86 protein-coding genes, 7 pseudogenes and 1 riboswitch are annotated in these 101,905 nt (G+C 37.9%); of the genes and pseudogenes, 47 read left to right on the top strand and 46 right to left on the bottom strand.

Annotated elements, in window-relative coordinates:
* From infC to rplT, 3 genes are all read left to right on the top strand, one after another.
* A partial coding sequence (gene infC / locus SKA34_RS12235; RefSeq protein ID WP_006645850.1) for a translation initiation factor IF-3 occupies positions 1-485 on the top strand: 485 nt, incomplete at its 5' end.
* Positions 486-586: 101 nt separating this feature from the next.
* Positions 587-781 (top strand): 50S ribosomal protein L35, encoded by a 195-nt coding sequence (gene rpmI, locus SKA34_RS12230; RefSeq protein WP_005367387.1) that lies wholly within the window; start codon positions 587-589, stop codon positions 779-781.
* Between the two features lie 44 nt (positions 782-825).
* On the top strand, positions 826-1,179 hold the full coding sequence (rplT, locus tag SKA34_RS12225; protein ID WP_005367388.1) for a 50S ribosomal protein L20: 354 nt from the start codon (positions 826-828) through the stop codon (positions 1,177-1,179).
* Positions 1,180-1,257: 78 nt separating this feature from the next.
* Here rplT and SKA34_RS12220 read toward each other — a convergent pair whose 3' ends face one another.
* Positions 1,258-3,390, bottom strand: a complete 2,133-nt coding sequence (locus SKA34_RS12220) for a TonB-dependent siderophore receptor (RefSeq protein WP_006645849.1) — start codon at positions 3,388-3,390, stop codon at positions 1,258-1,260.
* Positions 3,391-3,818: 428 nt separating this feature from the next.
* On the opposite strand from SKA34_RS12220, the gene SKA34_RS12215 reads away from it, so the two are divergent.
* From SKA34_RS12215 to SKA34_RS12205, 3 genes are read left to right on the top strand one after another with little or no spacing between them, the layout of a single operon-like run.
* Complete coding sequence (locus SKA34_RS12215) at positions 3,819-4,445, top strand: PepSY-associated TM helix domain-containing protein (protein ID WP_006645847.1); 627 nt, start codon at positions 3,819-3,821, stop codon at positions 4,443-4,445.
* Positions 4,446-4,461: 16 nt separating this feature from the next.
* The gene (locus tag SKA34_RS12210) at positions 4,462-4,989 is read left to right on the top strand and encodes a DUF2271 domain-containing protein (RefSeq protein ID WP_039860328.1); all 528 of its coding nucleotides are present in this window, start codon (positions 4,462-4,464) and stop codon (positions 4,987-4,989) included.
* A gap of 4 nt (positions 4,990-4,993) precedes the next feature.
* On the top strand, positions 4,994-5,830 hold the full coding sequence (locus SKA34_RS12205; RefSeq protein ID WP_198138489.1) for a DUF4198 domain-containing protein: 837 nt from the start codon (positions 4,994-4,996) through the stop codon (positions 5,828-5,830).
* 276 nt (positions 5,831-6,106) lie between these two features.
* Here SKA34_RS12205 and SKA34_RS12200 read toward each other — a convergent pair whose 3' ends face one another.
* The 3 genes from SKA34_RS12200 to SKA34_RS12190 all read right to left on the bottom strand — a co-directional run bounded on the left by SKA34_RS12200 (position 6,107) and on the right by SKA34_RS12190 (position 7,111).
* Positions 6,107-6,448: a hypothetical protein gene (locus SKA34_RS12200; protein ID WP_006645844.1), complete on the bottom strand. Its 342-nt coding sequence runs from the start codon at positions 6,446-6,448 to the stop codon at positions 6,107-6,109.
* A gap of 14 nt (positions 6,449-6,462) precedes the next feature.
* Positions 6,463-6,720: a YiaA/YiaB family inner membrane protein gene (locus tag SKA34_RS12195; protein ID WP_006645843.1), complete on the bottom strand. Its 258-nt coding sequence runs from the start codon at positions 6,718-6,720 to the stop codon at positions 6,463-6,465.
* Between the two features lie 145 nt (positions 6,721-6,865).
* Positions 6,866-7,111 (bottom strand): hypothetical protein, encoded by a 246-nt coding sequence (locus tag SKA34_RS12190; RefSeq protein WP_006645842.1) that lies wholly within the window; start codon positions 7,109-7,111, stop codon positions 6,866-6,868.
* A 742-nt stretch (positions 7,112-7,853) separates the two neighbouring features.
* Here SKA34_RS12190 and pheS point away from each other — a divergent pair.
* The 7 genes and pseudogenes from pheS to SKA34_RS22935 form a co-directional block, all read left to right on the top strand.
* The gene (gene pheS, locus SKA34_RS12185; protein ID WP_006645841.1) at positions 7,854-8,837 is read left to right on the top strand and encodes a phenylalanine--tRNA ligase subunit alpha; all 984 of its coding nucleotides are present in this window, start codon (positions 7,854-7,856) and stop codon (positions 8,835-8,837) included.
* Positions 8,838-8,857: 20 nt separating this feature from the next.
* A complete protein-coding gene (gene pheT / locus SKA34_RS12180; protein ID WP_006645840.1) occupies positions 8,858-11,245 on the top strand; it encodes a phenylalanine--tRNA ligase subunit beta in 2,388 nt (795 codons plus the stop codon).
* Between the two features lie 488 nt (positions 11,246-11,733).
* Positions 11,734-12,030 (top strand): integration host factor subunit alpha, encoded by a 297-nt coding sequence (gene ihfA / locus SKA34_RS12175; protein WP_005367406.1) that lies wholly within the window; start codon positions 11,734-11,736, stop codon positions 12,028-12,030.
* 203 nt (positions 12,031-12,233) lie between these two features.
* On the top strand, positions 12,234-13,277 hold the full coding sequence (locus SKA34_RS12170) for a succinylglutamate desuccinylase (RefSeq protein WP_006645839.1): 1,044 nt from the start codon (positions 12,234-12,236) through the stop codon (positions 13,275-13,277).
* A gap of 102 nt (positions 13,278-13,379) precedes the next feature.
* Complete coding sequence (btuC, locus tag SKA34_RS12165; protein WP_039860434.1) at positions 13,380-14,372, top strand: vitamin B12 ABC transporter permease BtuC; 993 nt, start codon at positions 13,380-13,382, stop codon at positions 14,370-14,372.
* A 4-nt stretch (positions 14,373-14,376) separates the two neighbouring features.
* Complete coding sequence (gene btuD, locus SKA34_RS12160) at positions 14,377-15,141, top strand: vitamin B12 ABC transporter ATP-binding protein BtuD (protein WP_006645837.1); 765 nt, start codon at positions 14,377-14,379, stop codon at positions 15,139-15,141.
* 20 nt (positions 15,142-15,161) lie between these two features.
* A pseudogene (locus tag SKA34_RS22935) lies at positions 15,162-15,463 on the top strand (methyltransferase domain-containing protein); the annotation flags it as partial.
* On the opposite strand, the gene SKA34_RS12155 reads toward SKA34_RS22935, so the two are convergent.
* The 3 genes from SKA34_RS12155 to SKA34_RS12145 form a co-directional block, all read right to left on the bottom strand.
* Positions 15,444-16,481: an FUSC family protein gene (locus SKA34_RS12155; RefSeq protein WP_006645835.1), complete on the bottom strand. Its 1,038-nt coding sequence runs from the start codon at positions 16,479-16,481 to the stop codon at positions 15,444-15,446. The pseudogene SKA34_RS22935 and the gene SKA34_RS12155 sit on opposite strands and share 20 nt — an antisense overlap.
* A 178-nt stretch (positions 16,482-16,659) precedes the next feature.
* Positions 16,660-18,345: a methyl-accepting chemotaxis protein gene (locus SKA34_RS12150; protein WP_086004119.1), complete on the bottom strand. Its 1,686-nt coding sequence runs from the start codon at positions 18,343-18,345 to the stop codon at positions 16,660-16,662.
* A 241-nt stretch (positions 18,346-18,586) separates the two neighbouring features.
* Entirely contained in the window at positions 18,587-19,213 is a 627-nt protein-coding gene (locus tag SKA34_RS12145; protein WP_006645833.1) for a thiol:disulfide interchange protein DsbA/DsbL, read from the bottom strand.
* A 209-nt stretch (positions 19,214-19,422) separates the two neighbouring features.
* Between SKA34_RS12145 and yegD the strand changes: the two are divergent.
* Positions 19,423-20,774: pseudogene (gene yegD, locus SKA34_RS12140) on the top strand (molecular chaperone).
* Between the two features lie 53 nt (positions 20,775-20,827).
* Here the strand turns inward: yegD and SKA34_RS12135 are convergent.
* The 3 genes from SKA34_RS12135 to SKA34_RS12125 form a co-directional block, all read right to left on the bottom strand.
* Complete coding sequence (locus SKA34_RS12135; protein WP_006645830.1) at positions 20,828-21,136, bottom strand: high-potential iron-sulfur protein; 309 nt, start codon at positions 21,134-21,136, stop codon at positions 20,828-20,830.
* A 272-nt stretch (positions 21,137-21,408) separates the two neighbouring features.
* Positions 21,409-22,785 carry a sodium:alanine symporter family protein gene (locus SKA34_RS12130; protein ID WP_006645829.1) on the bottom strand — a complete coding sequence of 459 codons (1,377 nt, stop codon included), beginning with the start codon at positions 22,783-22,785 and terminating at the stop codon, positions 21,409-21,411.
* A gap of 77 nt (positions 22,786-22,862) precedes the next feature.
* A riboswitch (glycine riboswitch) is annotated at positions 22,863-22,955 on the bottom strand.
* 364 nt (positions 22,956-23,319) lie between these two features.
* Positions 23,320-24,645: a glycoside hydrolase family 18 protein gene (locus SKA34_RS12125; protein WP_006645828.1), complete on the bottom strand. Its 1,326-nt coding sequence runs from the start codon at positions 24,643-24,645 to the stop codon at positions 23,320-23,322.
* 497 nt (positions 24,646-25,142) lie between these two features.
* Here SKA34_RS12125 and SKA34_RS12120 point away from each other — a divergent pair, with 497 nt between their 5' ends.
* The gene (locus SKA34_RS12120) at positions 25,143-25,844 is read left to right on the top strand and encodes an AraC family transcriptional regulator (protein WP_006645827.1); all 702 of its coding nucleotides are present in this window, start codon (positions 25,143-25,145) and stop codon (positions 25,842-25,844) included.
* 87 nt (positions 25,845-25,931) lie between these two features.
* The gene (locus SKA34_RS12115; protein ID WP_006645826.1) at positions 25,932-26,924 is read left to right on the top strand and encodes a J domain-containing protein; all 993 of its coding nucleotides are present in this window, start codon (positions 25,932-25,934) and stop codon (positions 26,922-26,924) included.
* 45 nt (positions 26,925-26,969) lie between these two features.
* Here the strand turns inward: SKA34_RS12115 and SKA34_RS12110 are convergent, their stop codons facing one another.
* Together SKA34_RS12110 and SKA34_RS12105 are read right to left on the bottom strand one after the other, a co-directional pair.
* Positions 26,970-30,062, bottom strand: a complete 3,093-nt coding sequence (locus SKA34_RS12110) for an efflux RND transporter permease subunit (RefSeq protein ID WP_006645825.1) — start codon at positions 30,060-30,062, stop codon at positions 26,970-26,972.
* 1 nt (position 30,063) lies between these two features.
* Complete coding sequence (locus SKA34_RS12105; RefSeq protein ID WP_006645824.1) at positions 30,064-31,215, bottom strand: efflux RND transporter periplasmic adaptor subunit; 1,152 nt, start codon at positions 31,213-31,215, stop codon at positions 30,064-30,066.
* Positions 31,216-31,349: 134 nt separating this feature from the next.
* On the opposite strand from SKA34_RS12105, the gene SKA34_RS12100 reads away from it, so the two are divergent.
* The 4 genes from SKA34_RS12100 (at position 31,350) to SKA34_RS12085 (ending at position 33,901) form a co-directional block, all read left to right on the top strand.
* The gene (locus SKA34_RS12100) at positions 31,350-31,958 is read left to right on the top strand and encodes a TetR/AcrR family transcriptional regulator (protein ID WP_006645823.1); all 609 of its coding nucleotides are present in this window, start codon (positions 31,350-31,352) and stop codon (positions 31,956-31,958) included.
* A 24-nt stretch (positions 31,959-31,982) separates the two neighbouring features.
* On the top strand, positions 31,983-32,591 hold the full coding sequence (locus SKA34_RS12095; RefSeq protein ID WP_006645822.1) for an HAD family phosphatase: 609 nt from the start codon (positions 31,983-31,985) through the stop codon (positions 32,589-32,591).
* Between the two features lie 48 nt (positions 32,592-32,639).
* Positions 32,640-33,107, top strand: a complete 468-nt coding sequence (locus tag SKA34_RS12090; RefSeq protein WP_157044488.1) for a hypothetical protein — start codon at positions 32,640-32,642, stop codon at positions 33,105-33,107.
* A 68-nt stretch (positions 33,108-33,175) separates the two neighbouring features.
* Entirely contained in the window at positions 33,176-33,901 is a 726-nt protein-coding gene (locus tag SKA34_RS12085; protein WP_232284273.1) for a hypothetical protein, read from the top strand.
* Positions 33,902-33,931: 30 nt separating this feature from the next.
* Here the strand turns inward: SKA34_RS12085 and SKA34_RS12080 are convergent, their stop codons facing one another.
* Complete coding sequence (locus SKA34_RS12080) at positions 33,932-35,863, bottom strand: FUSC family protein (RefSeq protein WP_006645819.1); 1,932 nt, start codon at positions 35,861-35,863, stop codon at positions 33,932-33,934.
* Between the two features lie 212 nt (positions 35,864-36,075).
* Positions 36,076-36,441: a hypothetical protein gene (locus SKA34_RS12075; protein ID WP_006645818.1), complete on the bottom strand. Its 366-nt coding sequence runs from the start codon at positions 36,439-36,441 to the stop codon at positions 36,076-36,078.
* A 290-nt stretch (positions 36,442-36,731) separates the two neighbouring features.
* On the opposite strand from SKA34_RS12075, the gene SKA34_RS12070 reads away from it, so the two are divergent.
* Together SKA34_RS12070 and SKA34_RS12065 are read left to right on the top strand one after the other, a co-directional pair.
* Entirely contained in the window at positions 36,732-37,013 is a 282-nt protein-coding gene (locus SKA34_RS12070) for a hypothetical protein (RefSeq protein ID WP_006645817.1), read from the top strand.
* Positions 37,014-37,117: 104 nt separating this feature from the next.
* Complete coding sequence (locus tag SKA34_RS12065; protein ID WP_006645816.1) at positions 37,118-37,699, top strand: glutathione peroxidase; 582 nt, start codon at positions 37,118-37,120, stop codon at positions 37,697-37,699.
* A gap of 66 nt (positions 37,700-37,765) precedes the next feature.
* On the opposite strand, the gene SKA34_RS12060 is transcribed toward SKA34_RS12065, so the two are convergent.
* Entirely contained in the window at positions 37,766-39,268 is a 1,503-nt protein-coding gene (locus tag SKA34_RS12060) for a sodium:alanine symporter family protein (RefSeq protein WP_006645815.1), read from the bottom strand.
* Positions 39,269-39,840: 572 nt separating this feature from the next.
* Positions 39,841-40,854, bottom strand: a complete 1,014-nt coding sequence (locus tag SKA34_RS12055; protein WP_006645814.1) for a ribonuclease — start codon at positions 40,852-40,854, stop codon at positions 39,841-39,843.
* Between the two features lie 554 nt (positions 40,855-41,408).
* Between SKA34_RS12055 and SKA34_RS12050 the strand changes: the two genes are divergently transcribed.
* The 3 genes from SKA34_RS12050 (at position 41,409) to SKA34_RS12040 (ending at position 43,939) form a co-directional block, all read left to right on the top strand.
* Positions 41,409-41,714, top strand: coding sequence for a hypothetical protein (locus SKA34_RS12050; RefSeq protein WP_006645813.1), 306 nt, complete (start codon positions 41,409-41,411; stop codon positions 41,712-41,714).
* Between the two features lie 522 nt (positions 41,715-42,236).
* Positions 42,237-43,109, top strand: a complete 873-nt coding sequence (locus tag SKA34_RS12045; protein ID WP_006645812.1) for an ABC transporter ATP-binding protein — start codon at positions 42,237-42,239, stop codon at positions 43,107-43,109.
* The gene (locus SKA34_RS12040) at positions 43,106-43,939 is read left to right on the top strand and encodes a hypothetical protein (protein WP_006645811.1); all 834 of its coding nucleotides are present in this window, start codon (positions 43,106-43,108) and stop codon (positions 43,937-43,939) included. Before SKA34_RS12045 ends, SKA34_RS12040 begins: the two co-directional genes overlap by 4 nt.
* A 126-nt stretch (positions 43,940-44,065) precedes the next feature.
* Here SKA34_RS12040 and SKA34_RS12035 read toward each other — a convergent pair whose 3' ends face one another.
* The 4 genes from SKA34_RS12035 to SKA34_RS12020 all read right to left on the bottom strand — a co-directional run bounded on the left by SKA34_RS12035 (position 44,066) and on the right by SKA34_RS12020 (position 50,101).
* Complete coding sequence (locus tag SKA34_RS12035; protein WP_006645810.1) at positions 44,066-44,269, bottom strand: hypothetical protein; 204 nt, start codon at positions 44,267-44,269, stop codon at positions 44,066-44,068.
* A gap of 324 nt (positions 44,270-44,593) precedes the next feature.
* The gene (locus SKA34_RS12030) at positions 44,594-47,446 is read right to left on the bottom strand and encodes an Hsp70 family protein (RefSeq protein ID WP_006645809.1); all 2,853 of its coding nucleotides are present in this window, start codon (positions 47,444-47,446) and stop codon (positions 44,594-44,596) included.
* 151 nt (positions 47,447-47,597) lie between these two features.
* A complete protein-coding gene (locus SKA34_RS12025) occupies positions 47,598-49,433 on the bottom strand; it encodes an Hsp70 family protein (protein ID WP_006645808.1) in 1,836 nt (611 codons plus the stop codon).
* The gene (locus SKA34_RS12020) at positions 49,433-50,101 is read right to left on the bottom strand and encodes a DUF2760 domain-containing protein (RefSeq protein WP_039860423.1); all 669 of its coding nucleotides are present in this window, start codon (positions 50,099-50,101) and stop codon (positions 49,433-49,435) included. The genes SKA34_RS12025 and SKA34_RS12020 overlap by 1 nt, the downstream gene beginning before the upstream one ends.
* 455 nt (positions 50,102-50,556) lie before the next feature.
* On the opposite strand from SKA34_RS12020, the gene SKA34_RS12015 reads away from it, so the two are divergent.
* On the top strand, positions 50,557-50,913 hold the full coding sequence (locus SKA34_RS12015) for a YajD family HNH nuclease (RefSeq protein WP_006645806.1): 357 nt from the start codon (positions 50,557-50,559) through the stop codon (positions 50,911-50,913).
* A 72-nt stretch (positions 50,914-50,985) separates the two neighbouring features.
* Here SKA34_RS12015 and SKA34_RS12010 read toward each other — a convergent pair whose 3' ends face one another.
* The gene (locus SKA34_RS12010) at positions 50,986-52,071 is read right to left on the bottom strand and encodes a site-2 protease family protein (protein ID WP_006645805.1); all 1,086 of its coding nucleotides are present in this window, start codon (positions 52,069-52,071) and stop codon (positions 50,986-50,988) included.
* An 80-nt stretch (positions 52,072-52,151) separates the two neighbouring features.
* The gene (locus SKA34_RS12005; protein ID WP_006645804.1) at positions 52,152-52,445 is read right to left on the bottom strand and encodes a helix-turn-helix domain-containing protein; all 294 of its coding nucleotides are present in this window, start codon (positions 52,443-52,445) and stop codon (positions 52,152-52,154) included.
* A gap of 367 nt (positions 52,446-52,812) precedes the next feature.
* Between SKA34_RS12005 and SKA34_RS12000 the strand changes: the two genes are divergently transcribed.
* Both SKA34_RS12000 and lpxL read left to right on the top strand, forming a co-directional pair.
* Positions 52,813-53,739, top strand: coding sequence for an LpxL/LpxP family Kdo(2)-lipid IV(A) lauroyl/palmitoleoyl acyltransferase (locus SKA34_RS12000; RefSeq protein WP_083784397.1), 927 nt, complete (start codon positions 52,813-52,815; stop codon positions 53,737-53,739).
* Between the two features lie 227 nt (positions 53,740-53,966).
* Entirely contained in the window at positions 53,967-54,899 is a 933-nt protein-coding gene (lpxL, locus tag SKA34_RS11995) for an LpxL/LpxP family Kdo(2)-lipid IV(A) lauroyl/palmitoleoyl acyltransferase (protein ID WP_006645802.1), read from the top strand.
* A 103-nt stretch (positions 54,900-55,002) separates the two neighbouring features.
* Here the strand turns inward: lpxL and SKA34_RS11990 are convergent, their stop codons facing one another.
* The 5 genes from SKA34_RS11990 to SKA34_RS11970 form a co-directional block, all read right to left on the bottom strand.
* Complete coding sequence (locus SKA34_RS11990; protein ID WP_006645801.1) at positions 55,003-55,749, bottom strand: YdiY family protein; 747 nt, start codon at positions 55,747-55,749, stop codon at positions 55,003-55,005.
* Between the two features lie 114 nt (positions 55,750-55,863).
* Complete coding sequence (locus SKA34_RS11985) at positions 55,864-56,490, bottom strand: DNA-J related domain-containing protein (protein WP_006645800.1); 627 nt, start codon at positions 56,488-56,490, stop codon at positions 55,864-55,866.
* 138 nt (positions 56,491-56,628) lie between these two features.
* The gene (locus tag SKA34_RS11980) at positions 56,629-57,918 is read right to left on the bottom strand and encodes an HAAAP family serine/threonine permease (protein WP_006645799.1); all 1,290 of its coding nucleotides are present in this window, start codon (positions 57,916-57,918) and stop codon (positions 56,629-56,631) included.
* Positions 57,919-58,511: 593 nt separating this feature from the next.
* Complete coding sequence (locus tag SKA34_RS11975) at positions 58,512-58,994, bottom strand: YajQ family cyclic di-GMP-binding protein (RefSeq protein ID WP_006645798.1); 483 nt, start codon at positions 58,992-58,994, stop codon at positions 58,512-58,514.
* Between the two features lie 146 nt (positions 58,995-59,140).
* Positions 59,141-60,199 carry a 3-deoxy-7-phosphoheptulonate synthase gene (locus SKA34_RS11970; RefSeq protein ID WP_006645797.1) on the bottom strand — a complete coding sequence of 353 codons (1,059 nt, stop codon included), beginning with the start codon at positions 60,197-60,199 and terminating at the stop codon, positions 59,141-59,143.
* A gap of 339 nt (positions 60,200-60,538) precedes the next feature.
* Between SKA34_RS11970 and SKA34_RS11965 the strand changes: the two genes are divergently transcribed.
* Complete coding sequence (locus SKA34_RS11965; protein WP_006645796.1) at positions 60,539-61,426, top strand: putative PEP-binding protein; 888 nt, start codon at positions 60,539-60,541, stop codon at positions 61,424-61,426.
* Between the two features lie 97 nt (positions 61,427-61,523).
* Here the strand turns inward: SKA34_RS11965 and SKA34_RS11960 are convergent, their stop codons facing one another.
* The 3 genes from SKA34_RS11960 to cra form a co-directional block, all read right to left on the bottom strand.
* Complete coding sequence (locus tag SKA34_RS11960; protein WP_006645795.1) at positions 61,524-61,898, bottom strand: hypothetical protein; 375 nt, start codon at positions 61,896-61,898, stop codon at positions 61,524-61,526.
* A gap of 152 nt (positions 61,899-62,050) precedes the next feature.
* Entirely contained in the window at positions 62,051-63,085 is a 1,035-nt protein-coding gene (locus tag SKA34_RS11955) for an FUSC family protein (RefSeq protein WP_006645794.1), read from the bottom strand.
* Positions 63,086-63,225: 140 nt separating this feature from the next.
* Complete coding sequence (gene cra, locus SKA34_RS11950) at positions 63,226-64,209, bottom strand: catabolite repressor/activator (RefSeq protein ID WP_006645793.1); 984 nt, start codon at positions 64,207-64,209, stop codon at positions 63,226-63,228.
* Positions 64,210-64,515: 306 nt separating this feature from the next.
* On the opposite strand from cra, the gene fruB reads away from it, so the two are divergent.
* The 3 genes and pseudogenes from fruB to fruA all read left to right on the top strand — a co-directional run bounded on the left by fruB (position 64,516) and on the right by fruA (position 68,375).
* Positions 64,516-65,634: a fused PTS fructose transporter subunit IIA/HPr protein gene (gene fruB / locus SKA34_RS11945; protein ID WP_006645792.1), complete on the top strand. Its 1,119-nt coding sequence runs from the start codon at positions 64,516-64,518 to the stop codon at positions 65,632-65,634.
* Between the two features lie 10 nt (positions 65,635-65,644).
* On the top strand, positions 65,645-66,595 hold the full coding sequence (gene pfkB, locus SKA34_RS11940) for a 1-phosphofructokinase (protein WP_006645791.1): 951 nt from the start codon (positions 65,645-65,647) through the stop codon (positions 66,593-66,595).
* A 38-nt stretch (positions 66,596-66,633) separates the two neighbouring features.
* Positions 66,634-68,375: pseudogene (gene fruA, locus SKA34_RS11935) on the top strand (PTS fructose transporter subunit IIBC).
* A gap of 102 nt (positions 68,376-68,477) precedes the next feature.
* On the opposite strand, the gene SKA34_RS11930 reads toward fruA, so the two are convergent.
* Both SKA34_RS11930 and SKA34_RS23665 read right to left on the bottom strand, forming a co-directional pair.
* Entirely contained in the window at positions 68,478-69,845 is a 1,368-nt protein-coding gene (locus SKA34_RS11930; protein WP_006645788.1) for a DEAD/DEAH box helicase, read from the bottom strand.
* A 166-nt stretch (positions 69,846-70,011) separates the two neighbouring features.
* Positions 70,012-70,249 (bottom strand): annotated as a pseudogene (locus tag SKA34_RS23665) (hypothetical protein).
* Positions 70,250-70,577: 328 nt separating this feature from the next.
* Here SKA34_RS23665 and SKA34_RS11925 point away from each other — a divergent pair.
* The 4 genes from SKA34_RS11925 (at position 70,578) to def (ending at position 74,195) form a co-directional block, all read left to right on the top strand.
* On the top strand, positions 70,578-71,468 hold the full coding sequence (locus SKA34_RS11925; protein ID WP_232284272.1) for a sulfurtransferase: 891 nt from the start codon (positions 70,578-70,580) through the stop codon (positions 71,466-71,468).
* Positions 71,469-71,485: 17 nt separating this feature from the next.
* Positions 71,486-72,121 (top strand): hypothetical protein, encoded by a 636-nt coding sequence (locus SKA34_RS23660; RefSeq protein WP_006645786.1) that lies wholly within the window; start codon positions 71,486-71,488, stop codon positions 72,119-72,121.
* Positions 72,093-73,496: an ATP-binding protein gene (locus tag SKA34_RS22610; RefSeq protein WP_232284271.1), complete on the top strand. Its 1,404-nt coding sequence runs from the start codon at positions 72,093-72,095 to the stop codon at positions 73,494-73,496. Before SKA34_RS23660 ends, SKA34_RS22610 begins: the two co-directional genes overlap by 29 nt.
* Before the next feature lie 186 nt (positions 73,497-73,682).
* Positions 73,683-74,195 carry a peptide deformylase gene (gene def, locus SKA34_RS11910; protein ID WP_006645784.1) on the top strand — a complete coding sequence of 171 codons (513 nt, stop codon included), beginning with the start codon at positions 73,683-73,685 and terminating at the stop codon, positions 74,193-74,195.
* A 60-nt stretch (positions 74,196-74,255) separates the two neighbouring features.
* On the opposite strand, the gene SKA34_RS11905 is transcribed toward def, so the two are convergent.
* The 5 genes and pseudogenes from SKA34_RS11905 to SKA34_RS11885 form a co-directional block, all read right to left on the bottom strand.
* Positions 74,256-75,224, bottom strand: a complete 969-nt coding sequence (locus SKA34_RS11905; RefSeq protein ID WP_005367526.1) for an LD-carboxypeptidase — start codon at positions 75,222-75,224, stop codon at positions 74,256-74,258.
* Positions 75,225-75,343: 119 nt separating this feature from the next.
* Positions 75,344-76,459, bottom strand: coding sequence for an anhydro-N-acetylmuramic acid kinase (locus SKA34_RS11900; RefSeq protein WP_006645783.1), 1,116 nt, complete (start codon positions 76,457-76,459; stop codon positions 75,344-75,346).
* Positions 76,460-76,675: 216 nt separating this feature from the next.
* On the bottom strand, positions 76,676-78,436 hold the full coding sequence (locus SKA34_RS11895) for an ABC transporter ATP-binding protein/permease (RefSeq protein ID WP_006645782.1): 1,761 nt from the start codon (positions 78,434-78,436) through the stop codon (positions 76,676-76,678).
* A gap of 166 nt (positions 78,437-78,602) precedes the next feature.
* On the bottom strand, positions 78,603-78,890 hold the full coding sequence (locus tag SKA34_RS11890; RefSeq protein WP_006645781.1) for a hypothetical protein: 288 nt from the start codon (positions 78,888-78,890) through the stop codon (positions 78,603-78,605).
* 187 nt (positions 78,891-79,077) lie between these two features.
* Positions 79,078-79,989, bottom strand: a pseudogene (locus SKA34_RS11885) (LysR family transcriptional regulator).
* Between the two features lie 265 nt (positions 79,990-80,254).
* On the opposite strand from SKA34_RS11885, the gene SKA34_RS11880 reads away from it, so the two are divergent.
* Together SKA34_RS11880 and tdh are read left to right on the top strand one after the other, a co-directional pair.
* Positions 80,255-81,448 (top strand): glycine C-acetyltransferase, encoded by a 1,194-nt coding sequence (locus SKA34_RS11880; RefSeq protein ID WP_006645778.1) that lies wholly within the window; start codon positions 80,255-80,257, stop codon positions 81,446-81,448.
* Between the two features lie 135 nt (positions 81,449-81,583).
* Positions 81,584-82,615, top strand: coding sequence for an L-threonine 3-dehydrogenase (gene tdh / locus SKA34_RS11875; RefSeq protein WP_006645777.1), 1,032 nt, complete (start codon positions 81,584-81,586; stop codon positions 82,613-82,615).
* A 244-nt stretch (positions 82,616-82,859) separates the two neighbouring features.
* Here tdh and SKA34_RS11870 read toward each other — a convergent pair whose 3' ends face one another.
* The 3 genes from SKA34_RS11870 to rhtB form a co-directional block, all read right to left on the bottom strand.
* The gene (locus tag SKA34_RS11870; protein WP_006645776.1) at positions 82,860-84,173 is read right to left on the bottom strand and encodes a DUF1501 domain-containing protein; all 1,314 of its coding nucleotides are present in this window, start codon (positions 84,171-84,173) and stop codon (positions 82,860-82,862) included.
* Positions 84,170-85,711, bottom strand: a complete 1,542-nt coding sequence (locus SKA34_RS11865; protein ID WP_006645775.1) for a DUF1800 family protein — start codon at positions 85,709-85,711, stop codon at positions 84,170-84,172. Before SKA34_RS11865 ends, SKA34_RS11870 begins: the two co-directional genes overlap by 4 nt.
* Positions 85,712-85,983: 272 nt before the next feature.
* On the bottom strand, positions 85,984-86,604 hold the full coding sequence (rhtB, locus tag SKA34_RS11860) for a homoserine/homoserine lactone efflux protein (protein WP_006645774.1): 621 nt from the start codon (positions 86,602-86,604) through the stop codon (positions 85,984-85,986).
* Between the two features lie 194 nt (positions 86,605-86,798).
* Between rhtB and SKA34_RS11855 the strand changes: the two genes are divergently transcribed.
* Entirely contained in the window at positions 86,799-87,272 is a 474-nt protein-coding gene (locus SKA34_RS11855; RefSeq protein WP_006645773.1) for a VF530 family DNA-binding protein, read from the top strand.
* Positions 87,273-87,396: 124 nt separating this feature from the next.
* Here the strand turns inward: SKA34_RS11855 and SKA34_RS23820 are convergent, their stop codons facing one another.
* The gene (locus tag SKA34_RS23820; RefSeq protein WP_006645772.1) at positions 87,397-87,636 is read right to left on the bottom strand and encodes a phosphatidylserine decarboxylase; all 240 of its coding nucleotides are present in this window, start codon (positions 87,634-87,636) and stop codon (positions 87,397-87,399) included.
* The gene (locus SKA34_RS11850) at positions 87,636-88,748 is read right to left on the bottom strand and encodes a phosphatidylserine decarboxylase family protein (protein ID WP_006645771.1); all 1,113 of its coding nucleotides are present in this window, start codon (positions 88,746-88,748) and stop codon (positions 87,636-87,638) included. Before SKA34_RS11850 ends, SKA34_RS23820 begins: the two co-directional genes overlap by 1 nt.
* A 333-nt stretch (positions 88,749-89,081) precedes the next feature.
* Between SKA34_RS11850 and SKA34_RS11845 the strand changes: the two genes are divergently transcribed.
* The 4 genes and pseudogenes from SKA34_RS11845 (at position 89,082) to SKA34_RS23655 (ending at position 92,575) form a co-directional block, all read left to right on the top strand.
* The gene (locus SKA34_RS11845; protein WP_006645770.1) at positions 89,082-90,677 is read left to right on the top strand and encodes an ABC-F family ATPase; all 1,596 of its coding nucleotides are present in this window, start codon (positions 89,082-89,084) and stop codon (positions 90,675-90,677) included.
* A 125-nt stretch (positions 90,678-90,802) separates the two neighbouring features.
* A complete protein-coding gene (locus tag SKA34_RS11840) occupies positions 90,803-91,258 on the top strand; it encodes a YaiI/YqxD family protein (protein ID WP_006645769.1) in 456 nt (151 codons plus the stop codon).
* A 454-nt stretch (positions 91,259-91,712) separates the two neighbouring features.
* Complete coding sequence (locus SKA34_RS11835) at positions 91,713-92,078, top strand: cupin domain-containing protein (protein ID WP_006645768.1); 366 nt, start codon at positions 91,713-91,715, stop codon at positions 92,076-92,078.
* 119 nt (positions 92,079-92,197) lie between these two features.
* A pseudogene (locus SKA34_RS23655) lies at positions 92,198-92,575 on the top strand (DUF4440 domain-containing protein).
* A gap of 491 nt (positions 92,576-93,066) precedes the next feature.
* On the opposite strand, the gene panB reads toward SKA34_RS23655, so the two are convergent.
* A complete protein-coding gene (panB, locus tag SKA34_RS11825) occupies positions 93,067-93,858 on the bottom strand; it encodes a 3-methyl-2-oxobutanoate hydroxymethyltransferase (protein WP_006645766.1) in 792 nt (263 codons plus the stop codon).
* Positions 93,859-94,177: 319 nt separating this feature from the next.
* On the opposite strand from panB, the pseudogene SKA34_RS11820 reads away from it, so the two are divergent.
* Positions 94,178-94,531 (top strand): annotated as a pseudogene (locus SKA34_RS11820) (DUF4440 domain-containing protein).
* A 559-nt stretch (positions 94,532-95,090) separates the two neighbouring features.
* Positions 95,091-95,996, top strand: a complete 906-nt coding sequence (locus SKA34_RS11815; protein ID WP_006645764.1) for a hypothetical protein — start codon at positions 95,091-95,093, stop codon at positions 95,994-95,996.
* 144 nt (positions 95,997-96,140) lie between these two features.
* On the opposite strand, the gene SKA34_RS11810 is transcribed toward SKA34_RS11815, so the two are convergent.
* The 3 genes from SKA34_RS11810 to SKA34_RS11800 all read right to left on the bottom strand — a co-directional run bounded on the left by SKA34_RS11810 (position 96,141) and on the right by SKA34_RS11800 (position 99,930).
* Positions 96,141-97,562: a sensor histidine kinase KdpD gene (locus SKA34_RS11810; RefSeq protein ID WP_006645763.1), complete on the bottom strand. Its 1,422-nt coding sequence runs from the start codon at positions 97,560-97,562 to the stop codon at positions 96,141-96,143.
* A gap of 2 nt (positions 97,563-97,564) precedes the next feature.
* The gene (locus tag SKA34_RS11805; protein WP_006645762.1) at positions 97,565-98,236 is read right to left on the bottom strand and encodes a response regulator transcription factor; all 672 of its coding nucleotides are present in this window, start codon (positions 98,234-98,236) and stop codon (positions 97,565-97,567) included.
* A gap of 77 nt (positions 98,237-98,313) precedes the next feature.
* On the bottom strand, positions 98,314-99,930 hold the full coding sequence (locus SKA34_RS11800; RefSeq protein WP_006645761.1) for a phosphoethanolamine transferase: 1,617 nt from the start codon (positions 99,928-99,930) through the stop codon (positions 98,314-98,316).
* A 258-nt stretch (positions 99,931-100,188) separates the two neighbouring features.
* Here SKA34_RS11800 and SKA34_RS22605 point away from each other — a divergent pair, with 258 nt between their 5' ends.
* Positions 100,189-100,911 (top strand): hypothetical protein, encoded by a 723-nt coding sequence (locus SKA34_RS22605; protein ID WP_006645760.1) that lies wholly within the window; start codon positions 100,189-100,191, stop codon positions 100,909-100,911.
* Positions 100,912-101,006: 95 nt separating this feature from the next.
* A partial coding sequence (locus SKA34_RS22600) for an LTA synthase family protein (RefSeq protein ID WP_006645759.1) occupies positions 101,007-101,905 on the top strand: 899 nt, incomplete at its 3' end.

Genomic DNA, 101,905 nt, shown 5'->3' with positions numbered 1-101,905 from the left:
GTGGCGTACGTGAAGTTCGCCTGACTGGCCTTGATGGCGAATCAGTTGGTGTTGTTTCACTTGATGAAGCAATGGAAGTTGCTCTAGAAGCTGGTGTGGATCTAGTTGAAATTAGCCCTAATGCCGAGCCACCAGTTTGTCGCGTGATGGACTATGGTAAGTACCTGTTCGAAAAGAGCAAGGCTGCTAAAGAGCAAAAGAAAAACCAAAAACAAATCCAGATCAAGGAAGTTAAATTCCGACCTGGTACAGACGAAGGCGACTATCAGGTAAAACTACGCAACCTGACTCGCTTTTTAGAAGAGGGCAACAAAGGCAAAGTAACGCTACGTTTCCGTGGTCGTGAAATGGCTCACCAAGGTCTTGGTATTGAACTTCTTAACCGTATTAAGGGTGAACTTGAAGACATCGCTGTCTGTGAGAGCTTCCCTAATCGTGTAGAAGGTCGCCAAATGACCATGATGCTTGCCCCAAAGAAGAAGTAATAACGGCATTCAAGTAGCTAAGAAGCGCTGCTTTAAGTAGCGCTTTTTGTTCGCCTTATTACTGTGATTATTAACTATCAACAATGCGGAGTTATCATCTCATGCCAAAGATGAAAACAAATCGTGGCGCAGCTAAGCGCTTCAAAAAAACAGCTGGTGGCTTTAAGTTTAAGCACGCTACTAAGCGTCACATCCTGACTAAACGTACTACTAAGAACAAACGTCAGCTTCGTCCAAATGCAATCCTTCCTAAGTGTGAAGTGGCTGCAGTTGCTCGTATGCTTCCGTTCGCTTAATCGTTTTTAGTTTTATATTTTATTATTTTAGTTAGGAGTCTCCTATGCCTCGCGTAAAACGTGGTGTACAAGCACGTGCACGTCACAAGAAAGTTCTTAAACAAGCTAAAGGTTATTACGGTGCACGTTCACGTGTTTACCGCGTAGCTTTCCAAGCTGTTACTAAAGCTGGTCAATACGCTTACCGTGACCGTCGTCAGAAGAAACGTACTTTCCGTCAACTTTGGATTGCACGTATCAACGCTGCTGCACGTCAAAATGGTATGTCTTACAGCCGTCTAATCAACGGTCTGAAGAAAGCATCTATCGAAATCGATCGTAAGATCCTTGCAGATATCGCTGTATTCGACAAAGCTACTTTCACTGTTCTTGTGGAAAAGGCAAAAGCTGCACTGTAATTTATCAGTCTAGTTTTTAAGTTAAAAGGAGAGCTTCGGCTCTTCTTTTTTCATATGATTAAAAATACATTTGATATATTAAATATCATACTTTAACGAAAGCATATAATTACGACCTTCACCGGGCGTCATCCCATTATAATCTCCCGTATCTACATACTTTTTATCAAGAATATTATTAACATTAAACATAACGGATAAATCTTGTTTTGAATTAATCGGCACGTGGTAGGCAAGACCAGAATCAATTTTTGTATAAGCATCCTTTTTCGCTTTATTATCATTGTCTCCGAAACGTGAACCAACATAATAGATAGAGTTATGTAATTCTATTGAATCTGTTAAATCATAGCTTGTTAATAATGATGCAGAGAAGCGTGGTAACTCTTTAGGTGTTTTTCCGTCCAAAGTCGGATTGCTTTCATATTTACCAATAATATATTGCGCAGAAGTTATTACTTTAAGCTTGTTTGATATTTGTCCAGTGATACTGAAATCGGCACCTGTATGAATTTGACTAGCATTTAAAAGTGTTATTTGCTCATACTCAGAATTATCTGGAAGTTTTTCTGTTACACCTCTGTCATCTTCACGAAGATGGAAAATAGATGTAGTAAGTAGTGTACGATCGTTAAATAATTTAGACTTAAATCCTACTTCATACAATTTGCTTGTTATTGGGTCTGGTATTTTCCCATAGTTTACATCGAGTGGATCTGTGATTGGGTCTTGTGGTTCAAAACCCTCAGCATAACTAAGATAAATGGTTGAATTATCGTAAGGGTGATACATTAGAGAAATGTTTGGGACAATGCTGTTTATAACAATATTTTTGCCTGTACCTTCTTTTTTATCATTGGTCGTTTTATCTCTGTGGTATTGGTCATATCGAAGACCTGCCATTAATTGCCACTCAGGATTAAAAGTCATAATGTCTTGCACATAAATACCGTAACTTTGTCTTGGATACGTATTACCTGACTTAAAAGAGCCTAAGTCTGAAATATTGAAGTCTGGAATAGGAAATGAATGATTAATGCTTGCATCATAAATAATAGCATCATCATTGTCAGAGCTTAATGTCGTTAGCGTATGATCGCGCAAATTAACACCTGTTATTAGTTGGTGTTCAATACCTTTAGTTGTAAATTCTCCTGTTAGATTGATAGCTGCGGTATGAATATCATAATGACGTTGGCTATATGTTGGTTTTATTTTGTAATTACCTGTTTCAATGCTGTCGTCATCGAGGCTAATTTGGGAATTATAACCTGCAATATGAATATCAGTATGATGATAGCTCGCAGAGACTTGCCAAGCATCATTGAGGTAATGTGTTAATTTCATACCGTAAACGTCTTCTGTTTTTGTGTTTTTTGCCCACGGCGCATCTAGAATTAAATCTTTGTCATTAAATTGATTTCCTTTTTTATCGAATATTAATCCATGATCACTATATCCATTTTGATTTTTAGTATCAAAATTTAATGAGAGCATTGTATTCTCACTAAGATCATAATCTAACATCAAGGCAAGAAGATCGCGGTCAGTTGATGGGTGATTACCATCTTTATATTTTCGCCAGTTATCTTTAGTTTGTTTTGACCCTATAAAACGATATCTTAATTTATCAGTGGCAGATCCTGTGGTGTCAAAGACAGAGCGGTAAGTGTTATTACTGCCGATATTTTGTGAGAAAGAGGTTGTTGATTTACCTTGAGGTTTTTTGGTGATCATATTAATGATGCCACCTGGTGAACCTTTACCAAAGAATAATCCAGTAGGGCCTTTTAATACTTCAATTTGTTCGTAAAGTTCTGAAGGCTCTTGTAACATTGAATCTTTTTGTTCACCATCACGGAAATATCCATATCCAGAGTCAAGTCTAAATCCTCGAATAGCGAAGCTTTCCATTCCATCTGAGTTATGTCTTTCCTGTACTGAAGTATCAATTTTTAACGCATTATGAAGGGATGTTGCTTGTAAGTCCTCTAGTGATTTTGAGTCTATCGCTGTTACATTTCTTGGTGTATCTACGGGAGCGAGTTCAATGCCTGTTGCTGTACTTGTTGATGTTGGTTGATAGTCTTCAGGGTTATGTCCTTCGACTGTTATGACACCTAATGTAGTAACATCTTCTGCGTATACAGAATAAGATAAGAGTATTGATAAAATTGCGATGCTAAGCTTTTTTTTTCTAAAAGTATTCATTATTTCTTATATTTCATTCAACAGTATTTAATTAAGTTAAACAACGATAATCATAATATCGCTCTAAATTACTTGCTGGATATTCATTATTTTCGGTTGAAAAAAATGAATATTTTCAGTCGTTTATAAACTTAGAATTGATAACCAATAAGTAAAAAATGATAAGGATAGAAGTGTTATAAAGAGTAATTTCTCGCTCTATACTGTATCAATTTAGAGAGATAATACATTCACAACGCAAATGATATCAATAATCATTATCATTTATTTTTATAAAATTAATCGTGGTAATCACTTAAGATATTGATTTTAAATATAAAGATTTTTATGTTATTTGTTATTGACAGAAACATGACAAAACTAACATTGAGTAATAATCATTATCATTTAGGATTGTTTGGTACTTTACGATAAATTGTGTATTAATTATGTTAATTAAGAAGGAAATACAAAATATAGCCAGAAAGATCCATATATATGTGTCTATGTTTGTGCTTTTAATTTTACTTTTTTTTACTTTTACAGGAGTTACATTAAATCATGGCGACTTATTTGTTAAATCAAATGTGGAAGCTAAATCTGAAATAATAAAAATACCTCATTCATTTTTTAGTTCTAAAAAAAATATTGAAAATCTAGATGAAGATAAGTTATTAGAATATATCTCTGATCATTCAGATGTTCATGGGGTTGCTTCAGATTTACAAGTTTATACTCAATATAAAAATGAAAAAATTTTGGAAGGTGATATATCTATAAATTATAAATCTCCTGGGTATGATGCAGTTGTTTATATTGACTTAAAAACAGAAACAGCTGAAATAGAAATGACTGATTATGGTTTTATCGCAAAATTAAATGATCTTCATAAGGGGCGTAATACTGGAATTTTTTGGAAATTATTTATTGATATGATAATAGTTTTAATAACAATACTGGTACTAGCCGGAGTCTGTCTATTAATTCCTAAAAATAAAGTGATGAATAATGCTTTAAAGATGACTTTTCTTGGAGGTTGTGTTGCTGTTGTTATTTATTATTATTTCATTTCTTAATGATAGTGAGATTTAAATGTTTAGTAAATGCTGTATTAAAATAGTAGTTTTATTCTTTTTAATTATATCCTCTTTTTCTATTAGTTACGCAGATAAAATACCAATAAATTCAATGTTAGAAGTTGAACTAAAATTACCAGAAATAAAAACTGGTATGTATGCAAGGCCGTATGTTGCGATATGGGTTGAGGACGAAAATCATCAGCCAATAAAAACACTTCAATTATGGGTGGGAAAAGATGACTGGTTGAAAGATTTACGAAGTTGGTGGCGTAAGATTGGTCGATATGATCGAGACCGAGTTGATGCTGTTACATCAGCAACCAGACCTGCTGGAAAATACCATTTCTTATGGGATGGAATAAATGATAATGGCGAAAAGATTGAACAAGGTACTTATACACTTTATGTTGAAGTTGTTCGAGAACACGGCGGTCGCGATTTCTTCGGTCAAAATTTAGAATTAGATGAATCTTCATTCAGTCAGGTTTTAAAAGCTAAACATGAAATTGGAAAAATTAAAATTGATTATAAAGTTGAGTAAATTAATAATGAAAAAAAACAAATTAAAAGTATTATTTCTTACTTGTCTTATGACAACTAGTTTTATTGCTGCATTTTCTGCTGAGGCGCACCCACGTTGGATTTTACCCTCTCATTTTACAGTATCAAAGCAAGGTGGAGACTGGATTAGTTTCGATGTTAGTGCATCAAATTCAACATTTAATTTTGATAAGGCACCGGATAGTGAAACTGCAAGAGTAATGATGCCAGATGGGCGTGAGTTAGAACCTAATAATGTGACTAGAGGACAGCGTAGGTCTATTTTTGATTTTTATTTTAGTGAAGAGGGAACACATAAAGTACATATCAATCAGCATCCTAAATATTATACTCGGTATCAATCTGGACACAGGGAGACATTAAAAACAGTAGAAGCAAATAAAGCAAACAGAAATCAACTTTTACCAGAAAAAGCGCGAAATGTGTATACTGAAGTTAATTATACTCGAGCGGAAAGTTATATCACCGTTGGTAAACCATCAACTAAAGTAATGGAAATTTCTGGTGAATATTTAGAAATGGTTCCATTAACTCATCCTGCTGATATTGTTGAGGGACAGCCAGTAACATTACAATTTTTCTTTTATGGTAAACCGCAAGCAGGTGTGAAAATTGATATTACACGTGAAGGTACCATGTATCGTAATCGTCAAGAACAAATTAACCTTGTCAGTGATAAAGACGGAAAGATCACTTTTACACCTTATATAGCAGGTCGGTATTTACTAAAATCAAATTATATTGGAAATATTAATAATAATTCTATGTATGATAAAGCCAATGTTAGTGTGCATTTTACATTTGAAGCATTACTAAAATAATGTTGATTGAATTTAAATTACAACTTAAATTGATCATAAGATGCTTGTAGATATCACTATATTCGATAAATCTACTTTCACTACTATTGTGGAAAGACAAAATCTATACTGTAATTTACCGGTCTAGCTTTTAATTTAATAGGAGAGCCAAGGTTCTCCTTTTTTTTTAATATTGATAACTATCAATTATCAACTCAAGCTTTAAATTGAGCAGCTCTAATTTCAGCATACATTCAATATCTAAAAAAAATTCCTCACATATTGTCTGCTTATATGTCAATAACATCTTCTTTGTAACTCTTTCGAATTTTTTAGTTTAATGAGTTCTTTGTTGAAACGTAACTCTCTTTTATTTAGTTTAAAAACAGCATTATTAATATGCCTTACTTGTACTGTCTTAATGCCGCTATGATTTGATATAAAAAAAGAAGAAAAGTGATGTTTAACAGGAGAAGGGGATGTGATGAGATTTAAGAAATGCTGATCAGCATGATGAATCTGTTGCTTGAGGCGTTGTATTTCTTCAAGCAACAGAGTTTGTTTTATCTCTAAAGCAGCGGTCAGCTGCTTTAGTTTTTTATGTTGAAAGTAGAGATGTCTAAACGAAACATTCTTCATTATAAGTCATTAAGTTATTCATCGATATCGTTAAGTAATTTAGCTGTTTTAGCTTCTTCTATTCGGTTAATTAAACGGCTTGACTCTGCTTCATCACGAATAGCTTTACTTAAAGTGATAGTCGCACTGACAAGAAACAAACTACAAATACTGTAATAGCCTTTCACGATTAAATCACCCGGTAATTTGACGATACTGATGATCATCGCAATTGATGCAATGACAAAAGTAGCTTTAGCGTATGTTAACCAATAGTTATCTTGTTTTTTCATTTGATACTCCAATACAATAAAACACTGTTCAATTATAATATTTGATATTGCTTAATAATGCAACGGTGTATTTTATTTTTATTAGATATAAAAAAACCAGCACTCAGAAGTAGAGGGCTGGTTTTAAAATTAAAGAAAATAAAACTTATGCTTTAATCATACGACGCTGTTTGTTTGCGCGAACACGAGTTTTAAAGAGAAATGCGAGGAATGGTACTAAAAGAGCGTTAAGACCAATGAAGAATACAAGGTTAACAATGTTAAAACCTGCAGCTGATTCAATAGGCATTGAATGCGCTAGGCCATAGTTACCAAGAGCAAGTAATGCAGTGCAAAGGATCATTGCAAGTGTTGAGATTTTTAATAGTGCAGCTAGATCTTTATTGTTCATCAGAAACTTCCTAACTTTGATTTTGATCATAATTTACACTGAAAAGTGTAATTTTAAAACAGTTTTGATGATTTATTTCATTATTTGTCGTCAGATGTATGAGAAAAACGACGACAATGATTGCATATCTATATTGTTATTTCTTTATCGGTTTTAATTTTTATACAAAAAATAATAGTGTATCAATGTAACGGAATATAGTTATTTATCTTCGTTTTAGTGTGTTAGAACTAATTATTAAATAGATGAATAATTCCATAAATAAATCATTTAAAACAGAGTAATACAGTGCGTGTATGTGGTCGGTATGAGCCTAATTTGTTAGCGGGTTTTGCAGCATAATAGATATGCTAAAGAAGATCACTACATTACCCATGATAGTGAATGCAATACAAAGTAATTATCCGGCTCTTAAGATTTTTAATCGTTATGTGAAATCTTTCTGTCCATTGTTATTTCTTTTAAAGAGATGTAATAAAATTACTACTGTAGGGAGAGGGGTACGTAAAAAAAATGAGAAATAGGAATGCTCATACAATGCGATGATCTTCTTATTGTTAGGCCCTAATTGATTGAAATCCTCAAATTTTGCCGTTCAACCAATAAAGACGTTTTTTTTTCGACCAAACTTGCGCTTTTATTACGATTCAATTTGGATTTAGACGCTGCTTTCTTTAGTATGTATCGATACGCGATTTTATATCTCCCTTGAGTACGCCACCTGTGTGTGGATGAGGATACGATGCAACATCTAGACGAGATTATTGCCAACGCAACGGCAGCTATTGAGCAGGCTGATTCATTAGTCGCTCTGGACGAAGTCCGAGTTCAATTCCTAGGTAAGAAGGGTCACTTAACTCTTCAACTTCAAGCCCTAGGTAAATTACCACCAGAAGAACGTCGTACTGCAGGTCAAGAGATCAACAAAGCGAAACAAGCAGTGCAAACACTACTTGTAGAGCGTAAAGATAGCCTACAACGTGCAGAGCTTGAAGCTAAGCTTGCAGCTGAGACTATCGATGTTTCTCTTCCTGGTCGTCGTATTGAAAATGGTGGCTTACACCCAGTAACACGTACCATTGAGCGTATCGAAAGTTTCTTTGGTGAGCTTGGTTTTACCACTGAAGCAGGCCCTGAAATCGAAGATGCCTTCCACAACTTTGATGCGCTAAACATTGCTGAAGATCACCCAGCACGTACTGACCACGATACGTTCTTCTTTAACCCAGATCTAATGCTACGTACGCACACATCAGGTGTTCAGATACGTACAATGGAAAATGGTCAACCGCCATTCCGTTTCATTGCACCTGGTCGCGTTTACCGTAATGACTACGATCAAACTCACACACCAATGTTCCACCAAGTGGAAGGTATGTTAGTTGATGAAAACGTAAACTTTGCACAGCTCAAAGGTATTCTTCACGATTTCCTTTGTAATTTCTTTGAAGAAGAAGTTGAAGTACGTTTCCGTCCATCTTTCTTCCCATTTACAGAGCCTTCTGCTGAAGTTGATGTAAAAGGTAAAAATGGTAAGTGGTTAGAAGTACTAGGCTGCGGCATGGTACACCCTAATGTTCTACGTTCGGTTAACATCGATCCTGAGAAGTACTCAGGCTTTGCATTTGGTATGGGCGTTGAGCGTCTAACTATGCTTCGTTACGGCGTTAACGATTTACGTGCGTTCTTCGAGAACGACTTACGTTTCCTAAAACAGTTTAAGTAAGCACTAGGGGCTAGAAATCTATGAAATTCTCTGAATCTTGGCTACGCGAGTGGGTTAATCCTGCAGTAAACAGCGAAGAACTAGCTCACCAGATCACAATGGCTGGTCTGGAAGTTGACGGTATTGAAGCAGTTGCTGGTGAATTCACTGGCGTTAAAGTTGGTCAAGTGGTTGAGTGTGCACAACACCCAGACGCTGACAAACTGCGTGTTACAAAAGTGGATGTAGGTGCTGAAGAGCTTCTAGACATCGTTTGTGGCGCATCTAATTGTCGTCAAGGTATCAAGGTTGCTGTTGCAACGGTTGGTGCAGTGCTTCCTGGTGATTTTAAAATTAAGAAAGCAAAACTACGTGGTCAGCCTTCGCACGGTATGCTTTGTTCATTCACTGAGCTAGGTATTGATGTTGAGTCTGACGGCATCATGGAACTTGCAGAAGATGCAGTATTAGGTACTGACTTCCGTGAATTCCTAGGTCTTGACGATGTTACTATCGACGTTGATCTAACAGCTAACCGTGCTGACTGTCTAAGTATTGCAGGCCTTGCTCGTGAAGTTGGCGTACTTAACCGTGCTGAAGTAACTGAGCCTAAATTTGAGATCGTTGCACCTACAGCAGCTGACACTATCTCTATTGATGTTAAAGCACCTGTGGCATGTCCACGTTACCTTGGCCGTATTGTTCGTAATGTTAACGTTCAAGCTGAAACACCATTATGGATGCAAGAAAAGTTACGTCGTTGTGGTACACGCTCAATCGATCCAATTGTAGATATCACTAACTACGTATTACTTGAAATGGGTCAACCAATGCACGCATTCGATCTTGCTAAGATCGATGGTGGCATCGTTGTTCGTATGGCTGAGCAAGGTGAGAAACTAACACTTCTTGACGGTAACGAAGCTGAACTAAACGACAACACCCTAGTGATTGCAGATAACAAGCAAGCACTAGCAATTGCTGGTATCTTCGGTGGTGAGTTCTCTGGTGTTAACACTGAGACGAAAGACGTACTACTTGAGTGTGCATTCTTTGCTCCTGATGCTATCCGTGGTCGTGCTCGTAGCTATGGTCTTCACACTGATTCTTCACACCGCTTTGAGCGTGGTGTTGATGCAACACTACAAATGAAGGCGATGGAGCGTGCAACAGCACTTATCGTTGAAATTTGTGGTGGTGAAGTTGCGCCAATCGTTGAAGCTGAATCAGAAGCTGATTTACCAAAAGCTGCAACGATTGAACTTCGTCGCACTAAGTTAGACCGTCTATTAGGTCACTCAATTGCTTCTGAGGAGGTGATTGAGATCCTAACGCGTCTAGGCTGTGACGTTGAAACTACAGATGCTGGCTGGAAAGCTACAGCACCTGCGTGGCGTTTTGACATGGCAATTGAAGAAGATTTAGTGGAAGAAGTGGGTCGTATCTTCGGCTACAACAACATTCCAAATCAATCGCCAGTTGCTGCACTAAGCATGAATTTACACAAAGAAGCGAACCTTCCGCTCAAGCGTGTACGTGATCTGCTTGTTGATCGTGGTTACCAAGAAGCGATTACTTACAGCTTCGTTGAGCCTGAACAACAAAAACTTATCGTGCCTGAAATTGAGCCATTGATTTTGCCTTTCCCAATTTCTGCGGATATGTCAGCAATGCGTTTAAGCTTGTGGACTGGCTTACTAAATACAGTTGTGTTCAACCAGAAGCGTCAGCAACCACGTGTTCGTCTATTTGAAGCGGGCTTACGTTTTGTTCCTGAACAATCAGCAGAAAACGGTATGCGTCAAGAAATGATGCTTGCTGGTGTGATTGCAGGAAACCGTAGTGATGAGCACTGGGATATTGCAACTAACACTGTAGATTTCTTTGATCTTAAAGGTGACTTAGAAGCAGTACTTGAGCTAACAGCTATTGTTGCTGCATTTAGCTTCAAAGCAGCTAAGCACCCAGCACTTCACCCTGGCCAATCAGCAGCAATCGTTGTTGACGGCAAAGAAGTCGGTTTCATTGGTACGGTACACCCTGAGCTAGAGCGTAAGTTCGGCTTGAATGGTCGTACAATCATGTTTGAAATTGAGTGGGCTGCAATTAACACACGTATGCTTCCTGAAGCTGTTGTTGTATCTAAGTTCCCTGCAAACCGTCGTGATATCGCAGTTGTGGTAAACGAAGATGTATTAGCTGGTGAAGTTGTTGCTGCTTGTCGTGAAAACGGTGGTGAGCTACTGACAGATGTTAACCTATTTGACGTTTACACGGGTAAAGGCGTTGAAGAGGGTAATAAGAGCCTTGCAATTGCACTGACGCTACAATCAGCAGAACGCACATTAGAAGAAGCTGATATTGCGTCAGCAGTAGAAGCTATTGTTGCTGCATTAGCTGAAAAGTTCGGTGCATCACTACGTGACTAAGACTAGTTAATAAAGGTTAATAGCGTTAATTACAAAAATATTAACGTATTTAACTCTTTGTTTTTTAAAAGCAGCCGATAATGGCTGCTTTTTTTTTTGATCTTTATCCAAAAAATAATAAGACTCTGATTAATAGATATTTTTTACTTTTTCTGTTTTTTATAAAATAAAAATAATGTTAACTATATGTTTTTAAATGGTTTTGTTGTTGGTTTGTTTTGCTTTTATTTCAACTGGTTGCACAATAGAGCATGCGTAAAGCAAAAAATAAATTAGAAATTAACGTGAAGTTTACGTAAAAAAGTTGGCGGAAATCAGCAAGTTGGCTTAGACTGACACTAGTTGATAGGGAAGTAGAGATGTTAATCTCTTTAAGCACCAATGATAGGTGTTATTAACCTTATTAACGTAACCTTATTCACAGTAACGAATTGGAATGATGCCAGTATTGTTACTATACATTCAACATAGTCTTGAGGGAGTTATCTATGGCGCTCACAAAAGCCGATTTGGCTGAGAACCTGTTTGAGAATGTTGGATTAAGCAAACGGGACGCCAAGGATACGGTGGAAGTCTTCTTTGAAGAAGTTAGGAAGGCTCTAGAAAATGGCGAACAAGTAAAACTGTCTGGTTTTGGTAATTTTGACTTACGAGACAAAAACGAGAGACCAGGGCGTAACCCGAAAACTGGCGAAGATATTCCAATTTCTGCGCGTCGTGTAGTAACTTTCCGTCCAGGTCAGAAACTAAAAGCACGAGTAGAAACATTAGAAGTACCTAAATAAGCCCGTTTAACGCTTAGTCAAATCGAAACCCAAGTGAATTTATTCTCTTGGGTTTTTTATTACCTTTTGCTGAGAGAAGTGAATCTTTATGAGGTTGTAAGTTGTGATTGTGTTGCTATTGTGTTTAATGTTTGGTGTTTTATACTGGAGGTTAAAGTAATTAGAAGATTGTATTTCATAACGTTTATGTACATGGAGGTAATATGACGTTTGTTGATGAAGTGAAAAAAGGCCGTTTTTTATCGGCAACTTGTGATTTATCATTACCATTCACGGTGGACGAGTGGATCTTGGAATCTGGTATTCAATGTAAATTGTTGCAACGTGGTGTACTACAAATCACGCCGATAGAGCAAATGAGTACTGCAAAAGATATTGTTTTATCTTCTGGTGTACATGGCAATGAAACGGCGCCAATTGAATTAATACAGCAATTGGCTGAAGGCATATTACTTGGTCAAATTGAGCCTGTGCATCGGTTACTGTTGATTATTGCTCACCCTGAAGCTATCAATAACAAAACACGCTTTATTGATGAGAACATGAATCGTTTATTCAAAGTTCGGAATCAAGAAAGGAATATTGACTGTAAGATTGCAAATCAACTGCAAGAGGCTGTAAACAGCTTCTATGGCTCTTCTACAGTGATTCAGCCAGAAAAGTGGCACCTTGACCTTCACTGTGCAATCCGACGCTCAGAGCACTATACCTTTGCAGTTAGCCCATACAGCCATAAGTTATCACGTAGCAATAGTCTGTTTAGTTTTATTCAATATGCAAAAATTGAAGCGGTACTGTTAGCCAATGCTCCATCTTCTACCTTTAGTTGGTTTAGTGCTGAATATCATGGCGCGCAAGCATTAACGATTGAGTTAGGAAAAGTAGCGGATTTTGGAGAAAATGATTTAACATTATTATCATTTTTTAGTCATGCTTTAATGAAGTTAATAACTGAAAGTACGCTACCAATTAGTTGGAATAATGATGTTGAAGTTTATCGTGTAAATAGAACATTACTAAAACAATCAAAATCATTCTTTTTTTCTTTTCCTAATGACTTACCAAACTTTACCTTTTTTAAAGAAGGTACCTATCTAGGTCGTGATAATGAACAAGAGTTTTTTGCGGATGAAAAAGGAGAGGCCGTTGTTTTTCCTAATGCGAATGTAGCGTTAGGTCAACGAGCTGCATTAATGGTAAAAAAAGCACATATTATCTTTGATGAGCAGGTACGGCTATGTGGCTAAATTTTAAAAAAATCATGTTTTTAAAAATTATAATCTCATACTTTTGTTCTTTTACGAGAGGTTGTAAGGTATAGCTATCTTACCATTTTGACGATGGATCGTATGTCTATTAATGCATTATTAGCCCGTCAGCAATCACGCTGGCGGTTTAGTTTTTGGCTAATAGTTTTACTACTTATTAGTGTTTGTTTTTTTTCCTTATCCGTTGGTGAGTTGTGGATCAAACCATGGGCACCAGCTGGAGGCTTAGAAAAACAATTACTCCTACAGTTACGTTTACCTCGGTTATTAGCTGCACTGGCTATAGGAGCTGCTTTAGCCAGCTCTGGTGCAGTGCTGCAAGTCTTACTTGGTAATCCATTAGCAGAGCCGGGCGTATTGGGTATTTCCGGTGGTGCAAGTTTAGCGTTAGTTGCAGTATTTTTTTTCGTGCCATTTGCACCCTCTCCAATGCTTACCATGTTTACAGCTATGGGAGGCGCATTATTTTTTACAATGATTCTTGTAGGGCTCTCACGTCGACGTAGTGTTTCAATGACTCGATTATTACTGATTGGTGTCGCGTTGGGTATTTTGTCTAGTGCTGTTATTACTTGGGCATTTTATTTCAGTGATGAGCTTAGTATGCGTCAATTAATGTACTGGCTTATGGGTAGCCTTGGCGGAGTTAATTGGCAGCAATTATCTTTGCTATTTTTTATTGTTCCAGTGTTAGCTGTTTTATGTTGTCAGGGGAAAAAACTCGATATTTTAATGTTGGGAGAGCTCCATGCGCGACAACTTGGTTTAAATGTAACAAAGCTGCGCTGGAAACTGATCTTAATGGTATCGTTACTAGTCGGTAGTGCCGTCGCGTTAGCGGGAATTATTGGTTTCATTGGACTTGTTGTTCCGCATTTAATACGTTTAATGTTAGGTACAGAAAATCGTTTTTTATTGCCTCTATCTGCTTTAGCTGGAGGATTATTATTAGTGTGCGCCGATACGTTATCACGTATTTTACTGCCTTCAGCTGATCTTCCTGTTGGTGTCGTGACAACATCACTTGGTGCGCCAGTGTTTATTTGGATGCTTATGCGAGCAAAGTTGGACTAATAATATGCCAATGCTAATGATTAATCGTATTGCTGCTGATAATCGATTAGAGCCTTTATCTTTTTCTGTTGATAATGGTGAAATCGTGCATTTTATTGGTCCTAATGGTAGTGGTAAAAGTACCGCAATAGGGCTTATTTCTGGGTTATTTTCTACAGATGGTAATGTTACTTTGGAAGGGATGGAGCTAACGGATTATGATCTTGTTTCATTAGCTCGCGTGCGTAGTTATATGTCTCAGCAAGATAAGCTAAATTTTGCTATTCCTATATACCAGTACCTTTTAATGTCTTTTACTGCGCTAGGAGAAGTAAAAGACGTGATTAAACAAGCTGCAATTGATGAAGTATGTGGATATTTAGGTATTGCTGATAAATTATCGCGAAGTATTCAAGAACTCTCTGGTGGTGAGTGGCAGCGAGTGAGATTAGCTTCCGCTTGTTTGCAAGTTTGGCCGGCATTAAATCCCGACGCTAAATATCTATTACTTGATGAACCTGCGGCATCTTTAGATATTGGCCAAGAAGCGTCTATGTATAAATTGATACGAAAGATTGCGTCACAAGGGGTCGCTGTGATTATGGCTAACCATGATTTGAATCGAACATTACGTGAAGCCGACAAAGTGGTATTGCTTGAAGCGGGTTATTGTATTGCTGTTGGTAGCGCTCAGGAGGTAATGATTGTTTCACAGTTAGAGAAGGTATTTGGTACTGGTATTGTGAAAGTGAATTATCAAGGAATCGAAAATTTAGTGTTCGTTGATTAGGCAAGTGGTTTTTGCTTAGTGAGATCAAGCCAACTTCTATGTGTGATTTATTCTGTTGTGTTGGTGACTTTACGTTACATTGCCCAGAAGAGGTAAAGCATATTGCAGGTATTGAAATAGAGCCAGAAGCCATAGAGAGCGCTGAACACTATGCTGAAATAATGGTGTGACGAATTTACGTTTTGCGGCTTTAGATTCAACTAGTTTTTCGCAATCAAATGAAAGTGCACCAGAATTAGTCTTGGTTAATCCACCGAGGTGGGAGATTGGTGATCAACTTAATAATTTTGCACCAAAACACATTATTTATTCAAGTGAGAATAGTATTCACTTAATAGATGAGTAAGCTGTGAAAATTGGCGAGCTATCTCACGGTTAAGCCATAAATAACCATAGTAACTAATATTACTGGCATCACTTTGCTCATGGCTTTCCGTCGGCGGTAAAAGTGAGAGCATTTTTATTTCTTCTTGTTTAACCGGTAAAATATGTTGGTTTTCTATTTGAATAGCGAGAAGTGAGAATCGGTTTGCTAATTGTTCTTTGGCTTCCATCAGGCCTGGCATGTCGTTAATTTTATTCTGTCCTAACTGTTTATCCCACCTTGTGTGCAGTATTGAACCCATCATGGTAAATATTTGTTCTTCTGTCAGCATTATCTTAGTTAATAGCTGTTTACTGGCAATATTCTCATTTTTAGTATGTGGCTGAAGGCTAGTTTGTTTATCAAGTATGTTTGATAGGGGGGTGATATCTATAGGTTGAAAGTTTTCTGCCGCTATCTGCTGGTTATGCTGATGATAATAATTGCAACAGAGTTTGATGAACTGATGAGTGTAATTAAGATAATGATCCGTCGCACGAGCAGGAAAAATATATAAGCTACAGAAAATAGCGACGATAGCGGCCCAAAATACATTGATTGTGCGCCACATGGCAGCATGCAAATCCTCAGGCCCACCGCCAGCAACTACAACGACAGTTATAGCAACAACGAGTGCCGCATAAGAATATTTACCTTGTGTATAGTAAATTGCAGTAACTACTGTGGTGATTAAAATAATGTGGTGGAGCCAATTGTATGAAGTGGGTATTAAATAGAGAGATAAACCTATAATAGCCCCTAATATAGTTCCTGTTATTCGTTGATTAGCTTTAGATAAAACACCACCAAGAAAATGAATGCTGCCCATGATTGTTACTGTAGTGATCAGTGCCCATGAGCCATAAGGTAAGCTAAAGATTTGAATAATAGAGACAATAATACTAAGTGCAACAAACACGCGAAACACAAGTAGTTGGCGGAAATATTTGATTGCAAAGCGAGAATAATTCTTCATACACAACATTTGTTATAATTTTCTAAATCATACAAATAATGTGATGAAAGTCACCATTTAATTGTGTTGGATGAACTTATTAGTTAGCCGAAACATATGTGACGTTGGTGAATGTTAGATAAAAATAAAGGCACAATTAAGTGCCTTTAGTCGGTTTTGTAATTAGCATTAATGGCATTTATTGTGTTTTAAATTGCCCAACCAGTTGCTGCAATTTATGACCAGCGTCATCCAGCTGACTTACAATAAGTTCAGAGTTTTTATTTTCTCGAATCAAGTCGGTTACAATACTTTGGATAGAGCCCATATTGCCGCTTATCTCACCCGTTACTGCATTTTGCTCGGTTGAGGCTGTTGCAATTTGATTTATCTTGCCATTTATTTCGGTGACGGCTTCTGTGACAGAAATAAGGTTATTTGAAATCTGATTTGTTGAACTTACCACATCATTACAAGATGTCTGACTTTTATCCATCGCTTGAACGGCCTGCGTAACCAAACTATGTAATTGATCTAGCATTTCATTAATTTCTAATGTACTACTTTGAGTACGACTAGCAAGCCCACGTACTTCATCGGCAACAACGGCAAAACCGCGACCTTGTTCACCGGCACGTGCGGCTTCAATAGCGGCATTTAATGCAAGTAGGTTCGTTTGATCAGCAATATCACCAATTACTTTTAGTACATTGTTAATATTATGCGATTGCTGATTTAGTGCATCAATGTAGCCAGAAGCTTGGGTTACTTCATCTACTAACGTATTTATTGATACTAATGATGTATCTACTTGTTGCTGAGCGATAAGTGCAACATCACTCATTCTTTCAGTGCCAGAAGCAACATCGTTCGTGTTTTCAGCTATCTCATTTGCAGCAAGGCTCATTTGTTCTACGGCAGCAACGACTTGTTCTGTTTCGCAATTATGCTCGTTTAGTTTATCGGTTAAGGCATTAGTTTGATTATGTACATTATGAGCCGTTGTTGTCAGGCTATCTGTCGTCGCTGAAACTTGAGAAATAATACTTTGTAGTTTATTAGCAAAACGATTAAATGCTTTACCAAGTTGTGCAATTTCGTCATTACCTTCAACCACCAGACGTTTGGTAAGATCACCTTCACCATCTGCAATATCGTTCAGTGTTTTAACCATACGCTCAACTGGCTTAATGATACGGCTTGTGCTTAATAAAATAATAATGGCAGAAATAACGGCTAAAATTATCGTAATAAAAGCGACAGTATTAATACGATCTTTCATATCAGCATGAATCTGCGCTGTGTATTGTTCAACACTTTTGTTTATGTCATCTAAGTATAAGCCTGTACCAATAAACCATTTATTGTTATTAAGCGTAATCGCATAACTTTCTTTGGGTTGAGCTGGCTGGTTTGCTTTTTTAGGAAAGCTGTATTTAACAAACTGTCCATTATTTTTAGCCGCATTAATTAATACTTTGATGTAGGCAACGCCGTTAGCATCAGTCGCGCCAATTTGCTCCGTACCTTGAATTGAAGGTTTAAGAGGGTGGGCAATATTTACGCCATCCATTGTGTAGATAAAAAAGTAACCTGCATCATTGGCTGCAAAGCGAATAGGCGTAATAAGTTGGCGGATTTCTTCAAGCTGTGTTGCTTCATCACTGTTTTTAGAAATGATATTTTCAATAGCGTGCTTAGTAATAATGACCGCGTCTTTGAGTTCTTGTTGTCTTTCTGAAATAAGCTCTTGCTTATAATGCGCTATATTTTTTGTTAGAGATTGGTTCTCTAAATAGATGACGATACACATCGCTATACCGAGAATAGCGATCATAGGCAATAAGCTTAGTAGTAATAATTTATGCTTAAGTGTGTTGATCATAATTCCATTTGCCTTATCCATTATTAATCACTGATATCCATACAAGAGCGTTTATTATGTAGTATGTACATATAAGTGTATGTAATGATAAGAGCAAAATATTACCTGTGGATGTGTCTTTGATATTTGTTCAATTAATAGTGTAGTTGTTGCAGATGTTTTCATTGGAGGGTATAAAAATGAGAATTGCATCAATAAAAATACCTACCTCATTGGTAGGTATTTTTTTAAGAGCATGAATTTATTTTTTATTTTTAAGGTATGTAATTGTGTTTGCCATATCTTGTAAGCTGTCGTGAGAACTTGTATTAACAAGGTATTTGCCATTGATCAGGAATGCTGGCACAGCTTGTAATGCGGCATTACGAACAATATCTTCAGATTGTTGGAATAGCTTAAAGATTTCAGCTTGCTGTTCTTTTGTTAACTCAGAAGGGCTTTTTAAACCGTTATCATGGAAGATTTTCGCTAATGCTGCTTTGCGTTGAGCATCTGTTAAATCTTTCGGTGAGTCTTGTACGAATGAAAATAACGCTTCTACTAGTTTATGGCTAGGTTCGTTATTCGTTTGAATCATTGCTGCGTAGAAGATAAATGCAGCTTTTTGAGCGCTTTCATTGAAAATAACGTGTACTTGGTTAATGTCTTTGGTGTCTGATAATTTTTGAATCTCTGGCAGCAGACCTTCCATATTACGGCAGTGCCCACAAGACAGTGCAAAGATCTCTGTGACAGCAGGCATGTTAGGCATTGGAGTTGGAATGACAGAATACTTATCACCTTCTTGGGGTGTTTTAGAATCAGAACATGCTGTTAATGTTAATGCTGCTAATAGTACAACGAAGAAAGATTGGTAAATACGTTTCATTGTGGTCTTCTTTATAGAATTAAATAAAGAGTATTATGGCGATAATTAAATAACATTGCATCGTAAAGTTACAAAATGACACTATTTTATCGAATGTTAGTGCTATTTTTCTGATGAATAGAGGTAAAGATATAGCGTGAATAACTCAGTGAAAAGCATATATTGATGGGGTATTATTGCTGGCTTTATTATTGCTTTGAGTGCTTCAAATGTTTATTGGATTTGATTATGGGACTGCGAATTGTTCAGTCGCAAGAATGGTAAATGGTAACCCCGAACTGTTACCGCTAGAACACAATAATCATTTTATTCCATCGACATTGTGTGCCCCTACACGAGAGGCGGTATCAGAGTATCTATACCGTTTTATGGGTATATCCCCAACAGGCAGTGTTGGGGAGCAAGTATTACGTCGCGCAATGGCTCTTAACCGTGAAGAAGATATTGAAATTTTTCGTGGTGATTTACAGTTTGGTGAAGCCGCACTGAATACGTATTTGTCTGATCCAGAAGAAGTTTATTACGTTAAATCCCCTAAATCTTTTCTTGGTGCCAATGGCTTACGTGACGCGCAGATCAGTTTTTTTGAAGATCTTGTTTGCGCTATGATGGCGAATATTAAACATAATGCAGAGCAGCATCTTCAATCAGATATTACCCAAACAGTGATTGGTCGTCCGATTAATTTTCAAGGGACTGGGGGGGAAGCTGCAAATATTCAGGCTGAAAAAATTCTCTCTCAAGCAGCAAAGCGTGCTGGTTTTAAGGATGTTTCGTTCCAGTTCGAGCCCGTAGCGGCAGGGCTTGAGTTTGAATCAACGTTAACTGAGAATAAGACAGTACTTGTGGTTGATATCGGCGGTGGTACTACAGACTGCTCACTCATAGAAATGGGCCCGAAATGGATTAACGCGTTAGATAGAACCCAATCTCTGTTGGCTCATAGCGGGCAGCGTGTTGGTGGGAATGATTTAGACATTCATCTTGCTTTTAAAAATTGATGCCAGAATTTGGCTTAGGGAGCAAAACTGCACGAGGTATTGATATGCCGTTTAGTCAATTTTGGAATCCTATCGCAATTAATAATGTCGCGGCACAAACTGAGTTTTATTCTGAGGCTAATTTACGTGCGTTGGAAAAGTTACGTTATGACGCTGCCGATTCTGAAAAACTAAGCCGGCTTATTCATGTTTATCATGAAACCTTGGGTTACCAAATTGTACGACGTGCAGAAGAAGCTAAAATAGCGTTATCTGAGCAAGATAAATATCGTGTTGATATTTCAATAATCAACGACTTATTTGCAGTTGATATTACCGCCAAGCAATTTGCAGAAGCCATCGTAACCCCAACAGATAAGATGCGTGATCTTATCGTGGAAGTGTTGGCACAGAGTAATAAAAAACCAGATGTGGTATTTATGACGGGAGGAACTGCGCGATCTCCAATTTTAAGACAGTGTATTGAACAGCAGTTGCCAGATATTCCTATTGTGAGTGGTAATTTCTTTGGTTCAGTTACAGCTGGATTAGCACGTTGGTCTGAACGTTGTTACCGATAATTTAAATAAAGTAATAAAAAGGCCTTTGATATGGCCTTTTTATTTGAAAAGAGTTAAGCAGGTTTAGGGGCGTAAGCAGAGCACCATCCTTTAGCATTAACAAGCTTACCAGGAAATATTTTACATGGTCGCCATGCTGCGCTTGCATCACCTTCAATAAGCATACAGCTATTACAATTACTGTCGCCTTTGGTGGATTCGTTAACATAATTTAGTGCTTTTGCCTGTGGGTCATCAATAGACAAATGAGGAACTTCAGCGGCTTGAGCCGGTTTTACTAATAGCTTGCTTCCAATACTCAGACCAATAATTCCACCAACAGTTAATTGTAAAAATCGCCGACGTGAAGATTGACTTTTCATTGTAATGTCCTTTTTAAGCATATGAGTTTCAACTCATTTAACTTACTAATTATTAAAGTAGGGGATAATCAATAAGTAACCATCGTATTATCTACCAATATAGTAGATAAGGGATGAATAAAGCTGTTTATTTAATCTACTCATAGATTAAATCAATATTACGTGAGTAATGTCAAAATAGATTAATTTCGCTGAACTAAAGGGAAAGAGAGAAGTATGAGCCTCACAGTAGTAAGGCTCGTAAGTATTCTATTTTATAACTCAGAGACGGGTTAGCTATTTTCTAGCTTTAATTTCGTGAAAAATGTCTGTGTTTCAGCAATAACTACGTGGCGTAATACAACGAGACCAATAAGGTTAGGGATCGCCATTAAGCCATTAACGATATCCGCAATCACCCAAATCATATCTAGCTGCATGAAGGCGCCGCCAGCGATAAGTATAAGGAAAAATAACTTGTAAGGTAAAATTGCTTTCACGCCGAAAAGGTAAGTAATACAACGCTCTCCATAATAATTCCAACCTAATATAGTGGTAAATGCAAAGAACATTAAGCCAATAGAGACCATTAATGGGCCGTAATAGCTCGAATTTAGACCTTCTGCAAAAGCATGCGTTGTCATTGCGGCACCTGCAAAATCAGAAGACCAAGCGCCAGTAACAATCAAGGTTAGACCTGTCATCGTACAGATAATGACGGTATCAAAGAAAGTACCTGTCATAGAGATAAGACCTTGACGTACACAGGATTCAGTTTGTGCGGCAGCTGCTGCAATAGGTGCACTACCTAAGCCTGATTCATTCGAGAATACCCCGCGAGCAATACCAGACTGAATAGCAAGCATGATCCCTGCGCCAACAAAACCACCTGAAGCTGCATGACCTGTGAATGCGGATTCAATGACTAAGCTAATGGCATGTGGAATAGCATCAAAATTACTCGCTAATACACTGATACAAGCAATGATGTAAAAACCAGCCATGAGTGGAACAACAGTACTAGCGACACTTGAAATTGATTTAATACCACCAAGCGTTACTGTCGCAACCAATACTGTTAAAATAACAACGGTGATTTCTTTCGGTACATTGAAAGAAATCTGTGCAGCTTCAACAATGGCGTTCGCTTGTGGGAAAGTACCAATACCAAAACAAGCAACACCAACGGCAAAAAGTGCGAACAGTTTCGCTAGCCACTTACTACCAACACCTTTTTCTATGTAGTACATTGGGCCGCCTAAAATTTGGCCATTACTGTCTACTTCGCGGTATTTTACAGCTAATAAACATTCTGCATATTTAGTAGCCATACCTAATACAGCAGCAAGCCACATCCAGAAAAGTGCACCAGGGCCACCAAGTTTAATTGCAGTGGCTACACCGACAATATTACCTGTACCAATTGTTGCAGAAAGGGCAGTACATAGTGCGGCGAAGCTAGAAACATCTCCTTCACCTTTACTATCAGCATCTTTTTTGCCACCAAATACATAGCGTAATGCCAGTGGTAGATAGCGGAATTGGATAAAACCAAGACGGATGGTTAAGTACAAACCTGTACCGACTAATAAGATCAGTAATGGCGGTCCCCAAACAAGACTGTCAAAGGTTTTAAGAAAATTAAAAATTGTATCGTGTAGTGGATTCATTATTCCTCCTTTAAACTTCAAAGGAAGAGATATAGAACAACATAAATGTTGGATGCAGATAATATCTGGTTGCTGCTCTTATCTCCTCTGTCCTTTTGCCTGAGAGTTTCACCCATATAGGGCTTGCTCCTTCGGCGCTCGATTTAACGAGTCTCTCCAGAGGCTCCTCCAACAACAGTCCATACCTATCGTAAAATACGACATGGTGCCTGAAAGATTTACGATTTAATCAATTGAGGGGCTCAATTGATTAAAGTGCTTACTTCTTCGGCGGGCGTAAGAGATACCATCATGGTAATTTCTTTTGCCGCTCTCCTGCTGTCTTCATCGGAACTCATATTTCGGATTGCAATGTTAGGGTAATGAAATGTGATTGTCAGCAAAAAATTTGTGCAAAGAGTGAAAAATGTCTAAAAGTAAAAAAAATAAGCGGGTAATGAGAACAGAAATTTGTTAGTGGACAAAAAACAAGCTTACTTATCGGGAAAGTATGCTTATTAGTATATGGAATCAGTTTATATAAACAAGATGTCGTTATTGTTTGAAGTTTTTGCTGAGTAATCTTATTAACTCATGGTTGTGATCTGATGTCGCTTCCCAACCAAAAACGCCACCGAGTTTATGTTTCTTCACATAATCAGCTTTAGCTTGTAATGAACGCTTATCTTCAAAACTGATATATTCATTCTTCTTTCGGCTAAATAAGACGGCAGCTTCCGCCTTTTCATCGTAATAGTACTGGTAACCCATTTTTTTATTGTTGATTAAATATTTCACAATATCGGAGTAGTTAAAATAACCAGGGTCTGCAATATCTGAACCTTTATCGATTGTTCCTTTACTACTTAACCCTTCGAGTTTATCAGTAGAAGCATTGTCGACACCTTTCCAGCCTCGACCATAAAAGGGGCTACCAATAATGACCTTCTTTCTGTCAACTCCTTGCTTTAATAAGGCATTTACTTGGCTATCAACTGACATATCATCAGGTGTTAACGGGGTACTATATAAATTACTATGGTGACCAACCGTAGGACCCCAACTGCCTAAAAAATCAAAGCTCATTAAGAATATTTGATCGAGATCTTGCGAGACTTTCTTCCAATCAATACCGGGTAATGTTTTAGGTGCAGCATTCACTGCTGCTGAAAGTTGATAGGTACGCTGATTTTCTATACCTAATGTATTTAATTGGGTACGAAGTTCGTGAATTAACTTTGTGTATGCAAGACGTTCACTCTCAATATTATCATTGCCTAAGCCTGATAAACCATGTCCACCGGGGTATTCCCAATCGATTTGAATGCCGTCGAAGAAATCGTATTTTTGTATTAATTTTATAGCGCTATCAACAAATGTTTTTCTGTATTCATCGTTTAACGCCACAGTATGGAAAGGCTCAGATAATGTCCAACCGCCAAAACTAGGAAGAATAGATAAATTTGGATTGTCGTATGAAAGTAACTTTAATTGACCGAAGTTACCATGGTAGCTAACTTTATTTGATGTCTTACCGTTCAGTTTCATTTGAAGTGCGGCATAGTCATCTAAGACGATAGCGGTACCTATTGGTTTATTTTTACATTGGGTTTTCATTATTTTTTTTATGTTGTCGGGGGAGGCATTAATAGGTCCGCAGACAGCAAGAAAAGCATAAATAATATGCGTCAAATCATTAACAGGAAGCATGTTGGCACTGTAGGGCGTTTTAGGGGTATACACTTTCCAATCTGGATAATAAGCAGCAATAACAGGTGATGAATGCTTTATTGTCTGAGATGCGACTTGATTGGAAAAAAAACAACTAAGAAAAGTTGCGGTAATAACGGAAAAATAATAATTCCGTGAGAAATTACGCATTGATAGATCCCTAATCTCGAAACATAAATTAATATCCAATAAGTATTCTATCGCTGTTTGTTTTTATTTAGTTATGCGAATTGTTATACATTATGACAATGATCACAAAGATACACTAAAAAGCAAACTTTATATGTAAAAATTTGTATTAAAAATACGGTATTTGTTTTTTTTTGCTACAAACTATTTCTGTTTTTTTTATACGGAATTGTTATTTCAACGAATACTTAATATTCATTATGTTATAAAAGAGTTGTCATTATTGCTAAATATACGAATGCAGTTATCAATTAATTAGGGCTATAACAAAATCATTGTCTCGTTACTAATAATTAAGAACATGTAATGTGACTGGATAAATTAGTGTTTGTAACCATTATTAGCCATATTAATAAATATAAATAATTAATATTTGAACAAATTAGGAAGTATATTGTTTTGTGATAAAGGATGATCATCAAAGAAACCTATTAAGAGAATAACCAACAGGTGATGATGTGATTTGGGTTAATTGTTGTCATAAAGAAAAACATACCAGTACAAAAGATATTCTACTGCAGTATCATAATCTTGTTGATGTATCGCCATTTGAAATACTATCAACAATGACAGGTTTTGAATTAATTTTCATTGAAATACAAGATTCACAATCAAATGGTTTTAAATTATTACGTACAATAAAACAACGTTTTCCTGATGTGAAGATTGTTATTGTTTATCATGATTTAGATGCTGAATTGGCTGTGTCTGCTTTGCGAGCTGGAGCGGAAGATATTTTGTCGAGTAATGCAATTCGTCAAAAAGTTGATGCCTGCTTAACACGGTTACATACTCATGACGATAATATGATAAATGTTGAAGATATTTCTCAGCGAGAACTTTCGATCCTTCCAGCTTTAACAATTATCGACAAAGATATCAGCGCTCCTTTGCGGGAAGAAGAGTTAGCGAGTGCATGTCAATTTTCTTCGACGTACTTCTCTCGTTTATTTCACAATATAATGGGAGTGACACTCAAGCAGTACATTATTAAAAAGCGGTTAGACTTAGCGTGTGGTCTCTTAAGTTCAGATCAAGAAAAAATATCAGCCGTTGCCTCATCTGCTGGATTTAAAGATGTGTCTTACTTTTCGAGAGTATTTAAAAAGCACATTGGTTGTTCCCCTGGTGAATTTCGTGCCAGTCGTCAAAAAAAATGAAATTTGTTGTCGTATATTTAATTAATAGTTGCTAATTAAACATCCTTATTGCAGAGTATTTTAACGTCACCGTTACTAATATTTACAATGACAACATACCATGAGCTACTGGGAACAACAGAATATTCAACAACCAGTGATATAAAAAAGCGTTATAAATTGTTATCTCATCGATTGCATCCTGATAAATCTGGTTCTGTTATTTTAATGCAATTAATTTCGCATGCTTATAATGAAGTATTATGTGGTAATGGTAATAAGCATTGCGAATTAATCCATATTAAACATGATAAAATATTATTAACAAAGAAGTATGCTGAAAAATTAAAGCAAGAGTTAGATCTTCAAAAAATAAATAATATCGAATTAGAACAACTAATCTTAGAATTAAGAAAAAAATTAGATCATCAATCGTGTGAGAATAAACGATTAACGGAAATGTTAGAAAAGGAACAAAGAAAAAATATTATTAGTACAGTGCTGCCTTATGAAAATAAGGCGAGGGGAAAAAGATACCGAATAATTAAATTTGGATTAGCTATAGCTTCTGTTGTATTGAATATCGGATTAGCCGTCGCAGCAATAACACTCTTAAATTCAAATGATACTAAAAAGGTAACTTCAAAGATAGAAAATAGGTTGATAGAACCAGTTGTAATTCCACAAAAAGTTGCTGTTGAAGAGCTTATTCCACCTAAGCCAAAATTAACGACACATCGACCGTTAGAGATAACACAAGTAGTCGGAGAATGGAGTTTATTCCAACCAATAGATCAGCCTCCTTACATTGCAATACGTAATCAAGCAGGTTCTTACATTGTGCAGCGCTGTGATCTCCAATTTTATTACTATGCCAACATGACTCAGCAACGAACGTCATTACCCGCTAATTTACGTTTTATGTATCAACAGCAGAATTTTTTGGTTTATAACATTGATTATGGAATAGGTTCAGAACGTGATCATTGGGTAAAGAGTCAAAGCATTAAAATTAATAGAGAGTATTTTTCTAATGCTTCTTTTTTAGATTCTAGCCAAATACTCAAACAGCGTTGTGATAGGGGGATAGCTTATAAATAAAGCCCAATATATTACTTGAAGAGATAAACATTGGGCTTTGTTTTATTAGGCCGTTTGTAATGGCATTTCATGTTGTTGTTTACGTTTCATCAATAGCGTAAAAGCTGCAGGCACAAAGTAGAAAGAAAGCAATGTGGTTAATACTGTACCACCTGCAATGGTGACGGCAAACGGAGGCCAAAAGCCGCCACCTTCTAACATCAGAGGAATAAATCCACCAACGGTTGTAATCGTGGTTGATGTTATATGTCGTGTACAACTCATTACGGCAATATGAATAGCCTGTTTATCACCATTTAATGCGTTAGGGTCTGCTTTTAGCTCGGAAAGAATGACAATAGCGGCATTGATCGCCAAACCAATTAAGCCGAGTAAACCAATAATGACTGTAAAGCCAAATGGATAATTAAACAGCCATACTGAGAGCAGCCCTAGCCCAGATGCCATAAAGCCAACGGTGAAAATGATCAAACTTAATCTAAAGGAATTAAATGAAATCACAACCACCATAATCATGAGAGTAAACACCATGGATAGATTGGCGATGAGGTTACCAACAGACTTATCTCGCTCTGCAGATTCACCTCCAATTTCAACGGTATATCCAGCGGGTAATGTCGTCATATATTGATTGAGCTTTATTTTAAATGCATTCAATGCTGTTTGCGGTAAAACACCTGCTTCTAAATAGCCTTCAATAACATTAATTCGTTGACCATTTCGATGTGGTATTGCGCCACGTGTTGGGGTCAGTGATAGATCTGCTATGGATGAAATAGCAATACCTGAAAACTGATCACTTGCATGGTTATTAACCACTGGAATATGAAGGTTTGCTAAGTTCGTCATATTTTCGCGAGAGAGGTTATCCACTCGAACACGAATAGGGATTGCTTCTGCACCTTCGATAATATTGCCGTTAGTGATCCCAATCAGTGATGCTTGCAAGAGATCTGCGATTTGAGTGAGGTTTAAACCGCTTAATTGGCTGGCTTGTTCATTCACATCCACACTGACTTTCGGTAAACCTGATAATAATGTTTCACGGGTATGCGTAACATTTGGCGTACTCGCCATCAATAAACGGATATCTTCACCAATGGTTTTCAATTTATCAAGGTTATTGCCGTATAAACGTACTTCAAGTGGCGCATTAAACGGAGGGCCTTGTTCTAACTTACGAATTAAAATTTGTGCCTCTGGGATCGCTTTATCTAATTGCTTTTGCAGTTTAGGGATCAGTGTATTAGCAACTTTAAAGTTATTGGTTTTGATCATCGCCTGAGCAAAGTTAGGTGTGCCTTGTTGGTTAGCGACCATGTTGTAGTAAAACGAGGGGAAATTCGTTCCAATTAACCAATTAACTTGTTCGATATCCTTATATTCATTAAGTAAGTGATCGATTTTTTTTGTGGTTGCTGCCGTTGCATTAATACTCGCTTGTGGCGTTAAAAACACTTGGATCTCGAACATATCACGATCAGAAGGTGGGAAAAATTGTTCGGTTAACTGAGATGCACTCCAGATACCAACAAAAGGTAATACTGACATTGTAATGAGCGCTAATAACGGACGTTTAATTGCCATTTTTACGGTATTACCAAATACATTCGCAAACCAAGGTAGGGTTAATCCTGTTTGGTACCATGCATTATTTTGGGTTTGTTTAGGAAGCCAACGCGCTGCGAATCCTGCAACCAGTGTATGAGCAATAAGATAAGAACCGATCAGAGAAAAAGATACGGTGATAGCAATAGCACCTACAAATTCACCGGCAGGACCTGGCATTAAGAAAATAGGGGCAAAGGCAAGAATGGTTGTCAGTGTTGAACCAAGTAACGGAACCCATAAATGTTGAATAGCTTTTAAGGCTGCATCGATTCGTTCAAGACCTTTCTTACGATAATGTTGAATAGTATCTACCATTACAATCGCATTATCGACCATGATCCCAAGCGCAACAATTAACCCCGTTACCGACATTTGGTTCATCGGTAATCCAGTAAAATGCATTAAAGCGAGGGTGAATAAACAAGTAAGTGGTAATGATAGAGCAACAATAAACGCAGAACGGATCCCGAGAGTAATAAATAATACGATTAATATGAGCGAGAAGCCGAGCAATAAATTTTGGGCTAAGTCAGTAAGACGAACTTGGGTATAGCCTTGCTGCTCAAAGATACGATTGAGTTTTATATTACTCGGAAGCTCTTGTTCAAATTGAGACAGAAAGTGATGAACGCTCTTTGTCCATTGATCAACGCGAAGATGAGGCTGCATACGCGCAGCAACAATAACTGCGAGCTTTCCATCAATAACTGCTATCTCAGCTGCTGGGTTTGTTTGCTGACGTTGAATGGTGGCTATATTTTCTAACCGCACAAGATGGCCGTTACTATCAATCGTAATAGGTACTTGTCTTATACGGTCGAGTGAGTCTAAAGAATCTGCAATTTCTAGACTAAATCGGCTTTGTCCATTTACCAGTTCACCTGCAGCATTTTTTGCATCTGCACCTTGTATGGCAGAAGAAATCGAAATGGCTGAGCGTCCTAATGCACTAACGGCAACAGGATCAATTTTTACCACCACTTCTTCTTCGGGTAAGCCATATTCATCAACAAACTCTGTACCATTGAGCGCACGTAGGCGGTTACCTAATTCAATCGCATAACGGCGTAGAGTGAGTAAATCTGTGGGATAGCGACCTTGCCATGTCAGCGCTGTAATAACGGTAAAGGCATAAGAATGATCGCTGTCTAAATTAGGAACAGAAGCGCCGTCTGGTAGATTCGGTGTGATATCAGAGAGTTTATCTCTTGCATCAGACCATACGGGTTCTGAATCGGTAACGCTGTCTTTTAGTTCTATACTGACAAGCGAAATACCCGGACGAGAAACCGATGTAATATTATTAATGTCATCTATTTGTCTTAGTTTATTTTCAATTTTCTCGGTAACGAGCGCTTCAACACGTTCAGCTGTTGCCCCCGGGTAATGAGTTATAATCGAAGCGTTACGATTATTAATTATTGGATCTTCAGCTCTTGGCAACGAAGATAAGGCAGAGAGACCACTCACGATCAATAAAGCGACAGCCAAAACCAGTAGGCGGGTATTAGAAAGTATACGTTTCATCTTAAGCCCCATTATCGTCAGTTAATGCTGGCTTGGTGGCTGTTTTTTGTTTCGGTGTTACGCTTGGGTTTATTGTTACAATTTGACCTGGTACTAAACGATGCAATCCCGTTGCGATAATTTGTTCGCCTTCATCAACGGCACCTTGGATATAGGCTTTATCATTTGCAGCATAAAGGAGTTGTACTGAGCGTCGTTCAACTTCAGGCCCCGCACCATTTTCAACAACCGCAAAAATGTTCCACGTACCGCGAATACCATCAGTTAACGCTGATAAGGGAACCCAAAATCCTGCTTGCTGTTGTGTGTCGCTGTAATTGAGATACGCTAATTCACCATTTATAACATTGGCATTCGTTGGTAATGAAAAACGGAAATTAATAGCACGGCTATTTAGGTTCACGGTAGCACCCGGATTGAGTAAAGTAACAGGGTACTTGTCTTTACCTATTCGTACTGTCCAGGTTTTTTGTTGTGTCACGCCTTGTACCTTGTCGATAGGAATACCGATATGTACTTCTTTATTTTTATTCGCTAGCAGGGTAACAGTAGGAGAGCCCGCGTTTACAACATCACCATGGGAAACATGACGTGCGCTGATGATTCCACTGTAGGGTGCAATAATGGTGGATTTAACTAACCGTAGTTGGTTTGCTGCAAGGGTCGCTGATAGTTGACGATAATTCGCTTGCAGTTCTTTACGTTGGCTTGTCAGGCTATCTATATCCGATGCCGCGCTAAAGCCTTTGGATTTGAGTGATTTTTGGCGTTTTAGATTCGCATTAACTAACTCAAGTTGTGCAGATATTTGAGCTTGTTGGGCTTTTAATTGGTCGGCTTCAGTTGCAAGTAATAAAGTATCGAGAGCTAAAAGAGGATCACCTTGCTGAACCGTGTCACCTACATTGACATAAATATTGTCTATTTTACCGCTAAGCTCAAAGCCAAGGTTGGCCTGTTGACCCGCTTGAACAAAGCCGACATATTCACGCTCAATCGCAAAATCTTGTTGTTGTTTGAGCTGATGAGTGTCTACATTAAGCAGTTGTAATGATGCTTTATTTTCCTCTTTCGCTGGCGCATCACATCCAGTTAGCGTAGCTGTGCTCATTATAATACATAACGCTAAAGAAGATTTGGTTATCCGTTGCATTACTGGCTATCCTAATATTAAACTAGACTGACAAGTCCATATGATTAAAAAGTATACCATTCAAACTGGACTGTCTAGTTTGATTGTGTGTATTTATGTAAATAATTAGCATTTATGTGCTCGTAGGTGGAAAAGTGCTAACAGCAAGAAGTCAATTAAAGAAACAACAAATATTAGATGCTGCGACTGAGCTCTTTACTCAACATGGTTATGCGATTTCTATGGATAGCATTGCGTTGGCTGCGAATGTTTCGAAACAAACGGTTTATGCTCATTTCAAAACTAAAGATGATCTGTTTGAAACGTGTATTCGTGCTAAATGTATGGAAAGCCAGATGGATAAATTGCCATTGGATGATGGAAGAAAGGCGCGAGATGTATTGTGTGATTTTGCTAAACGTTTTCAAACGATTTTACGAACAGATGAAGCTATTCTGACATACAGAACGGCGATTCGTCAGTTAGAGTCGCATCCTGATCTGGCAAAAGTGTTTGTTTCTGCCGGACCTGAAATTACCATCGAAATGTTGGCTCAATACTTATCTTTTCAACAACAACAAGGTGTGTTGAGTTTTCCAATTTCAGCCTCTGATGCAGCGATGCAGCTATTATTGATGCTACATGGTCGGATGGTATTTTTAGCGCAACTGGGTCAACCTTGTGATATGACAGAGCAAGAAAATGATGCTTATATTGAAAGCTGTGTTGATTTGTTTATGACAGGATACGCCGCAAAAAAATAACGATAGAGAAGGGATTTGTAAACAATGGATATTAGTAATTATAAAGCCGTCATCTTTGATATGGATGGAACCCTAGTCGATTCTATGCCTGCTCATATTTATGCTTGGCAACTCACGTGTGAAGTGCACAATATTCCTTTTGATCACGATTGGTTTTATACCATGGGTGGATCACCAACCTTAAATACAGCAAAAGCTCTTATTGAGAAGTATCAGTTAGATGTAGATCCTGTTTATCTTGCTGAATCAAAACTCCATCACTTTGATGATATTAAACATAAAGGTGAGGTAATAACGGGAACTTTCGATGTATTGACACAAGCAAAATCTGAAGGTATTCCAACAGCGATAGGTACGGGGTGTCAGCGTCGCCACACTGAAGAAATTTTAACCAGCGCAGGCTTAATGCCGTATCTAGATGTTATTGTTACGGCCAATGATGTTACAAAGCATAAACCGCTACCAGAAACGTTCTTATTAGCGGCACAAAAATTAGGTATAGCGGCACAATATTGTTTGGTGTTTGAAGATACTGAATTAGGTTGTCAAGCAGCTAAAGCGGCAGGCATGGACTGTTATCTAGTGGCTGGTGGAAAAATGAAAGAATTCCGCCCTGCAATCATGTCGTGTTAACTCAAGATCAGTTATGCTTGCGCGCCTACTAGTTTAATAACAATGATTATGACCGATAAAAAATCAACGCATCAACGCGGGACACATAAACCGCACCCAAATAAGGGCCAGCCTTATACTATTTCTGAAACACGATTTTGGTGCCAGCGGTTAGCAAAAACAGCGATTAGAGCATTGCACATTTTAGGAGTTGCAGTGTCTAGTGCTGGCTTTATGTTTGCTGTTGATAAAGCGCTTTGGATCAATTGGTGGGTATTAGCCATGATGAGCGGCATTACCATGATGTCACTAGAAATTTATCGTTCAAAGCTATGGGTCATTCAGCTTAAAGGGGTTTTAACATTTGTTAAACTATTCATGTTGTTATCTATTGTTTGGCTTCCTGCACATCAAGCACATATCTATATTACAGTGATTTTACTTTCAGTCTTTATTACCCATGGTCCAGCAGGATTACGTCATTATTCTATCTGGCACCGTAAACGTATTGATGAGAGAAAACAGTTGAATGGATAGGTTATTGCAACTGAGCATAGAGCAATAAAAGCAAGGATGCTGAATTAGACTTACACTAATAGGAGAAAGTGTGTTGTTATCAATGGGAAGGCATTATGGAGCACCGCCACATTGTATTTTATTCTATTGTCATCACTGTTATTGCTCTTGTTGTGTTTGGGTTAAGAGAACAGGAAGTACATCAACAAAGTATTGATGAGAAGTTAGCGTCCGCGATAAAAAAACAGATCTTTCCTTCAGATAAAACCATATCTAATACTGACCAGAAATTACCTTATTACCTTTACGGTCGAGCAGATTTAAATAATAACGGTAAAGAAGAAACCTTTGTACTTATGCAGAGCGAACGCTATTGCGAGAAAGATGAGTGTAAGGCCTATTTATTTGATGACCAATATAAAATAATGGCAAAGTGGGAAAAAATTCAACAACCTGTGTTGGTAGGTGATGATATCAATAATGGTTGGAAAGATATTTTATTAACATCTGATAATCAAACGTATCTCATTCAATATAAAGATAAAACCTATAATGAAAAGATATCGACAGCACCTAAATATACGGATAAAGCACAAGCACTAGAAGCCGTAGGGTTAGCAATAGATAGCGAATACTATCAAGCGAACGGGACGAATTTAGAGCTTGATTACAACCAACCTATTTTTGATTGCCAAACCTGCTATTTATTTAGTTATGAAGAATTTGATAGTACTAACAGTCAGCAACATTACTTAGCAGTAAATGTTGCGACTGGTAGTATTAAAAAGGTGAATGACTCTCAAAAAGAACAGTGAAAGTACATTTTTCTGGACGGTAAACCTAGCTTATTTTAATGGAAACGCTTGTTGATAACATAGCCACAATTCTAATTGATTTATATCTTCTTCAATTAATGAACATAGCATATCAGCCGAATGTTCATAATTGTCCGTATCAATTTCAATCGGTTGATCTATCTCATGTCGATGTGGGAATCGTTTTTCAATGTCAGAAAGCTGTTTAATCCACTTCTGGGTATAGTTATTATCATCAGGAGTATTAAGCCCAAGTTTGGTTGCCAATAAAAGCGAATCACTTAAACGGCGTAAGATAACCAACAAACTCTTCCAATCTTGAGATGTACGAGGGCTAAGATTTGGTTCTTTAAGTAGATTAAAGATCTCACCTTTAAGGACATAATAATTATCCTGTGCTTTATATAGGTTTAGTTTCTGCTCAAAGAGTGGCTTATTTAAAACGGTTACGTACAAAATCTGCGAACGTATCATGCGTGCAATATAAAGATCCAACCAACGCATTGTCCAACTTGGCGCGACAAAATAATTAATAGAAAAGGCAATGGTTACCCCAAACAAGGTATCAATAATACGATAAAACGTTACATAGGTATTATCAGGTGAAAGTAGGCTGATTGAGAAAACAATCATCGATGTTAACCAGAATACGTGAATGTCATAGCGCTCTTTATGGTATGTCGTAAAAGCAAAAAAGACAGAGATACTAGTTAGTATAATTAGGTGTTGATGTGGAAAAAAATATAAGCACACAAAACTATATAAACCGCCTAATGCAGTGCCATAAAAACGATGCCAAATACGGTGGTTGGTCACACCTATTGATGAGGTGAGTAATACAATAAAGGCTGTTAATGAGATCCAATAGCCTTGAGGGATTTGATAAAAAATCGTTAAAAACTGTGTGATTGCCAATGTAATGGCTATTTTACCACTGTGTCGCCATTCTTTAGATTTAAGATGTAAAGCATGTTTAAAATTACGTAAAAAGGACACCGTATCTGAGGTGAAAAGATAAATATTTTTACTGTAATCGGGGGTAGAGAAGGTTGAAAAGTTATAACAGCGTTTAAGTTGTTCTAATAAATCGACAATGTATTGGTTGTTTTTATGCTCATTGACATCAAAAATCGCTGTAATTTGCTGGTGTTGTTTGATTTCTCTCGCGGCTTGTTCAATCCAATTAGATAAACGGCTGCGCGTATTTTCTTGTAAATTGAAACTTAAAATACGTTCAAGACTAATTACATACTCAGCGACTTCAAGTGAACGTTGTAGATCCATACGCACTTGTTCAGTTCGTTTAGGTGAAGTAATTGAATTGCTGTAATAAGCGACCTTGTGTGCGCATAAATAAAACTGTTGCCGTATATCTTCTAGAACAGATTCATCATTCGTACAACGTACTGTATTTAGCCAGTCAGCAAGAGTAAATGTCACATCGTGTATATGATTTTGTAAAATACGTCCTTTAAAAAAAGGCCATAAGATCAGTGACGTTAGCATTACACTTCCCGCAGCAAACAAGTTCGCGATCAGAATAATGTCAAAGATATTTTCAGTACTCGCAAAGTGAATGGACATGATGTAAGTAAAACCAAAATTATACCCAAACGAACGAATATGCGGACGTTGGTTAGACATCAGGCCATATACAATTGCAATGCTACATAAAGTAAGGGAGCTAAACCATAAGTTATCAAAGACACTAAAAGCTAAGTAGGTTGATAAAGCGGTTAAAAAAACTGAGATAGATAAAATTTGTAAGCGCTTTAAATAGGGGAGATCGCGCGCTTGAGTACCGAGTAACCAAGCGGTGATGAGACCTGAGATTCCTGCGGCAGTACAACCAAAAAAATAGAATAAGCCGAGTGACACTACCATTGGAATAGTAATACGAATAGAGTCAGGTATATCTGCCGCGTTAGAAAACCAACGAGACCATAGAGAGTGCTTTTTCATTAGTTACATTACAAACGCAAGAAATATAGAGATGAGTTAGTATAAAACTAACAGTATCTGTAAAAGGTATATTTTGGCGTAATGTATGCCTATAGAAGAAAGCTGACAAGGAGATTTAGAGTGTAAAGTAGATTTAGTACTTATTAGTTAAATATTGCTGAATATAGCAGCAAATAAAGCCCTCGATATAAGGGCTCTAGACATTGGCGACATTAAGCTGATTTTAAGAGTAGTTGGCCAAGGTAGTTCATCGAAAATGCAGCATCTTGCGCTGCGGTATTAACTTTAGCGATGTATTTCTCAGCTCGTTCAGGATCATCTTTTAGGCTAGCTTTGATCTTGTTGAACATTTGCTCAGCCATTTCAGTTTTTTGCTTACAATCATTAAATAACGCAGAAATGAAAGAAATTTCAATTTCTCCGCCTTTTGCGAACAACTCAGCTGCAATGTTATAAACTGTATGGAATTTGTTCGCAGCATCTTTTTTATCTGCTTCAACTTCCGATTCCCATTCAGATGACCAAGTCTTAAAAATAACGGCAATCTGCGAATTAGCGGCGATTTTAATTTGTTGCATATTGAGTTCCTAGCGTTGTTCGATAAAGCATAATAATTCAGCTTAATTATGGATAAAAGCCTTTCTTTACGAAAAGCAAAATCGACGGTAGATCTCTTTCTTCTTTGTTTGATTGTTAACCATATTTGCTATTAATAACCAATTACTAGCGGATTTACATCACATTATTTATTTTAATTTGCACTTTATTGTCATTTTTATTGCGAAAAAGCTTGCTTGCGACACTGTAACGTTTTAGCTTGAAGTTAGCCGATAATTTATATTAATGGCTGAAAGCTAAGGAGGAACTTATGATTCAAGTGAACTTCGATTTAGCAAAAACGGCTTACAATAAAGTGCTTAAATACCCATTAGGAGGTGAATTAGAGCAACATGAATATTTAGCACTCCGAGTATTTCGTTGGGATCTCGCTCGTGCTGGAATGCAAATCGATCGTGCGTTTGATTTGCGACTAAAACGGTGCGGCTATCGAAATATTGCTACGCAGCCAGCTAAAGCACATCGACCATTGCCTGCTTGTGTTATTGATAAGATGAGTGAGGCGTGGAAATTTCAAAACGGTTATATCTAATGTTTTATTCTCTTCAATAGTGGCTAAAGAAATAAACTTTCTTTAGCCCTTTTTCGTATTGTTGACTGATTATTTATATAATTAATGAATAGAAGGGAAAAAACATGCAAGTGATTAGCAATAATCGTTTTATTTTACGACTTATTTTATTAGTAAGTTCAATCCTTTTTACTTCTCTCGTGACAACATTTGCGAACGCTTCAAGTTGCCCAACACTCTATCAAGCGCCTTTAAAAAAACTCAATAGCGATGAGTATTATGACTTTTGCAAACAATTGACAGGGAAAGTGGTATTAGTAGTGAATACGGCTAGTCAATGTGGTTTTACCCCACAATTCAAACAGCTGGAGGAGTTGTACAAAACGTATAAAGACAGTGGATTGGTGGTTATTGGTTTTCCATCTAATGATTTTAAGCAAGATAGAGGCAGCGATCAGCAAACGGCTAATATCTGTTATAGCAATTATGGCGTAACTTTTCCTATGATAACCAAAACAAGTGTTAAGGGAAGTAAGGCCAATCCGTTGTACAAACATTTAATCGCACAGTCAGGTAAGTCGGTTGGGTGGAATTTTCAAAAGTATTTGTTAAATAAACAAGGGCAAGTAGTCGGCGTATTTCCATCAAGACTATCACCAACAAGTAATGAGATGGTTGCTGCAATTAAACAACAATTGAATATGTAACGTCTAATCTAGAAAAGAAAAAAGCCAGCATTGAAGATCAATACTGGCTTTAAAAGCGATTACAGATTATTTAGCGAAATGGTTGCCGTGTTTACGGCGTGCTTTCGCAATGGTATCTGGGTGCCATGCACCGTCAAGGTCTTCAAGCTCTGGGAATTTAGAACGGTCAAACTCAGGTGTTTTTCCTTGTTTTAGCTGACGCTCGTAATCTTTGATAACGCGGATAGCTAACTTTGATAGGAAAATTAGCGCTACGATATTAACAAATGCCATTAAGCCCATAGATGCATCAGCTAAGTTCCATACCACAGGTAGAGAAGCAACTGAACCAAACATCACCATGCCTAGTACACACAAGCGGAAAAGCATCAGACCTTTTTTGGTATTACCATTTAAGAACATGATGTTGGTTTCAGCGTATGAGTAGTTTGCAATAATTGATGAAAAACAAAATAGCAGGATTGCTGCGGCAATAAAGTAAGTTGTCCAGTTACCTAGTTCGTTAGAAAGTGCGGTTTGTAATAAGCTAATACCTTGACCTGCATTTGGCATATCCATTACACCTGAAAGCATGATCATTGCAGCAGATGCAGTACAGATAACAATGGTATCAACAAATACACCTAGCATTTGCACAAAGCCTTGTGAGGCAGGGTGGTTAGGGTTTGGCGTTGCACTTGCTGCGATATTAGCAGCCGAGCCCATACCTGCTTCATTTGAGAATAAACCACGTGCAATACCTGTTTGCATTGCTTGTGAAATTGTAAATGCGACACCGCCTGCAGCAGCTTCTTGCCAACCAAATGCACTTTTCACGATAAGAGAAAGAACAGCAGGGAGCTCTGTGATATTCATGATGACTACGATAACAGCAATAGCGAGGTAACTAATTGCCATCACTGGAACAATCTTAGCTGATGCTGAAGCAACACGGCGTAGACCGCCCATAATAAAGAAAGCAGAAAAGATTACGAGTACGATGCCTTGAGTTGTTTCATTAAAACCAAAAGAGTGGTGAAGCGCATCTGTAATCGTGTTTGCTTGAACTGCGTTAAATACAAAGCCGAACGCGATTATTAAGCAGATAGAAAATAGCGTTCCCATCCAACGTTTGCCTAAGCCTCTTTCCATGTAATAAGCAGGGCCGCCACGATATTGACCGTCAACGTCTTTTACTTTGTATACTTGCGCAAGGGTTGATTCAATAAACGCGGTTGCCATACCAAATAGGGCAATAACCCACATCCAGAAAATAGCACCAGGACCACCAATGCTTAAGGCTACTGCAATACCTGCCATATTACCGGTGCCAACACGCGCCGCCATTGATGTACAAAATACTTGGTATGAACTGATACCATTTTCAAGTTCACGACCGCTTTTAAGCACCTTAATAGCGTGTCCGAATTGACGGATTTGTATAAACCCTAAACGTAGAGAGAAATAAATACCCACACCTACGAGTGAGTACACTAATACCTGTCCCCACAGTACACCATTGATTGAACCAATGATTGCTAACAGACTATCGTTAATAGTTGTAAGCAAATTTTCATTCGTAGAATTCATAACTTTTCCTGTTAATAAAACTTAATCATCCAGATAATTAAGTGAATAGGAACATTCATATTTATTGAGTGTTCTAAATTTATCGGCTTGTATGATGGTATTTTTTATAATTAATATTGAATGAATATTCTTTAGTGAACGTATAACAACCATCAAACATCTCACCGACTTAGCTGCTCCAAACGCCATGCAAGGTAGCATAAATCACTAAAAATCCAATCGGCTTTATATCACAAAAAAAGAATCAAATCTATGTAACGTGTTACATTTTTTTGTGTGTGTTGTGTTTTTTTGTATCTAAATCAGTTGGTTATGTTTTTTTGTTTGGTGGTGGTGAACTTACTCAAATAAACACTGTGCATTATTATGGTTTAAGAATATTTGTGTGTTTTTAAGTTTTAAGGTGCTATTTTATTTTTTGATAAAAAGCTAGATAAGAGAATAAATAGCAGATTAAAGATGTCTGTAAACCGAGATAAATAGTCATTACATTATTATATTGAATGACACTTACACGGCTTAAAAATATAACCGAAAAAGTAAGGGATAAATATTGGTTCCCCCTTTTTATATTACTTACCAGAATCTTCAATATAAATCATTTTACGGCAGTTTCCGTAAAATACTCTGTTTTTTGGACCTGCCTTAAGTAAATCAACAATCGGTTTACTCAAATCGATATCTATTCCTAAATTGAGGCGAACTTCATTCAGGAACTTACCCTGAGTACAGGATAGGCTGATACGGTCAACGGCATTGCGACCAAAGCTGGCAACGAGTTTCTTCTTAAAACTAGATACAGAGACATTACGACCAATATTATCTTTAATAAATGATCCGATAGGAGAGGCGTCTACTTTTTCAACCAGTTTTGTTGCTGTTATGAAGTAGTCGTTAGCATTACGCGTTTGACAAGTGCCATGCTTTTTCCATTCATATTCACCAAATTTGGTTTGGTAGTAGAAGTTAGGCATCCACGGTGCAATTTGGTTTATGGTGTTACGAGAAAGGTCTAATCGAGCGAAACGATCACAGTAACCATAGGTGGTTCCACAACTTGCTTTATTCGGCCATAAACCATGTAATGTTAAGTTGGTGATTTTTAACTTACCATCGTTAATTGCATTACATTCAGGCTTTGTACCTTTATAGCTAAAGTGTTCACAAAAGCCTGGCTGCCAAGTAAGTGCTAAGACATAAGAATCAAAATCTCCAACCGAACTACAACTTTTACGAGAGTTCGAATACTTATTGTCATGCTTTTTGGCTGGGTCGGTGAGGTTTTGGCTTAAATTAACAGTACCACAGTCTTTACTTACCCAGCGAACAGAAGGTTTAGCATCTGGTACAAGAATATGAACCCAGCGATAGTCGCGTTCATTGACCGCTTTTATTTGATACTGTTTACCGACTACAAGTTTAGTGTCATAAGGGTTCGTTTGTTTACGAAAAGATTGGAAGGCTTCGCAATTTTGTGTTGCTGTAAAACCACCAGAGGTTGCAATGGAGGCATAAGAGCTAAAACTAGAGAAAGAGAAAAGTGTACATATGAAAAGCGCTGTTAGTGTTTGTTGATGTTTACGCACAGTAAAACCTATAACAAAGATGATATGGCGCTAACTATAGTCTATTATTTTATAAACCTTAATAGTTGTGCTTTACTGCAGCGGTAAAGTTAGATTTTGGTATCTACAAGTTCATCTTGACAAATTTCAATTGAAACACAGTGATAGTGATAATAATGAATATGTGATTCTGGTTATAAATATGAATGACGAGTCATTATTGTGTCCTTTTTTTTTGTACAATTCCAATAAGGGTCTGTGAGTTTTAGACTCTGAATTAAATTTTTACTTAATTATGTATTCACAATCATCACAACAGAGAGTAATATCTGTCTAAGTAACACTCCCTGTTATACGAAATTGTAGATTTCAATTATAATTAAAGAATCAGATCTAATTGGTGAACAATTCATTGGTGTTTACAGTTATCAGCCCACGATTCTTTGTTGGGGTGTTAATATCATTAAGACTATATATGTAGAAACTAATGCAACATCAAGCTTGGTATTAGTGATTTTACGAATAAATGATACGGTACTTTATACCGTAGCGGATTTGTGTCCTCGAGGTAATTAATGGATAGTTTCGCAGCTGCAGAAAAAGCGCTGAGTGCAATGTTAAAGAGTGTAGAAGAGACGGGCGTTGTCAAAGAAACACGTGTCGACTACCGTCAGATTTTGATTGATTTTGCCGATGAAGTCCCTGGTCGTCAAAAAGCAGTGATTAAAAGAATACCGCTCCAAAAAATAAACAACCTTATTGCTGTTCTGCATGAATTTAAACAAGAATCACGCCATACGCGTATGATTGAAATATTAGCCATGATGGAAAAAGATGACGTCTCTCCTTATGAGCTCTTAGATGATGAATATGAAGCCTAAACAGTATCAAGCAGTTTATTGATTTATAAACAGAGCTATAATTACATATAAAATATACAACAAGTTTTGTATCATTTTGTTTTATATAAATTATATATCGCATTCCTAATAGATTGCTTTATTACTTTAGAATTGCTGTCGTATACAGAGTGTGTTCTCTTCAATACTCTGTGTACGTTTGTTGACGCTTTCTATTGGTCTATCTATATTGCATTTGACTGCTATTTACCGCGATATTTGTTTTAATAATATGATGACTTGGCATTAGCAAAATAATCGAGAGAAGAATAGATCTAAGTCGAAAATGCTATTTATCCTTATGAAGGAGCTTTATATTTATCACTTTGCATAAGTGAGATCTTTTATTGCTAACCTGAGTACTATTAACTTTTATCCTCATATATTTCATCTAAATATAAAACCATTCTCTTTTTAACAGTTGATTCATTGCCGATCTTCTCGTTACTCTACTATAAACAAGCCAATAATAAGTGTTATTAGGTATTTCCAAAGGAAACGGACGTGAATAAAAGCTATGTAGATCTTACATTTATCTCAGCCCAACACATCAGTAAAGCGTACCAAAATAATGAAGTATTGAGTGATATTAGCTTTGAGCTAAAATCGGGACAGGTTTTAGGCTTACTTGGGCATAATGGCGCAGGAAAATCGACATTAATTAAAGCTATACTGGGTATGCATAACCATAGCGGTGAATTAACTATTTTTGGTTTATCACCACAAAAGCAACGGGCAAAAATTGTAGAGCGTCTTGGCTATATATCTGATGTTGCAGTATTACCGGAATGGATGACTGTTAAGCAAGTAATGAAATATGTACAAGGTGTGCATCCTCGTTATGATCAACAGAAGATGACAGCTTACTTAGCCCAGACCAATATCTCATTAAAAAGTAAAATTGCTGCTTTATCTAAAGGAATGAAAGTACAGTTGCATCTTGCACTTGTGATGTCGACAGATGTGAATGTTTTAATTCTTGATGAGCCGACGCTAGGTCTTGATTTAATGTACCGTGAAACCTTTTATCGTTATTTAATGGAATGGTTTCATGAGGGCGAAAGAGCCTTGATTATTGCAAGCCATGAAGTTGATGAAATAACTCATATGCTGACAGATGTGTTGGTTTTGAAAAAAGGGCGAACTGTATTGCAAGGACAACTTAGCGATTTATCTGAGCGTTTTAATATCCTTTCGGTTGATGAGCAACATATTGATAAAGCTAAAAAGTTAAAACCGATTAGTTGTAAAGCAGGTTTAGGCCAACACCGTTTATTGTTTGAGAATATTTCACCAACTGAATTAGCAATATTAGGAACAGTTACTAAGCCAAGTCTTGCTGATATATTTATTGCCAAGCAGCAGGAGGCTTTATGAACCCAATAAAAGCATTGTTAACTAAAGAATTGATTGAGCATAAGCTCGTCACCCGTTTACCACTATTTCTTGCTGCTTTTTCGATTATTTGCATCATATTTATTATAAGTAATAGCCACAATTTATCATTTAATGTGCAATCATCAGGGCTTGAAAATTGGTCGCCAAATTTTACTGATAGCAATTCATTTGCGGGTATTATTGGGGTAATTAATTTTATGCTGGCAGGGCTGGTGACGTTAGTTTGCTTTTTTACCTATACAGCAAGAACATTGTCTAAAGAGAGAAAAGAGGGCAGTTTAGCTTTTTGGCATTCAATGCCGGTGTCGGATGCTAAAGCGATAGCTGTCAAACTCGCCTTTGCTTTAGTTATTATACCGATCATTGCTTCTTTCTTATTGTTGTTTGCTGATCTAACCGTTTGGTTTGTCGGACAATGGTTTATTCCACAAAGTTTATTAGCGGATTACTCAGTTAATCTTGTGGTATTAGGTCAGCATTATGGTGAATTTATATCGACAATGGCAGCCATGAGTTTAGCGTTATTGCCTGTCGCTTGTATTATATTCTTTATTTCTCAATTTAATGAACATCCCTTAATTACAATATTTGTAATGATATTACTTATTAAAATAATGGGATCTATTGTTTTTAATTCAACAACTATTGGTGATTGGATAAGTCAAGTCAACAATTTGTCAATTAATATATTAATGAGTGATCATCCATGGAGGACATTAATAGCAATTGGTAGTCCAACACTGATGGGGTTATTCATTATTGCGGTTAGTTTCTTTGTTCTTACTGTTAGATTTAGGTCGGGTAAATAAAGAATGAACAATAAAAAAGGAGAGTATCAACTCTCCTTTTTTATACTCACCAGTATTAAGCTTTCGTTTGTTTTTTTATCTATACAGTTATATGTATGGGAAAGCTCATTATTTCTATATTACAGATTAAGCTGCTGATACAGACTCAATGTACTTTACTTCATTTTTATATTTACGCACGTTACGTGACAATGTGCCTTTAGGAAGTTCGTAACGCTTTTCTGCCTCATAGCTTGATAAACCATCAAAAACAACGGCAGCTACAGCAACACGTTGATTTTCTGACTTAAAAATACGTTGTGCAATGATGTGGAATTGAGAATTATTCATAATGACTTCTACTCTTCTGTATATTTAAATGTCTTTATTGAGGGGTTATAGAGAGTCCTCAATAGCTTTACTTGTTAATAAAACAAGCAAACAAATGCTGTTAATAAGACAATAACAATACGAACCTTAACAGAAGATTAATAGATTAGGCTTTCGTTATTAAAAGTAGATATTCATTCAGAATTTTAATGGATTCTCTTTGTTTATTTATATTTATCAACGGATAAGTAATAAAACACAGATATTATATTTCATAAATGATGGAAGGATGAGTGAAATACTCATCCTTTAATGAAGTATGGTTAAATTTTACCAATAACTAGATTAGCCAATTAATCTTAAACCATTGGGTAAAGCATCACCAAAGACGCGCTTGGTTTCATCTTCAGTTAATATCTTAATTTCCGATACCATTTCAACCCAGCTTTCAGGAGCACGACTTGCTTTAAGCTTATCAATAACTTGTTGTCGTAAGTCATCATTAATATCTAAGTTACGATCACCTATTTTACGTGTCATCATAACAGCTGCAAAGCCAATATAGGGTTCTTTACGCCAATCAAACTCCATCAGCTCTGGTAAACAGAAGGAGATATGCTCTGCCGATAGAAGATTGTGAGTTGAACCATAGAAAGGGGTACGTGTAGCAATACGGCCAATCGCCCACCAATGTGCTTGTGCGTATTGGGCTTTCTGTAAGCGTCCAAATAGCCACTCAATAAGCTGAAGCTTTTTGTCAAAAGGCAAATGTTCAAGCGAAGCGGCTAAACGTACCATGTCTTCATAACTACGTTCTTGCAGTTCTTTATTCAGTTTGGCATTACGACTTGCACCAGGAGTGATGTATTTAGCAATGTCTTTATAGATTACTAATTGTTGCTCTTGGGTTAAACCACCGGCAACACGGCGCCAGAAGGTCCACCAGTCACACCAAGTTTGGGTATTGGACTCAAATTGGATACCTTGCTGGTACAATGCCAAAATTTCATTCATACGGAAATCATCTGCAGGGTAGCCAAACCCCGGACGCATGGTAAAGCCTATAAGTTTTAACCAGTTACGTTCATGAAGATCTGAACGACGACGACGCTTTTTACTTTCTAACAGTGTGTTAGCTAATTCACGTAAACATGGGGTTTCCCAGTTATCACGTTTACCCAGCATCTTATCAAGATCGTTACGCAACGTTTTCGCCGCTTTACTGTTATCGCTATTCTTGCTGCCACCATAGACTTTTTTGATTGCATAAATGGCGTCATTCATTCGCGGAGGAAGTTCACATTCAGCAAGGGTGCTATCGATATCACCACGATGTAATTTAGCGAGATCTTTTCGGATCGCAAATTCAACTTTCCAGCGTTTTTTTGGATCCGCAATGCTAACAGCTTCGATCTGAAGGGTGCCGACTTCAGTTAGCTGACATGCTAAGGTCACTTCTTCACGATCTTTTTGATTTGCAGCTAATTCGCTACGGTCTCGCTCACTATCAAGAGTCGCAATAAACGGCGGCAAAGTAACAAAACCATCACCGATAATATCAACCAGTTCACCGACTTCTGAGTATTTCTCATCTGTAGTGGAAACAAGATTGAAGCGCACGGGTTCACCCAAGGTTAAAGCAAATTTACGATGGGTTAAATTTACTTCTGTGCTCTCTTCAATACCTTTAGGTAATAAACAGATACCTTGTTTTATGTCTTTATTTTGACCAATAACAAGGAAGAAAGAACGGGCAGAGCCACCACCAATTTTCAGTTGCGCGCCATGACGGGCTTTGGCATAAGCGACAGCGCCAAAGGCAACCGCAAGATCTGGGTGAATATTTTTAAGTTCAGCGATGTGGTTATTTTCACGCCATGAAGAAAGAAGATTTAATGTACGTTCAGTTAATAATGGGCTGTTAAAGACACCACCATTTAGCAGTACGGCAACAGGTATTGCTGGTTGATCTTCATTGATTTCAATACCATTTTCTTTGAACGCATCGCGACAGACATGATCGTGAAGATCGATAAATTGTGCAATGTGTTTACTAATGGCAGGATCTGCCGCATAGGGTAAACCAAATTCGACCATTGCAGCTTGACGTTGGCTTGGTTGCTCATTGTAAGTTGTCATTGGGAAGAAACCGTCTAGCGCAATGCGATGCACTTCGTCACGATTTAACTCAATACTTTTGGCACCACCAATCAATCGTGAGCCGCTACCAAGCATCGTTACTTTTGCTGTATCTGGCGCATTACCAGATAATAAGCTTTCTTTCACTTTACGTGTTTGTTGAATAAGCTTTGATAAAGCAGATTGACTGAGTTTGTTTGATTCACCGTTTAGACGTTGCTCGGCAACATGAGCCAGTGATAAATCAAGGTTATCACCACCAAGCATTAAGTGATCGCCAACACCTATACGATCAAGGGTTAGCTTATTATCTTTGCTACCGACTTTTATTAAGCTTAAATCGGTTGTACCGCCACCCACATCACATACCATTAATAGTGGTATGTCTTTTAGTAATTCATCAGCGTTATCTTTATTTTGTGCGTACCAGTCGTAACATACCGCTTGCGGCTCTTCTAGCAATAAGACTTTATTTAATCCTGCTAACTCTGCTGCTTGCAGTGTTAACGCACGTGCGGCTTCATCAAATGATGCAGGCACTGTGATCACTACTTCTTGATCGGCAAGCTTGGCATTTTTATGGTGATAATCCCATGATTGACGAACATGGTTTAAGTAGCTGGCACTCGCAATGACAGGAGAAACTTTCTTAACATCCGACTTAGATGCGGTTGATGACCAAGGCAAAATAGCTTCGTTACGATCAACGTTGGGATGAGATAGCCAGCTCTTGGCACTCACCACTTGTCGACCTTCAACTTTTGCACCCAGTTCACGGGCTAACTCACCAATGATCACGGTATCAATTTCGCCGTTAACTGGTTCAGGGTTCCATGGTAAGACAAGTTGCGTTGCATCCATTTCACCTTGAGCGGGGTGATAACGGAAAGAGGGTAGTAGAGGTTTTCGAGCGACTTCGCCCGGTGCAATAAGTTGATCGATATTGAAAATATGCATAGGGCTATTTTCAAGATGATCTGTAATTTCAGCGTAAGCTACAACGGTGTGCGTTGTCCCTAGGTCGATACCGACTAAATAGCGAGGGAAAGATGAAGGCATGACGACTCCACAAAGTAAAATAGGAAAATAGACAAGTGGGAATAAATGAAAGCCCTACAGAAGGTAGATGGTTGTGTATTGTTATAACTATAAACCCACGAGTATGTATATAGATAAACGGCGCATCAAATGATGCGCCGTTAGTTCGATATTAGCTTTCGCGAACGTCGAATTCTACCTGCCATTTCTGACCGTTATCAGTCGAAATCGCTTCAAGACAAAGTGTCCCTAATTCTGTTACACGTGATGCCAACTTAACAGGAACCACTTCACCTACAGTACGACCATCAGATACAGGCAGTGTCATTTGAATAGATGGTAATTCTTCCATCTCTTCAGGTTGCCACCAATCAAGGTGAGTACCTGCAATATCATCACGGCGTACTGTCGAACCGAAGAACTTGAACTGAACTGGTTGGCCAATGATTAAGCCAAACTCTTGGCTTGGTACATTAGCTTGAGAGCCTTCTTCCATACCAAATGGAGCGACACATAGCGCTTCAAGTGGTGGTTCCATACCTGGAATTGCAGGCATAGCACTTTCAATACCGACATAGTAGCTACTTGCGATACCGCCACGAATACGAACGCCTTTACCTTGACGAACAGAGCCGTAGTAGGACGCGCCGCTAGCAACAGCTAAATCAAGATCTAAACCTTGAAGTAATTTGGCTGGCTCTGAGTCACCCGTGGTTAACCAACTATTAATGATACCTAGTAGTCGATCAGATAATAAGTTTGATTTTAAAACACCACCGTTAAACAAAATAGCAGTAGGGCGGATGAAGCCGTTGTGAATCTGCTCAAATTGATCAAAAAGCTCATCAACAGCCTGACTTTGGCGGCTAAGGAAACTTGCTACATGGCGAGATACCGCAGCATCTTGTGCGTAAGGTAAGCCCATTTGGGTTAATGCGCCACGTGCTGCTTGAACAGGGTGCTCTTCAACAGATGTTTGTGGGAAGAAACCTTCAACAAGTGTCTGTTGTACTTCTTCTTGGGTCAGTTCAGTTTGAAGCGTACCGCCGAGTAGTTTAGAACCACGACTAGGAACAACAATTGGCATTGCTTGTAATTCAGCATCATTAAGTAATGCTTCTTTAGCATCACGACATGCATGCGTAATCGCCAATACTTGCCAAGGTTGTAACTGTTTGCCTTCTTGCGCTAGCTTCATTTTTAAACGATAAGCCAGAGCTAAGTCCATGTTGTCGCCACCCAGCAGGATATGATCGCCAACAGCAACACGATTAAGAGTAAGGTTGCCTTCTTCTTCAGTTACAGCCACCAACGATAAATCTGTTGTACCGCCACCGATATCGATCACGAGGATGATATCACCAATGGACACTTGATCACGCCAGCTTTCATCGTTGTTTTTAATCCAGCTATATACTGCAGCTTGTGGTTCTTCAAGTAAAGTCAAGTGTTTAAAGCCAACATTACGTGCCGCTTCTGCGGTTAAATCACGTGCTGCTGGATCAAACGAAGCAGGTACAGTAATCGTTACGTCTTGATCAAAAATAGGCGTTTCAGGATGCTGGAAGTTCCATGCATCAGCCATGTGCGCGAGATATTGTTGTGTGGCTTCAAGAGGTGATACTTTGACCACTTCTTCAGGGCTATTAAGTGGCAAAAATGCATCGCGACGGTTTACGCCACCGTGACATAGCCAGCTTTTCGCGCTAGAGATAAGACGGATAGGTGTCTTACTGCCTAATGAACGTGCCATTGCACCCACAATCGCATTCGGTTTTGGATTCCAAGGAAGTGCAGTATCACCTTCAGCTAGTTCAGATTCATGTGCTTGATACATGAATGACGGAAGCTGGTTCTTTTCTTCCACATTACCCGGATTGGCTAATTGTGGGATAGGCATAACCGTAACATCAGCGTTCTCATCCTGAAGATCAACATAAGAAAGTACGCAGTGTGTTGTACCTAAATCGATACCAACGCTGTAACGGTGTTGTTGTATGTCTTGCATTATAATTCTACCTCAGCGGCTGCGATGATATGTGCATCGTGGCCTTCTGCCAATTTAGGCAATTTAACTTCTGTTACTTTCCAGCCACGGTGGATCAAAGTTCCGTTAAATGGTGCTTCACCAACCACATTACCGGTTAGGCGAACTTCAGATGCGTTGAAGCCTTGTGGCAGGGTAATACGTGTCTCTTCTTCTTCAGTGCGAACTGGCGCAAAACTGAAATATTCATTTAATACTTTATGACCGCCTTCGTGAATAACACGTGCTGCGGCACCAATATCTGCGTCAGCATAGCCTTTAAGATCTTCTTGCATGAAGTCGATAAAGCGCGCTTCTTGTTGAAGAAGAGAAAGAAGTTGCAATGCAGCATCAGGCGTCGATGTTTTTAGCTTAGGTTCAACTTCAACCTCAACGATTTTTTCAACAACTTTTTCAACTTCGACAATTTTTTCGACGGGTTTTTCGATAATCTTCTCAACGATTGTCTCAACCGGTTTTTCAACTTCGACGATTTTCTCTACTTCGATTTCTTTTTCGATAATCTTTTCAACTTCGACTGGCTTACCTTTTTTCGTTAGGTACATAACCAATAGAATTAGAACTAGAGCACCTAACCATGCGTGACCCATGTCGATAGTAGTTGGCACAGCCGACAAATCAACGTGCATCTTAGAAAAATCAAAAGCCATATTTGTTTACTCTTAGCGGTTAAAGGGCGATTCGGTTAAATATTAAGTGTGAATCAGCTTCAAATAATTAGCCGAATATTAACATAGACGTATGCAAAAGATGCCTATTAGAGCGTGTTTTTTTGCTTAAAAGCCTGAACAAACGGTCTCTTAGCCTAATTTGCAATCAATATATTACGTTAAATACTAGTGTATTTAGTATATTTGATGCATCGATGATCTGACACGTAGTTGAAATGGGGATGTAAGGTAATGTTTTCAAGCTAACTGATTGTATTAAATAGATATGGCTTAAAATCCGATAACAAGGTCATTAATCTTAAAATAATTGCTTGATATAACCACTTTGGTGGTGGTTCAATACAGCAAAATTAGTACTAAAGCATGATAGCTCTTAAGTCTATAGGCTGTTGTGTTAGAAAATAGGTCAAGATATGTCATCTGATTTCTACGGCACCAGTGCCGCTTATGCACGTAAAGAAGCGGGTTACCGTGAAAAAGCATTAAAAATTTACCCGTGGGTATGTGGTCGTTGTTCTCGTGAATTTGTATATTCAAATCTTCGTGAATTAACCGTTCACCACGTAGATCATGATCATACTAATAACCCAGAAGATGGCAGTAACTGGGAACTACTTTGTTTGTTTTGTCACGATCATGAGCATGAGAAATACACCGATGCGGATAATGGTCAAACTAGTGTGATCCGTGCAGGCGAAAATGAGCATGAAGCTGCTACGTTCAACCCATTTGCAGATTTAAAAGCCATGATGAATAAAGGCAAAAAGTAATAGCTTGATTGTATCAATAAGAAAGGGACGATAATTCGTCCCTTTTTTGTCTCTGTTGTTTAGAAAAATCTACTAGGTGCCTAAAATCTGCAATGGTAAGCTTAGTAAGGTGTCACCCATACTTGCAAAGTACCAAATAATTGCCATTAGCGAGGAAACAAGCCCGACATACCATATGAAAGAGAAAATCTGTCCATAGCGATCAAGTGGAAGCAAATGACTATGATGGCGCTGTTTCCATTCAAAAACGATTTCAATACAGCCCATGATAAGTAAAAAACCAAAGAGGGTTAACCCTAATTTATAGCTGAGAATTACACCACCAATAGCAGCACCAGCACAAAGAATAATGCCAAGCTTACTGTTCATAGAAAAGCTGATACTTTTCAGTACATGTCCACCATCTAACGGTAAAATAGGCAGTAGATTGAATAAATTAAGTAAAGCATTAAATACCGCTAAACCTGCAAAGAACATCTCGCCGGTGATCCAATAGGCAACCATACAGATCAAAGACATGATCAAGCCAAAGAGTGGCCCCATAATTGAGATAAACACATCTTGCCAGCGAGTATTTATTTTTTCATCACTAAGAGCAAGACCACCAAGAAAAGGCACAAGATAAATGCCTTTGGTTTTCATACCAAAATATTTCATTGCACGCACGTGACCGTATTCATGAAAAACTAGGCAAGCGATAAGCGCTAAAGCAAATTGAAATGAGAACAGCCAAGAATAGGCAGCAAGACTGGCTGAAGCTAACACGACTTTGATCAGCTTAGCACTTTTTAAGGCTTTCATACCGAGTGAAACTAAACCAATTAAACTAAATTTTCTTTCAGCAACAATCGGTGTATGCGGGGTTTGGCGCTCTATGTCTTTTTCGTTACGTTCACCCTGCGCGATAACTTGGTTATTCACTTGCGCTTGGTAGCTTACCAAAAAAGGTTGCCATGAAAGGTTACCCGATAGCTGGCATTCGATAGTTTTATCGCCATTTTGAAGCGAAAATTGGTGGTGAAAATCACTATTGTCTGATATTGAAGCATCTTTTTGTGACACTAGCGTGTTGTCCCAAAACAACTGTTGCCAGCCTGCGAGTGAGCCTTCTAAACGAAGCGGTTTACCTAAAAAATCATCTAGTTGAAGCAGTTCCAATGCGTTACCTGTCTATCTAAGGTGAATGAAAAAAATTATACGGAAAAAAGAACAATGTCATAGCGTAAATGTGTAACGAGTTATGGATAATCTAGTGCTACTTTTATTTGTTCAATATTCTGGTAAAGCCAATCTCTATTAATCGCTCCCCATTGCTCAATGGTGTAATGGCCTGTTTGATGTCGCTCACCCTTGGTTTGGGTAAATTGACAAATAATATCAAGTTCCATCAAGCTCTTGATAGTATCTTGCGCAGTCCTGCGAGGCATACCAGAAAAGGCAATAATTTTAGGGACATTATCAATGCCATTTTCGATTAAATAAGCGATATAAAGGCGACGATAAAAACTCGATTTTGTTTTGCTTAATTCCATATACAGATTCCCTTAGCATGAAAATTATTCTGGGGGATAAGTCAATAAACTTGTGTTCTATTTACGTAAAAATTTGAACTCTAAACAAAATGAACTTATATCTTTTATTATGAGCTAAATTTCAATAATAAACAGTTATTTTTTAATTAGTTAATACTTATTTTAAATAATGCCAACTTGAAATAATGAATCTATTTATGTGTTATAAATAGTAAATATTTATATGTATATCAAATGAATTAGGGGGAAATGATTTATTTACATTATTTTACTACCTCATTAGCTATTAACCGCTTATTATGTACGTCTAAATGATTATGCGTTCTATTGTCTTTTTTGAACGATAGGAGGCAGAAAGGCTATAAATATGACAAAAAATAATACTCCAAAATTTACGCTATCTCTTCTTCATCCCCGTTATTGGGGGACGCTTATTCTTGTTGGCGTAATGTATCTACTGAGTTGCCTCCCATACTCATGGCAATTAACAATGGGTAAAAATATTGGTCGCTTAGCGATCAAATTGATGAAAAAGCGTCGCCGCACAATTGAGCGTAATTTAGAGCTATGCTTTCCTTCGATGTTAGAAGAAGACAAACAGCGTTTAATCGCAGAAAATATTGATAATACAGGTATGGGACTGTTCGAAACTGGGATGGCATGGTTTTGGTCAGATGATCGCGTGAACCGCCATGTGACAATTGTAGGTCTTGAACAAATGGAACAACTTGCGAAAGAAGGTAAAGGCGCATTAATGGTTGCCGTGCATTCAATGAACCTTGAACTGGGTGCGCGTGCATTTGGCATTAAAATGTCAGGTATGGGGGTTTACCGTCCTAATAGTAACCCTTGTTTTGATTACTTTCAGTATTTAGGTCGTTCACGTTCAAACCGTACTTTGATTGATCGTAAAGACGTAAAATCAATGTTACGTGCATTAAAAACGGGTGAGCGAGTATGGTATGCGCCGGATCATGATTATGGTCGTCGTCGTTCAACATTTGCGCCATTATTTGCAGTAGAGCAAGCGTGTACAACAACTGGTACAAGTTTGTTAGTTGATAATACTGACTGCGTAATCGTACCTTTTACTATGGTACGAGATGATAAGGGGCATTACACACTGACCTTGCGTAAAGCGGTTGAAGGTTTTCCGAAAAAAGATCCTGATGCAGCTGCTGCCTTCATTAATAAAATTGTTGAAGAATCTATTATGGCGGCACCTAGCCAATATATGTGGTTACATCGTCGTTTTAAAACCCGTCCAGAAGGGCAAGAGTGCTTGTATAAATAATCTTATCTACCAGATTAATACTTTGAAGCCTGCAAATATTGCAGGCTTTTTATTTTACAAAACCTTAACGTAACCTGTCTATTTGCGACTATCATCACGCTTGAACTTGCAACTATTCTATAACTCAACATAAAATACTGTTACTAACTGCTTAGAAATACTATCAATATAATTAGAAATTTACACTTTACTAAGCAGCCATACATTGTAACGGGATTATCGTCGCTATGAGAAAATTCACAGCTCCAACATTTACTTCATCTTTTTTACACCCTAGATATTGGCCTGTTTTGATATCTATGACAGTGATGTATTTAATTAGTTGGTTGCCTTATTTTATCCAATTTCGTTTAGGACAAGGTGTTGGACGTCTAGTGATGCATTTTATGCGTGACCGACGCAAAACGATTGAGCGTAATTTAGAGTTGTGCTTTCCAGGTATGGACATTAATGAGCTTAACAAGCTTATTAAACAAAATATCGATAACACTGGCTTAGCGCTATTTGAAACCAGTATGGCATGGTTTTGGCCTAACTTACGGGTTGAGCGGCATGTTAAAGTTGAAGGTTTAGAACATGTTTATAAACTGCAAGAACAAGAAAAAGGGATCTTTTTGATTGCTGTTCATTCACTGAACCTTGAATTAGGTGCGCGTGCTTTTGGTTTACATACGCCAGGTGTCGGTGTCTATCGTCCTAATAACAATCCTTGCTTTGATTACTTTCAATTTAAAGGGCGTGTCCGTTCAAATAAACATATGCGTGATCGTAAAGATTTAAAAGGTATGTTTCAGGATCTAAGGCAGGGTGAAATGCTGTGGTATGCACCTGATCATGATTATGGTCGTGGTCGAAATTCCACATTCGCACCTTTATTTGCGGTTGAGCAAGCGTGTACAACGACAGGTACCAGTTTATTGATAGATAACACTGATGCGGTTCCATTACCTTTTGCGATGATCCGTGATACTGATAGCGGTCAATATACGTTGAAAATATTCCCACCTTTGGAAGCGTTTCCGCACAAGGATCCAGATGCCGCTGCGGCTTATATTAATAAAGCGGTGGAGCGCTCTATTTTAGCGGCTCCTTCGCAATATATGTGGTTACATCATCGCTTTAAAAACCGCCCAGAGGGGAAACCATCTTTATATAAGTAGTTAAGACAAAGATAGCGAATATATAAAGAGGGAATAGAAATGCCGAAGGTTATTAATCTTCGGCTTTTTTATATCTAACTAAATATTTTCTATAAGAAAAAGATTAAAAATCGTAAGTAATACTGACCGTACTGTATATCTCATCGTTACTTTTATCACTTGCCACTTCTGTATTGTAGATATATTGGGTATCTAACATGAGTGCAATATGATCAATTAATCGGTTCTTTATAAATGCTTCTAAATTATAGGTTGTATTAGAACTACCGTAGTCAACATTGCTTTCAAACCCAGCAGAAAAAGTTGGTGTAAACTGTTTTTTTCCTTGTAAGAATGCATTAGCAATCATGTTTTGTTCTGTTTGATTTGGGTAATCAGGATCATCTGCTTGGCGACGACTATGACGATAACCAGGACCACCACCAACAACTAATTTTGTTGTTTTGGTATCGTAAAATTTGTAGCCTAAACCAGTAGAAACAATATATTCACTGCGATATGTACCAAATTGATCGTGATTATAGGTATTACTTAAATAAGTAAAAGAATGAGGCCCCATCGCGTATTCGTTTTTTAGTGCTATTTGATATTTATTAACACCATCTTCTTCTTCAGTACTATCGGTATAAAAAGAACTTAAGGATAATTTATTCGACCAATTATTTTTTTTGTAATTAAGATCTGTTGCGGAATTCAACGACATTGAAGTATTGGTTGTTTTTGAGTAGATAAAGCCGAGTTTTGCTGAACCATCAAATGCAGGATCTTTTTCTGCCGTTTCTGTTGATGTCGCAGCAAAAGCCGTCTGGCACAAGAAAGTAGTTAAAGGAAGTAAATAATATAGTTTCATTGTCTCGCAGCCATAAATAAATGTCGGGGGCAATGTAGATGGTGAAAGTTATTTTACTGTCAGGACTTTGTGATAGCTGTGTGTGAAAAATTAGCCGTCTGATTATCAGTACGTCTACTTATTCTTTAAGTAACTAATTAATCGTTGGTTAGCGTTGTAAAATAGTTTGAATTTCTCACTATCACCATCTTCACGATCTGGGTGCCATTGTAGTGCTAAACGACGCCATTGTTTTCTGACTTCCGATAGTGTTGCTGTATTGGATAAAGAAAATAAATCAAAATCATCGTCAATGGATGTCGTCGTAATATTTATTGTGTGATTATTAATATGTTGCTGGTAACGTCGCCAAAAAGAGCCTAGTAGTTGCTCTATCGCATTGCTATCAGCATGATAGTTTCTCCAGTCTAAATAATACTCTCGTAACGGATCTTCTTGTTCTAAATGATGGTTTTGATAAACAATATTAAGCAGTTGAATATCCATTGCTTGAACTTGTAGCCATTGTTTAGGAAACAACAATATTTGGAGTTGGTAGAGTGCATTCATTAATAAGAAATTGCGTTTGAATAGATCCTTATTACTATCACTATCAAGCGTATCTAACATTTCTTTTTCACTTAATGCTTGGCTAAGGGTATGGATCATCCAGTTTTTGGGTTGGTGTTGCAGTAATGACAATATCGGCCAAATTAGCGGGTTCTCGTGTTCGAGTTGAAAATCAATTGGCTGATTAGTCATTGGCTACCCAATATTTAAGTTATAAAAATGGCATACGCTATTAATAATGTAGCAAATTTTTAACAATATTGAGAGTGATAAAGAGTAAAAAACAAAAAGGCTAGCACTAAGCTAGCCTTTTAACTCATTGTTTATACATTACATAAATAATGAGTAGAAGATTGCAGAGATAGAAACAAGTCCGATAACCGTCACAAATACATTACTGATTGCGCCTGAGTATTTCTTCATCGCTGGTACTTTTTTGATTGCATACATTGGCATAATAAATAGCAACATTGCAATGATAGGACCACCTAAGCTCTCAATCATACCTAGAATGCTTGGGTTTAGTGTTGCTACTGCCCATGTTGTTACTAGCATAAAGATTGCGGTAAAACGGTTTAGTGCCTTACTTGAGATCTCTTTATTCTTATCACGAGTAACTTTGATAACTAAACCATTTAGACCTTCACTTGCACCTAAGTAGTGGCCAAGGAAAGACTTAGTAATTGCAATAATCGCTACAATCGGTGCAACATAAGCAATGATCGGTGTATCGAAGTGGTTCGCTAAGTAAGTCAGAATAGATACGTTATTCGCTTTAGCTTCTGCTAAGTTTTCAGGTGATAAGCTTAATACACAGCTGAAAACGAAGAACATTACGGTTAATACCATCATAATGTGAGCACGCGCTAGAATACGTGAACTTTGACGCTCTGCGTTTACGCCGTATTCTTTTTGCTTAGCAACAGCAAATGATGAGATAACAGGTGAGTGGTTAAACGAGAAAACCATTACCGGTAAAATTAGCCATACTGCAAGCATCACTGAGTTTAAGCCACCGTCTGCTGGCATAACGTTGTGGAAGATAGAGTCATTCCAGTACGGTACAAGAAATAGTGCAAGAATTAATAATACAGCAACGAATGGGAATACCAAGATACTCATCGCTTTAACAATTAATTGCTCACCTAAACGAACAATTGCCATTAAACCAAGGATCAATACTAACGCTAAAATTGCACGTGCTGGTGGTTCGATACCTAACTGGTTAAGCATAAAGCTTTCAACAGTATTTGTTAGTGCAACACTGTAAACTAATAGGATAGGGTAGATAGCAAAGAAATAAAGTAATGTGATCACTTTACCCATGCCCTTACCAAAGTGCTCTTCAACAACTTCTGTAATATCAGCGCCAGGATTCGAACTTGATAATACAAAACGTGTCATTGCACGGTGGGCAAAGAATGTCATTGGAAAAGCGAGAACGGCCATTACAAGTAATGGAATTAAACCACCAACCCCCGCATTAATTGGTAAAAATAGAGTACCTGCGCCTACGGCTGTACCGTATAGACCAAGCATCCATAATGTATCACTTTTGCTCCACCCTAATTTTTTGCTTTGTGCAGAAGCCGTTGCCGTTAAATTTTGTTCGGTGCCCATAATGGACATCTCCTTTATAAGTATTATGTTTAACTTTCAAAGGGCTGAGTTATTCTGATCTTCCTTGGTCGCATATGTGAAGAGCAACAGATAAAGCTTCAAAAAATAAGAAGTGTGAACATGCGATTTGATGGTGAAATATAGGATATGCATTCTATATTCAGTGACGGGTCCGTTGTCGCTCTTGTGTTTCCATGCTGACATCAAGCAAGTTATAAACAATGTCTGCTGTGATTCTCTCTGTTCGATAACCTTGTAAATAGTGCCCCTATCGAATAACGCGCATTATAGGGGAAAAATCTGAGGTTCAACAAATTTTGAAGAGAAAAAATTTGCGTTCGATTACAAAGCATACAAGTGCGTTAACGTTATATTAATAACATTATTATGCAGTGATAATGGTGGGTTTTTTATGTAATAAAAGTGTATATATCGGGTGAGGTATGCAATTTGTATGACTAAAAATGCTTTTAAACTATATTTTGAATAATACACCTCGAGTATATTTTTTACAATATTATTTTAATCTGCACAAAAAAACTTTAAAAAAAAGGAAGACAAAAAGCCTTCCTTTTTTAGCTATTTGGATAAAATCAGTCGCGGAAATTATCAAATTGGAATGGTTGACCTAAATCTTGTTCACGCACAAGTGACATAGTCGCTTGTAGGTCGTCACGCTTTTTACCTGTAACGCGTAGTTTCTCACCTTGGATGGAAACTTGAACTTTCAGTTTAGCGTCTTTAATCGTTTTCACTAATTTCTTCGCGTTTGAGGTTTCTACGCCTTGCTTAAATTCAATATTTTGTGATGCTGTTTTACCTGAGAAAGTGACTGTTTTACGCTCAAGCGCATTAGCATCTACACCACGTTTAGCAAGGTTACTACGCAAAATAGCAACGATTTGGTCTACTTGGAATTCAGACTCAGATGTGATTTTTACAATTTCTTTGTTTAATTCAATGCTTGATTCAACATTACGGAAGTCGAAACGCGTGTCTAATTCACGCTTTGAGTTATCTACTGCATTTTTGATTTCTACGGAATCTACTTCTGAAACAATATCAAAAGATGGCATGTTTATGGCCTCTTATCATAAGTCTAAGGGAATATTTCCTATCTACATTAACACGTATATTATACCGCTTAATAATGAAGGAGAAGCAATCTATGCCTCTCTTTTATCTAGGTATTATATATCATCAAATTGTTTTTATTGATATTTTAGCGTTGTGCTGTTTTAACGGCATCCGCTAGCATATCGAGCATCTTAAGCGTGTCGTTCCAGTGAATACAAGGGTCAGTAATAGATTTACCGTAAACAAGCTCATCAAGTTTGTTTTCAATAACTGCTTGATTCCCTTCTTCAATAAAGCTTTCTGCCATGATACCCGCAATAGACTGGCTACTATTTTTTAATTGTTCACAAATTTCAGCTGTGACATCTAATTGACGTTTATGCTGTTTTTGGCAGTTGCCATGACTAAAATCGACAATTAATCTCTGTGGTAATTCAAACTCGGCTAATGCCTCACATGCTGTTGCGACGTCTTCAGCGTGATAATTTGGCATCTTACCGCCACGTAAAATAATATGACCGTAAGGGTTACCGGAAGTACGGTAAATCGTCATTTGTCCATTTTTTGCCGGTGAACAGAAAAGGTGAGATTCACGAGTGGCGCGAATAGCATCAATCGCAATTTTTGTATTACCGTCTGTGCCGTTTTTAAAGCCAACAGGGCAAGACAGTGCTGATGCCATTTCACGGTGGATCTGAGATTCTGTAGTACGCGCACCAATGGCACCCCAACTGATAAGATCAGCAAGGTATTGACCAGTGATCATATCGAGGAATTCAGTCGCAGTGGGTAAGCCTAGTGAGTTAATATCAATTAATAGTTTGCGTGCTTTTTCTAAACCAGTTACTAAGTCTAAACTGCCATCTAAATGAGGATCCGTAACTAAACCTTTCCAGCCGACCACGGTACGTGGTTTTTCGAAATAGGTACGCATTACGATAAACAATTGGTCTTTATATGTTTCTTGTACAGCAACAAGGCGTTTCGCATAATCAACTGCTGCATCGGTATCATGTATAGAACATGGTCCAACAATCACCAGTAAACGGGAATCTTGACCCGTTAAAATCGCCTCAATCTGTTTGCGGGAGTGATCTACATGCGCCGCAATTTCATCAGTCATTGGTGATGTTGCTTCAATTTCAGCTGGAGTTGGCATCAAGCCTAAACTCACGGTGCGAAGTTCATCTGTTTTCATTGGCATAATATGTTTGCCTACCTTGAGGATCTCTGTAATAACACCGCTAAGATAGCCCAAAAATCGGTTTTAATAAACCAAACTTGTGATATCACTTAGGTTTTTAACCATCCTATTACTACGATTGAAAACTAATGATGATTTTATAATCAAGAAATGATCAAGCTTTAAAGTTTGATTGATATGAATAAGTTATCAGTAATTAGCTTTAGTTCTTGCCTGATAATTCAACACAAAGTAAGGTCGATATACGGTAATAGTGTTTAATGTATTTCTGAATACACATGCTTTAGATGACGATTTATTTAAATACTCATCTTATTAACAAGGAAGTATTGGTGCTTTATGACAACTGAAAATGAATTAACGTTAACTGCAATGTTGACGTCATCGGTGCAGTTAACGGGACTTGAAAATGGTGAGGTGGGGATTGTCTCACTTGATGATCTTATTGCTCATGATATTGGTGTTCATCCTTGTGCTGTTACTAAGCCTGAATTACTTTCTACTGAAACGACAGCTGCTATTTTTGATGCGCTTAAAGAAGCCGATAATCAAACGCCTTTCGCTGAATTATTTGTAACCAAACTTAGCCAGTTATTGATTAAAGTGGCTACCACTCAAGGCGATGCGCCGTTAAAAGTATGTTTAACCAGTGATAATTCATACTCTCGCAGCCATTTATTAGGTGCGGAATTAGAGCAAGACGAAATTAATCCAACAATGGGGTTACGTGGTGCATCTCGACTCGGTCATGTAGATTACCGAAAAGCGTTTGAACTAGAATGTGAAGCGATTAAACGTGCACGCCTTGATGCGAAAAATATCGAGCTTGTTGTACCGTTTGTTCGTACGTTCAGTGAGGCGGCGACAGTGATTGATTTATTGGCTGAGCAAGGTTTGTGTCGTGGTGCTGATGATTTAAAAGTCTTTATGATGTGTAGCGTCCCTTCAAATGCATTATTAGCAGAAACATTCTTGCAGTATTTTGATGGTTTTATTATTGATGTTGAGCAATTAGCACAATTTACACTTGGCCAAGATATTGAGAATACATCGTTAAACTACATGTCGGATGCACAAAACGACGCACTACTTTTGTTAGTGAAAATGTTATTGAAGTCAGTAGAAAGCTCGAATAAACCATGTTTGGTGTATAGCCGCTTTATTGAAGACTCACCACGATTTAGCTCATGGCTAAAAGAGCAAGGTGTAACTACTGTTATTAGTTAAGATTATGCCAAATAGATAGTGTTGTAGGATTAAAAACGGCATGGTTAATTTTAACCATGCCGTTTTGTTTTGTCTTTTATAAAAAGAATGGGCTGAATTAATCTATTTCTTTCATAGCAGAAACAACAGAAGGGTCGTTGATTAGGTTAAATAACAAGCTTTTTGCCGAAGCGCGTTGAGCGTCAGATAAAACTTTTTTCGGGTTCTCTCGCGTTAGCGTCAAAATGCTAGTGACAAATTTACTGTTTGTACCTGATAGCTCATAAGCAAAGCGTAATGTATTCATTAATTCTGCTTGAGGTAGGCTATAAACCGCCATTTCACAGCTTAAACCATCCATAGCAAGGAAGTTGTTTACTATTTCTTTCTGCTCGGCATTAAATTTCTGTTTGGCTTCAAATGCATCAATTAAAGCCTGTACTCGATCGGCGATGGCTACAGGTACTTCCATTGTTTTCGTTTTATGAGTCATTGCTGATTCTCCCGACATAGCTGTAAATATATTATTGAGTCAGTTTACGTTGTTGTTTACCGTTTGGCATTTCTTTATTTATGCGATAATTATTTATACATTATTCAATTATCAAGATTGTCATCTGTATAGATTACTAACCATTCGTATCATTATACTGATAAGGTTTTTGTATTTTTAATTAATTTCAATTGTACAATTAACTCATCTAAACGGTAAACCAATTGACGCGTTAACCATAGATAACCATAAGGCCCCAGTAAAATCGAGTCTTTTGGCTGTGATATTTGTAATGCCATCTGTTTTAGTTGCTGAATGTCTGGCAGTTCAATATTAAGATCTTTGTCATCGGCTAATTGATTTAAAATCAGCACTATTTGCTGCTGATAGTTTTTCAATCCTGTTTGCTCTAATAGCTTACGGCGACCGATATCTGAACTCCAATGGGTTTCGATGAGTTGTTCAATTAAGCTAATCATCGAACTTTGAATGGTTACAATTGCTTTAAAGTGTCCCGCTGACTTTGGGTTTTCCTTTTGTACATTCGCCAGCAAACTTATCATTTTTATTTGGCGTTCATTCACGTGGTTTTTGAACTGCGCCAGTGCCTTAATACTTGGTACATGGGCTGATGCATGCGCTTGATAAAACTGACGTAAATCATGCATGTTTTGATTAAATAGCTTATCCCATGAATATTTGGCGCGAATAGGGAAGAGTATTGAAAAAGACATCGCGATCAAACTACCAATAATAATATTGGTGACTCGCCATAATGCAACAGAGATTTCTTGGGTACTGTTACCTTGATATGCCACGATGATCAGCGTCATTACTGCTAAGAAAAAGATATACGTATTCTTACCATGTGCTTTTAGTAACAGTAAAAAACACAACGTTAGTATCCATATAGGAATAAATGCAACGAGGTTTTGTGGAAAAAATACAGTAACTAAACCCAGAATGGCTCCGAGTAATGTTCCACCTACACGTTGGAAGCCTTTTTCTTTGACTACGCCTACATGTGGCTGCATCAACACCACTCCTACTGTAACTGGTCCCCACATTGAATGAGGAACAGGAATAAAATGATAAAAGACCAAGCTAAATGCGATAGCCATAGTGATACGAAGGGCATTAGCAAATTGTGCGTGCGTTAACAGCAAATTTTTAAAACGAAGGTACATAGCGTGCCATAAAGGTAGATGATGACTTGCTATGATTATGCGACTAATATCACATCCTATCAATCTATTTATGTCTTGTAGGTATTGAATATCTAACGGGTTATTAAAGATTATGCTGATATTTTGTAATGCATACTGATTTATCGGCGCATCACTTTTCTTGGCACGACTTCAATGCCTTGCTGATAATGACCTTGAATCGCAGAGAGGGCGAGTTGTAGCGCATGATCAGCAATTAAATCGAATTGCTGTGGGAGTGATTGGATTTTATTGGGTAAAAAGTCAAGTAAGCGATTGTCCCCAAAGGTTGCCAAGTATGTTCTTGCCATTATATCAGGGTGCTTTAACAAACAATCTAAAACACCTTCAAACAAGGTATAAGAAGTGGCAAGGATCGCTTCAGGAAAGCAGTGAGCATTAATCCATTGCTGAGCAATCAACGCGCCATGCTGTTGGCTAAATTGTTCACCATAGGCAAGACTAACATTCACTGTTTTGAGGTGATTGTTGATCGAGGCTTGAAAACCTTGTTCTCGTTCAATCGAAACACCCAACTCAGCGACTGCCCCAATTAAGCCGATTGATGAAATAGGCTGATCTAACAGTGCGTTCGTTAATGCATAGGCCCCTTCAAGATCTTCACTAATTACGGATGCAAAGTATTCATCATCTAATGCGCGGTCAATGGCGATAACAGGCGTACCTTTAGCCTGTACGTTTTTGTAAAACTCATTATCAGCAGGAAGGGCACTCGCAACAATAAGTGCGTCTAATTTACGGCTTAATAATAGATTTGCTACGTCTACTTCAGTGACAGGATCATCATCACTACACGAAATAATAACTTGATAACCTGCAGTTCTAGCATTCAATTCTAATAATTTAGCAATCTTTGCATAGCTTGTATTTTCGAGATCAGGGATGATCAAACCCAGCGATTGACTACTTCCTGCACGAAGGGAGGACGCCGCATGGTTTGGGCGATAATTATGCGCATTAACCACTGCGAGGACTTTTTGTTGTGTCTTCTCACTGATTCGATATTGCTCAGCTTTACCGTTAATAATATAGCTAGCCGTGGTTCTTGATACACCAGCAAGCTTGGCAATTTCATTTAATGTCATCAGTTGATACTTCTCTTTAAAATTGTTTTTGCAGCGCCTTTTGCTATAAATAGCAATTCCTATCCTTGTTTCATAATGCTAGGTATAGATTTAAGGCCAATTTGTGCGTTTCATCATAGATCTGATAATCGCTATGCGTTGATCAATTGTAATTTATGCTGAAACGATTCAGTATTCAAGCTGAAAGGTTTCAGCAGAATCTATAGGTATAAAATAATCCTATAATTCGACTGAAACTTTTAATTTGACCATTTGCTGAAACGATTCAGCTAATACGGATAAGATTCGATACTATCGGAGTTAGAGATGTTGTCATTATCAAAACACGATATTGCTTTGCGTAAATCAGCAAACAATAAACAAGATGCAATCAAAGTACTGGCATCAGAGTTAGAGTCTGAGGGCTTAGTTAAAACGGGTTACGTCAATGGTATGTTGGCGCGTGAAGCCCAAAACTCAACCTATCTTGGTAATGGTATAGCGATCCCACATGGTACAACAGAGACGCGAAATCTTGTTAATAAAACAGGCGTAAAAGTTCATCATTTTCCTCAAGGCGTAGATTGGGGCGAGGGGCAAACTGTTTATTTAGCCATTGGGATCGCCGCTAAATCCGATGAGCACCTCGAAATTTTAAAGCAATTAACCAAAGTGCTTTCAGCTGATGGTATAGAAGAAAAATTAAAGCGTTGTGATTCAGCAGATGAAGTTATTACGATTTTAATGGGCTCTGAGCAATCGGAAGCAGAATGTAATGCTCAACTTATTTTAAAAGATTTTCCAGCGACCGATTTATTGCAGTTAATTGCGGTTGGTGCTGGCTTAATAAAGCATCAAGGCTTTGCTAGTAAGCAAATGGTGGCGGATATTGTCGCAAAAGAGCCAAGTTACTTAGGTCAGGGATTGTGGCTAATAAGTAGCAATCAAGAGGTTGAGCGGACAGCGATTGCTGTTGTGACACCGTTAGCAATCTTTGAAGAACATAATCATCCAGTTAAAGGGTTAATCGTTATTGCGGCGAAAAACAGTAGCTATGTAGCCAATATTGAACAACTTACTCAGATGATTTATAGCCAAACGGTTGATGCGTTTTTGTCATCAAGCCCAGAGCAAATGTGTTCAGTGCTTTCCCAAACTCAATTAGAGGGCAATAGTGCAATATTTACGATTAAAAACCCGCATGGCTTACATGCTCGTCCGGGGGCAATGCTAGTTAATACCACCAAGAAGTTTGATGCTGATATACAAGTCGTTAATGTTTCTGGCGGCAGCAAAGCGGTTAATGCAAAGAGCTTAATGAAAGTGATCGGACTTGGTGTGAAATGTGGTAACGAATTGAAATTTACAGCCAGTGGTAGTGATGCTGAACAAGCACTAACGGCGATCGGCCAAGTTATTGCCGATGGTTTAGGCGAGAAACTTTAGAGTAAAAATAATGAGCGAAACAGTAATTAAACCTTCACTTAAAGTTGTCGCCGTGACGTTAAATCCTGCCTTGGATCTAACTGGGCACTTATCATCTCTTACTGCCGGTACGGTGAATGTGGTGGATTCAGGTTCACTTCACCCAGCTGGCAAAGGCGTTAATGTTGCAAAAGTGCTCGCTGAATTAGGTGCAGAAGTAACGGTAACGGGATTGTTAGGGCGTGAAAACCAAGACGGTTTTTGTCAGTTATTTGAACAAATTGGTGTCACTGACAAATTTGTCAGGGTCGCGGGCGCAACACGTATCAACGTTAAATTGGTAGAGCAAGATGGGCGAGTAAGCGACATAAACTTCCCCGGTGTTGAAGTAAATGCAACTGACATTGCGAAATTTGAAGCGACATTATTTGAACTTGCGAATAGCCATGACGTTTTTGTTATCGCAGGTAGTTTACCCCGTGGAATTTCAACCCAACAATGCGCGAAATGGATCGAGCAGCTTCAACAGCAAGGTAAGCAAGTGTTGTTTGATAGCAGTAAAGCGGCTTTTGCTGAAGGGTTAGACGCAAAACCATGGTTGGTTAAACCAAATGATGAAGAATTAGCTGACTGGGCAAAATGTGAATTACACAGCGATGAAGAAATCATTGAAGTGGCAGAGCTGCTTGCTACTAAAGGCATTGAAAATGTGGTGGTGTCACTGGGTGCGAAAGGAGTGATGTGGCGCAATCATGAAGGTTGGTTACGTGCCGAGCCGCCCAAAATGACGGTAGTCAGTACTGTTGGTGCGGGTGATACCTTAGTTGCAGGTATGTGTTGGGGACACCTGCAGCATTGGACAAAATCAGAGACATTACGTTTTGCAACGGCACTATCAGCGTATGCAGTCACACAAGTAGGTGTTGGTGTTGATGATATTAGCGCAGTCAAAGCAATCGAAGATAACGTTCAACTTTCATAACTCATAAAATATAACGTGAAAAGTGCAGGGGTCGAATAATGAAAATTAGTATTGTTACCGCATGTCCAAGCGGTATCGCAACAAGTTTAATTGCTGCAGGTTTACTTGAAAAAGCTGCCGACGAATTAAAATGGCAAGCCAATATTGAGCGCCATACATCGTTAAAACCAACCAATATGCTGACACAACTACAGATCGAACAAGCAGACTGTATTGTGATTGCCGCTAATGAAAACCTAGCTATTGATGAGCAACGTTTTGTTGGTAAGCGAGTCTTTCGTGCTGATGTTGCTGCTTGCATGGAAAACCCAACCGCGTGGTTACAAAAAGCGGTTGAACAGGCATCAGAACTGACTGTTGAAAGTGTGGCAACTCAAGCTATATCGACCAAGAAAAAGATTGTAGCAATCACCGCGTGCCCAACAGGTGTTGCGCATACGTTTATGGCAGCAGAAGCGTTAGAGACGGAAGCCAAACGTCAAGGTTATGAGATTAAAGTTGAAACACGTGGTTCAGTAGGCGCTAAAAACCAGTTAAAAGCCGAGGAAATTGAAGCCGCTGATTTAGTGATTATTGCCGCCGACATTGATGTCGACTTATCTCGTTTTAATGGTAAAGCGTTGTATAAAACCAGCACTGGATTGGCTCTAAAGAAAACAACACAAGAAATAGAAAAGGCGTTTGAACAAGCAACGCCTTATACACATACCGTTAAAGAAAATAGCGAGAAGAAAGAAGAAAAAGCAGGCGTTTATAAACACTTAATGACAGGTGTATCTTACATGTTGCCATTAGTAGTTGCGGGTGGGGCTTGTCTATTGCGCTGTCGTTTGTTTTTGGTATCGAGGCATTTAAAGAGCAGGGCACATTAGCGGCAGCCTTAATGAAGATTGGTGGTGAATCTGCTTTTGCATTGATGGTTCCTGTACTAGCTGGCTTTATCGCCTTCTCCATTGCAGATCGTCCGGGTCTAGCACCTGGTCTCATTGGCGGTATGTTAGCAAGTGCCACAGGCGCGGGATTCTTAGGCGGTATTGTTGCAGGTTTCCTTGCAGGTTACAGCGCAAAATTCTTAGCTGAAAAAGTGAGACTGCCACAATCGATGGATGCATTAAATCCTATTTTAATCATTCCGCTGGTGGCGAGTTTAATTACTGGTCTTGTAATGATCTACATTGTTGGTGGTCCAGTATCAGCAGCCATGGAAGGATTAACCCACTTCCTCAATACAATGGGCTCTGCAAATGCTGTGCTTTTAGGTGTGATTTTAGGCTGCATGATGTGCTTTGACCTTGGCGGGCCAGTGAATAAAGCGGCTTACACCTTTGGTGTGGGTTTATTAGCTTCACATACTTATGCGCCGATGGCTGCGGTAATGGCTGCAGGTATGGTGCCAGCAATGGGTATGGGTCTAGCAACGTTCCTTGCAAAACGTAAATTTGCGGCTAGTGAAAATGAAGCGGGTAAAGCCTCTTTCGTATTAGGTTTATGCTTTATTTCTGAAGGTGCGATCCCATTTGCAGCGCGCGATCCAATGCGTGTTATTCCATGCTGTATGTTAGGTGGCGCATTAACCGGCGCATTATCGATGTTGTTTGGTGCAAAACTAATGGCACCTCATGGTGGATTGTTTGTACTATTGATCCCTAACGCCATTACACCGCCACTACTTTACCTTGTTGCAATTATTGCTGGTACATTAGTAACGGGTATTTCTTACGCTATATTAAAGCGTCCAGAGCAAAATTCGGCAACAGAGTTAGATACAGCAAAAGCGTAATATAACGACAGATATAAAAATGGCGAGATGGACTGAATACACTTTATTAGAAAGTATATTCAGTCCATCTCGCCATTTTTTGTTTAAAGTTTAACGCTGTACTTACTGCGCAGGTTTTGCTTTATTTCGTGGGATACGTGGAATGCCCGTATCACGATCAGTAATTGGTTTACGACGTTTAGGCTTAGTTGACTTTGTATTCCCACCACGTGGCGCATTGTTTTTCGTACGTGTATCGCGACGAGGTTTTCGCTCAGAGCTTTCACTATCGCCGTCACGAGGTGTCATAGGTTTTTTAAATTTAGGTTTGTAGTTTAACACCGAAACGGGTACGTCTTTTTTCGGTACAAACCCTTCGATTTCTTTACGTGTGATCAAATGACCAAGTAGGCTTTCAATCATGCATAGATTTTTAAAGTTATCGCGTGAAACAAATGAAATTGCTTCACCCGATGCACCTGCACGACCCGTACGACCAATACGGTGAACATATTCTTCTGGTGGGAACGGTAGATCGTAGTTAACAACACGAGTCAGTTGCTCAATGTCGATACCACGCGAAGCGACACCTGTGGCAATAAGATATTGCAACTTACCGTTTTTAAAATCTTCCAATAACTGAGAACGTACTGCTTGGCTACGACCACTATGGAAAGACTCAGCTGAAATGCCACGCTTTTCTAATTGGGTAACCAGTTTTGCTGCGCCATGTTTCGTTTCGATAAAGATTAATGCTTGATCCCACTTTTGTTCTTGGATCAAACTGCTCAGCAGAGCAGATTTCATGTCTTTATCAACAGTTACAAGCCACTGATCGATCTTTGGATCAGCAGAAGCATCTTTTGCAACTGAGATTTCAATGGGATTACGCACCGCTGTTTTTGCAAGGAAACGCACTTGATCTGAAAGCGTTGCAGAGAACAGCATGTTTTGACGATCAACAGGTAAGCGCTCAACAATCTTATTAATGTCTTCAATAAAGCCCATATCTAACATACGGTCAGCTTCATCAAGTACAAGAGTTTCAATGGCATCAAAGTGGATTGCACGTTTAGTGTACATATCTAATAGACGACCAGGGGTGGCGACAAGAATATCGACACCTTCAATTAAGCGACGTTTTTGTGGTTCGTAATCAACACCACCGTACATTGCCATTGACGCTAAATTTAAGTGCTTACTGTATTGCTTAATATTGTCTTCTACTTGAACGGCTAATTCACGTGTAGGCGCAAGAATGAGTGCACGTATACGTTTTGCGCGAACCTTGGTGCCATCATCTAGCATTTGTAGAATAGGCAGTACAAAACCGGCGGTTTTACCCGTACCTGTTTGTGCTGCTGCCATCAAGTTTTTACCGGTTAATGCAACAGGAATGGCTTTTTCTTGAATAGGAGTAGGAGAGGTGTAACCCATTTCGGTTACGGCTTTAACGATAGAATCGTTTAATCCAAGCTTAGAGAATGGCATGTAGAATCTCAAAATAAATCATTAAATAGCTAATGCGGTGCACTAACTAACGCAAATACGTGTAGATTATATCACGCTTAACAATCGGCTGTATGTAGTTGGGCAGAGAAGACAAAAACAACTAGTTACTAATGATGTTGTTTCTTATTAATGCGCGACGAACATTTTAACAAAGTTTGCCAAATCGACGTATCTCGTCAAATTGCGGTGTTTCACCGCGTGAAATAACGGATTCCCAATAGGTTAAATCAGTATCAACGAGCTCTAACAGTTTTTTTGGTCAACCTACACATTTGCTATAAGGGCCACAGGCAAACGTGCTTTCATCATAAAAGAGGAAATTGTTGTTTCACTTGGCTGATTATACTCAACATCGCCGTTTTACGATCGGGCTTCTTATTCATCCTAAAGACTTTTGATAAACAGCATAAAACAAATATCTATTGGTAATCACCCTATACTTATGAAAGGTAATGAAATGAAGATATTGATAAATATCATATTGATATAAAACATTATTTTTATGCAATGGCAATGTCTAAAAAAACAGTCATCAAGCGCTAATTTGCTTTGCAAAATGCATTTTTGGAATAACAATTTTAATTAATAAAGTTTAACTAACTGATAAATAAATAGTTTGTATATTTAATATATTGGCTGGTTAATTGCTGTGCTTTTAGGTGGGTCACTTTATTGTGTGTTGATAAAATTCAGTATTGCAGGGTGATAAGGATGGGAAGAATGATTCAAAGGCGAGATCTCTCGAAGTTCGTAGCATATTTTATGTTTGTAACTTGGGCGTTATTGAGTAGTAATGCCTTTGCTCAGCAAGATATGGTCGCAGAGCCTGATTGGTTAAAAACGCAGATTGTAGATAAACATCCTGTTGTGATTTTCGATACCCGTGCGAAAGAAGATTATGATAAAGGGCATATACCTACCGCAATCAGTTTTCCTGTTGATGACACTTATGCTATTAAAGACGGTGTTTATTACGTCAAAAATAAGGTCACTATTGCCCCTCTTTTACGTGAGAAAGGGGTAACAAAAGACAGCAAGATAATTGTTTATGACCAAGGCGATCTCATGCATGCGTCACGCTTATTTTGGGTATTAGAGCTATATGGCGTGAAAAATATCGCAATACTTAATGGTGGGCTGAATGCATGGCAACAACATAATTTATTGACTCGAACAGTAAATACATTACCTAAGTCTGATTTTGTTCCTGTCTTGAAATCTAATATCTATGCGAGTACGACGGTAGCAAAAGTCGCTGTTCATAATCCTAATTATGAGCTTTATGATAGCCGCACGTATGATGAATATTTAGGAAAAAAATCAGTAACAGATAAATATGGTCGAATACCTAAAGCAAAATATATCAAACTAAGTGAGTTTTTTACAACTAATACAGATGGTCAAAAAATATTAAAACCCAAATCAGAATTATCGGGCATATTAAGTAACTTAGATAATAAAAAGAAAACAATCACATACTGTAATAAAGGCACAGCTTCAACATTATCTTATTTCTTATTAAAACAAGCTGGATTTAATGTCGCTCATTATGATGGTTCGTGGTTAGATTGGTCAGCAAAAGGACTACCCATAGAGAAGTAATATGATCTAGAGGGTTAATGATGAAAAATAAATTGGACGATAATTCTCTTAAAAATGGGAAGAGTGGGCGATTAAACGGCAAGATTTCACATGATATTGATGTTCATCATTTGTACCATAAAACGAGTTTGTTCAGCAAAATAGCGCTGGTAATGAGCAGTGTTTTACTGTGTGTTATGTTAACAGCGCTATATATTAGTTATAACAATAATACCCAGCGGGTCGTAAAAGACATTAAAGTAATGATGAATACCTTTTCACCATTAATTATTGATGCCGCTATTTATAAAGACACAGAAACGTCGATAGAATTAAATCGCTCATTAGAAACCCATAAAAAAATACTCTCTTTATCACTGTATGATTTAGATGGAAATTTAATTCATTTTTATGAGAAGAATGATGGCAACAGTTATGCGCCATTAGCACAAACACCGGGTTTATCTATTTATGAGGGGAACTATACCCTTACTTATCCGGTATCTTTTAATGGCGATAATATTTTTAATTACGTTATATATTACAGTTCGGCTGAAATTATTCGGACGATATTAATACAGCTTTTTGTTTTTATTCTCCCATTTTTTTTTTATTATCTTCATTTTAGTTTACATGTACCGCAAGGTGACAAGACCACTGACATTTTTGATTAGCCAACTTCCCAAAATTGGTTCGGGCGGTGTGAATATTACAGAAGTTGAAGATGCAGAAGGGGAAGTATCCTTATTAGCCAGTGAGTTAAAAAAAGCCGATGAGTGTATTTACAACACGGAAAGTAAGCTACAAGGCTTAAATAGGAAATTACGAGAGCAGGCAAACGATTTAAGTGAAGCGATAAAAATAAAAGCCGAATTTATGGCGAATATGAGCCATGAAATTAGAACACCAATGAATGGAGTCCTTGGCTTTGTACAATGTTTAGAAGAGCGAAATTTAGATCAGGAATCACAACGGCAGATTGGTTATATCAAAGAGTCGGCTTATTCATTGTTAGTTATTATCAATGAAATATTGGATTATTCTAAATTAGAGTCGGGTAATGTGGAATTACACATGACGTCATTTAATTTAAAGCCGTTTGTGCATAGCTGTGCGACCCCATTTATCCATCAAGCCAAGATAAAAAAAATACAATTATCAACAGAATTAGGCGAGGGGCTGGCAGATAGCTATACCGCAGATGAAGGGCGGTTAAGACAAATTCTAATTAATCTTATTGGTAACGCGGTTAAATTCACCCATACAGGTTCGGTAAAATTAGTTGTTGAAAAGCGAGATGCGCCTGAGCAGCAGTGCGAAGAATTAAAAAAATATAACGATAAACATATTCAATGGCTGCGCTTTAAAGTGAAAGATACGGGTATTGGCATTGCTGAAGAAAAACTTGCGTTTATCTTTGATTCTTATACTCAAGCTGATGGCTCTATTTCTCGCCAATTTGGTGGTACAGGGCTTGGTTTATCCATATCTAACAGCTTATGTCGATTAATGTCGGCAAAATTACAGGTTGAAAGTATCATTGGTAATGGCACAGAGTTTTGGTTCGATATACCACTAAAACAATCTGATATTCAGAGAAAAGAAAATGATGAAGATCATGCATTAATCACCAACCTTAGCATGTATGAAGATCGTAAGATTTTAGTGGTTGAAGACAGTATGGTTAATCAACAATTAATTAAGGCATTTTTAACCGCATTTGGTTTGAAAAACATCACTATTGTTAATGATGGGATTCAGGCGGTTGAGTATATGATAGAAAATACCGCCGATGTGATATTAATGGATTGTCAAATGCCCAATATGGGTGGGTTAGAGGCAACTGAATTAATTAGAGAAATGCCTTCAATGTCTCGACCTATCATAATAGCCTTAACAGCAAATGTTATGGAGGAAGAGAAAAAACGTTGTTTGAGTGTCGGTATGGATGATTATGTCTCTAAACCGATAGAAAAAATCATGCTTTATAAAAGCTTACAACGTGCTTTTGATAATGAACATGGTGAAAACTGGGCTGCCAACATTTAAAAATTATCCAAACTATAAATACTACCTATTAGTGTAATTGAAAAAAACAATTGTTTTTTACACGCTATTTTCTGTAATTTGTTAATCATAAAGTAACGATATGAATTATCACTTTGAGAGTTAGCGCCTATCTGATAAGTTACGACCCAGCAAGGTATTTAACACCATTAAGTAAGTAGAGAGAAAATGGCAGTTTTAGAAATTTTAACCGAACCAAATCCAAAGCTACGTGTTCAAGCAGAAGATGTTGCAGACGTAAAAGCTGAGCACATTCAAACGCTAATTGATGACATGCTTCACACCATGTACGAAACAGGTAATGGTATTGGTTTAGCGGCACCTCAAGTTGGCCGTAAAGAATCTATCATTGTTATCGACTTATCTGAAGAGCGCAACGAGCCACATGTATTCGTAAACCCTAAGATTGTTCGTGGTGAAAATCCTGTTGTTGGTCAAGAAGGTTGTTTATCTGTTCCTGATTACTACGCAGATGTAGAGCGTTTTGAAAAAATCGAATTAACAGCGCTTGATCGTGATGGTAATGATATTCACCTTGAGCGTGATGATTTCCTTGCTATTGCATTACAGCATGAAATTGATCACTTAAAAGGTATTCTTTTCATTGATTATCTATCACCTCTTAAGCGCCAAATGGCAATGAAGAAAGTGAAGAAATTCTTGAAGGCGCAAGCGAAGTAATCAACTCTCGCTTAGAAAAAACGGTGAAAGGTTGATAGCCTTTCACCGTTTTTTTATGTCTTAATTTTGCGTCAAATTACAGTAATCAGATGGCATACCATGTTCGTTCAATTCGTGACGCTGTAACGAAACTTGACGACCAAAAATAACTGGTTGGTTATATTTACCGTGACCGATAAAAGGGAAGTAATACACGGGTTTGCCAAGTTGTTTAGCAAATTGTTCAAGCACATGTTTATACATTAGACGGTCTTGATCGTTAGGATCCATGTTGTAGTACTGTCCAAACACAATCGCATTAACGTCAAAGTCTTTTAAGAACAGTAATTGCTGAAGATAGCGATCAAGTTGGCGGTAAGTGACGCCAATATCTTCCAACAATAAGACTTTATTTGAAAAATCAGGTTGGTAATGTGTGCCAAAGGTAGCTGAAACTAATGTGTGATTGCCACCGATAAGCTGACCCGATACAGATGCGCTCTTAGCTAAATCATTGAGAGGCAATACGTTGTTGTAGCTCACACCGTCATTTATTAAGGTTTTTAAATCAGGAATAGGTTGTTCATTACCGCCGTTGGTCGCTTGATTGGTTGAAGCGTTAACAGCATGTACCGATTGCCAGCCTAATTCGTTATTAATAAAACTATGGATAGCCGTAACATCGCTAAAACCAACAATCATTTTTGGTTTTATTTCCAGCAACTGTGTTTTGTAAGCGTGTAAAAAGGGCAAGAGGTTTAATGCGCCACCACCACCACGGAAGAACCATAGAACATCAATCGTTGGATCCAGTAAAGCGGCAATAAGGTTATTTGCTCGTTCTTGATCTGTATTCACATAACCGATGTCGGAAATCACTTGGTTTAAATATTTGGTGGTAACCATGTAGCCCTGGGCAATAAAAGTATCAACCACGTTGTTGACGCTTTGTTCATCATATTGAGTTGAACATGAAATTAGGGCGATTTGGTTCAAATCTTTTGCGCAAATATGATCGGAATCTAACGCATTATTGTTCATTGTATTCATATTAGATCTGTCTTCAATTGAGCGTGTGCCATGTTAAAAACCACTGAAAAGAGTGGTTTTTAATGATGGCAATGAGTATAACAGATTGTTTCTTCGTTATTTTAGGTCAGCGTCATAAATCACTGTGCAGGGTAAATCGCACCTAATGTGGTTAATTGCGATGCGCCAGTCACTTCGGGTAAATTACCGGATAAACCATGGAGTGTACGATAACCAAGCCATGCAAATGCCATTGCTTCCATGTTATCGCTATCGACACCACGCTCATTGGTGGTCGTCACTGTCCAATCAGTTAGCAGCTGTGTTAAACGACGCATTATTAATGGGTTATGGGCTCCGCCACCACACACTAATAACTCATTAGGCATGTTATCGGGTGTATCTTGCGCTGTTTGTCTTACATCGTTGGCAATGGTTACTGCTGTGTATTCCGCTAAGGTTGCTTGTACATCTTCAGGCTTAATGGTTAAACCTGCTAAATGTTGCTCTAACCAAGGCAAGTTAAACAATTCTCGTCCGGTACTTTTCGGTGCAGATAATGATAGGTAAGGTTCGCTGAGTAGGTTAGCTAATAGCTCTATATTTACGGTACCTGATAATGCCCATTGTGCATTTTTATCATAGCTTTGTTGAAGATGCAGATTGATCCATGCATCCATTAACATGTTGCCTACACCGGTATCAAAACCTATCACAGGTTTATTCGGTGTCAGAACGGTTATATTAGAAATACCGCCAATGTTTAAAATGACACGATTAATGTTTTTATCGCTAAACAGTTGCTGGTGGAATGCAGGCACTAATGGCGCGCCTTGACCGCCAAATGCCATGTCTTTACGGCGAAAATCAGCCACGGTGGTAATACCTGTTTTAGCGGCAATGATATTGGCGTCACCTAATTGCATGGTAAAAGGATAGGGTGAATCTGGAGCATGAAAAACGGTTTGACCGTGACTGGCTACGGCTTTAATTGCACTGGCAGGTGTTTGTGTTTTTTCTAGTAAGGCATTAACGGCATCGGCAAAGAGCTGACCCAAGCGATGATCAAGCTCGCCAATTTGTTGAAGGTTTGTGCTTTGACCGATACAAACATCCAAGAGGGCTTGTTTTAAATCACTTGGCATAGGGTAGTCATGATTACCTAATAGCTTAATATTGTCATCATTCATTTCAACCAGAACGGCATCTACGCCATCCATGCTAGTGCCAGACATTAGGCCAATATATTTTTCCATCACAAATTCCATACACATTACAAAGCTGTAGCCATACTTTAGAGCTTACTGTTTCATAATCAAATAGATTTTAACGAAGTGATTGGCTTATATTTTAAAAATGAAGCCAATGCACAGATGAATAATCAAAAGTGTCTTAAATTGATGTAAAAAACAGCCGACGGAGTGTCGGCTATTTAAGTTATTACGAGTGAATATTTACTAATCGAGATTGTTTTACTCTAAATGCTTGAACTGAAGATGAACTAAGCGCTGGTAAAGTTCGCAGCTTTTAAGTAATGATTCATGATCGCCTTCATCAATAAGTTCTCCACCCTCTAATACAGCGATTTTATCTGCGTGCTGTATCGTTGATAGTCGGTGAGCAATGATTAATGTAGTACGATCTTTCATAAGTTCTTCAAGTGCTTGCTGTACATAGTGTTCGCTCTCACTATCTAGCGCACTGGTTGCTTCATCAAGTAGAAGAATTTTAGGGTTTTTAAGGATCGCTCGTGCAATCGCAATTCTTTGTTTCTGACCGCCAGATAAACGCACGCCTCGCTCGCCTAAAAAGCTATGATAACCATTAGGTAGTTTTTCAATAAACTCATGGGCATGAGCTTTTTTTGCCGCATCAATTACTTCTTCATCTGTTGCATCTGGGTTGCCGTAACGAATGTTATAGAATACATCATTACTGAATAATGCAGGTTGCTGCGGAACGAGTGCCATGTGTTGACGAAGTTCATTTGGAGCAAATTGGCGAATATCTTTGTTACCAACTAAAACTTGACCTTGTTGTGGATCGTAAAAGCGTTGAAGTAATTCAAAAAGTGTTGTTTTACCGGCACCTGAAGGCCCTACAAGAGCTAAAACTTTACCTTGTTCAGCAACTAAGTTTAATTGATTGATAGCAGGATGATTTAAGCGAGAAGGGTAGTGAAAGCTCACATTGTTAAAACGAATGTCTGATGGGTGAGAACAGTCAATTGATTCGTGATCATCTGGCGTACAAATATCACTTTTTACTTGAAGGATCTCTATGAGTCTTTCAGTCGCGCCTGCTGCTCTTTGTAACTCACCAAGCACTTCTGAAATATTTGCCATTGAAGATGCAACCATGATGGCGTAAAAAACGAAAGCACCTAAATCACCAGCTGACATTTCACCATTTATCACATCACTGCCGCCTACATACAACATGCCTGCAATTGCACTAAAAACGATGGCAATTACAACAGCTATTAAAATAGCGCGTTGTTTTACTCGTTGTCGCCCCACGTCATAGGCTTTTTCTACTTCATCTGCAAAAGCTTGCTTTTCATGTTGCTCAGCACTAAAACTTTGTACTGTTTTAATATGCTCAATGGCTTCTCCAGCATAACTGCCAATATCAGCCATAGTATCTTGGCTTTTTCTTGATAATGCGCGAACACGTCGTCCGAAAAATAAGATAGGTATTAATACAAAAGGGACGGAAGCAAGAACGATAAATGTGAGTTTAAAGTTGGTCGCAAACAACATGATTATGGCGCCTAAACATAATAATGCACTGCGCATGGCCATTGAAAATGAGGAACCAATAATACTTTGCAATAAAGCGGTATCAGTCGTTAGTCGTGACATAATATCGCCACTACTGTTGGTTTCAAAATAACTAGGGTGTAGTGAGATCACATGGTTAAATACGGCGAGACGGATATCAGCACTCACTCTCTCACCAACGGAAGAAACGAGATAAAAACGGAAATATGTGCCAATTGCGATACAGATAGTCACGCCAATAATAAATTGAATGGCATGGCGAAGGTCGGTTAGTGATTGTTGGGCAAAACCCTGATCAATCAAAATACGAACCCCATAACCAATTGAAAGTGTAAGACTTGCTGTGGTGAGAAGCGCAGCTAAAGCAGCTACCACACGCCACTTATAAGGCGTAATGTAGGTGTTAAGCTTTAAAAGGATACTGAGCCTTTTGTTGTTATTATTACTCATTGTGTGGGAAAGAAACCTCGTTATAAATGGCTTAATACTTACTTTTCTTATTGAAAGATCGTAATCACTTTTTATTGGTGATTGAATCATGCTTTACATCTAACAAAAAAGCCACTGGGTTAGTGGCTTTTTATAATTCATTAGAAAAGATAATATGAATTTATTATTAATGTAATCGAGTCGTATTGCCTTTTAAACTTTGTAGGCCTTGATTCGAAACTACAGACTGCATTTTATTAGCAAAATTCATTAATTCTAGGCTAACTGGAGAGCGTGCAATAAGCTCTTCTTGATCATTAGTGATTTCAATCGCGTGGCCTGTGGTACCATCTTCATATGTACCAGATACAAAATGAATAGAAGTATTAGTCAAAATTGAGTGTCCATACTCTTTTTCAACTAAATTCATCCAGTACATCAACTCATCGTGGTTTTCGATAATTTTAGCATTCATATGCTCTATCCTTGATGTATTAGTGCATTTTTTAACGTCTAGTTGTATAAAAATGCTTTTATTTATAATTACTTAGTGTTGTTAGAGTATCAACCATCACGAAAAAATAATCGATGAATTGTTATTAAAATAATGACTCTAGCGTTAAAAAGGAGAGATTGAGCAAATTACTCAACTTCAATTTTCATTAAAGAGTCAAATGAGCCGTAAAATAGTCAATGACTGCACGAATCCTTGCTGGCATAAACTTACTTTGTGCGTATTGCAGTGCAATATCACCGTGATAATTGCCTCGAATAGTCCAATCTGGTAACACTTTGATCACCTTGCCAGCAACAAGATCGTGTTTGATTACAAAGTCAGGAAATATCCCAATGCCCAAATCATCTTTTACGCCGTTTAATCGCATTTGTGAGTGATTGACGGCATAACGACCAGAAACTGCAACGGTTATTTGTTCCCCGTTCTTATCAAAATCCCATATGTGATCGATATTAGTCTCAGCGAGATATAAACAGTCGTGGAGTTTCAAATCGCGGGGATGTATTGGCATCCCACGCTTGGCAATATAGTTAGGGCTGGCACACAAAGTCAGGTTTACTTTGCCAATTTTCTTTAGCACTAAGCCTTCAGAGGGTCTTTATGTTAAACGAAATACCACATCAATGCCTTCGGCGATAATATCAATGTCACCATCACAGGCTTTTAATTTTAAATTTACTTCAGGATATTGTGTTAAGAAAGGTTTAACTAAAGGTTGAAGAAGAATATTCATAAAGGCTTTTGGTGCTGCAATTGTGACAGTCCCTGAGGGCACAGTATGCTCAGAACTTGAAATTTCAATTGCTTGTTTAGCCGCATCAATCATCTGGGTGCATTGTTTGTAAATACGATTACCCGATTCACTTATCATTAATTTACGTGTTGTACGTTCTAATAGCTTTACTGATAAGGCTTTTTCTAACCGTGCGATTTGTTTACTGAGAGCGGATGGCGTAACACCTAATTTGCGTGAAGCCGCAGTATAACTGCCCTCATCTACAATAACGATGAAGGTGGCTAAATCTGGCATTAGTGCGATGAGTTTATGTGTATCCATTTATTTGTGCCTACAGTTCATTAATCATTTTCCATCGCAGGGGATAATAGTTGTTTTTAGCATGATTTAGAATGGCAATATTAGCTTGTAGTTATCTGTATTGGATTAATTAAGATTTAGGAATACAAATAGTGTAAAACAAAGCATGGCTACGATTTTTATTCGGACATAATCGCTATGATAGTTGTTTATATCATGTAATAAGAATGTTGTTAGCTCATTTATGCTAACCAACATTAACCATAATAATACTGTGAGGGAAATCATGACTTCTGCATTCTATACCCAAATCCAAAAACAAATTGAAGATGTAAAAAGTGAAGGGTTATACAAATCTGAGCGTGTGATCACATCACCGCAAAAAGCAGCGGTATATATCCAATCGGGTCAAGAAGTCTTAAATTTCTGTGCCAACAATTACCTTGGTTTAGCCAACCACCCTGAGTTGATTAAAGCTGCTAAAGAGGGAATGGATGAGCACGGTTTTGGCATGGCGTCTGTACGTTTCATTTGTGGTACACAAGATGCGCATAAAGAGTTAGAGCGTAAGCTGTCTGATTTCCTAGGTATGGAAGATACGATTCTTTATACCTCATGTTTTGATGCAAATACGGGCTTATTTGAAACGATTTTAGGTGCAGAAGATGCGATTATTTCTGATGCATTAAACCACGCGTCAATTATCGACGGTGTACGTTTATGTAAAGCGAAGCGTTTCCGTTATGCCAACAATGATATGGCAGAATTAGAGCAACAATTAATTGCAGCAAAAGAAGCAGGTGCGCGTAATACATTAATCGTGACTGATGGCGTTTTCTCAATGGACGGTGTCGTCGCGAACCTACCTGCTATCTGTGATTTAGCTGAAAAATACGGCGCACTTGTGATGGTTGATGACTCTCACGCTGTTGGCTTTATGGGCGCAAATGGTCGTGGTACGCATGAATACCATAACGTTATGGATCGTATCGACATTATTACCGGCACATTAGGTAAAGCGATGGGTGGTGCATCAGGCGGTTATACTGCAGGTAAGAAAGAAGTGATTGACTGGTTACGTCAACGTTCACGTCCATACCTGTTCTCTAACTCAGTAGCGCCTGCAATTGTTTCTGCTTCAAATCGCGTTATTGATTTATTAGCGGAAAGCGGCGAACTTCGCGATCGTTTATGGAGTAACTCGACGCATTTCCGTACTAGCATGACAGAAGCTGGCTTTACGATGGCAGGGGCTGATCACGCGATCATTCCTATCATGTTAGGTGATGCAAAAATTGCGGCAGAGTTTGCCGAGCATGCCCTAGAAAAAGGTATTTACGTGGTTGGTTTTTCATTCCCTGTTGTACCAAAAGGCAAAGCACGTATTCGTACGCAAATGTCAGCAGCACATACACCAGAACAACTGGATAAAGCGATTGATGCCTTTATCGAAGTAGGTAAAGAGATGGGCATTATCTAATTAAAGAATCACGTTATTCAATGTGACAAAAACATATTGCTACTGCTGCATGGTAAGGCAAAGTTTCAATAACATGCAGTAGTAGATGGATGCTGAAAAGCATGTTGTATCCTAAAGAAATAAGCGAATAATATAATGAAAATCAAAGCTCTTTCTAAGTTAAAGCCTGAAGAAGGCATCTGGATGACTGAAGTAGATAAGCCTGAAGTTGGTCATAACGATCTGCTTATCCGCATCAAGAAAACAGCAATCTGTGGTACTGATGTTCATATCTACAATTGGGATGAATGGTCACAAAAAACGATCCCTGTACCTATGGTTGTTGGTCATGAGTATGTCGGTGAAGTGGTTGGGATGGGTCAGGAAGTGCGTGGCTTTGCTATTGGCGATCGCGTTTCAGGTGAAGGCCATATTACGTGTGGTCACTGCCGAAACTGTCGTGGTGGCCGTACCCACTTATGCCGAAATACCATTGGTGTTGGTGTAAACCGTGAAGGTGCATTTGCGGAATACTTAGTGATCCCTGCATTTAACGCATTCAAAATTCCTGATGATATTTCAGATGATGTAGCGTCTATTTTCGACCCGTTCGGCAATGCTGTTCACACCGCGCTGTCGTTCGACTTAGTGGGTGAAGATGTGCTGATCACAGGTGCAGGTCCAATTGGCATTATGGCTGCGGCAGTAGCAAAACACGTGGGTGCGCGTCACGTAGTGATCACTGATGTGAACGAATACCGTTTAGATCTTGCACGCGAAATGGGCGTGACCCGTGCGATTAACGTTGCTAAAGAAAGCCTGACGGATGTGATGGCAGAGCTTGGCATGAAAGAAGGCTTTGACGTGGGCATGGAAATGTCGGGTAATCCTGCGGCATTTAACAGCATGCTATCAAGCATGAACCACGGCGGTAAAATTGCACTGCTAGGTATTCCACCATCAGACATGGCAATCGATTGGAACCAAGTGATCTTCAAAGGTTTGATCATCAAAGGTATCTATGGCCGTGAAATGTTTGAAACATGGTACAAGATGGCAACCTTGATTCAATCAGGTTTAGATCTATCACCAATTATTACTCACCATTACAAGATCGATGATTTCCAAGAGGGCTTTGATGTCATGCGCTCTGGTCAATCAGGTAAGGTTATTCTTGATTGGGAATAACAGCTAGTCTTGTACTTTAAATCAAATTAAAAGCTGTATTTAGGGTTATATAAAAGCCATAAATGCAGCTTTATTATATGTTACTTAACTCTTTATTTTTAAAAACGCGTTAGCCTTTTGTTGGCAATAAATGGCGGTGTATTACTATTTAAAACAACATGTATTTACATGGGTTTATCAAATTAAATTAGTATTTATAAAAGATGAAGAAAACGCCCAAACTCATTGAGCCTGGGCGAGGAACTTATATGAAGTCAATAATTGGTGATTCAAAATTAGCTAAATTTGGGAATAATGATAAAAGCTGACTATCATTTAGCCCCATCCAGCGACATACTGATGCGTTAACTTGATCGGCGGCGATTTCAGGGATCATACGTCCATTATTGAAGTCTCTTTCACTACCAGGGTTAAGATCTGGCCATTTCCCATATGCCTGCATTCCTTTAATGGCACCACCAAATACAAGTTGGTGTCCGCCCCAGCCATGATCTGTACCCGAGCTATTGGCAGGAATTCTACGACCAAAATCAGACATTGTCATAGTGGTTATCTGCGGCGCTAAGTTTTTATTATTGATGTCGGTTTGAAATGCTGCCATTGCTTGGCTTAGTTCAGTAAATAAGGCTTTATGAGTCTCTTTTTGATTTGAATGGGTATCAAAACCGCCTAGGCTAACGAAAAATACTTGTCGTTGATGCCCAAAGTCTGAACGAGCATCAATTAAGCGGCTAACCATTTTTAGTCTTTCACCTAATTTAGTATCTGGGTAACTTGATGGTTCTGGATGATTATTCAAGATAGCTTTTAGTGTTTCATTTTCACTGACACTTGATTTCATTGTGTTTGCGAAATGCTGTGAAAATATATTTGTATAGTCTTGGTTAAAGTGTTCGAAATAACTATCTACATTAATATCATCACGCCAGCCACTATAATCTCCAACACCTTTTCGACTTATAACGGTTTGCTGTTGAACTTTAGCGGTTGTTAAACGTTGCGGCTTATCTATTGCGAATAGGGGGGATATTTCACTTTTAGTGGCTAAAATATCAAATAAACGCCCGGCCCAGCCTAATGGGTTTTGAGTATTTTCCGCGCCGGTTTGCCACATCATTCTCTGGAAATTATGCGCCATGAGAAATGAAGGTAACTGCGCCTCACCAGATTTGATCGAAGAGCGGTTTGTTGGCATTAACAATTGCCCACTATTGACGATAACAGTTGCTTGGTTCTGATCAAATAGCGGAACAAGTTCTGCTAATGAAGAGTGAAGAGCAAGCGGAGTATGATTGTCCGTTTTAATGTTAAGTGGCAACATCTCATCTTCTTTGAGTCCTAGTTTCGGCCTAATTGAGATGTATTGCTCGTATTCAGATCCGTCAGCTGGCACAACCATATTAAAAGCATCATTTCCGCCTGATAAAAAGATAACTACGAGGGCTTTATAATCATCATGAGGCTGAGTTTTTGCCTGTGCGATCCCTGAGAGGCTCATTGTTGATGTCGCTGATAATGCGGCTGAAGATTGGATAAATTGACGGCGAGTTATTTTCATTTTAAAGCCTCCTGAGTGAAAAACTCTGGCGCAGTGAAAGCTGCGTACAAGGTCGACTCAACTCGATGAAGACCATCTTCAACCCCGATTGAATCAAAAATAGTTAGCATTCTTTGGCGCACCTTTGACGACATAATACCGCCCATTAACTCTTTATCTACGTATTCCACATAAGCTTCTGGCGACGTATGTAATTCCATTAATGTAACAGCATCATAAGTCCAACGATTAGGCTTGTTTGAACGGTAGCTTTTGATCAAGGTGTAGACTTGATTGTGGATCATCCGCATTTGATGGGTAGTGAGCAAGCTTGCTTCTGGTGAAGTTAAACCATGATCTTCAATCAGACCGCGAGGAGCATCATCAGGCATGTAAAAATTAAAAACAGTATCAGCGGATAATGGTGCTTGGCCAAAATCATCTAATGCATGGATCCAATTATTCCAATAATCACCGGCAGGTTTCATCTTCAATGCTCTTGCTAGGTTGGTCGCCACAATAAGAGGTTCGGTGATTAAACCAAAATGATATTTACGTGATTGTTTACCTTGGTTGCCTGTATCAGCTAGTTGTTTGGTAACATCTGGATCGGTTAACACTGCAAATAAGGTTGCTTTTAAATCACCGCGAACACCGTGACCATTATCTTTAAAGGCATTTGAAACACGCTTTATATAACCTGAGCGAGGATTACTCATGACAAATCGTTTAATCATCGCGATAGCAAAAAAAGCCGGTGTGTTTTTGTGATGAAAGAGTATATCGACAACACTATCTAAATCTTGCTCTGCAGTTTGCCCTGCAGGCAATGAGTGTCCAAGTATGTATTTTTCATCTGTATCATGAAATTGCTCTTGTGCTTGCATTGGTTGATATAAGTCACCACCATTCCAACCCGTTAGTGCACGCGCCATGTTTTCTACATCATCTTGATTGTAGGTTGCGATGGGGTTGCCCGTGTCATCTAATTTGGGTTTCCCTTTCTCGGTGATTTCCCACAAACCAATAGTAAACAACTGCATGACTTCACGCGCATAATTTTCATCAGGGAAGGTGTTATCTTCTAGGTTCTCCTTACGACTTCCTCGTAACGTTAAATACCGACCCATAATTGGGTTTAACGTCACGGCTTTAAGCAGATCACGATAGTTACCTAATGCGTGAGTGACTAATAGGTCGTAATAGCCTGAAAGATCTTCATGGCGGCCACCAACACCGACTGAAGAAACCACAAAATGCTGGCTTAACGCGTAAGCCATGCGTTGGCGAAGTTGATCAGGTGCAGTAATAGCGTGTTGAAGCCATGTACCAATACGAACTTGTGAATTAGTTTTTTTGAGATTAAGTTGTTTTGTTACGCTTTGAACAATTGGTAAATGAAGACTTGGTGATAATTCATATTGTTCTTCAAACCAACGTGTAACGCCAGCTTGTTCAATAAAAGTTATATCTTCAGAAACTGTACCAAAAGTACTTCTATATAAGAATGCAGAAATTTGTTTTGGCTGTTCTTGATAAAGCACATCTAATGCAGGCATGTAATATCCTTATCGGCGAGAGTGCCCATAAATAAAAGAATCTAATTTAATAGTTGGGTCAAGCGATAAAAATATAGCAGGAAGAATTGTTTTTTATAGAGACAAGAATAACTATATATTTAATATATGATATTGATTCAAAGCCGAGGAACAATAATTAAACAATAGTTCCAAAAAATGTTTTTTCTTTAAAGGGAGGCTTTATTAATTGATTTATAGAATATATCAGCTGAGTAAAAGCGAGCTTTAAGCCCGCTTTTAATTTAAGAGTTCTAATGGCTACTTAAGCCTAATAATGCACCAGCACCAATAAACAACGTTCCAAAAATTTGATTTTGCAGCTTCATATGACGGGCATTTTTTACTACGCGCATTAAACGTGTTGCCAACAATGAATAACCAATCATTATCAATAAATCTACGATTATCATTGTTGACCCTAATACTGCGAGTTGATACCAATGGGAACCACTTGCTGTAAGAAATTGAGGAAGTAAGGCGACCAAGAACATAATACTTTTGGGGTTAGTGATATTAACAATAATAGCTTTACTAAAAAGTTTTACATAAGAGGTACTGACATTGTTGCCTTGATTAAGGCTTATTTCACCTGCTTCGCGGAACTTTTGATAGCCAAGATAGATAAGATAAATAACCCCAACCCATTTTATGACACTAAATGCGGCTTCAGACTCTGCAAGCAGTGCCCCAAGTCCCGCACCAACAATAATAATATTGATAAGATTGCCTGTTTTTAAGCCAAGGTTGTTAATTAACGTCGATTTAAAACCATGCCTAATGGTATTCGACATCGTAGAGATTGCCCCTGCACCAGGGATAAGAGATAACAAAATAGATGCACATAAAAAGGTTAGCCAAATATCCATGCTCATTGTTGACTCCAAGATTTATTTCAAATATGTAAGCGATACGAATGTTTATTGGGGGAGGGTATCTTATGCGGTTGGTATTCTCAATGTGAATATTTATTAAGCGCAAAAATATAAAACATTTACTTTTATTCCTGTTAAATGACGATTAGAAGTATAATAAAACGAGAATTCGCCAATATCTGTTAGGAATGGTAATGCAAGAACAACAGCAATCTGCTCAACCAGCAAAAAAAGAAAAAGAATTAACGCTAGAGCAGCGACTTTTACAAAATAATCCGCTTCATGGCTTGAGCCTTGAAAAAATGCTAACCGAATTAGTCGATCACTACGGTTGGGAAATTTTAGATACGGCAATGCGCTTTAACTGTTTCAATACTAAACCGTCTATTGCGAGTAGTGTGAAGTACTTGAAGAAAACAGAGTGGGCGAGAGAGAAACTAGAAGCTTTCTACCTATCACGTTTTAAGCGTATGCCACGTGCAACAGCCGCTGAATTAGAAATTCCACCACGTATGCGTACCTTTGCGGATGGCATTGTGCCCAAAGAGCCAATGGAGCTAACGGTTGAATCAATCTTAGCATCACAAGCGAAAGCGGCTTCAGCTTACAAAGAACGTTCCTCTCGTGGTCGCAGTAATAGCCGTAGCGGTGGTCGTAACCGTCGTTAATCTTGGTTACTCAGTATCGGTTATGAATATACTGTTATTTAAGCAATAAAAAACGCCTTATTACGGAGTAATATCGTAATAAGGCGTTGTTGTTTTTAGTGATCAGCTAATTTAAGTTTTGGTATTATTTATCAGATAATACGGTTGCAATACGTGAACAAACAGGAATATTGGTTGCATCTAAGCCAGGTATTGTATTGTGGAAGTCAAACGCTAACTTCACATCCGGACCAAATACAAGGCAATGCGTTGAACCACCAAAGTGGAACATGCCTAATTCATCACCTTTATCTAAGTGTTGACCTTCTTTCACTGTAATTTCGCAAGACGATACTTCTGCCATACCCACAGCAATAAAACACATTAAACCAATCTTTGATTATCTGATTCAATAAAGATCACTGCTCGAGTTGCAACTGCGGATAAGAAAGGTTGAGAGTTATTCGGCGCACTGTCATCAGCCCCTTCTGGATTTCCAAAACCTTGGTATTTATTACCTAAGTAATATGACCCGTTAACAATGAAGGCTTTTTTCACTGTCCCTGAAACAGGACTATTCCAACGGTGATAACTTAATGCACTTAAGAATGCTTGATAAATTGTACCGCCCACGAATTGCTTCGCGAGTGGATCAAAATCCATCATATTCTGTAGTGAATAAGGTTGACCTTTTAGCCAGAATTCAGATGATTCAGCTAGGTTTTCTGCAACTTGCAACGGTGCTGATTCACATGCATTAGCAATAATGTCATCACCTTCAGCAATTGGACGAACACCTTTTACGAACTCACGAGTGAAAAAGTCATCCCATGATGTAAAGCCATAATACTTATCATCAGGATCACATTGGAAAAAGTGCTCAAACGGTAATGCTTTTAGTGCTGGATCAGAAGTGGCTTGGCAAGCGACACCGACCATTTCACGTTGCGCAGTTGGATTTAACCAGCCTAATACTTTCGGTGTGCGATTAAGATCATCGTTTACTAATACATAGCGAGAATCAGAACTTGCAAGGAAAGAAGACCAGTAAGTTAATATTTTCTTAATTTGCTGATTTACTAATGCATTTGAGAAGAAAGTATAGCCAGCGGGAGTTGCCATTGGCCAATCTAATAACGCATTAATAGGAAAGCCAATTAAACCACAAGGGTTTAGCTCACCCGTTTTAGGGTCGGTATATTCAGTACATTCAGGCGCCTGCGTCATAATTGCGTTTAATAGCACAAGAAATTCATCAAAACTCATGACTTCTGGTGTACCTAGTGGCGTTAATTCTTTTTGATTACCCGCATAGCTAAACATACGTTCAGCGAGTTCTTTTAGGCTGTCATCATTATTAACCAAATCTTTAAACTCTTGGATAGGTTGAACAAGCTCTGCTGGATGTTGCTCTGTGTGTGCTTTTAAGTGTTGGATCCAAGCATTAATATGTGCTTTGCTTTTTGGTAGCCAGTTACCGAAAGAATGGATATTCATAATAACTCTCTATTTATTAACCTAATGTTTGAAAATTACTATACGCCTTGAACAAACATAATCATCACACAAAAACATAACTTCATATTTCATTATTCTTTTTTCAAATCTTATTAACGCAATGTAAATAAATACTTAATTAAAATAAGGTAAGTATGAAAATAAGAAAAAGAGGGCAGTCATGAGCAATATTACTAGTTACAATTTTGTTGTTAATTTAAAGGTGATGTAAGTCACTAAATCTGTTATACTCCGCGCCAATTTAGAGAAAAGTCGCTTGTAGTAAGCGGCTTTTTTAATGCTTGATATATTCATAAATTTTGGAACAGTACATTGATTTCAACAGCTAATATCACAATGCAGTTCGGCGATAAGCCATTGTTTGAAAACATCTCAGTAAAATTTGGTGGCGGCAACCGTTACGGCCTAATCGGCGCGAATGGTTGTGGTAAATCGACATTCATGAAAATCTTGGGTGGCGAGCTAGAGCAGTCTGCAGGTACTGTTTCACTTGATCCTAATGAGCGTATGGCTAAATTAGGTCAGGATCAATTTGCATTCGAAAACTACAGCGTTGTAGACACTGTGATCATGGGTCACAAAGAGCTATGGGTTGTAAAAGAAGAGCGCGATCGTATTTATGCTATGCCTGATATGTCTGAAGAAGACGGCATGCGTGTAGCTGATCTAGAAGTAGAGTTTGCAGAAATGGACGGCTACTCAGCAGAAGCGCGTGCAGGTGAACTTCTTCTTGGTCTTGGTATTACTGAAGATCAACACTTTGGTCTAATGAGTGCTGTTGCACCAGGTCTTAAAGTTCGTGTGCTTCTTGCTCAGGTATTGTTTGCTAACCCAGACATCATGCTACTTGACGAACCAACGAACAACTTGGACATTCACACCATTGCATGGCTTGAGCAGATCCTACTAGCGCGTAACTGCACTATGATCATTATCTCGCACGACCGTCACTTCCTAAACAGCGTATGTACACACATGGCTGACTTAGATTACGGTGAGCTTCGTCTATTCCCTGGTAACTACGACGAATACATGATGGCTGCAGAGCAATCACGTGAGCAGTTACATGCCGATAATGCGAAGAAGAAAGCACAGATGGCTGAACTACAAACGTTCGTAAGCCGCTTCTCTGCTAACGCATCTAAAGCGAAACAAGCAACTTCTCGTCAAAAGCAATTGGATAAAATTCAATTAACAGAAGTGAAAGCGTCTAGCCGTCAAACACCATTTATTCGTTTCGATCAGGAAAAAGAACTGTTCCGTAACGCATTAGAAGTTGAAAACCTAAAACAAGGTTACGGCGAAAATATCCTAATCAACGGTGTTAACTTACTAGTAGAAGTAGGTGAGCGCATCGCGATTATCGGTGAGAACGGTATTGGTAAATCAACACTTCTAAACACGCTAGCGGGTCAAATGGAGCCAATGGCGGGTATGGTTAAGTGGTCTGAAAACAATAACATTGGTTTCTACGCACAGGACCACGGTACTGATTTCGCAGAAGATCTTAACTTATTAGAATGGATGAGCCAGTGGAAAAATCCAGGTGACGACGAGCAAACTGTTCGTGGTATCCTAGGTCGTATGCTGTTCTCACAAAACGACATTAAGAAATCTGTAAAAGTTATTTCTGGTGGTGAGCAAGGTCGTATGTTGTTTGGTAAGTTAATCATGCAACGTCCTAACATCCTACTTATGGATGAACCAACAAACCACATGGACATGGAATCTATTGAAGCACTTAACCTTGCGTTAGAGAACTTCAAAGGTACATTAATGTTCGTATCTCACGATCGCCAGTTTGTAACATCCGTTGCAACACGTATTCTTGAGATCACTAAAGATGGCGTAGAAGACTTCCACGGTACTTACGATGAGTACATCGCGAAGAAAGGTCTTATTGGTTAAGTTTTACTTAATAAAACAGGCTAAGCCAAAAAGTTAATTGAAAGCCGCCTTTAGATAGGGCGGCTTTTTTACAAATAAAGCTTACGTGTTTTATGGCACGTATAGAAAAAATGAAAGGATTGTCTATGAAAATTTGGGTTGATGCTGATGCATGTCCAAACGTCGTAAAAGAGATTCTATTTCGCGCTGCTGATCGAGCAAAAGTAAACGTAACGCTGGTGGCTAACCAATACATTCGCACGCCACCTTCACCGTTTTTACGTTCGATTCAAGTAGAGCAAGGCTTTGATGTCGCTGATAATTATATTGTGCAACAAGCCGAAGCAGGGGATTTGGTTATCACTGCAGATATCCCATTGGCTGACGAGCTGATCACCAAAGGCGCACACGCGTTAAACCCTCGCGGTGAATTGTACACTAAAGACACCATTAAGCAGCGTTTACAAATGCGTGATTTCATGGAAACCATGCGCAGCAGTGGCGTACAAACGGGCGGCCCTGCACCATTAAGCCAAGCGGATCGCCAGAACTTCGCTAACAAACTGGATACGTTTTTAGCTAAGAACCACAAGCCACAATAACTCCTAAATATGGAGATGAACGCTGATTTGTCTCCATTTTTCTTATCTCTATTTCCTTTCTATAGTACTTCCGTTATTCCTATTCCAATTTAGACGAAATGCTTTCGTTTTCTGGTAATGAGACTACCTGTGTATTTACCCAGTTATAATGAAAAGCGTAAAAGTTGACGCTTAGGCTTCGTTTTAAATAAGAAAAATTTCTTAATTATCTCAGTAGATGCTTTTAACTTATTGATATTAAATAGCTAGCTTTGCTGTATATGTTTTTAATCCGACGGACGAAATACCATTATTACTTTTACCAAAGAAAATATATCGATTGAATGTGATTTTTTGCGATTAAGGCGATGAAAATAAATGTTTTTATTTATTAGAATATTGAATATTTGCTGTATTAATAAAGCGTAAAAATAAGAATGCTTATTAATATACTGTTATACCTTAGGTAAGTTACGTGAATAAAGTAAGTATCAATGAAAAATTTAGTCTGTTTTCTGAAGAGTGGACGCCAAAAATTATAGCCGAATCCAACGGACAACTGGTAAAAATTGCAAAAGGAAGTGGCGAACTTGTTTGGCATAAACACGATAATGAAGATGAACTTTTTATAGTATTTAAAGGTCAGCTTACTTTGATGATGAAAGCTGGAGATGTTGTTCTTAATCCGGGGGAAATATATGTGGTTCCCAAAGGGGTTGAACATTGTCCTAAAGCGCAACCAGATACACACTTTATGATGATAGAGCCATCTTCAACAGCACATACTGGCGAAGATAAAAGTGAAGTAACAGTGTCAGCCGAAGAGCAAGTTTGGATTTAACGTATAACAAGCGGTTCAACTGGACAAAAAACAGCGGGCTTTTGTTCCGCTCAATTTTAGCTCACTACTTTTAGCAAGTTAACAAGAGCGTTATATGCTTTTGAGGTCTTGAGGGTTAAGTGGATACTCTCATTGAGCAAGAGGTCGAGTTAAATCAATATGAAATACGCCAAAGTAAAACGGATATTGAGCGTCTAATCCATCCTAGTTTTGTGGAAGTCGGTAAATCAGGTACGAGTTATGATTTCGACTCAATCATAGACATGATGGAAGGTGAGGAACTCTCAAGCACTCGCATACATTCACAGAGGTATGAATGTATTCAGTTAGAACCTTCCGTTCAACTTCTAAGGTACGAGTCAGCTCTGGTAAGTGAATTTGGCAAAGTTAGTGATTTTGCTAAACGTTGTTGAATTTGGGCATTTACCTGTACTTGCTGGCAACTCAAGTATCACCAAGGCACACCGTGCTTGCCTTTCGAGCTAGAACATAATTAAAGCTTAAGAAAACTGGCATATAACAAATAAGGGTATGTGTCGCGAAGCCGACACCTATCCGAAGTGTTGGACAAGCCCAAACCACCTTATATAAGTAAATATTGGAAATATCATGAAGGGTGATGCCAAAAAGAAGTCTAGCGTTATCCTTGGTGTTAACCAATAAATTTAATGTTCTGATTTATAATAAAACCCTCTTTAATTCTAAAGCGTGAAAGCCATTATTCTTATTATTGAACGTCGATTTGCTGGGTCGAAATATCCCCGTTAATTGCATGACAGGTTGGCAGCAGGGGCAAAAGGGTTGTTATACGTACCGTTTATTCGGTGAGGGCAACATCAGTTGCCCGGCGAACATGAACATAAATTGGATCACTTGAAGCAGCTCCTTTCCATGACCACGCAACAAGCAATTCACAAAATAGTTATACAAATTTATTAACGTTTTATACCATAAACCGATCTGGTTAATCGGTTCTATTTTATTGACATTAAAAGCTGTGTTTTTCCTCTGGGAAGGTTTGTTGTTTGACTTCATCTATATACTTAGTCACAGCGGCTTCAATCGACCCGGTTTCAGCGAGGAAATTTCTAGAGAATCTTGGAATATAATTGGCTGATACACCTAAAATATCGTGCATAACTAAAACTTGACCATCGGTATCATTACCTGCACCAATCCCTATTACTGGAATGTGTAATTCTAATGTGATTTGTCGTGCTAATTTCGCAGGAATACATTCAAGTACCAGTATCTGAGCACCTGCGCGCTGAAGCTCTTTGGCTGTTTCTAGCATTTCTGTAGCTTGTTCTTCTGTTTTACCTTGAACTTTATATCCGCCATATAGATTTACGGCTTGTGGCATTAAACCTAAATGAGCACAAACTGGAACTGCACGTTCAGTTAGCATTTTAACAGTACTGGTTAACCAACTACCGCCTTCAATCTTTACCATATTTGCACCTGCTTTCATTAATTTAGCTGCTGATTCACATGCTGAATCAGGGGTGTGGTAACTCATGAAAGGAAGGTCTGAAATAATGAAAGCATTTGGGCTTCCTGCTCTAACGCATTTTGTGTGATATACCAATTCATCAATACTCACATCCAAAGTTGTTGGTTTACCTTGTATTACTGAACCAAGTGAATCTCCGACAATTATGACAGGCAGGCCTTGCTCTTCAAATATTTTAGAAAAGCTCGCATCATAAGCGGTTATTGATGCAAATTTTTCGCCTAATTTTTTCCAGTTATTTAAATCTGCGATGGTTATTTTTTTCATTAGTCATTCGATTTTTGTAAAAAAACGATACTAACATGACCATAATTGTATATATTTTGCTAAAAAGACATTAAATCTTTCTTATGTGACACTCTGATTTATAATAAAATCCTCTTTAAAGCTCAAGCGTGAGTATCACTATCCTTATTTTCCTGTAAACCCTAATTGTTAACTTTTTATTAAAATAAATAATTATTTGCGCTGTTTAGAAATACGTATGTACAAATATTTAAATAATATATCGATTATGATATTGGTGTTTTATGCTTTTATTTTGGCATAAAAGTAATCATGTTTATTTATAAAAGTAGAAGAAATAATGGATATTCTAATTGAGCAAGAAATCGCACTTCATCATTATGAAGTAAGGCAAAACTTATCCGAAATTAATCGCTTGCTGCATCATAGTTTTATTGAAGTGGGTAAGTCTGGTTGTACTTATGATTTCTAATCCATTGTCGACATGATGCAGTCGGAATCTCCATCAAATTCTAAAGTACACTCTCAAGATTTTGAGTGTGTTGAGCTAGCACATGTAACCAAGTTGCTGCTATATAAATCGGCAGTCATTGACGAGTATGGAGAAGTTAATCACCTTGCAAAACGTTCATCAATTTGGGTAAAAACTAGCTTAAGGTGGCAATTAAAGTATCACCAAGGAACGAGTTGTTAGCCTTATAAATTGGTTTATATTTAATGCCTATAGTTCATCAAAAGAACATAAAAAATAAGGATAGGTGCAGTATAGTCGATAGATATTCAAGCTTAAGCCATCTAACATAAGGACGTATTGAAATTTTTATGAGGGGATGCCTGAAGGAGTCGGTCATTACCCTTGATTTCTATATGGAAATAAAACGAATACTTTAAATGATTTATACTCCATTTTTTAACAAATATAGTAATTTTATCTGACGTTGATTTTTTATTACATTAATATAATAGTCATGAATATTCTTTAAAAAAAATACCTTTATTAATAAAAATATAAATTGACATTGTTCACTGTTAAAGGAGCTTTATAAAATTCAGAATGATACCTTCCTGGCAATAAATCTCTTTAAAACCGTTATTGAAACTAATGCTAATCGAATAATTAAAATATGGATTTAATTAAAGATTTATCTTTTATTGTCGACAATATATGGAATTAGGATAATTTCGATTATCTATTTGTGCGATATAAAAGCGAGAAAAAATAATATAAATAAAATTAAGAAGGGATGGAAATCATGCGCTTATCATCAATGATATTAGGAACGCTATCATTAGCTCTCGTTGGCTGTGCAGTCAAAAACCCACCAATTAAAATTGAACCTGCACCATATCAGGTCGATAAAAGTAAGGCTTATAACATTGCAGCTCAAACTGTATTAACTCGACCTTATAAGTACGGTCTTACGACTTATCAATCTCCATTGAAAGATTTTACTCAAGAGGAAATTGAAGAAGCGAAAACGGCTTTAACACGTAACGTCGGTGGTGTATCCAAGTTTTTTGGTGTATTAAGTATTATGACAGGAAATTTTACAGGTTTAATTGATGTTGTTGGGGGATCTGTAGCGGGTATGGCAACGAGCGATCACATAGCTAGTCAGTCTCGCTGGATAGTTGCTGTTGAAAAGAATAAGTTTAAATCGGCGTTTGATGCGGAAAGTTATATTAAAAACACAATTCAAGAAAATGCTATTAAAACTCTATTCGACATGGGGTTTGATGCTAAAATTGTTAGTAATAGAGAAGATACAAGACACGGAATTAAATTTGTTGCTGTCGATATTAACAAAAAGTTAGTGCCATATGGTTTAACATCAGTTAGTCCAACGGGAACAAAGGCAAAAGAAGGTTTAACGACATTGATCGATGGCACTGTTAAGCAAGCCTATACAATTGGATTTAATGATAACATTGAAATCAGCAAGCATCTGATTGGTAACCCATTCACCATGTTTGCAGCAGTTGAAATGAAATCTGCTAATCAGCTCGATTCAACAAAGTTTTATCAGGCATTAACAGCCAAATTGCCGCAAGGATTCTATCTCTATGTAGTACCTTTTGAACATGCCAATTATGAAAGTAAAATATACGGACACTTCCATTATCGTCCCTACAATCTTCACTCAAGGAAAGAAATATGAGTTTATTAAAGGGTAGTAAGTTTAATTTTTAATGTAACTCTTAATAGATGAGTTAGCTTTTGGGCTAACTCAAATTTAAATGCATTTATTGTGCTCTACATTATTTAAAAAGCATTTGAAGTGGCATTTAATGCATGTTTATTTTCAGTTTAATGATTGACTTAATTCATCACAATTCTTTTTCGTAATCCTTACTAATACTTTAAAATCCCCATGATCTAACTGGTTTATTGATAACTCGTAATCGTTTATTTTGCAGATGTTATCAACGATAGATAACCCCAAACCATAGCGATCGTTATTAGAACGTGAATCGTCATGTTGAAATAACGGTTGCACCAGTTTATCGACTTCCTGCTGTGAGTAATTAATTGTTGATGGGTTGGTAATAGTGAATACCACATCCTGAGTATCATCATTAATCGTAATATTAATATCTGTATTAGGCTCGCTGTAAAATAGCGCGTTATCTAATAAGTTTGTAATGATAGTTTTTAAACAAAACTCATCAGCGAGAATAGGGTGCTGAAGTGTGTTATTTAAAACTACTCGTTGTTTAATGTCGTCATATTTAAAGTTTAAATCGTGAACGATGGTACTTAATAAGGTTGTGATTTCAATCGGCTGTTTATAAAGAGAAAGCGAATGAGACGTGCGTTGTAGTAATAATAGGTTTTCTACTATTACTTTCATTCGGTTCGATATTTGGAGAATGTCCGAGGTAAAGGTTTTGGCTAAACGTTCATCATCTGGAAAGCGTTGATGCACTTCGGTTAGGGTGATGATTTCAGCAATAGGGGTTTTAATTTCATGGGCGATATCAGAGGTGATCCGTTTTTCGTTGTCGACCATTTTTCGGTTAGTTTCGAGAAAGCTATTAAGTTCTCTGCGGATCAAATCAATCTCAATATAGGCAGATGTATTTTCTTTAAACGTAAAGAGGTTATTTGGTCGTTGTTGTTTATTTTCGTTAAACAGTTTTATTTGATCGTTTAAGTTTACGAGAGGATCGAGCCCTTTAGTTACAATGATTTTAGCGACTACACGCATAATGATCATCGAGAGTAAAAAGCCACCTACCAGTAAAATATCAAGAATACCCGTAACCTTATCAAGCCCTGTCGTTGATGCATAAATGGTTAAATAAATAGGAGTTGGCTTTTTATCTTTAGGTTTTGCGAGATAAGAGTATAGAAATGCCTTACCTACCTCATGGTCTGGTAAAGTGACATCGACGATTTGATAGCTATTTAGTGGTAACTTTTTGTGTAGTAAATTAATGTTGGGGTAATCATTGAGTGATGTAGAACGATAGATAACATCATCATTTTTCCATATTTGATAATAGGCGTAATCTGTATCATCCCTGATTTTTTCAGCAAATGTTTGAATGTTGTTGATGGTTTTGAATTGGCCTGCTTTTTTTTGGATTTCTAATTCAAATTGCTCTTGTACCCAATTATCCACACTGAAATCAACAAAAGTAAAAACAATAATAATAAAGAAGCCAAATACGGCGCTGATTGCGTTAATTAAATTCTTTTTAATTGAGCGAGGATTCGTCATGTTTACTTCTCTACGTAATAACCAAAACCGCGTTTATTTTTTATTGGCAATACAGCCTCGATATTTTTCGATTTTTTGCGCATCGAAGAGATATGTACTTCAATGGTATTTTTAGAAATATAGTCGAAATTATTCGTAATATTATCGCTGATCATGCTAGCGGTGAGGATTTGGCCTCGGTGATTGAAGAGATAATCGATGATCTTAAATTCATTCGGTGTAAGGTCCAAATCGTAGTTACCATAGAATAACGTTTTATTATTAAGATCTAATAGAAAACCTTCAATTTCAATGGTATTGGCGATACTTACAGGTTGGCAACGACGAGAAATTGCAACCACACGAGCATGGAGTTCATCAAATGAAAAAGGTTTAGTTACATAATCATCAGCACCTTGCATTAAGCCATCAATACGATCTTGGCTTTGTGTTTTGGCTGAAAGAATAATAATGCGTGTTTCAATACCTGTTTGACGTAGTTTGTTTAAGATCGTCATACCGTCAATACCAGGGAGCATGAGATCTAAAATAATAATATCGTAGTCATTGTCTAATGCTAAAGTGAGCCCTTCTTTACCATTTTCTGCTTCGTCAATGGAAAATCCTAAATTATGAAACCCCACAGCTAAACTACGACGTAATGCCGAGGAATCTTCGATAATCAGTATTTTCATGGAATGAGAGCTCAAATAAAAATGTATACCTGTAATGCCTTACAAGTATACATTAAATCAATGGGATTACTGAATGGTTATGACTTGACTCGACAGCTTGCCGTGATATCGAGTTTTGGATTAATCACTTTTGATTTCACTCCATATAAGCTCAGTAGGCTAGGGAATAAGTTGTCTTGTGAAAGTCCTGGCTGCGATTTTTTAGCGGCTAAACATGTTTTGTTAATCCCTTTTTGTTGAGCGTATTGCTCTGGTAGCCACAGTAGCCAAGGCACGTGTTTTTGCTCTTTAGGCGCAATTGAGAAGGGCGCACCATGAAGGTAGAAACCGTTCTCACCTAAAGATTCACCATGATCTGACATATATAACAAAGCAACATTATATTTATCTTCTTTGGCTTTTAGCATTTTGATCATTTGCTCTGTCACGAAATCAGTATACAAAATGGTATTGTCGTACACGTTCCTAATTTCTTCGTCAGTACAATTTTCAATGTCACTGCGATTACATGATGGTTTAAATTTATCAAACGCTTTAGGGTAGCGTTTGAAATAAGTCGGCCCGTGACTACCGATTAAATGCAGCAACATAAATTTGTTTGTATCGCCATTATCAATAAAGCGTTGGGCTTTATCTAGCATTACACTGTCGTAACAACTGGTACCATTACAGAATTGATTATGCTGTGAAGGATCGATCGCTTGATAGTTAACGCGATCGGCTACGCCTTTCGAGCCGCCATCGTTATCAAGCCACAGAACTTTCGCCCCAGCACGATGAATAATATCAACAGCATTATCTTGAGAATATGCGCGATCTTGATTGTAGTGAGCACGAGTTAAATTCGAGAACATACAAGGTACAGAAAGGGCAGTATAGGTACCGCAAGATTCAACGTTTTTAAACGAAATAATACCTTCACTTTTGGTGTACGGATTGGTGTCTTTGTTGTAACCGTTATAGGCGTAATTATAAGTACGTGCAGTTTCACCTAAGATCATCACAAACAAAGTAGGTTTATGGTTCTTGTTTGGGCTTAGTTTTGCGTCCAATCCTTGCTGTTTAAATGGTAGTGGCTTGTAAATAAACTTATTGTAGAGGTACTTACCACCCGCATACACATGACCTGGAATGATCATACGATTTAAGAAATGGTTATTTCTACCCACAGCTGCATAGGTTTTAAATGTCGTTAAACCTACCAGCAAAATAGCTGTACAAGCGATACCGATTAACGCGACACGGGCAACGATATCTTTAATAAAAGACTCTCGCTTGGTAATTTTTACCATCGCAATCCAAATACTTGGCACAATACCAAATACGATGATGTAGATAATGGAATCGGCATTGATATAAGACAGCGCTTCATCTGAACGTGTTTCGAAAATACTTTCAATTACGGCATTATTAAATAAGGTGTGATAATTCACCTCTGCATAAAGTGCCATCGATGAAGTAATGGTTAAGAAAATCATTACTGGCTTAAACAGGTATGGCCAACATAACACCGTGAAGATAATCAGAAATGCTGCCATTAATACAATCGGTGCAGTATATGGAAAAAAAACATTAGATACGGAATGGCTTAAATCGAAAATCTTAGCGAGGATCGGATAGTTAAAGCATAGGGTGAAGTAAACTGACATCACCACGATGAAGCTTGTCATCTTAATTTGGAAAATTTGACGCATTACTGGCTCTTATGAATTAGCGAATAGCTATATCATCTATTTTATAACTTAAGGCTTACTTAAGATTTGGAATAATATCGCTATTATTTGCAAAAACACTCACCCCATATTCAACAAAATTGATTATCAATACTGTATTAACTTTCAAAAGATGGAAGAAATGAAGATGGTCAACTTAACCTAAATCAGCACATAAAGTGGACAATGGCAAAATTATTGCTTTGCTAAATAGTATTATTTATTTAGCAGGAAATATTTGTGCTTGTCATAAATACCATTACATCTTTTGCCTTTTTAATAGTAGCGATCTTTATTACTAAGTTGCTTGCGCTATTAAGTTTTGTTGAACTTCCCATCGAACTTAGTTCGCAAGATGGCATCGATGCTTTGCTTTTTGGTATTAACTTTGATGCTAGCGCAGCTGTTTTACTGACTATCCCCATTTTTCTTAGTTTAATTATTGCTAATTTATTTAAACGTACACCCAATTACTTAATTCGATTCTCACTCAGCATTGCGATTTGTTGGGTTGTTATTACTACTTTTTCTGATGCAATTTATGCCAAAGAAGCCAGTAAGCATGTCACATTTGAACTGTTTAACGCACAAGGAATGGAAGTTTCACTTATTTTGACTGCGTTTAAAAATTACTTTGGGACAGTCGTGCTTGGTATTACTTGTTTATTGATATCATTGTTTTTCATTTGGAGATATTTGCCACTATCCAATAGAAAACAAGCCCGTTGGTATTTTAATTGTCTGTTTATATTTTTGTGGTTAGTCATTACACTTATTATTGTTCGCGGAGGCTGGAAAGACTCACCTCAGAGCCCTATGAGTGTGTATAAAATTGGTGATTCCGAGAAAGCGTTCATTGCTTGGGATGCTCCTTATAGCATTGGTTATTATCTCTTTAAAGGCGATCTTGCACCTATAGAGAAAATCACTAAAGTCCAACGACGCAGCAACTTAAGGTTTTAGAAAATACACAAAGAACAGCTCCTCCTGCGCAACTTAAATCACTTAAATCGGCCAATGTCATTGTCGTTCTGCTTGAGAGTTGGCTGGCTTTTGATATGCAAAGTTACTCAGGTGTTGTGAATGTCACACCATTCTTTGATCAACTAAGATCACGTTCTTTTTCGACTTATTCAACGTATGCCGATGCTTATCGAACAGTACAAGGGACGTTTTCTACATTTTGTTCTTACCCAAATCCCATAAACGGCTTTATGGCAAATAGCCAGTTACAGAATGCTTCTTATTCATGTTTACCACATATTTTAGCTGAGCGAGGCTGGCAAACCGCCTTTATTCAGGGAAGTGGAAGAGGATCGGTTGGGGCTTTCGCACAAACGTTAGGGTTTGAAGAGTCTTACGGTAAGTATGATTACCCATTCAAAGCGGTGCACAATGAATGGGGATTTATGGATGATGATATCTATCGTTTTTCTTTAAACCAAATCGATAAATTCAGCCAAACGGGTAAACCCTTTCTTATTACGATCAATACGGGTACCACCCATGGTTCTTTATTACCGGATAACATTGATTATGTTTTTGGTCGCGAAAACATAATCAACGAGCGTAGAAGTGTGATGAAGTACGCTGATGATGCACTGAAACGTTTTATTCCTAAATTGGATGCGAAGCTCGCTCAGCTAGATAAGCCCACTATAGTTATTTTGCTCTCAGATCATACGGCAAAAACGATATCGAGCGGATTCGTTAAAAATTCTATTCCACTTCTCATCTATGCGAGCGATCAATCTATACCCAATGAAAATAGGTCGATCACTTCATCTCAGAGAGATATTGCACCCACTATTATTGATTGGCTTGGTGGTTATGTTCCATGGTTCACTGGTAACTCACTATTTGATGATAGCTACAATGGTCGCTCAAGCTTTTCGTATGGCACGAATTTCTTTTGGCTCACTAAAGATCATGGTATTGAGATAGATAGCGCTACTGG

It is taken from the genome of Photobacterium sp. SKA34, assembly GCF_000153325.1.
Taxonomy (GTDB): Bacteria; Pseudomonadota; Gammaproteobacteria; order Enterobacterales; family Vibrionaceae; genus Photobacterium.
This window is presented reverse-complemented; position numbering and strand designations above follow the sequence as displayed.

Excerpts from the sequence above, each read along its gene's own strand:
- SKA34_RS11850 (WP_006645771.1), bottom strand. The coding sequence starts at position 88,748 with ATGAATATCCATTCTTTCGGTAACTGGCTACCAAAAAGCAAAGCACAT.
- SKA34_RS11970 (WP_006645797.1), bottom strand. The coding sequence starts at position 60,199 with ATGCCAATGAAAACAGATGAACTTCGCACCGTGAGTTTAGGCTTGATG.
- SKA34_RS12215 (WP_006645847.1), top strand. The coding sequence starts at position 3,819 with ATGTTAATTAAGAAGGAAATACAAAATATAGCCAGAAAGATCCATATA.
- SKA34_RS23820 (WP_006645772.1), bottom strand. The coding sequence starts at position 87,636 with ATGTGTTTTATTGCTGTGGGTATGGCAGAAGTATCGTCTTGCGAAATT.
- SKA34_RS12065 (WP_006645816.1), top strand. The coding sequence starts at position 37,118 with ATGCAAGTGATTAGCAATAATCGTTTTATTTTACGACTTATTTTATTA.
- SKA34_RS11925 (WP_232284272.1), top strand. The coding sequence starts at position 70,578 with ATGGGAAGAATGATTCAAAGGCGAGATCTCTCGAAGTTCGTAGCATAT.
- SKA34_RS12025 (WP_006645808.1), bottom strand. The coding sequence starts at position 49,433 with ATGCAAGACATACAACAACACCGTTACAGCGTTGGTATCGATTTAGGT.
- btuC (WP_039860434.1), top strand. The coding sequence starts at position 13,380 with ATGTCTATTAATGCATTATTAGCCCGTCAGCAATCACGCTGGCGGTTT.
- SKA34_RS11855 (WP_006645773.1), top strand. The coding sequence starts at position 86,799 with ATGCAAGAACAACAGCAATCTGCTCAACCAGCAAAAAAAGAAAAAGAA.
- lpxL (WP_006645802.1), top strand. The coding sequence starts at position 53,967 with ATGAGAAAATTCACAGCTCCAACATTTACTTCATCTTTTTTACACCCT.
- SKA34_RS11895 (WP_006645782.1), bottom strand. The coding sequence starts at position 78,436 with ATGAGTAATAATAACAACAAAAGGCTCAGTATCCTTTTAAAGCTTAAC.
- SKA34_RS11815 (WP_006645764.1), top strand. The coding sequence starts at position 95,091 with ATGCGCTTATCATCAATGATATTAGGAACGCTATCATTAGCTCTCGTT.
- SKA34_RS12080 (WP_006645819.1), bottom strand. The coding sequence starts at position 35,863 with ATGAAAAAGCACTCTCTATGGTCTCGTTGGTTTTCTAACGCGGCAGAT.
- SKA34_RS11930 (WP_006645788.1), bottom strand. The coding sequence starts at position 69,845 with ATGCCATTCTCTAAGCTTGGATTAAACGATTCTATCGTTAAAGCCGTA.
- SKA34_RS11800 (WP_006645761.1), bottom strand. The coding sequence starts at position 99,930 with ATGCGTCAAATTTTCCAAATTAAGATGACAAGCTTCATCGTGGTGATG.
- SKA34_RS12195 (WP_006645843.1), bottom strand. The coding sequence starts at position 6,720 with ATGAAAAAACAAGATAACTATTGGTTAACATACGCTAAAGCTACTTTT.
- SKA34_RS11880 (WP_006645778.1), top strand. The coding sequence starts at position 80,255 with ATGACTTCTGCATTCTATACCCAAATCCAAAAACAAATTGAAGATGTA.
- SKA34_RS11990 (WP_006645801.1), bottom strand. The coding sequence starts at position 55,749 with ATGAAACTATATTATTTACTTCCTTTAACTACTTTCTTGTGCCAGACG.
- SKA34_RS11865 (WP_006645775.1), bottom strand. The coding sequence starts at position 85,711 with ATGCCTGCATTAGATGTGCTTTATCAAGAACAGCCAAAACAAATTTCT.
- rhtB (WP_006645774.1), bottom strand. The coding sequence starts at position 86,604 with ATGAGCATGGATATTTGGCTAACCTTTTTATGTGCATCTATTTTGTTA.
- SKA34_RS11840 (WP_006645769.1), top strand. The coding sequence starts at position 90,803 with ATGAAAATTTGGGTTGATGCTGATGCATGTCCAAACGTCGTAAAAGAG.
- rpmI (WP_005367387.1), top strand. The coding sequence starts at position 587 with ATGCCAAAGATGAAAACAAATCGTGGCGCAGCTAAGCGCTTCAAAAAA.
- SKA34_RS11805 (WP_006645762.1), bottom strand. The coding sequence starts at position 98,236 with ATGAAAATACTGATTATCGAAGATTCCTCGGCATTACGTCGTAGTTTA.
- SKA34_RS11985 (WP_006645800.1), bottom strand. The coding sequence starts at position 56,490 with ATGACTAATCAGCCAATTGATTTTCAACTCGAACACGAGAACCCGCTA.
- SKA34_RS12060 (WP_006645815.1), bottom strand. The coding sequence starts at position 39,268 with ATGAATTCTACGAATGAAAATTTGCTTACAACTATTAACGATAGTCTG.
- SKA34_RS12105 (WP_006645824.1), bottom strand. The coding sequence starts at position 31,215 with ATGCAACGGATAACCAAATCTTCTTTAGCGTTATGTATTATAATGAGC.
- SKA34_RS12020 (WP_039860423.1), bottom strand. The coding sequence starts at position 50,101 with ATGCACGTTGATTTGTCGGCTGTGCCAACTACTATCGACATGGGTCAC.
- SKA34_RS12135 (WP_006645830.1), bottom strand. The coding sequence starts at position 21,136 with ATGAAAAGTCAATCTTCACGTCGGCGATTTTTACAATTAACTGTTGGT.
- def (WP_006645784.1), top strand. The coding sequence starts at position 73,683 with ATGGCAGTTTTAGAAATTTTAACCGAACCAAATCCAAAGCTACGTGTT.
- SKA34_RS12210 (WP_039860328.1), top strand. The coding sequence starts at position 4,462 with ATGTTTAGTAAATGCTGTATTAAAATAGTAGTTTTATTCTTTTTAATT.
- SKA34_RS12015 (WP_006645806.1), top strand. The coding sequence starts at position 50,557 with ATGTCATCTGATTTCTACGGCACCAGTGCCGCTTATGCACGTAAAGAA.
- SKA34_RS12095 (WP_006645822.1), top strand. The coding sequence starts at position 31,983 with ATGGATATTAGTAATTATAAAGCCGTCATCTTTGATATGGATGGAACC.
- SKA34_RS12035 (WP_006645810.1), bottom strand. The coding sequence starts at position 44,269 with ATGAATAATTCTCAATTCCACATCATTGCACAACGTATTTTTAAGTCA.
- SKA34_RS11955 (WP_006645794.1), bottom strand. The coding sequence starts at position 63,085 with ATGTACCTTCGTTTTAAAAATTTGCTGTTAACGCACGCACAATTTGCT.
- panB (WP_006645766.1), bottom strand. The coding sequence starts at position 93,858 with ATGAAAAAAATAACCATCGCAGATTTAAATAACTGGAAAAAATTAGGC.
- SKA34_RS12130 (WP_006645829.1), bottom strand. The coding sequence starts at position 22,785 with ATGAATCCACTACACGATACAATTTTTAATTTTCTTAAAACCTTTGAC.
- SKA34_RS11810 (WP_006645763.1), bottom strand. The coding sequence starts at position 97,562 with ATGACGAATCCTCGCTCAATTAAAAAGAATTTAATTAACGCAATCAGC.
- SKA34_RS11965 (WP_006645796.1), top strand. The coding sequence starts at position 60,539 with ATGACAACTGAAAATGAATTAACGTTAACTGCAATGTTGACGTCATCG.
- SKA34_RS12220 (WP_006645849.1), bottom strand. The coding sequence starts at position 3,390 with ATGAATACTTTTAGAAAAAAAAAGCTTAGCATCGCAATTTTATCAATA.
- pfkB (WP_006645791.1), top strand. The coding sequence starts at position 65,645 with ATGAGCGAAACAGTAATTAAACCTTCACTTAAAGTTGTCGCCGTGACG.
- SKA34_RS12000 (WP_083784397.1), top strand. The coding sequence starts at position 52,813 with ATGACAAAAAATAATACTCCAAAATTTACGCTATCTCTTCTTCATCCC.
- SKA34_RS12190 (WP_006645842.1), bottom strand. The coding sequence starts at position 7,111 with ATGAACAATAAAGATCTAGCTGCACTATTAAAAATCTCAACACTTGCA.
- SKA34_RS12110 (WP_006645825.1), bottom strand. The coding sequence starts at position 30,062 with ATGAAACGTATACTTTCTAATACCCGCCTACTGGTTTTGGCTGTCGCT.
- pheT (WP_006645840.1), top strand. The coding sequence starts at position 8,858 with ATGAAATTCTCTGAATCTTGGCTACGCGAGTGGGTTAATCCTGCAGTA.
- btuD (WP_006645837.1), top strand. The coding sequence starts at position 14,377 with ATGCCAATGCTAATGATTAATCGTATTGCTGCTGATAATCGATTAGAG.
- SKA34_RS11870 (WP_006645776.1), bottom strand. The coding sequence starts at position 84,173 with ATGAAAATAACTCGCCGTCAATTTATCCAATCTTCAGCCGCATTATCA.
- fruB (WP_006645792.1), top strand. The coding sequence starts at position 64,516 with ATGTTGTCATTATCAAAACACGATATTGCTTTGCGTAAATCAGCAAAC.
- SKA34_RS12040 (WP_006645811.1), top strand. The coding sequence starts at position 43,106 with ATGAACCCAATAAAAGCATTGTTAACTAAAGAATTGATTGAGCATAAG.
- ihfA (WP_005367406.1), top strand. The coding sequence starts at position 11,734 with ATGGCGCTCACAAAAGCCGATTTGGCTGAGAACCTGTTTGAGAATGTT.
- SKA34_RS11980 (WP_006645799.1), bottom strand. The coding sequence starts at position 57,918 with ATGGGCACCGAACAAAATTTAACGGCAACGGCTTCTGCACAAAGCAAA.
- SKA34_RS12150 (WP_086004119.1), bottom strand. The coding sequence starts at position 18,345 with ATGATCAACACACTTAAGCATAAATTATTACTACTAAGCTTATTGCCT.
- SKA34_RS11890 (WP_006645781.1), bottom strand. The coding sequence starts at position 78,890 with ATGAATGCTAAAATTATCGAAAACCACGATGAGTTGATGTACTGGATG.
- SKA34_RS12070 (WP_006645817.1), top strand. The coding sequence starts at position 36,732 with ATGATTCAAGTGAACTTCGATTTAGCAAAAACGGCTTACAATAAAGTG.
- SKA34_RS23660 (WP_006645786.1), top strand. The coding sequence starts at position 71,486 with ATGATGAAAAATAAATTGGACGATAATTCTCTTAAAAATGGGAAGAGT.
- pheS (WP_006645841.1), top strand. The coding sequence starts at position 7,854 with ATGCAACATCTAGACGAGATTATTGCCAACGCAACGGCAGCTATTGAG.
- SKA34_RS11960 (WP_006645795.1), bottom strand. The coding sequence starts at position 61,898 with ATGACTCATAAAACGAAAACAATGGAAGTACCTGTAGCCATCGCCGAT.
- SKA34_RS12075 (WP_006645818.1), bottom strand. The coding sequence starts at position 36,441 with ATGCAACAAATTAAAATCGCCGCTAATTCGCAGATTGCCGTTATTTTT.
- SKA34_RS12170 (WP_006645839.1), top strand. The coding sequence starts at position 12,234 with ATGACGTTTGTTGATGAAGTGAAAAAAGGCCGTTTTTTATCGGCAACT.
- SKA34_RS11905 (WP_005367526.1), bottom strand. The coding sequence starts at position 75,224 with ATGAATACAATGAACAATAATGCGTTAGATTCCGATCATATTTGCGCA.
- SKA34_RS12155 (WP_006645835.1), bottom strand. The coding sequence starts at position 16,481 with ATGAAGAATTATTCTCGCTTTGCAATCAAATATTTCCGCCAACTACTT.
- SKA34_RS12030 (WP_006645809.1), bottom strand. The coding sequence starts at position 47,446 with ATGCCTTCATCTTTCCCTCGCTATTTAGTCGGTATCGACCTAGGGACA.
- SKA34_RS12050 (WP_006645813.1), top strand. The coding sequence starts at position 41,409 with ATGGATAGTTTCGCAGCTGCAGAAAAAGCGCTGAGTGCAATGTTAAAG.
- SKA34_RS12115 (WP_006645826.1), top strand. The coding sequence starts at position 25,932 with ATGACAACATACCATGAGCTACTGGGAACAACAGAATATTCAACAACC.
- SKA34_RS11900 (WP_006645783.1), bottom strand. The coding sequence starts at position 76,459 with ATGGAAAAATATATTGGCCTAATGTCTGGCACTAGCATGGATGGCGTA.
- SKA34_RS11975 (WP_006645798.1), bottom strand. The coding sequence starts at position 58,994 with ATGCCATCTTTTGATATTGTTTCAGAAGTAGATTCCGTAGAAATCAAA.
- cra (WP_006645793.1), bottom strand. The coding sequence starts at position 64,209 with ATGACATTAAATGAAATTGCCAAGCTTGCTGGTGTATCAAGAACCACG.
- SKA34_RS12145 (WP_006645833.1), bottom strand. The coding sequence starts at position 19,213 with ATGAAACGTATTTACCAATCTTTCTTCGTTGTACTATTAGCAGCATTA.
- tdh (WP_006645777.1), top strand. The coding sequence starts at position 81,584 with ATGAAAATCAAAGCTCTTTCTAAGTTAAAGCCTGAAGAAGGCATCTGG.
- SKA34_RS12090 (WP_157044488.1), top strand. The coding sequence starts at position 32,640 with ATGACCGATAAAAAATCAACGCATCAACGCGGGACACATAAACCGCAC.
- SKA34_RS12125 (WP_006645828.1), bottom strand. The coding sequence starts at position 24,645 with ATGCGTAATTTCTCACGGAATTATTATTTTTCCGTTATTACCGCAACT.
- rplT (WP_005367388.1), top strand. The coding sequence starts at position 826 with ATGCCTCGCGTAAAACGTGGTGTACAAGCACGTGCACGTCACAAGAAA.
- SKA34_RS12005 (WP_006645804.1), bottom strand. The coding sequence starts at position 52,445 with ATGGAATTAAGCAAAACAAAATCGAGTTTTTATCGTCGCCTTTATATC.
- SKA34_RS12200 (WP_006645844.1), bottom strand. The coding sequence starts at position 6,448 with ATGAAGAATGTTTCGTTTAGACATCTCTACTTTCAACATAAAAAACTA.